The 88,632-nt window shown below is 33.4% G+C and carries 101 protein-coding genes; 18 read left to right on the plus strand and 83 right to left on the minus strand.

What is annotated here, in order from left to right:
* Positions 1-424: 424 nt before the first annotated feature.
* The 7 genes from KA894_RS07165 to KA894_RS07195 form a co-directional block, all read right to left on the minus strand.
* Complete coding sequence (locus KA894_RS07165) at positions 425-1,489, minus strand: Mrp/NBP35 family ATP-binding protein (protein ID WP_096808730.1); 1,065 nt, start codon at positions 1,487-1,489, stop codon at positions 425-427.
* Between the two features lie 177 nt (positions 1,490-1,666).
* Positions 1,667-3,115, minus strand: coding sequence for an MDR family MFS transporter (locus KA894_RS07170; RefSeq protein WP_096808729.1), 1,449 nt, complete (start codon positions 3,113-3,115; stop codon positions 1,667-1,669).
* 68 nt (positions 3,116-3,183) lie between these two features.
* Positions 3,184-3,639, minus strand: coding sequence for a SepA family multidrug efflux transporter (locus KA894_RS07175; protein WP_096808728.1), 456 nt, complete (start codon positions 3,637-3,639; stop codon positions 3,184-3,186).
* Between the two features lie 185 nt (positions 3,640-3,824).
* Positions 3,825-5,168: a multidrug efflux MFS transporter SdrM gene (gene sdrM, locus KA894_RS07180; RefSeq protein ID WP_103372760.1), complete on the minus strand. Its 1,344-nt coding sequence runs from the start codon at positions 5,166-5,168 to the stop codon at positions 3,825-3,827.
* 294 nt (positions 5,169-5,462) lie between these two features.
* Positions 5,463-6,146, minus strand: a complete 684-nt coding sequence (gene trhA / locus KA894_RS07185; protein ID WP_096808726.1) for a PAQR family membrane homeostasis protein TrhA — start codon at positions 6,144-6,146, stop codon at positions 5,463-5,465.
* 19 nt (positions 6,147-6,165) lie between these two features.
* Positions 6,166-7,353, minus strand: a complete 1,188-nt coding sequence (locus KA894_RS07190; RefSeq protein WP_096808725.1) for a UTP--glucose-1-phosphate uridylyltransferase — start codon at positions 7,351-7,353, stop codon at positions 6,166-6,168.
* A gap of 115 nt (positions 7,354-7,468) precedes the next feature.
* Entirely contained in the window at positions 7,469-7,969 is a 501-nt protein-coding gene (locus KA894_RS07195; protein ID WP_096808724.1) for a metal-dependent hydrolase, read from the minus strand.
* Positions 7,970-8,146: 177 nt separating this feature from the next.
* Between KA894_RS07195 and KA894_RS07200 the strand changes: the two genes are divergently transcribed.
* Entirely contained in the window at positions 8,147-8,407 is a 261-nt protein-coding gene (locus tag KA894_RS07200; protein WP_103372761.1) for a SunI/YnzG family protein, read from the plus strand.
* A 297-nt stretch (positions 8,408-8,704) separates the two neighbouring features.
* Complete coding sequence (locus KA894_RS07205) at positions 8,705-9,019, plus strand: heme oxygenase (RefSeq protein WP_096808722.1); 315 nt, start codon at positions 8,705-8,707, stop codon at positions 9,017-9,019.
* 122 nt (positions 9,020-9,141) lie between these two features.
* On the opposite strand, the gene KA894_RS07210 is transcribed toward KA894_RS07205, so the two are convergent.
* From KA894_RS07210 to KA894_RS07240, 7 genes are all read right to left on the minus strand, one after another.
* Complete coding sequence (locus tag KA894_RS07210) at positions 9,142-10,515, minus strand: YjiH family protein (RefSeq protein WP_103372762.1); 1,374 nt, start codon at positions 10,513-10,515, stop codon at positions 9,142-9,144.
* Positions 10,516-10,729: 214 nt separating this feature from the next.
* The gene (locus KA894_RS07215) at positions 10,730-11,692 is read right to left on the minus strand and encodes a FecCD family ABC transporter permease (RefSeq protein WP_210133860.1); all 963 of its coding nucleotides are present in this window, start codon (positions 11,690-11,692) and stop codon (positions 10,730-10,732) included.
* Positions 11,689-12,723 (minus strand): FecCD family ABC transporter permease, encoded by a 1,035-nt coding sequence (locus tag KA894_RS07220; RefSeq protein ID WP_096808719.1) that lies wholly within the window; start codon positions 12,721-12,723, stop codon positions 11,689-11,691. The genes KA894_RS07215 and KA894_RS07220 overlap by 4 nt, the downstream gene beginning before the upstream one ends.
* Positions 12,724-12,735: 12 nt before the next feature.
* A complete protein-coding gene (locus tag KA894_RS07225) occupies positions 12,736-13,746 on the minus strand; it encodes an ABC transporter substrate-binding protein (protein ID WP_210133862.1) in 1,011 nt (336 codons plus the stop codon).
* 94 nt (positions 13,747-13,840) lie between these two features.
* Positions 13,841-14,902, minus strand: a complete 1,062-nt coding sequence (locus KA894_RS07230) for an alanine racemase (protein WP_103372764.1) — start codon at positions 14,900-14,902, stop codon at positions 13,841-13,843.
* Between the two features lie 2 nt (positions 14,903-14,904).
* Positions 14,905-16,662, minus strand: a complete 1,758-nt coding sequence (locus KA894_RS07235) for an IucA/IucC family protein (protein WP_115342010.1) — start codon at positions 16,660-16,662, stop codon at positions 14,905-14,907.
* Entirely contained in the window at positions 16,659-17,834 is a 1,176-nt protein-coding gene (locus KA894_RS07240) for an MFS transporter (RefSeq protein ID WP_119487674.1), read from the minus strand. Before KA894_RS07240 ends, KA894_RS07235 begins: the two co-directional genes overlap by 4 nt.
* A 118-nt stretch (positions 17,835-17,952) precedes the next feature.
* Between KA894_RS07240 and KA894_RS07245 the strand changes: the two genes are divergently transcribed.
* Entirely contained in the window at positions 17,953-19,884 is a 1,932-nt protein-coding gene (locus KA894_RS07245) for an IucA/IucC family protein (RefSeq protein ID WP_369967535.1), read from the plus strand.
* Positions 19,885-19,979: 95 nt separating this feature from the next.
* On the opposite strand, the gene KA894_RS07250 is transcribed toward KA894_RS07245, so the two are convergent.
* The 6 genes from KA894_RS07250 to KA894_RS07275 all read right to left on the minus strand — a co-directional run bounded on the left by KA894_RS07250 (position 19,980) and on the right by KA894_RS07275 (position 25,419).
* Positions 19,980-20,486 carry an Asp23/Gls24 family envelope stress response protein gene (locus KA894_RS07250; protein ID WP_096808713.1) on the minus strand — a complete coding sequence of 169 codons (507 nt, stop codon included), beginning with the start codon at positions 20,484-20,486 and terminating at the stop codon, positions 19,980-19,982.
* A gap of 58 nt (positions 20,487-20,544) precedes the next feature.
* Entirely contained in the window at positions 20,545-20,784 is a 240-nt protein-coding gene (locus tag KA894_RS07255) for a DUF2273 domain-containing protein (RefSeq protein ID WP_096808712.1), read from the minus strand.
* Positions 20,785-20,796: 12 nt separating this feature from the next.
* The gene (gene amaP / locus KA894_RS07260; RefSeq protein ID WP_096808711.1) at positions 20,797-21,333 is read right to left on the minus strand and encodes an alkaline shock response membrane anchor protein AmaP; all 537 of its coding nucleotides are present in this window, start codon (positions 21,331-21,333) and stop codon (positions 20,797-20,799) included.
* 122 nt (positions 21,334-21,455) lie between these two features.
* Complete coding sequence (locus KA894_RS07265; protein ID WP_096808710.1) at positions 21,456-23,039, minus strand: BCCT family transporter; 1,584 nt, start codon at positions 23,037-23,039, stop codon at positions 21,456-21,458.
* A 347-nt stretch (positions 23,040-23,386) separates the two neighbouring features.
* Positions 23,387-24,394: a zinc-binding alcohol dehydrogenase family protein gene (locus KA894_RS07270; protein ID WP_103372768.1), complete on the minus strand. Its 1,008-nt coding sequence runs from the start codon at positions 24,392-24,394 to the stop codon at positions 23,387-23,389.
* 17 nt (positions 24,395-24,411) lie between these two features.
* Positions 24,412-25,419: an NADP-dependent oxidoreductase gene (locus tag KA894_RS07275; RefSeq protein ID WP_103372769.1), complete on the minus strand. Its 1,008-nt coding sequence runs from the start codon at positions 25,417-25,419 to the stop codon at positions 24,412-24,414.
* Positions 25,420-25,561: 142 nt separating this feature from the next.
* On the opposite strand from KA894_RS07275, the gene KA894_RS07280 reads away from it, so the two are divergent.
* Entirely contained in the window at positions 25,562-26,566 is a 1,005-nt protein-coding gene (locus tag KA894_RS07280; RefSeq protein WP_119487676.1) for an MsnO8 family LLM class oxidoreductase, read from the plus strand.
* Positions 26,567-26,817: 251 nt separating this feature from the next.
* On the opposite strand, the gene KA894_RS07285 is transcribed toward KA894_RS07280, so the two are convergent.
* From KA894_RS07285 to rpsJ, 36 genes are all read right to left on the minus strand, one after another.
* Complete coding sequence (locus KA894_RS07285) at positions 26,818-27,720, minus strand: alpha/beta hydrolase (protein WP_245337201.1); 903 nt, start codon at positions 27,718-27,720, stop codon at positions 26,818-26,820.
* Positions 27,721-27,963: 243 nt separating this feature from the next.
* The gene (gene rpsI, locus KA894_RS07290) at positions 27,964-28,356 is read right to left on the minus strand and encodes a 30S ribosomal protein S9 (RefSeq protein WP_217983399.1); all 393 of its coding nucleotides are present in this window, start codon (positions 28,354-28,356) and stop codon (positions 27,964-27,966) included.
* 19 nt (positions 28,357-28,375) lie between these two features.
* Entirely contained in the window at positions 28,376-28,813 is a 438-nt protein-coding gene (gene rplM, locus KA894_RS07295) for a 50S ribosomal protein L13 (RefSeq protein ID WP_119487677.1), read from the minus strand.
* Between the two features lie 202 nt (positions 28,814-29,015).
* A complete protein-coding gene (gene truA, locus KA894_RS07300) occupies positions 29,016-29,822 on the minus strand; it encodes a tRNA pseudouridine(38-40) synthase TruA (RefSeq protein WP_119487678.1) in 807 nt (268 codons plus the stop codon).
* A 3-nt stretch (positions 29,823-29,825) separates the two neighbouring features.
* Positions 29,826-30,632, minus strand: a complete 807-nt coding sequence (locus tag KA894_RS07305) for an energy-coupling factor transporter transmembrane component T family protein (RefSeq protein WP_119487679.1) — start codon at positions 30,630-30,632, stop codon at positions 29,826-29,828.
* On the minus strand, positions 30,622-31,485 hold the full coding sequence (locus KA894_RS07310) for an energy-coupling factor transporter ATPase (RefSeq protein WP_119487680.1): 864 nt from the start codon (positions 31,483-31,485) through the stop codon (positions 30,622-30,624). The genes KA894_RS07305 and KA894_RS07310 overlap by 11 nt, the downstream gene beginning before the upstream one ends.
* Positions 31,482-32,291 (minus strand): energy-coupling factor transporter ATPase, encoded by an 810-nt coding sequence (locus tag KA894_RS07315; protein ID WP_096811200.1) that lies wholly within the window; start codon positions 32,289-32,291, stop codon positions 31,482-31,484. The genes KA894_RS07310 and KA894_RS07315 overlap by 4 nt, the downstream gene beginning before the upstream one ends.
* Before the next feature lie 642 nt (positions 32,292-32,933).
* The gene (gene rplQ / locus KA894_RS07320; RefSeq protein ID WP_119487681.1) at positions 32,934-33,302 is read right to left on the minus strand and encodes a 50S ribosomal protein L17; all 369 of its coding nucleotides are present in this window, start codon (positions 33,300-33,302) and stop codon (positions 32,934-32,936) included.
* A 19-nt stretch (positions 33,303-33,321) separates the two neighbouring features.
* Positions 33,322-34,266 (minus strand): DNA-directed RNA polymerase subunit alpha, encoded by a 945-nt coding sequence (locus tag KA894_RS07325; RefSeq protein ID WP_019468661.1) that lies wholly within the window; start codon positions 34,264-34,266, stop codon positions 33,322-33,324.
* Positions 34,267-34,342: 76 nt separating this feature from the next.
* Entirely contained in the window at positions 34,343-34,732 is a 390-nt protein-coding gene (gene rpsK / locus KA894_RS07330) for a 30S ribosomal protein S11 (RefSeq protein ID WP_096808700.1), read from the minus strand.
* A gap of 23 nt (positions 34,733-34,755) precedes the next feature.
* Entirely contained in the window at positions 34,756-35,121 is a 366-nt protein-coding gene (rpsM, locus tag KA894_RS07335; RefSeq protein ID WP_096808699.1) for a 30S ribosomal protein S13, read from the minus strand.
* A 22-nt stretch (positions 35,122-35,143) separates the two neighbouring features.
* Positions 35,144-35,257, minus strand: coding sequence for a 50S ribosomal protein L36 (rpmJ, locus tag KA894_RS07340; protein WP_002482634.1), 114 nt, complete (start codon positions 35,255-35,257; stop codon positions 35,144-35,146).
* 31 nt (positions 35,258-35,288) lie between these two features.
* Positions 35,289-35,507 (minus strand): translation initiation factor IF-1, encoded by a 219-nt coding sequence (infA, locus tag KA894_RS07345; RefSeq protein ID WP_001118443.1) that lies wholly within the window; start codon positions 35,505-35,507, stop codon positions 35,289-35,291.
* Positions 35,508-35,678: 171 nt separating this feature from the next.
* Positions 35,679-36,329: an adenylate kinase gene (locus tag KA894_RS07350; RefSeq protein WP_096808698.1), complete on the minus strand. Its 651-nt coding sequence runs from the start codon at positions 36,327-36,329 to the stop codon at positions 35,679-35,681.
* 17 nt (positions 36,330-36,346) lie between these two features.
* Entirely contained in the window at positions 36,347-37,639 is a 1,293-nt protein-coding gene (secY, locus tag KA894_RS07355) for a preprotein translocase subunit SecY (RefSeq protein ID WP_096808697.1), read from the minus strand.
* A complete protein-coding gene (gene rplO / locus KA894_RS07360) occupies positions 37,639-38,079 on the minus strand; it encodes a 50S ribosomal protein L15 (protein WP_096808696.1) in 441 nt (146 codons plus the stop codon). Before rplO ends, secY begins: the two co-directional genes overlap by 1 nt.
* A gap of 16 nt (positions 38,080-38,095) precedes the next feature.
* Positions 38,096-38,275, minus strand: a complete 180-nt coding sequence (rpmD, locus tag KA894_RS07365; RefSeq protein WP_096808695.1) for a 50S ribosomal protein L30 — start codon at positions 38,273-38,275, stop codon at positions 38,096-38,098.
* Between the two features lie 16 nt (positions 38,276-38,291).
* Positions 38,292-38,789: a 30S ribosomal protein S5 gene (gene rpsE / locus KA894_RS07370; RefSeq protein ID WP_096808694.1), complete on the minus strand. Its 498-nt coding sequence runs from the start codon at positions 38,787-38,789 to the stop codon at positions 38,292-38,294.
* Between the two features lie 20 nt (positions 38,790-38,809).
* Entirely contained in the window at positions 38,810-39,172 is a 363-nt protein-coding gene (gene rplR / locus KA894_RS07375) for a 50S ribosomal protein L18 (protein WP_096808693.1), read from the minus strand.
* A gap of 31 nt (positions 39,173-39,203) precedes the next feature.
* On the minus strand, positions 39,204-39,740 hold the full coding sequence (gene rplF / locus KA894_RS07380; protein WP_096808692.1) for a 50S ribosomal protein L6: 537 nt from the start codon (positions 39,738-39,740) through the stop codon (positions 39,204-39,206).
* A 27-nt stretch (positions 39,741-39,767) separates the two neighbouring features.
* Positions 39,768-40,166, minus strand: coding sequence for a 30S ribosomal protein S8 (gene rpsH, locus KA894_RS07385; RefSeq protein WP_096808691.1), 399 nt, complete (start codon positions 40,164-40,166; stop codon positions 39,768-39,770).
* Positions 40,167-40,197: 31 nt separating this feature from the next.
* On the minus strand, positions 40,198-40,383 hold the full coding sequence (locus tag KA894_RS07390; RefSeq protein WP_096808690.1) for a type Z 30S ribosomal protein S14: 186 nt from the start codon (positions 40,381-40,383) through the stop codon (positions 40,198-40,200).
* Positions 40,384-40,404: 21 nt separating this feature from the next.
* The gene (rplE, locus tag KA894_RS07395; protein ID WP_096808689.1) at positions 40,405-40,944 is read right to left on the minus strand and encodes a 50S ribosomal protein L5; all 540 of its coding nucleotides are present in this window, start codon (positions 40,942-40,944) and stop codon (positions 40,405-40,407) included.
* A gap of 25 nt (positions 40,945-40,969) precedes the next feature.
* Entirely contained in the window at positions 40,970-41,287 is a 318-nt protein-coding gene (gene rplX, locus KA894_RS07400) for a 50S ribosomal protein L24 (protein ID WP_096808688.1), read from the minus strand.
* A gap of 41 nt (positions 41,288-41,328) precedes the next feature.
* A complete protein-coding gene (gene rplN / locus KA894_RS07405) occupies positions 41,329-41,697 on the minus strand; it encodes a 50S ribosomal protein L14 (protein ID WP_019468649.1) in 369 nt (122 codons plus the stop codon).
* Between the two features lie 30 nt (positions 41,698-41,727).
* Positions 41,728-41,991, minus strand: coding sequence for a 30S ribosomal protein S17 (rpsQ, locus tag KA894_RS07410; RefSeq protein WP_096808687.1), 264 nt, complete (start codon positions 41,989-41,991; stop codon positions 41,728-41,730).
* 26 nt (positions 41,992-42,017) lie between these two features.
* Complete coding sequence (rpmC, locus tag KA894_RS07415) at positions 42,018-42,227, minus strand: 50S ribosomal protein L29 (protein WP_002509269.1); 210 nt, start codon at positions 42,225-42,227, stop codon at positions 42,018-42,020.
* Entirely contained in the window at positions 42,217-42,651 is a 435-nt protein-coding gene (rplP, locus tag KA894_RS07420; RefSeq protein WP_019468647.1) for a 50S ribosomal protein L16, read from the minus strand. Before rplP ends, rpmC begins: the two co-directional genes overlap by 11 nt.
* 2 nt (positions 42,652-42,653) lie before the next feature.
* The gene (rpsC, locus tag KA894_RS07425) at positions 42,654-43,307 is read right to left on the minus strand and encodes a 30S ribosomal protein S3 (protein WP_096808686.1); all 654 of its coding nucleotides are present in this window, start codon (positions 43,305-43,307) and stop codon (positions 42,654-42,656) included.
* A gap of 23 nt (positions 43,308-43,330) precedes the next feature.
* On the minus strand, positions 43,331-43,684 hold the full coding sequence (gene rplV, locus KA894_RS07430) for a 50S ribosomal protein L22 (RefSeq protein ID WP_096808685.1): 354 nt from the start codon (positions 43,682-43,684) through the stop codon (positions 43,331-43,333).
* A gap of 28 nt (positions 43,685-43,712) precedes the next feature.
* Positions 43,713-43,991 (minus strand): 30S ribosomal protein S19, encoded by a 279-nt coding sequence (gene rpsS / locus KA894_RS07435; protein ID WP_096808684.1) that lies wholly within the window; start codon positions 43,989-43,991, stop codon positions 43,713-43,715.
* A 64-nt stretch (positions 43,992-44,055) separates the two neighbouring features.
* On the minus strand, positions 44,056-44,892 hold the full coding sequence (gene rplB, locus KA894_RS07440) for a 50S ribosomal protein L2 (RefSeq protein WP_096808683.1): 837 nt from the start codon (positions 44,890-44,892) through the stop codon (positions 44,056-44,058).
* A 28-nt stretch (positions 44,893-44,920) separates the two neighbouring features.
* Positions 44,921-45,196 carry a 50S ribosomal protein L23 gene (gene rplW, locus KA894_RS07445; RefSeq protein WP_019468642.1) on the minus strand — a complete coding sequence of 92 codons (276 nt, stop codon included), beginning with the start codon at positions 45,194-45,196 and terminating at the stop codon, positions 44,921-44,923.
* Complete coding sequence (gene rplD, locus KA894_RS07450; protein ID WP_096808682.1) at positions 45,196-45,819, minus strand: 50S ribosomal protein L4; 624 nt, start codon at positions 45,817-45,819, stop codon at positions 45,196-45,198. Before rplD ends, rplW begins: the two co-directional genes overlap by 1 nt.
* Positions 45,820-45,845: 26 nt before the next feature.
* Complete coding sequence (rplC, locus tag KA894_RS07455) at positions 45,846-46,505, minus strand: 50S ribosomal protein L3 (RefSeq protein ID WP_096808681.1); 660 nt, start codon at positions 46,503-46,505, stop codon at positions 45,846-45,848.
* A gap of 23 nt (positions 46,506-46,528) precedes the next feature.
* Complete coding sequence (rpsJ, locus tag KA894_RS07460) at positions 46,529-46,837, minus strand: 30S ribosomal protein S10 (RefSeq protein ID WP_204180268.1); 309 nt, start codon at positions 46,835-46,837, stop codon at positions 46,529-46,531.
* 355 nt (positions 46,838-47,192) lie between these two features.
* On the opposite strand from rpsJ, the gene KA894_RS07465 reads away from it, so the two are divergent.
* Positions 47,193-47,582 (plus strand): hypothetical protein, encoded by a 390-nt coding sequence (locus KA894_RS07465; RefSeq protein WP_096808680.1) that lies wholly within the window; start codon positions 47,193-47,195, stop codon positions 47,580-47,582.
* A gap of 138 nt (positions 47,583-47,720) precedes the next feature.
* Here KA894_RS07465 and KA894_RS07470 read toward each other — a convergent pair whose 3' ends face one another.
* Positions 47,721-49,055 (minus strand): NCS2 family permease, encoded by a 1,335-nt coding sequence (locus KA894_RS07470; protein WP_096808679.1) that lies wholly within the window; start codon positions 49,053-49,055, stop codon positions 47,721-47,723.
* Positions 49,056-49,165: 110 nt separating this feature from the next.
* Positions 49,166-51,304 carry a DNA topoisomerase III gene (locus KA894_RS07475; RefSeq protein ID WP_207606686.1) on the minus strand — a complete coding sequence of 713 codons (2,139 nt, stop codon included), beginning with the start codon at positions 51,302-51,304 and terminating at the stop codon, positions 49,166-49,168.
* A 123-nt stretch (positions 51,305-51,427) separates the two neighbouring features.
* Here KA894_RS07475 and KA894_RS07480 point away from each other — a divergent pair, with 123 nt between their 5' ends.
* The 3 genes from KA894_RS07480 to KA894_RS07490 all read left to right on the plus strand — a co-directional run bounded on the left by KA894_RS07480 (position 51,428) and on the right by KA894_RS07490 (position 54,234).
* Positions 51,428-52,297, plus strand: coding sequence for a GNAT family N-acetyltransferase (locus KA894_RS07480; RefSeq protein WP_115359560.1), 870 nt, complete (start codon positions 51,428-51,430; stop codon positions 52,295-52,297).
* 193 nt (positions 52,298-52,490) lie between these two features.
* Positions 52,491-53,348, plus strand: a complete 858-nt coding sequence (locus KA894_RS07485) for a RhaT/GlcU family sugar-proton symporter (protein ID WP_103372525.1) — start codon at positions 52,491-52,493, stop codon at positions 53,346-53,348.
* 94 nt (positions 53,349-53,442) lie between these two features.
* Positions 53,443-54,234, plus strand: a complete 792-nt coding sequence (locus tag KA894_RS07490) for a glucose 1-dehydrogenase (RefSeq protein WP_119487683.1) — start codon at positions 53,443-53,445, stop codon at positions 54,232-54,234.
* A 541-nt stretch (positions 54,235-54,775) separates the two neighbouring features.
* On the opposite strand, the gene KA894_RS07495 is transcribed toward KA894_RS07490, so the two are convergent.
* Positions 54,776-55,684, minus strand: coding sequence for an AEC family transporter (locus tag KA894_RS07495; RefSeq protein ID WP_119487684.1), 909 nt, complete (start codon positions 55,682-55,684; stop codon positions 54,776-54,778).
* 148 nt (positions 55,685-55,832) lie between these two features.
* Between KA894_RS07495 and KA894_RS07500 the strand changes: the two genes are divergently transcribed.
* Entirely contained in the window at positions 55,833-56,009 is a 177-nt protein-coding gene (locus KA894_RS07500; RefSeq protein WP_182478016.1) for an SE1832 family protein, read from the plus strand.
* Between the two features lie 63 nt (positions 56,010-56,072).
* Complete coding sequence (gene mspA, locus KA894_RS07505) at positions 56,073-56,390, plus strand: membrane stabilizing protein MspA (protein WP_096808671.1); 318 nt, start codon at positions 56,073-56,075, stop codon at positions 56,388-56,390.
* A 156-nt stretch (positions 56,391-56,546) separates the two neighbouring features.
* Here mspA and KA894_RS07510 read toward each other — a convergent pair whose 3' ends face one another.
* The 3 genes from KA894_RS07510 to KA894_RS07520 all read right to left on the minus strand — a co-directional run bounded on the left by KA894_RS07510 (position 56,547) and on the right by KA894_RS07520 (position 62,304).
* Complete coding sequence (locus KA894_RS07510; protein WP_115342002.1) at positions 56,547-59,726, minus strand: efflux RND transporter permease subunit; 3,180 nt, start codon at positions 59,724-59,726, stop codon at positions 56,547-56,549.
* 194 nt (positions 59,727-59,920) lie between these two features.
* Entirely contained in the window at positions 59,921-61,171 is a 1,251-nt protein-coding gene (locus KA894_RS07515) for a lipid II:glycine glycyltransferase FemX (protein ID WP_103372520.1), read from the minus strand.
* 371 nt (positions 61,172-61,542) lie between these two features.
* Positions 61,543-62,304: a VOC family protein gene (locus KA894_RS07520; protein WP_119487685.1), complete on the minus strand. Its 762-nt coding sequence runs from the start codon at positions 62,302-62,304 to the stop codon at positions 61,543-61,545.
* Positions 62,305-62,524: 220 nt separating this feature from the next.
* On the opposite strand from KA894_RS07520, the gene KA894_RS07525 reads away from it, so the two are divergent.
* Together KA894_RS07525 and KA894_RS07530 are read left to right on the plus strand one after the other, a co-directional pair.
* Positions 62,525-62,959 carry a MarR family winged helix-turn-helix transcriptional regulator gene (locus KA894_RS07525; RefSeq protein ID WP_096808666.1) on the plus strand — a complete coding sequence of 145 codons (435 nt, stop codon included), beginning with the start codon at positions 62,525-62,527 and terminating at the stop codon, positions 62,957-62,959.
* A 1-nt stretch (position 62,960) separates the two neighbouring features.
* Entirely contained in the window at positions 62,961-64,169 is a 1,209-nt protein-coding gene (locus KA894_RS07530) for an MFS transporter (RefSeq protein WP_103372517.1), read from the plus strand.
* Between the two features lie 320 nt (positions 64,170-64,489).
* On the opposite strand, the gene KA894_RS07535 is transcribed toward KA894_RS07530, so the two are convergent.
* From KA894_RS07535 to KA894_RS07565, 7 genes are all read right to left on the minus strand, one after another.
* A complete protein-coding gene (locus KA894_RS07535; RefSeq protein ID WP_096808664.1) occupies positions 64,490-64,837 on the minus strand; it encodes a transcriptional regulator, SarA/Rot family in 348 nt (115 codons plus the stop codon).
* A 506-nt stretch (positions 64,838-65,343) separates the two neighbouring features.
* Complete coding sequence (gene moaA, locus KA894_RS07540) at positions 65,344-66,366, minus strand: GTP 3',8-cyclase MoaA (RefSeq protein WP_096808663.1); 1,023 nt, start codon at positions 66,364-66,366, stop codon at positions 65,344-65,346.
* Between the two features lie 13 nt (positions 66,367-66,379).
* The gene (mobA, locus tag KA894_RS07545; protein WP_096808662.1) at positions 66,380-66,988 is read right to left on the minus strand and encodes a molybdenum cofactor guanylyltransferase MobA; all 609 of its coding nucleotides are present in this window, start codon (positions 66,986-66,988) and stop codon (positions 66,380-66,382) included.
* A gap of 7 nt (positions 66,989-66,995) precedes the next feature.
* A complete protein-coding gene (gene moaD / locus KA894_RS07550; RefSeq protein ID WP_096808661.1) occupies positions 66,996-67,229 on the minus strand; it encodes a molybdopterin converting factor subunit 1 in 234 nt (77 codons plus the stop codon).
* The gene (locus tag KA894_RS07555) at positions 67,226-67,678 is read right to left on the minus strand and encodes a molybdenum cofactor biosynthesis protein MoaE (RefSeq protein ID WP_096808660.1); all 453 of its coding nucleotides are present in this window, start codon (positions 67,676-67,678) and stop codon (positions 67,226-67,228) included. The genes moaD and KA894_RS07555 overlap by 4 nt, the downstream gene beginning before the upstream one ends.
* On the minus strand, positions 67,679-68,164 hold the full coding sequence (mobB, locus tag KA894_RS07560) for a molybdopterin-guanine dinucleotide biosynthesis protein B (protein ID WP_096823767.1): 486 nt from the start codon (positions 68,162-68,164) through the stop codon (positions 67,679-67,681). It abuts the gene before it with no gap.
* Entirely contained in the window at positions 68,161-69,420 is a 1,260-nt protein-coding gene (locus KA894_RS07565; protein ID WP_119487687.1) for a molybdopterin molybdotransferase MoeA, read from the minus strand. Before KA894_RS07565 ends, mobB begins: the two co-directional genes overlap by 4 nt.
* A 63-nt stretch (positions 69,421-69,483) precedes the next feature.
* Here KA894_RS07565 and moaC point away from each other — a divergent pair, with 63 nt between their 5' ends.
* Entirely contained in the window at positions 69,484-69,963 is a 480-nt protein-coding gene (gene moaC / locus KA894_RS07570) for a cyclic pyranopterin monophosphate synthase MoaC (protein ID WP_096808657.1), read from the plus strand.
* Positions 69,964-70,160: 197 nt separating this feature from the next.
* Here moaC and KA894_RS07575 read toward each other — a convergent pair whose 3' ends face one another.
* From KA894_RS07575 to KA894_RS07620, 10 genes are all read right to left on the minus strand, one after another.
* Positions 70,161-70,661, minus strand: a complete 501-nt coding sequence (locus KA894_RS07575) for a MogA/MoaB family molybdenum cofactor biosynthesis protein (RefSeq protein ID WP_096808656.1) — start codon at positions 70,659-70,661, stop codon at positions 70,161-70,163.
* Between the two features lie 12 nt (positions 70,662-70,673).
* Complete coding sequence (locus KA894_RS07580) at positions 70,674-71,678, minus strand: ThiF family adenylyltransferase (protein WP_115341999.1); 1,005 nt, start codon at positions 71,676-71,678, stop codon at positions 70,674-70,676.
* 315 nt (positions 71,679-71,993) lie between these two features.
* Positions 71,994-72,824, minus strand: a complete 831-nt coding sequence (locus KA894_RS07585; protein WP_119487688.1) for an MBL fold metallo-hydrolase — start codon at positions 72,822-72,824, stop codon at positions 71,994-71,996.
* Between the two features lie 238 nt (positions 72,825-73,062).
* On the minus strand, positions 73,063-73,668 hold the full coding sequence (locus KA894_RS07590) for an ATP-binding cassette domain-containing protein (protein WP_115341998.1): 606 nt from the start codon (positions 73,666-73,668) through the stop codon (positions 73,063-73,065).
* Positions 73,668-74,339, minus strand: coding sequence for a molybdate ABC transporter permease subunit (gene modB, locus KA894_RS07595; RefSeq protein ID WP_096808652.1), 672 nt, complete (start codon positions 74,337-74,339; stop codon positions 73,668-73,670). Before modB ends, KA894_RS07590 begins: the two co-directional genes overlap by 1 nt.
* Positions 74,340-74,351: 12 nt before the next feature.
* Positions 74,352-75,128 (minus strand): molybdate ABC transporter substrate-binding protein, encoded by a 777-nt coding sequence (gene modA / locus KA894_RS07600; protein WP_103372526.1) that lies wholly within the window; start codon positions 75,126-75,128, stop codon positions 74,352-74,354.
* A 114-nt stretch (positions 75,129-75,242) separates the two neighbouring features.
* Positions 75,243-76,733 (minus strand): UDP-glucose--hexose-1-phosphate uridylyltransferase, encoded by a 1,491-nt coding sequence (gene galT, locus KA894_RS07605; RefSeq protein ID WP_096808651.1) that lies wholly within the window; start codon positions 76,731-76,733, stop codon positions 75,243-75,245.
* A gap of 3 nt (positions 76,734-76,736) precedes the next feature.
* Positions 76,737-77,729, minus strand: a complete 993-nt coding sequence (galE, locus tag KA894_RS07610) for a UDP-glucose 4-epimerase GalE (RefSeq protein WP_096808650.1) — start codon at positions 77,727-77,729, stop codon at positions 76,737-76,739.
* A gap of 31 nt (positions 77,730-77,760) precedes the next feature.
* A complete protein-coding gene (locus KA894_RS07615; RefSeq protein WP_096808649.1) occupies positions 77,761-78,921 on the minus strand; it encodes a galactokinase in 1,161 nt (386 codons plus the stop codon).
* A 90-nt stretch (positions 78,922-79,011) separates the two neighbouring features.
* The gene (locus KA894_RS07620; protein ID WP_115341997.1) at positions 79,012-80,037 is read right to left on the minus strand and encodes a LacI family DNA-binding transcriptional regulator; all 1,026 of its coding nucleotides are present in this window, start codon (positions 80,035-80,037) and stop codon (positions 79,012-79,014) included.
* Positions 80,038-80,346: 309 nt separating this feature from the next.
* On the opposite strand from KA894_RS07620, the gene fdhD reads away from it, so the two are divergent.
* Positions 80,347-81,147 carry a formate dehydrogenase accessory sulfurtransferase FdhD gene (gene fdhD / locus KA894_RS07625; RefSeq protein WP_103372509.1) on the plus strand — a complete coding sequence of 267 codons (801 nt, stop codon included), beginning with the start codon at positions 80,347-80,349 and terminating at the stop codon, positions 81,145-81,147.
* A gap of 146 nt (positions 81,148-81,293) precedes the next feature.
* Here fdhD and KA894_RS07630 read toward each other — a convergent pair whose 3' ends face one another.
* The 4 genes from KA894_RS07630 to KA894_RS07645 all read right to left on the minus strand — a co-directional run bounded on the left by KA894_RS07630 (position 81,294) and on the right by KA894_RS07645 (position 85,464).
* Entirely contained in the window at positions 81,294-82,043 is a 750-nt protein-coding gene (locus tag KA894_RS07630; protein ID WP_103372508.1) for a GNAT family N-acetyltransferase, read from the minus strand.
* A gap of 28 nt (positions 82,044-82,071) precedes the next feature.
* On the minus strand, positions 82,072-82,620 hold the full coding sequence (locus KA894_RS07635; protein ID WP_096808645.1) for a biotin transporter BioY: 549 nt from the start codon (positions 82,618-82,620) through the stop codon (positions 82,072-82,074).
* A 322-nt stretch (positions 82,621-82,942) separates the two neighbouring features.
* A complete protein-coding gene (locus KA894_RS07640; RefSeq protein WP_103372507.1) occupies positions 82,943-83,860 on the minus strand; it encodes an ABC transporter substrate-binding protein in 918 nt (305 codons plus the stop codon).
* A gap of 452 nt (positions 83,861-84,312) precedes the next feature.
* Positions 84,313-85,464, minus strand: a complete 1,152-nt coding sequence (locus tag KA894_RS07645) for an acyl-CoA dehydrogenase family protein (protein ID WP_096808643.1) — start codon at positions 85,462-85,464, stop codon at positions 84,313-84,315.
* 152 nt (positions 85,465-85,616) lie between these two features.
* Between KA894_RS07645 and KA894_RS07650 the strand changes: the two genes are divergently transcribed.
* The 4 genes from KA894_RS07650 (at position 85,617) to KA894_RS07665 (ending at position 88,615) form a co-directional block, all read left to right on the plus strand.
* On the plus strand, positions 85,617-86,366 hold the full coding sequence (locus KA894_RS07650; protein ID WP_096808642.1) for an amino acid ABC transporter ATP-binding protein: 750 nt from the start codon (positions 85,617-85,619) through the stop codon (positions 86,364-86,366).
* Between the two features lie 68 nt (positions 86,367-86,434).
* Entirely contained in the window at positions 86,435-87,217 is a 783-nt protein-coding gene (locus KA894_RS07655; RefSeq protein WP_369970492.1) for an amino acid ABC transporter substrate-binding protein, read from the plus strand.
* Positions 87,214-87,900, plus strand: a complete 687-nt coding sequence (locus KA894_RS07660) for an amino acid ABC transporter permease (RefSeq protein WP_115341995.1) — start codon at positions 87,214-87,216, stop codon at positions 87,898-87,900. The genes KA894_RS07655 and KA894_RS07660 overlap by 4 nt, the downstream gene beginning before the upstream one ends.
* Positions 87,901-87,913: 13 nt before the next feature.
* Positions 87,914-88,615, plus strand: coding sequence for an amino acid ABC transporter permease (locus KA894_RS07665; protein WP_096808639.1), 702 nt, complete (start codon positions 87,914-87,916; stop codon positions 88,613-88,615).
* Positions 88,616-88,632: the final 17 nt, after the last annotated feature.

Here is an 88,632-nt window from a genome sequence, read left to right on the forward strand (position 1 = left end):
TTTAATGTTGAATTCGGAATTAACGTTGACATATTGCAAGTCAGTTTTCAATGTTCATTTATAAATAGTTGCCTTAATAGCTTACCATCTTTGTTTACGTCTTGTCAACAAAGAATTTATTTTTTTAAATAATTACTTAACATTACTTTAATAATATTAAATTATTATTTTCTTTTTATCAAGTATATTTTTTACACTTTTTAAAATTATTTTAAATAATGTTATTGTCGTTTTGACGACTTTTTTATATTATCAACTTCTTTAACTAAAGTCAATACTTAATATCATTTTTTGTGATAAATATTATGAGTGCTTGAATCACTCTTTTATCGGTCACAAGAAACTATTCTACCACCATTTATAAAAAATGCAAGAGAAAAAGTGGGTAGAATTAAAATAAATTCTACCCACTTAAATCAAGCGCTTATTTTTCAGTTTTATCGATGATTTGCTGCGCCATTGATTGGTATATTTTTCCAAGTTTATCATCAACTTGATAAATAGATGGTGAGAAGTCTTTTGGGTTCCACGACGGTTGCTCTAATGGTAACTGACCTAAAAGATCTGTTTGCAATTCATCTGCTAACTTTTCACCGCCGCCTTTACCAAACACGTATTCTTTGTTCCCAGTTTCTTTACTTTCAAAATAAGACATATTTTCAATAACACCTAAAATAGAGTGTTCTGTGTGTTTTGCCATTGCACCTGCTCTTGCTGCAACAAACGCTGCAGTTGGATGAGGCGTTGTAACTATTATTTCTTTACTTGAAGGCAACATTGTATGTACGTCTAATGCAACATCACCAGTACCAGGTGGTAAATCTAAAAGAAGATAATCTAAATCTCCCCAACGAACTTCAACAAAGAAGTTTGTTAACATTTTTCCTAACATTGGGCCTCTCCAAATGACAGGAGCGTTTTCCTCTACGAAGAATGCCATAGAAATTACTTTAACGCCATGGCGTTCAACCGGGATAATTTCTTTGCCGTCTACTTCTGGTTTTTTATCAATCCCCATCATATCAGGAACACTGAAACCATAAATATCAGCATCAACTAAACCGACTTTTTTACCCTCTCTTGCTAATGAAACAGCTAAATTAACTGCTATAGTAGATTTACCGACGCCACCCTTACCTGAAGCAATAGCAATAAATTCCACTGGATTATCTTTTGATAATAAACCTTCTATTGTTTGAGGTTGATCATCACTTTTCCCTCTATATTGTTCAACAACTTCAGATGGTAATTCTTCAAATCTAATTCCAACTGTATTTGCCCCGTTTTCTTTAAGCACTTCCACAATAGCCATTTGTAAATCTAATTGAGGCTGTCCCCCTAATTGAGCCATCGCCACCTTAACACTTACATGATCAATCTCATCTTTTGTTGTTACCTCTACTATTCCATCTGTTTCCTTTAAAGGTACATTGATTATTGGATCTTTAAGTTCTCCAACAAGTTCTTTAACTTGCTCTATCGTTAACACAAAGCGTCCCCCTCTATCTTATAAATATATTTACTTATATTCTAACAAACATAACTTAAATTTGCTTTAAGCACTTTAAAATAAGTTTATATTTAGTATAAATATAATCTTTGTAATACAAAAGAAGTTAGCTCAATGTGTACTAATTCTTAAAAATTGAAACTAACTTCTTTTTTCTTATGATACTTTCCGAGTATTAGCGTTGTTAACATCTCTGTGTTCTTTGATAAATAAGGCTAATATAAAACCGATGACTACAAATATACTTATTACTAAAAATGATAAATCTACGCCTGTTGCTATAGCTTGACGTTGTAATAAATCATTATTTTCTTCGGCGCTCGTTGTCTGAGTATAGGCTTTGGATCCAATTGACATAACAGTAACCATTAAGGCTGTCCCAAGAGAACCTGCCGTCACACGTCCAAAGTTACTAATTGCTGTACCATGTGAAATTTCATTTTTATGTAGTGCATTAATACCTGCGGTGTTTAATGGCATCATTAATAATGAAACAGAGAACATTCTTAACGCGTATACAATAATGAGATACATATATGAAGTATCTGCTTTTAAGAAGCACAACATGATTGAAAATATAGTTAATAAACTAAACCCAGTAATAATTAATGGTCTGGCTCCGTATTTATCATAAAATTTACCTGTAAATATCGACATAACGCCATTGATAATAGCTCCTGGCATTATAACTAATCCTGAAAGAAAAGCCGACAAGCCTAATGCATTTTGAACATACAGTGGTATTAGTAATGCCGGACCTACCATAGACATCATTACAATCATTGATGTAATCGTAGTTAATGTAAACACTCTGTTTTTGAATACAATTAACTTTAACAGAGGATTACTAATGTTAAATTGTCTTTTAATGAAAACCCAAATAATTAGTAAACTAACAACTAATGATATGATAACAATCGGATTACCAAAGCCTAAATTGCCTGCACTACTAAATGCATAAAGCATCATTCCAAATCCAAGTGTTGAATACACTACTGAGCGCTTGTCCAATTTAGTATCTTTTGTTGTGTTGTAACTCTTTATAAAAATGGCTCCAAAGATAAAACCAATTAATGATACACCTACGACAATAATGAATGGCATCCTCCAGCTTGTCACATCAATAACTAAACCTGAAAGCGTTGGGCCTATTGCTGGTGCAAATTGTATAACCAATCCAGCTAATCCCATAGCAAAACCGCGTTCACTCTTTGGAAATAACATAAACAACGTAAACTGCATCAAAGGCATAATAATACCCGCGCCAATTGCTTGAATAACACGTGCTAACATTAAAATGCCAAAAGTTGGAGCTATGGCTGCAATGATAGAACCTAAGAGAAATATACCCATAGCCATCAAATATAATGGTCTCGTCTTAATTCTATCCATTAAGTAAGCGGTAAGCGGTATCATTACACCATTCACTAACATAAATCCAGTAACTAACCATTGAGATTTGCTTTCATTAATATTTAAACCTTTCATTATTTGAGGTAATGCTGTATTTAACAAAGTCTGATTTAATATAGCAATAAAAGCACTAATAATCATTACTGCAACAATCATATTTCTACTTGATTTAGATAAATTTTCTACTGTCATTAAATCACCACTTTTTCATTCATATGCTCGATTATTCACTTTTAATTCAAATCATTAGAGGTAACCAATTATTTATTTTGATTGAGATTTTTACTATCTGGATAAAATACTTCTTTACATATAAATAACATACCCATAATTACAACAATCACCCAAAAATCAATATTTATATAAGTATAATGGATATGCACAATAAAATAGAAAAGTAATGTTGTAACTGTAAACGTAATTAAATGGTACGTGAAGCCTTGAAAATATGCGTTATCTGGTAATTTTTTTCTAAAATAATCCATTAAATTTTCTATAATAAACAAAGTAAAATATCCTAGTACAATGTAACTACCATAATAAATTAAGTTATCGTAAAAACTTTTATTATAACCAAAATATGCTAGATGAAAAAAAATAAGGATTCGACTTAACCCATATAACCCAAATCCTAAAAATGCTAAAAATATAGCCCCTGAAATGATAAAAACCGAAAGTACAATAAGCGTTGTAAATAAATACTTTATATATTTCATTGCTTACTGTCCTCCCTTTCATCTAATCTGCTTCCCATCTCTATGTGTAATGTTTCTCAACTTTATAAAACTATTTCTTATTCTACCATTATAACAACATACAACCAAATGCAAATAAGCAAGTATTAAATTTCACTAAACTTCAATACTTGCTTAATAATTTATATGATTGATGTTTTTCTATTCTAAGATTTAAGTGTATTACCTTGTTGTTTGTAAAGCGTGTTCCATAATACAAATAATATAATTAGAATAACGATACTCAATAATATGACGTTGTGTATTGGTAAATTGATAAACGTAATAGACGCGCCATAGACTGTACCCATAATGGTAGACCCTATTGAGTTCCCCAAACTTTTTGTTAATGTATACAGTGACATCATGCGTTTCATATTTTGCGGAGAGGTTTCTTCTTGTGTAATCACACTGTCTTTAGTATAAACTGTACCGAAACTCACACCAGCTAGCAATAAACTGAAAGCCATAAAAACAGGCGTTTTTGTACCAGCTATTATTAAAATACCACATACCATTAATAGCGTGAAAGCAAAAATATATAATCCTTTTCTGGACATTTTTGCTTCAATTTTATCTAAAGTGAAATTCAATACTAGCCATGCAAATGAAATTGGAAAGATAACAAACCCACTTTGCAATGGAGAAAGACCTAATTCTTCTTGGAGATAAATCGGCATATATAAATTATAACCCATTAACATAATGGCATATAAAAAATCTGTTATAAAAACTAGAATAATTGTTTTATTAAATTCTCTTACAGGGAAAAACGGCGTGCTTACACCTTTTTCATTTTTAATTAAAACAATGCCCATCATAATTGCTATAACAAAGGAAAGTACATTTAAATACCAATAAGATTCGTTCATCACGGCAAACATTAAAAAGAAGACAAATATATAAAACAACATAAGCCCTTTAATGTCCAATTTATGTGAAGCCGTTGTAGTTTCGTGTTCAAAATGAAATGTAAGTATTACTAATATCATTGCCACAATAGCTATAGGGATATTAACAAAGAATAACCAGTGCCACGTAGCAAATTCTAAAATGCCACCGCCTAAAACGGGGCCAATAATACTTGATATACCCCACACGCTACCTACAATTCCCATGATTTTGTAGCGTAATGGAATTTTAAATGCAAGCTTAGGCACAATTTGACTTAGCGCCATCATAATACCTGCACCTAGACCTTGGACGAAACGTGATGCGATTAAAATAGCAAACGTACTACTCATGCCTGAAAAAAGACTTCCTATTGTAAAAAGAACCAATCCTAATAATGTTATGTATATAATCTTAGTACGATCTAATAACTCCCCTACAATAGGATTGGCTATCACAATGGCTATGAAATAAACAGCAAAAATGAGGGATATAGATGCTGTCACATTTAAATCATCTCTTATTGTCGGTAATGCCAATGAAACGATTGACGTTTCAATTGCAGACATAAACATAATTAATATCAATGCAATTACGATGCCTAGCGTTTTTATATTCATAACAAACCTCCTAACATATGATATTTATTTTTAACATGTCCACTAAACCACGCTTCTTCGTTTAGTTCAATAGGTTGTATTCAAATTACGCCTATTGCCCTATAAAAATAATTAAAATTAAAGCGAGAAGTAGAATCAAATTAAAAATTTGATTTCCTTCTCGCCCTCAAAAGTTGACTATATTTTTAATAAATTAAAAACTAAGTCTTTAACCACGCTTCAATTATGCTAACTCAAGTATATAACACGCTTTATTCATTTTTAGTTCTGAAAAACAATCACTTTATAAACGTTTTACATAAAATATAAAATAGCTATAAAATGAAAAACAGAAGCTATTAAAATAAATAAATGCCAAATCATATGAAAATATGGGCGTTCTTTTTGTGCATAAAACCAAGCACCTGCAGTATAAGCTATACCACCCAATAAAATAAATAACATAAAAGTTAAAGTTGTATCAAAAATAATCGTTGGTAAGAATATTACCCCAATCCAACCCATTACAAGATACATCGTCAAACTGAGTTTATGATTCACTTTTTTAGCTATAGATTTATAGAGAATACCCCAAAGTGTAATCCCCCATAACACAATCATTGCGGTCCATCCAATCCAACCACCCACTAACACTAAACATATAGGTGTGTACGTCCCAGCAATAGCGATGTAAATCATACTATGATCAATAATCCTAAGTATAAATTTATGGGAAGAATAATTAGGCATTGTATGGTATACCGTTGAGGATAAAAACATTAGAAAAATACTTATTACATATATTGATACACTCAATGAACCCAACACACCGTGTGTAAAGAAACTTTGTACGGCTGCATATGGCAATATGCATAAAGTAACAAAAGCAGCAACACCATGTGATACTGCGTTACCAATTTCTTCCCCAAACGTTAGAGGTATTATATTTTTAAATGTTTTAGTTACTTTATTATTATTCGCTTCTAATGTTTTAGTCATTAGTGTAACCACCTTTTTCTTAGATCCTATTTAAACGTTTTAAATCAGCTGCAGCAGTTTCTACACTATCTTTTCCTTCTTTGTTTTTCAAAGGTGAAAATTCCTCTTCTCTCGGTACTTGCAATGTCATAAAACTATGAGCATATTGGAAAATATCGAAATAAAACAATTCAAATTTTAACGTAGGTTTTTCAATAACACCAAAATCGTCATCTAATTGTTTAAGTTGTTTAACTGCTAAATGATATGGCAAAGCATTATCTACTACATTATTGATGAATTGCAATTTAAACATATGTATACCTATATTGGCATTGTTTAATTGATTAGCAGTTTCTGGGTCTAGTTCAGAGTATTCAAGCACAGTGTCTTTATGATTCGTTGTAACTAATCTACCTACGCTCTCACCTTCTTTAGGTTGAATTGATTTTGTAGTAACGTCCATGCTATTTTGGAACGCGTAACCTGCAAAGAACAAATCTAGAACTTTGACTAACACATTATCAATATTGTTTAAAAAGACGTATTCAACTCCATTTTCAGTCATATCTTCAAGGTAACCAGCTTTTTTAAGAGATTTAAATACGCCACCGTTACCGTTAGGCGTTTCTAAAATATTGCTATCTACATCTAGAACTAATTTACCCTCTTCTGATAACGCCACAATATTATCTTGGATAAAGAAATGTACATGTGCTTTATCGTAACCAAAGTAATTCTTTTCCTCAAAAAATATTTGTGTTTGCTTGTCGTTTATTTTGCTAGTCATAATATACCAATCAATATAAACGCCCGTTTTAGCTTGCAAATCTAATAATTGGCGTGCTTGCAGTTCAAATAAACTTACACCTTCGATTTCGAATGCACCTTTAGGACCTTTATAACCTAAGCGTGTGCCTTGACCACCAGCCATAAGTACAACTGCAAATCTTCCATTTTGGATTGCTTCTAACCCAACTTTTTCATATTGAGTAATATCCTTTTCAGAAAAAGCTTCTTTTACATCATATTTAACTTCGTTTACTGAAGACACATCATCAATGATTTGTTTATTTACATATAAATCGTTATACAAATCTTGAATGTAAGATAAATCTAGTGCATCGATTTGATTTTCTAATTGTTCTTTTTCATTGTTGCTCATTAATTTTTCAAATTCAATTAGATGTTCTTGATTAAACTTCTCTAATTCTTTCTTATCTAGCATGTCCTCTCTCCTTTATATTCATAATAGATAAAAATAATATCTTATATCTAATAAGAATATATAAATTCACTATGTGTACTTTATATTATTATAATTATAATCACAACCATAACTGCTATAAATTCAAAAATAGGTTATTAAAAAATGATTGGAATAATACGTAAATAGCGCCTGTAGTAAGCGCACCTGCCAACGACAAATCTACTAATCCTCCGGTTCTAAAAACTAAGGGGAATTTAATTGTCAATGGTATAGGGTATAATAATTTTACACCTCTAGGCGTTAACATATCTAGTATAACATGGGAAAGCAAACCAAAGATAATTGAAACTAAATAATAATCTGGTGTTTGAATAAAATATAATAGGATAATAATTAAAGAAATAAATAATAACGAATGTGTAAACGTCCTGTGGCCGAACAGCGTTCGTACCAATAAACTCAATATTTTAAACCTCCTACCTATTTTACTTTGTGTGTGACAAATATCAGGTAATAAACTTGAAATAACTGCAAGTGTTATAATTGTAATAGATGTAAATAAATCAGTTTGAAAGTATTCTATTGTCATTGCACCTACTAATAAACCGCATGAAGCGTGGGTTTTACCAGTCATTTTCATTTCTCCTTTTCTCGGATAAATTTTACCACAATATCACTACGAACGCGAACATACTTTCGCAAAAATTAAATAGTATGACATAATACAAAAAAGTATCACATAATCTCTTGAAAACGATTGCATTTTATTGTATGCTAAACTTACAAATTATTTAAAGGATGTGTTCGTAATATGGCAATGACAGTAAAAAAAGATAATAATGAAGTAAGAATTCAATGGAGAGTTGCTGACATCAAGATTCCAACTAATGAAATTAAGAATGTTTCACAAGATCAAAATATCCATGCGGTACCTAAGCTAGATAGAGATAAAGTTTCACGCATTGGGTCTACATTTGGAAAAACGAATCGTGTTATCATCGATACTGATGACCATGAATACATTATTTATACACAAAATGACCAAAAAGTATATGACGAAATCACAAAATAATTATTATTTTAAACCTATCGTTGCGCATACAAACAACTAATTAAATAGACGTTAAATATCAGTCTATTGAAAATCATTAAATTTTCTTATCTGATTAGACATACTTGACTATATTTCAAAATGCTTTGCTATTGCCATATTTTGAAATTCAGTCAGTAAGTTGCCAACAAGAAAAAACCTGAGACCTCACTTTAAGTCTCAGGTTTTTTCTTGTTTGTATAAGTCTATTCAATATATTTTAATAACATCTATCAATGGTATATACTAAATTTATAATTTGAAAGGTGTGTGAATACCATGTATGTTGTAACAAATAGAATAGATGTCAAAAAAGGATTCGCTGAAAAGTTGGCTCCTAGGTTTACACAGGGTGGTAAAATCCAAGATTTAGAGGGCTTCCATCGCATTGAAGTATGGTTAATAGATGATGAGGAAGATTACGATCAAATGTACGTTAATACTTGGTGGCAATCTGAAGAAGCTTTTAAAGGATGGCTAAAAAGTGATGCTTTCAAAGAGGCACATAATAATCAAAATAAATCTGATAATGAAACATCACCCATTTTAGGTAATAAAATTGTTAAGGCAAACGTATTATCCGAACTTAATTAATTAAAATCTCAATATAAACAAACACACATTTACTAATATAGGGAGTTATTTAAACAAACTCTGTTTAAATGTTGACCGTTGCCACAATAACTCCAAATAGTAAAAATGTGTGTTTTTTATTATTAATTAAAGTACAGATGTGCCATTAAAGTAATAATTGGTAAAGCAATAATTGTTCTAATCAAGAATATAACAAAAAGTTTAAAAATACTTACTGGTATTTTTGAACCTAAAATGACGCCGCCTACTTCTGATAAATAAATCAGCTGCGTAATACTTAAAGCACCGATGACAAATAACGTAATATCATTTCCCACACCTTCAATTAAAATGGAAGGTAAGAACATATCAGCAAAGCCAATTAAAACTGTTTCAGAAGCTTGTGTAGCTTCAGGAACTTGCAATAATTCTAAATATGGTACAAAAGGTTTGCCAATAATAGCAAAAATTGGTGTATACGTTGCAATAATTGTCGCTAACGTACCTACACTCATGACAACTGGTAAAATGACAAACCACATATCCATCACTGTTTTAAAACCTGATTTAAAAAATGCTTTAAATCCTGGTGCTTTAATACCAGTTTCTGTAGCCATATCAAATCCGTGGCTTAATGCAGTTTTGTTATCAGGTAATTTTTCTGTTCTCATTTCTTCGGATACTTCTTTTGAATATTCGTCTTTAATCGATCTAAGCGGCCAAATTCTTGGTAAAATCAATGCACAAACAATACATGAAATAATTACTGACAAGTAAAAATAAAAGAAATGGTTTTGCATGTGTACAGTCTCAGCTACTACAATTGCAAATGTTAATGATACAACACTAAATGTCGTCGCTATAACAGTTGCTTCCCGTCTAGAATAAAATCCTTCTTCGTATTGTCTACTTGTGATTAATACGCCTACTGTGCCGTCACCAATAAATGATGCTAAATTGTCTACTGTAGAGCGGCCAGGCAACGTAAATAATGGTCTCATTATTGGTCTGAAAATAGGCCCCAATAATTCTAGTAAACCATATTCCATTAACAATGGTAAAAATAGTGCTGCAAAGAAAAATACAGTCACGAGTGTTGGTAATAAACTTTCAAACACAAGGCCTCCTGTATCAGCAGAGTAAATTGCTTTTGGCCCTATTTTTAAATATGTCATCCACACAAAGATTACAGCTAATATTCTTAAAAGAAGCCATACAATCTTTACATTAAATGCATTGTTCATTAATCCTTCTGGATTTAATTTATTTTTTAAGGCTGTTGAGCATATTAAGGATAGTATACCGGATATTGTAATAATCAATACAATAACTAATGGCATCGCATTACCCAATAAGTCTTTTAATAATCCTGCTAAAAACGCCACAGGTAAAGTCGTTTGCTTTTCTCCATCTTCAGTAACCGTTATAGGAATTAAAAAAAGTATAATACCTAAAACAGACATCAAAATGAATTTTAATCTTCCTCTGATAATTTGTGCTTTATTATATTCATTCATTTCGTTCACCCCTTAGGTGCATATATTTTTATAAACACTTTAAAAAGCAACAGCAATAATTATAACCTATTATGTATAAATATGTAAATCATATTTTTATGTCTTTTTGGTGTCTCTACTTTTTTATAGAAAAAAAGAATTGACCCTAATTTCAATAGAATCAATTCCACTTTATATGAAAGCGCTTACTAAATCAATCTTTTATATGCTTCTTTTATAATCTTCTTAATAAAAATAGGAAATAAGGTACGCCTACTATCGCTACGATGACGCCAACTGGGATATCAATTGGCGGATGAATACCTCGAGCAAGACTATCACTTATCATTAATATTAAGGCACCTAGTAAGCCAGACATAACCGTAATATGTTTGTGTTTATGCCCTACTAACTGCCGCGCTATATGAGGTGCAATGAGTCCTAAAAAACTCAACCCACCAACAACTGATATCGATGCGCCAGCCAATATAACTGCTAAAAACAAAAGGATAGCTTTTACTTTCTTTACTTTTGCGCCTAATGCTATTGCCACATCATCCCCTAATGTTAGGATATCTAGTTGATGGCAATAGTAAAATATAATTGGTAGTGCAATTATAAACCACGGCAATATCACCCAAACGTGCGACATATTATGACCATATAAACTACCAGTAAGCCATACCAATGCTGTATTTGCATCAAGCGGATTTCGAATTAGTAAATATTGGACAATTGCAGTACATATTGCACCGATAGCTAAACCAATTAATGCTAATTTAGACCCTTTTACATTAAATTTGGAAATCAATAAAGTTAAAATCAAGCTAATCATCAATGCACCTATAAATGATCCAAAAGGCAATATAAATAAAGGAGCTGAAGGAAATAGCATGATAATCACGACAGCAAATAAACTGGCGCCTTTTGTAATTCCAATTACATCTAGTGATGCGAGCGCATTCCTTACCACACCTTGTATTAATGCGCCAGAAATTGCAAGACTACTCCCTACAATAAACGCTAGAAACATTCTAGGTGCTCTATATTCATTAATTATAAAATTATCTTGCATAAAAAGGCTATTCACCGCTTCAATTGGGTTAATTAATACCGCACCAATTGAAAGTGATGCAATTGCCGAAAGTATTAGCAATATTAAAACAAGTATATAGCGAAATGTTACTCCTCCCTTCATAGTCTTTTCACTCCTTTAATCGTGATTGCTAAGAAATAAAACGCACCGATAAACGATGTTACGATGCCAACGGGTGACTCAAAAGGAAAGGCGATTAATCTGCTTAAAACATCGGATAATAATAATAAGTTTGCACCAATTATCATTGTTAATGGAACCATAAATCTATAATCTGTTTTAATATAATATTTAACTATATGAGGCACAATTAGTCCTACAAATCCAATTGGCCCCGCTATGGAAACGGAAGTACCTGCCAATACAATCACTAAGATACCAATCATCACCCGCATCAATTTGACGTTTTGCCCTAATGAAGTAGCCAAATCTTCACCTAATTCCATAATTGTCAGCTGTTTGGATATCAATACTGTGCAGATAAACGCAATGATCAACCAAGGCGTAATACCTAATACTTGTGTCCAAGTAACAGATGATAATGAACCTACTAACCAAAACATAACGGTCGAGGTAGCATCTTCATTTAATAAGATAATCCCTTGCGTCAAGCTTGAAAAGAATAGGTGAATTGCCATGCCGGCAAGTGCTAATTTGACTGGCGTCATACCTCTCGTAGACCCAGATAAAGCATACACAGTTAGCCCTCCAATGAAAGCGCCAATAAACGCTAATATTGTAGCGTACGTAGACAATGCTGGCATAATCATTGTGATGAAAACAATAACAAAAGAAGCCCCTGAATTAACACCAAAAATTTGGGGTGATGCTAATGGGTTTCTAGTCATTGCTTGCATTAGTAAACCAGCTAGTCCGAGCGCTCCTCCGATTAACAATCCAGCTAGCATTCTAGGCATTCGTACATTATGTATTAAAAATGTCTGTTTTGAATCAGAATGTGTTAAAAAATAATCTTTAAAATCATCTAAAGCGATACGAGACGAGCCAATACTTAAGTTAAAATAGATAATGACAAAAAGCGCACACACACTCACAATAAACGTGAGTGCAGTGCGTTTTTTATTTTTCTTATCTTCAGTTCTGGTTTGGTTAATGCTATCTAACTTAGTCATTTACCATTCACCTTACTTTTGTTGTTTATCATTTTGTTCATTTTTTGAGATATCTACTAATTGTTTAGCAATCTCTTCAGAAGAAATAATACCACGCGCACGTGCCCAAGTGCTTCTATCTACAACAGAGACATTATCATTTTTAACAGCATCTAGGCTTTGCCAAACCGGCTCTTCTTCTTGTTTTTTCAAGTTAGGGTCATTTTTGCCCTTATCAACCATGATAAACATACGCCCAGGATTAATATCTGAAAGCACTTCTGAATTCAATTGTACATAAGGGCCTTTTAAATATTTAGATAGATTATCTGTTTCAGTTTTATTAAGCGCATTATTAAAACCAAGTTCTTTTAATAAGTCACCTACATAAGTATTCTCTGGATGTGCTAATAAACCTGATTTTGCAATAACTGTAGCTAATACGGGTTGAGATTTGTCCATAGTAATCTCTTTCTTATACTTATCCATTAATTCATTATGTTCTTTTAATCTATCTTTACCTTTATCTTCTTTACCTACAGCTTTAGAGATTGTTTTAAAAGCTTCTATATTATCTTTATAGTCACTATCGAAACTCGGTAACATGATGGTTGGTGCTATTTTTTCTAAATCCTGTTGTATACCTTTGTGACGATTACTATCGGCAATAATAAGATCTGGTTTTTGATTACTAATTTCTTCTAAGTTTGGTTGCTTACGTGCGCCTACTGATTTATAGTCACCGATTTTATCGCGGATGGGTTTTAATATTCTATCTTTTTTACCATCGTCTGCTACACCCACTGGTTTAATATCCAATGCTGCCAATGCATCAACAAATGAAAATTCAAGTGACACTACACGTTGGGGTTTTTTATCAATATGGGTTGTGCCTCCCTCATGTTTAATAGCAACGCTGTCTTTGCTTTTACTTTCTTTGTTGGATTCATCTGAGTCATTACCCCCCACTTTACCACATGCTACTAATAAGAGAGCTGTTAATGTTAAAAATAATAGACCCATCCATTTAGCTTTGTGCTTCATCGTTTTCACTCCTTAGATATGTATCATTACACCTCTAATTTTATTGATAACGATTATCAATGTCAATAAGTTTTTTAATAACATTTGATAAAAACTAAATCTTATTCATTTTTTTTACATTTTTTTCACAGCACATTGCTTCAATCGCTAGATCATTTAAATAAAATCTATTTAAATGCGACATAAACATACTTTGTGCTAAAGCTTTATATCCTAAACTAAATTGTATTTTATCGCCAATCTGATAATGATCATTATTCAGTAGGTCTATCATTAAATGATCACTCGTAGCTCCAAGTACATCGACATTATGATATAAAGGTTTAATGTCGTCTACATTGGTATCTAAATTTCCAATATCCAGAATTGCTTGAAGGTATTGTTGACCATTATTAATATTAATACGTGGTTTGATTTCAACAATTTCTGTATCTAAAATAATAGCGTTTTGATATAGGGTATCTAAATGCTGGTTTGTCGTCGTTTCCACACCCCTAAATAAAGTTTCACCAATTCTTAAATCATTCATTTTACCTAAATCATTATAGAGCATTTGTAATAGCATACTAGAATTGCCACCTGATATTGTTTTGAATTTCAAATGAGAGGCTTTTTCTACCGAATTTACAAACTGGTTAATCATCTCAACATCTTCTTCCGTTGGTGCTATTTCATTAAAACACATAAAGTTAAAAGCTAACCCTTCAAGATGTATGTGATGCATATTAATGATTTCTCTAATATAAGCGAGCACATCATAAGTGAGCACCCCTTCTCTAGAATCTTTCCAATCAACCATTAATAATATCTTGTGTTTTACTTTTTGCTTGCTTGCTATTTCATTAATTTGTCGGATGGTATCCAATTCTGTTTGAATACTCGTATCAACGCATTGCACAATATCTTCTAATTCTTGGTGGTTAGCAGTTCTAATCATCATATAAGTGATATCATCATCTTTACTTTTTAAAATATTATTTATTCTTGCATCAGCAAAATGTGTAAGTCCAACGCTTTTTAATGTTTCTACTATTTTTCTATCTCCAGCTACACATTTGAGAACAGGTGTAAAATGAATGTGATGCTGTTTTAAAAGCGTATTTAAAATGTAAGCATTATATTTAATTTTAGAAAGGTTTACTTTTAATTGCGCCATCATTACACCTCATTACTTATAGGATTATCTAAATCAACTGTTAAATATTTTTTTACTTTGCCTTCCATACGCATACGTAGCAATGCCTTCACATTAATTTTGGGTCCAAACAATGTTTGTCTTAACACTTGCGCATGCGCCTTTTTAGTATCGATTGACTGTTCTATTACTTCACTTACAATCGCAAATAATTCATCTGCATTGACGTTATTATATTGTGAAAAATGATGTATTAATTCTGAAATTTGATTTTGAATCACAGCGTGTTGAAACTTAGCAATAACCGCTTCAATATTCTCAGCAGCTAAACTTTTATTTGTAATCTTAACATTGGGTAATTGTCTTGTTAGAGTCTTTAAATCAATTCTAGAACCCCCTAGATCTCTCACCATAAATTTCATTTGAAAATCTGGTCCTAAACTAACAATAGTATTTTGCATATGTGCTTCTAAAGCAATTCCATAATCTTGTATATAGCCAATTAATGGTTGGATAAGTGTTTCAGCATAGTGACTTATAAATTGTTTAATTGCTTTGTTTGTTACACCTACCCCTAGCCATTCTAAATAACTATCAACGATGACCTGGTTATCTACAGGATTTTTATTTACTAAACTGCCAGTTACTAAAGTAAGTCCATTTGTTGTGGTTTGTGGTTCATAACGCACGATACAAGCTAATTGACGTGCTATATCTTCATTAGTTTGGGCATGTATACCATAAGGTTCCATTGCTACTTTTAACTGTGGGTAAACATTTAACATTTCTTGTAACTCATAACTTAACTTTGGCCCATCCACCGTTGTAACAGGGGAAACAGTTCTTATTGCACTTGTGGCTTGAATATCGACTGGTAACTTAATATGGAATGGCTTATTCATTAACGCCATTGTTCTGAACGATAATGTTGCTTTCGCTTCAACTTCAAATGGTGTAGTTAAAAGACGATGTTCCTCTAACCAGTATACAAATTGTTGTGGAATCACGTTTTCATATTGCCATGGATGCACGAGTATAGCGCGATAATCGTTTAATTCTAAATGATGCGGTTCTAAAAATGCTTTCAATTTATATCTATATTCAGGTATCACGTGGTTTAATATATATTGATCATCTTCTTCCATCGAAGTCGCTACACTATCTTGCTTATGAATAAGCATCACTTTTAATGCAATCGTCTTTTCAAATTCAGGTGCATATAATTTAATTTCTTCATTCGTTAATGGTAATTTCGTTTTGGTTAGTGGATGCGTTGGATGTCCTTCTATGACGAGACTTTCAGAATAACTTAAATCATTAATACCATTATCTTCTTTCATATGCTGTAACCATGTAAAGAAATTAATGGTTACTGGCAATCTTGAAAACTTTAAACTAGCCTGAATCATTGACTCTCTATGGTTAAAATGTTCATAGCTCAATGCAAGTCCTGCACGACTGGACTGTAATTCTTCAGTTAGCCGTTGGCTAATTGGGGTATTAAATTGATTATTTAATACCTCAAGCAATTGTTCTAATGTTTTAATGGAAACAATATTGTCACCTTTTATATAGTGAATTTCACCGTTGAAGACATAACGCATCATCGCACTTTTTCTTAAATAAGATACATTTAACGCTTGCCCTTTATATTGTAATTCTACGTAATTATCAAATTCCTTAAAAAACATTTTTTCTGGAAAAATGTTTTCTTTAAGAACCGCGTTCATTATGCGGTGTTGAATATTCTCATCTGCCAATTTCCAAATATGATGCATCATACAACATTGCCTCCATTTTTTCTTTGTCTATTCATCATGCCAAATACCAATGTGATAATGACAGTACTTAGCCCCATGATGATAAAAGTCTCGATGATACCGATATATTCTGTTAAGAAACTCATTATCATCGCTCCTAATGGAATCATCCCTCTATCCATCATTACAACACTAAGTATCTTCCCTCTATGCTCTGATTTAACACGATGCTGAAAATATATTCTGTTAGTCGTACGTGCCCATTGGCTAAAAAGCCCGATTAAGAATACTGAAATAAAAAATATAATCATATTTGGGCTAATACTTACTAATAGTGAAATACCAAATAATATTGAACTAAAATAATACATTTTTACCATTGATATACTTTCTAGTACTTTAGGCAAAATCATTGTTGCAATAATACCACCAATTGCAGCACAGGTCATTGCAGACCCAAACATGGTTACTTGTTCAGGAAATGTTTTATCTGTTAAAACTGGTAACAATGATGTATATGTAAAACCTGTAGCCATGATAAATAAAGAAGTTAAAAATATTCTAGCCCCGATTTTGTTGTTACTAAAATAGTTGAAGACAAATTTAGTATTCATTGTTTCTTTCTCTTTAACCAAATGCGATGGCTTAAATTTCAAAGGCAAACACATCATCAACGAAATAAAGTAGGCTATAGCTTGGATATTAAAACTTATTTGTGCATTATAACCTGCTATTACAAATCCCGCTATGGCTGGACCAATAGATCGACATATATTGATTATAAATGAATGATATGAGACTGCTTGAGTCGTAGTTAAACGCTCTGTTAAATCTGGCAGAACAGATTGGCGCACTGGTGTTTCTATAGCGCCCATCACACCTTTTCCAAGTGAATATAATAAAAATACTATTATTGGTAACTCCCCATTTAAAAAGATTAAAAAACACAGTAAAGTGGTAAGTAATAAAGAAGTAGAGATGGTTATTTTCAATAATTTTCCTCTATTGCATCTATCTGCTAACGCGCCCGCCCATACACTAATGAGCAAAATAGGTACAAGTCGGAAAAAATTAATGAGTCCAAGGTAAATTGCGTTATGATATAACGTATATACATACCAATTTAAAGTGATATGTCCAATCCAATTTCCTAGAAACAAAAAGAAAGAACTTGGAAAAAAATATCTTGCCATACATTTCACCCGACTTTTTAATTGATAATAATTATCATTATCGATATTATGGATTATACAAATATCTTATACTTTTGTAAAATAATTTTTTTAGAGGTGCTTTATGAATTCAAAAAGTATTAATTATAATTTAATAAATAAAATGACTAATGATGAACAATATGCTTTTGATTATTTATCGTCTATAAATCAAACATGGGCAAATTTATTTCAAGAGGTGTTATTAGAAAGTAGAGATAAAATATCGCAAAGATTGATCTCATCTTTATATCGAGAAAATTTAGTACAGAGTCACCAACACAGCAAAATTATTGATAACAAAGATGTAGGCGCGCCTCAACTATCTGAAGAAAATAAATTATTATCTATTGCTTTCCCTAAAATTAACAAAACCTTGTATGCACCTATAACAGGTACGCACGCTTTTGATCGTCTAGCCGTCACTGGACCGTTTTATTTAGAAGAAGACGACCATGTCGAAAGAGTTTTACATCCAAATGACGTTTTAAACTGTATTTTATCGGTAGCCCCAGAATTAGATAATGCAGCTAGTGCTCAATTCTATGAAGATTTAAATAATAGCGTGGCAAATATGGCGATTGCATTAAGCTACCAAAAATATTTATTAGAGCAGAATAATCAATCCTTAAATGATTTAATCACCAAAGCAAAAGATAGTTATTTAGCCTCTGAACAGTTTGTTATTGAAGGCCACCCGCTCCATCCCGGTGCAAAATTGCGCAAAGGCATGACACCTGAAACAGTTATCAACTATTCAGCAGAATTTGGTCAGTCTATTCCTTTACAATTTATATTAATACATAAATCTATAGCTAAATTTCAGACATGTTCGGGAGATTATAATAATTTAATTTATAATTTATTTAATGGGTTAAAAACTGAAGTTATAAAACAGGTTGGTGCAGAATATATCAATCAATATGCCGTTATGGTTGTACACCCTTGGCAATATGATCATATTCTCTTAAAAGCGTATTCAAAAGAACTAGAACAACAAGAAATCATCCCTATTGAATATCAACAATCGTATTTTGCAGGATTATCTTTTAGAACGTTGATGCCAAAATTTCCTGAAACCTTGCCACATATTAAATTATCAACCAACGTTCACATTACTGGAGAAATTAGAACACTATCTGAGCAAACAACCATAAATGGTCCGCAAGTTACGTGCATACTCAATGATATTATACAAAATGATACATTATTCAACCATATTCAGGCTGATACGATTGACGAACTAGCAGGAATCCACTTTTATAACGTTTCAGATAAAGCAGACCAAACCATTAGAAGTGAACAACTAGGGACCTTATTTAGAACAAACATATATAACTTAATCAAAGAAAATACAATACCTATGGTTCCTTCTGTGTTAGTAGCATCGACAATCTATAATGACGAACCACCCATTGTATCATTAATCACTAAATATCAAGTGGCGAAGAAAATTCATAGCTTTGAGTCAGCTGCTTTAGTTTGGATTAAGCACTATAGTCAAGCGTTAATAGATTTAGTAATACCGCTTTACGTTAAATATGGTATTGCACTTGAAGCCCATCTACAGAATGCTATTGCTACATTTGGAGACGACGGCCTATTAGATATGCTTTATATACGTGATTTTGAAGGTTTACGAATTGATACATCGCATTTAAATAAAATGGGGTACAGTACAGCAGATTTTCATGAAAAATCGTTAATTTTAACCAATCAATCACAAACGGTATTTAATAAAGTCTTTTACTCAAGTATCCAAAACCATCTTGGTGAATTAATTGCTAGTATTGCACAATCAAGTAATCATAAACAATTAGAAAACCAAATTTGGTCAATCGTACGTGACTTATTAACTAAAAAACTAGACGATATTGCGCGTACAATCGATGATCAACAAAGAATAAATCAAATCAAATCAATCTTATTTGCGCCAAAAATAGATTATAAATGTGTAACAACGATGCGTTTAGTGGATGAAGCAGATTACTATACTTATATACAGGTTGACAACCCGTTACATTACAATTAATAAAGCGCCTGAACATTTTATTTCAAATAGCAAAATAAAACTACTGATAAGCATCTGCTTATCAGTAGTTTTATAATTTATATTGATATTAAGAATTATTGTAATCCTTTGTCTTCGTTATTTGAATTTTGGCTTTTTTCATTTTTTTGTGTCCATTCTTTTCTAGTCATCACATCTTCAACACGCATATTTACTTCAACCACTTCAAGACCAGTGATATATTTGACTTGTTCTTTAACTAAGTCAGTAACTTTGCGGAAGATTTTTGGTGCTGATTCACCGTATTCTAAAATAACTTTTAAGTCTACTGCTGCTTGTTTTTCTCCAACTTCAACACTAACGCCTTGTGTCACGTTGCTCGTGCTACCAAATGAACTAGAAATGTTATCAACGAATCCGCCTTTCATTTCTAAAATGCCATTCACTTCACGTGCAGCAATACCAGCAATTTTTTCAATTACTTCGTCAGAGAAAGTTAATTTATTATTGAATTGTGGTTCTTGCTGTTGCTCCTGTTGTTTTTGTTGTTGCTCTTGTTCTTTTTCATTTACTCCTGTTTGGTTATCATATGCTTGTTTAGCTTTGTTATTATCTACTGCCATAATTAATTCTCCTTTGTTTTATAAGATTTTTAATTGCTAAATATTGAATCAATAAGAATTAACTCCATCGATTTAAGAAATTCAGAAAATCTTGTTTACGGTCTTTAGTATACCCGATACCAATTCCAATCAAACATAAAATAATAATTAATATTGTGCTCCAGAAACCTAATGTTAAAAATAATATTGCGATAATCAAGAATGCTAAAAATCCGATTATTCTCCATTTAAATGTTTTAAAAAAATCAACAACTTCTTGTGTAGAATCTTGTCTTTGTTGGTTATTATTGTTAGCCATGATAACCCTCCCTTACAACACACGTTTGCCTGAGGTTTTTTGATCTCTAACATTAACCTCTAATTTTGAAACTGGTAATTCTGTGAAATGCTCAACGTTTTGCTTAATATCATTTCTAATTTCTTCTGTTAATGAACCAACCTGAACATCACCAGGAACAAAGAAATCTGCTTTTAAAGCAATATGCGATTTCTTTTTCTTGTTATATAGTTTAGCTATAACATTAGGTTGTCGAATTTGATCATAATTTACAAGCGTATCGTAAGCAGATTTTTCTACTGCTTTTCTGGATACGTAAATATGTCCATCTTCGTAATCTTTATAAAGTCCAGGTTTTCTATACGTAGGTTTAAACAAGCTAAATACAAGTATGAGACCTATGATAATGAGCAATGCTGCTAAGCCAATAAGTGTTGGTTCAAACCAATTAAATTGATTGAAATAGTTTTGATACTCGCTAATTCTAGAATCTTTAATATACATAAATAGCAAGAACCCAACGATGACTACGATTAATAGGCCAAGTATAAAATTTTTAATTCGTTTCACCTCGTATGACACCTCCTATAGTTAAATTATATGTACATGTCATACATACTTAATACCCCTATTAAAAAACATAGAAACATTTTATATTGAATTTATAATCTATTTGGTAAAATAATTTTTCGTTAGTTGCTATTCTCTGTCTGTGTATTGGTTTGATCGTCTTGATGCGCCTTGCGATATTGTAAATACTTATCATCTGAAATAAACAATTTGTTACTAGGTCTTGGCTTCTCTATAGATAATGATTTAAATAAAGACCAAATCATAAATATGATAACAATAGAAAATGGCAAGGCTGCAATAATTAATAAATTTTGAATGGATTGCGTACCACCAGTATAAATCATAATCATAGCAAATAATGCTAAAATAACACCCCAGCTCACTTTAACAATGCCTGAAGGGTTAATGCTTCCTTTAGAACTCAGCATACCTAACACATAAGTGGCTGAGTCTGCCGAAGTGACAAAAAAGATTATAATAACAACAAGTGTAATGATGCTAAGTAAAAATCCTAATGGGAAATGTTCAAGTGTTGCAAACGTTGCTGTTTCGGTTGCTTCTTTAGCAATATTTGCAATGCCGCTTTGTTGTAAATAAATAGCAGAAGCGCCGAATACTGCAAAGAATAAGAAACAAACAAGCGCGGGTACGAATAACACGCCTAAGATAAATTCTTTAATTGTTCTACCACGAGAGACTCGAGCGATAAATATACCTACAAACGGCGCCCAAGAAACCCACCATGCCCAATAGAAGATCGTCCATTGTTGTAACCATTGAAACTTTTCTCCTCCTGATTGTGGGATACGTAAACTCATATTAAAGAAATTCGCAATATAATCACCAAGTGAATTGGTAAATGTATTTAATATATTTAACGTTGGCCCAACACAGAATAAAATGATTAACACGATGAAAGCTAAGAACATATTGATATTACTTAAACTCTTAATCCCTTTATCAATACCTGACCAAGCTGACCATGTAAATAATATAGTGGCGATAACGATAATTGTAGCTTGTGTCATAAAATTAGAAGGCAAATCAAACAGAAAGTTTAGGCCTTCGTTAATTTGTAGCGCACCAAAACCAAGTGTGGCAGCAACTCCTGTCACCGTAGCAATAATAGCGAGTACATCAATTGCCCCGCCAATGGGTCCCTTCATCATTTTATCTCCTAGTATTGGTCTTAGTGTGGCACTAACCAATCCCGGATATCCTTTATGAAAGTTAAAGTACGCAAATATAAGGCCGACGATGCCATAAACAGCCCAAGCATGTACACCCCAATGGAAAAATGAGAATTGCATCGCTTCATTAATTGCGGTTTGAGAACCAGCTTTATGTATTGGCGTTAATGTGAAGGCATGGCTTATCGGTTCCGCTGTTGTCCAAAACACCAAGCCTATCCCCATACCTGCACTAAATAACATAGCAAACCATGACTTTAATGAAAATTCTGGGTCTTCACCCTCTTCACCTAAAGTTATTGTTGAATATCTAGAAAACAGTAAATAGATTGAAACTACTAATATGGCAAGTACTAATAATAAATAGTACCATCCGAAATGAACTGCGATAAAATTAGTGATATTTTGGGTGATTGTTTCTAATTGTTTAGGTGCAACTGCACCATATATAACAAATAGCGTGCAAATAGTTAATGCTACCCAAAAAACAACTGTTAATTTTTTAAAACGCATATTAAAATGACACTCTCCCTTTGCTTTATGTGACACTTATACCCTCACAATGTTTTATTATTCGTAAATTACATATTTATATACATTTAACGTAATGTTTAAAGTATAATATGCTAGGTTATTTTTTATTTTATCCTATAATTGTGTTTTTACAATTATTAGTGCTTATTCTATTAAATTTAAGCGCATATAATTAATTCATTATTATATAGACTAGGACGCATTTATATTATATTTTCTACACCAATTTCATATCCAAACCTAGGATAACTTAAATAAAAAAAGGCCGAAACACTACTAATGTTTCGGTCACAAATATAATCAGAGAGTAAAATTGAACTTTTTATTCAGATTGAAATAACAAGTTTACCAATCATACTCTGATCTTCTATTTTTTTATGCGCTTGGTAAATATTATCTGCTGTTAAACCATTGATTACTTTATTAACTGTCGGTTTATAAATGCCCGCTTCTATTTTATCAGCAATATCTTTTAAGTATTCCCCATGTATGCCCATATCTTCTGTTTCATTTAATGGACGTGAATACATATACTCATGTGTAAACGTAATACTCTTTGGTTTTAATAAGTTTAAATCTTGTTTATTATTAAATGCTACGATTGTTGCTATGATACCGCGAGGTTTAATTAATTCAATCATTTTTTCATAATACAGGTCTGTATCAAATGTGCAAAAGATATAATCTACTTCACTAATTTCATATTTTTTGAACTCATCTGCTAGATTATTTTTATGATTCAACACAATGTCCGCACCTAATGATTTTGACCAATTATATGTTTCATCACGCGAGGCGGTTGTAATAACATGTAATCCATAATGTTTTGCAATTTGTGTAGCAATACTACCAACGCCACCCGCACCATTGATAATTAATAAAGATTTGCCTTTATTATCTTCAGGGTTATGCGAGATTTTAAAAACATCAAACAATGTTTCAGAAGCTGTTAAACCAGTTAGAGGTAAACTTGCCGCTTCTGTGTCAGAAATATTATTAGGTTTGAACGCTACCAGTTGTTCATCTACAAGTTGGTGTGTTTGATTTGAACCTTGGTAAGCAGGTGAACCCGAATAATAAACTTCATCGCCCGCTTTAAAATATTTCACTGCATCTCCTACTGCTTCTACAACACCTACAGCATCGTAGCCTAAAATCCTAGGTGCTTCATTAAGAGGAGATTGTCTAATTTTAGTATCTACAGGATTGACACTGATAGCCTTTAAACGGACTAATAGCTCACGTTGTTTAGGCTGTGGCATCTCTTGTTCCATTTCATAAAATTGGTTACCTTCATTTAATTTAAATGGTTTGTCTGCACCTACTGCTTTCATACGAGCATCTCCTTCAATTATAAATTATTTGATACTTGAACAACTTGTTTACCAAAATTATCACCAGTAAATAAATTTCTAAAAGCATTAGGCAAATTGTCAAAACCTTCTACAATAGAAGTCTTCGTTTTTATCTTATCTTCGCTTACCCATTGTGCAAGATTTTTACTTGCGTTTGTAAAATCATCGGCGTAATTAGCAACAATAAACCCTTTCATAAGTGCTTGTGATTTTATTAAAATTGGTTGTATACGTGGTCCAAACTCAATTTCTTCGTTATTGTATCCAGAAATAGCGCCACAAACTGGGATTCTAGCAAATTGATTTAAATGTTTCATTACTTCATCTGCTACATCGCCACCAACATTTTCAAAGTAAACATCTACGCCATCAGGCACAGCTTGAGCTAATTGTTCAGAAAAGTCATCAGCTTTATAATCTACGCTTGCATCAAAACCTAATTGCTCGGTTAAATATTTCGTTTTTGTTGTGCCACCTGCAATGCCAACCACGCGCGCGCCTTTTATTTTAGCAATTTGACCCACGACTGATCCTACAGCTCCTGATGCTGCAGAGACGACAACAGTTTCGCCTTCTTTAGGGTCCCCAATTTTTAACAAGCCATGATAAGCAGTTTGTCCTGTCATTCCTAAAACACTGAGATATAAATAGGAAGGTATATCTGTTTGAGTAATTTTATTTATATTTTGTGCTGATACGTTTGATACTTTTTGCCATGGTAACTGTCCCATTACCATATCACCTTTCTCAAATGAATCAGCTTTTGATTGAACGACTTTTCCGACAATATGTCCTGATAATGGTTCGTCCAATTGAAATGGTTGTACATATGATTCGCTATCATCCATTCTCCCACGCATATATGGGTCTACTGATATATAAATAGCTTCTACTTGAATTTCATCATTGTTTGGCTCATCTAGTTCAACAGTTTCATATCTAAAAACCTCATCTGAAGGTATGCCCTCAGGTCGTTTTGCTAATACAATGCGTTCTGTTTTCATTATTTTGCCTCCATTTCATCTTTGCCCTCATTCTATAGATATGTAGTTATACAATCAATCAAATCGCTTATCTGTATTTTTAATATCATGTTATGCTATCTAAATATAACAATGCGTAATTACCTGTTAAGGAGAGTTGGATATGAGATTAAGTATTTTAGATTACGTTCCAATTTTTGAGGGGCGTAATGCAACTCAAGCTATTAATCATTCAATTGAATTGGCGCAATTAGCCGAATCTTTAGAATTTTATCGATTCTGGATTGCAGAACATCATAAAGTATTTTCAGTAGCTTCTAGTGCTCCTGAAATGCTTATGATGACCCTCTTAGAAAATACTAAAACAATGCATATTGGCAGCGGTGGGGTTATGTTGCCTCACTATAGTGCCTACAAGATAGCAGAAATTTTTAAAATAATGGAAGCACGTCATTCTGACAGAGTTGATTTAGGTATTGGGCGTTCATATAGTTTTAAAAATGTAAATCACGCGTTAAATGAAAATAAAACGGCTCATGTTGATTTTAATACACAAATTAAAGATTTAATAGATTACTTTAATGATAACAGTGAACATCAACGATTTACCGGATTATATGCAACGCCATTCATTCAAACACAGCCTACCATGTATTTGTTAGGCACCAGTCAACAAAGCGCTAAGCTTGCTGCACAACAAGGCTTACCCTTTGTTACAACATTAATGGGACAGAATAAAGATAAAATCAATACTTCTATAAGCTACTATCGCCAGTTATTTAAAACATTATATCCAAACCAATCACCCTACGTCATTATTTCAACCTTTGTTATCACTGCTGATAATATGCAAAAAGTAAAAGATTTGGAGCGAGCTTTTCATCTTTGGTTACTCCGTATTAGTTATTTAAATCAACCAAAAACTTACCCTTCAATTGCTTATGCAAAACAAAGACAGTCTTCGAATAGAGAATTAGAAAAAATAAAACAAAACGAAAAGCGTGTTATAAGTGGTTTACCAGGTGAAGTATTTTTAAAACTACAAGAAATCGCTACGTATTATAATGCGGATGAAATAATGATTCAACCACATGTATTCGCTGAACAAAATCGAAAAAACTTATTGTACTTATTAGCATCTGAAAAAGATAAATTTGAATCAACATAATGTTTTGTTTCTTAACATCTAATAAATACGATGAAAAAGTGTAGCACAGAAATGAATACAAGCACTGAAGCACTTATATAAACCACTGTTGTTTTCTTAAAATGGGCTCGCCTAAGGTAAACTTATGTATCAATCCCACTCATTCAATACTTTTAGGAGTGGGACTTTACTATTTTTGTTCTATTTAATCTTTGTTATGAATATGAGTAGCGCGGATATTAATGAATACCTCAGCTAAATTGAAATTTATCTTATTTATCGTTCCATAAAAATTCATTTACTCTATCTATCACTTGTACGTTATGAGGTAATTCACTGTGCTTGGCTTTAGGGCCATTAACTTTATATTCTGTATAACCGTCATGTTGGTTTGGTAATAAATATTTGAGTGATTTAGAGGATACATTAGTCACTTTACCATCAGAATTTGTCCCATCTTTCAGATCTCCATAAATATTTAAAACTTTTGAATTTCTAGGATAATGATCTTTCATTGTTAATAAATTTCTATATTTTTCTAACATTTTATTAGGCTTTCCCCTCTTATCTATTTCTATATCCAAATCTAACCCATTGATATCAACTTCACCGTTAAAGTTCCCAGCTAGGCTTACTTGTTTATTTAATTTAGGTAATTGTTGGTTATCACCATAATTTAACATATAGTAACTAAAAGACTGATTTCCCATTGAATGTGCTACGAAATTAAACTTTTCAAAATGGTACATCGCATTAAAGGTATAAATGACATTTTTAATCCATCGCGCATTTTCATACACGTTCTTATTCCTATTATCTTCTAGTATGATTTTAATCATAGGGCGTTTGGCGTTAGGATCTATTGTCCCTTCAAATGTCACCTTTCCATTTGGCTTAACTTTTGCTTCAATGATTTCGTTTGTATCGCCTTTTTGAACAGCGGAATTCACCATATAATTCTCTGAATACTTTGCTCCTCCAAAACCATGTAAATAAAAAGTGGGGATTGATTCACTGTCATTTATGTTTTTAATAATTGGTTTATTGAGTACTTGATCTCTTAACAGAACCATACTGCTAGATAAAATAATTAGCATCATTACTATTAAACATTTTTCTAATATCATACGTTGCTTATTGAATGACATACGCATTACCTCTATTACATTTTTCATTTGTTATACCCGTCATATTGTGACTTATTCAATTTAATCGCTAATAAATAGTTATATGATTAATACACATTAATTGTATAGAATAAAAAAACTTCCCATACAATGATGGGAAGTTCAAAAAATATTAGATATGATACTAGTACACACAATGTATGAACAAAATGTCTTTAATTAAACGCAAATTGCTGAGGCAGTTTACGTACCCAGACTGTATGCGAATACTTTCGCAATAGTTCGGACAAATTAACGTTTTGAGAATTGTGGTGAACGACGAGCTTTTTTAAGACCTGGTTTTTTACGTTCTTTCATACGTGGGTCACGAGTAAGTAATCCAGCGCGTTTTAAAGAACTTCTATACTCAGGATCAGCTTCTAATAATGCACGTGCAATTCCGTGACGGATAGCTTGTGCTTGTCCAGTAAAGCCACCACCGTGAACGTTAACTAATACATCATAGTTCCCTTTAGTTTCTGTAACATCGAATGGTTGGTTTAAGTCTAAGATTAATGATTCGAATGGTAAGTAGCTACGTACATCATTGTTATTAACAGTAATGTTACCTTCGCCAGGTACTAAACGTACACGTGCTACTGAGTTTTTACGACGGCCTGTGCCTTTATATTCAACTTGTGCCAATGTAATTTCCTCCTTTTAATTAACCACGTAACTCGTAGTTTTCTGGTTGTTGTGCAGCGTGTGGATGTTCAGCGCCACCATAAACAAATAATTTCTTGCCTTGTTTTTCGCCTAAACGAGTGCTTGGTAACATACCTTTAATTGAAGTTTCAAGTAAACGTTCTGGGTTTTTAGCTTTTAATTCACCAGCAGAAACTGATTTGATTCCGCCTGGATGATTACTATGACGATAATACATTTTATCTTGTTCTTTATTACCAGTGAATTGGATTTTAGCAGCGTTGACGATAATTACATAATCACCTGAATCAACGTGTGGTGTATAAGTTACTTTATTTTTACCGCGTAGAATAGCAGCTACTTCTGATGATAAACGACCAAGTGTTTTACCTTCAGCATCAATAACATACCATTTGCGCTCAATGTTTGCTTCATTAGCCATAAATGTTTGACGCATATAATTGTCCTCCTAGAATAAATAAATGGTTCTTGTCTAATTAAAATGATATTTAAACTTAAATTCATTTATTTTGTTAATTTATTATTTCTACGTGCTTCTATATCTTGTTACACAATAAGATTCCGGGGCTTATCGTGGGGTGATATAAAACAATACCGTTAGTTATCGTATAATTTTTATGCCGTTTTGTCAATGTAATTTACCTATTTTGTGTAGATTTTTTTCGGTGAATTTTAATGTTTTCACCAAAGTCATTCATAAGCGATTGAGGTGATAGATAAATATGTTCTAAATACAACCCTTCAGCAGGGGCAGTGAATGGTACTTTATTACGATTCTTCTCTTCTAATAGTTGAGGGACGCTTTCTGGATTATACTTCCCTTTTCCTACACCAATTAAAAATGCTACTAGTACACGTACCATATTATATAGAAAACCTGAACCCGTGACCACATAATCAAAACCGTATGTAGTTTTTTCTATTCTGCTCTCATACAGGGTACGCACTTTGCTTTCAACTTCTGTTTTTTGAGAACAAAAACCAGTAAAATCATGGGTTCCTATAAACAGCTGTGCAGCTTGTATCATCTTGTCAAAATCTAAATTATCATAGACATAGGATTTTAAACCACATTCAAACGGATCTTTATGTGCTGATTGATATATCTTATAGCGATAAGTTTTTCCTACACAATCATACCGACAATGGAAAGACTCATCTACAAATGCCACTGAGTTGACATAAACGTCATCAGGTAGCGCACGATTCATAGCGTATTGCCATTGATCGGCTGAAATATTCAGTTCGGAATCAAAATGAAAATACTGCTCAAATGCATGTACGCCACGATCTGTTCTGCTAGTAGGATGTATTCTAACGTGACGTTTATGCATACGTTTAAGTATTTTTTCGAATTGCTGTTGTACTGTTCTGCCATTATCTTGAATTTGGAAACCCAAGAATTGACTACCTTGATATGAAATATTTACTAAAACACGAACCATCCTTTACACTCCTATATGCTTTAATATGAATAATATTATTGCTATTGGTACGATTAACATTAATAACAGACTATCAGTCCATCGCCAGTATAATTTACGATAACTTGTGCGCTTTTTATGCGTTTCATATCCTCTGACTTCCATGGCTATTGCTAAATCTTCAGCTCTTTGAAATGCTGAAATAAATAAAGGAACCAATAATGGGATGAAGGCTTTAACTCTGTTGATTAAGCCACCAGAACTAATTTCTGAACCTCTTGATTTTTGTGCTAATATAATTTTATCTAATTCATTCATTAATGTCGGAATGAAGCGTAAAGCAATGGACATCATCATACTCAATTGATGAACTGGTATTTTAATAATTTTTAATGGCGATAATAATCTTTCAAATGCATCTGTAAGATCTAAAGGACTTGTTGTTAAAGTCATGATGGTAGATATCATAATAATAAACATTAATCTTAAAACAATATAGATCCCTTCTAATATGCCGTTTGTATCGATAGAAATGAACCCGAGTTCAAATATACGCACGCCGCCTTTTGTTAAAAATAAATGCATTAAAAATGTAAAAATGAGAAAAATCCATATTGGTGTTAAGCCCTTAATAAGAAACCATGATTTTATGCGAGAAGCTTTCATTATAATAAAAATGATTAAGAACAACCACAAATAAGTGGCAAATGAATGGGCAAAAAATATTAATATGATAAATAGAAATACAAATATTAATTTTGCACGTGGGTCACGTCGATGAATAATAGTATCTAATGGAAGATATCGTCCTATTATGAACTTATCCCTCATCTGCTTGCCACTCCTTATACATATCAGTAAATTCTGATTCTGTTAATGCGACGTGACCAAATTCAAATTGATATTTTGCTTCCACATCTCTTTGCAATTTAACAATATCTGGCACATCTAAATGCATTTCATTAACATATCCATCAGCACTAAATAATTTTCTTGGGGAACAACTTTCGATTAATTTACCATGTTTAATGATTTTCACTTCATCCACATATTTCGCTACATCATTCATTTCATGTGTAACTAATATGATTGTTTTATTTTGCTCAGTTTGAAGTTGCTTTATCATTTCCATAATTTGTGTTCTACTTTTTGGATCCAAACCAGCCGTAGGTTCATCTAAAATAACGATATCCGGATCCATAGCTAATATAGAAGTGATTGCTATTTTTCTCATTTGCCCACCTGACATTTGAAATGGGGATTGTTCAAGGATATCTCTATTAAAACCAAATTCTAATAATAATTGAAATGCGCGTACTTTAACTTCATCCATATTCATATTAAAATTCTTAGGACCAAATAAAATTTCTCTCTCGACCGAATCTTCAAAAAGCTGTGATTCAGGAAATTGGAAAACGACGCCTACACGCTTACGAATTTGTTTCAAAAACTTATCCTTTGTTTTATGTGTGATTGTAATGTCATCGACCTCTAATGCGCCATCAGAAGGTTTTAACAATCCATTAATATGTTGTATCAATGTGGATTTACCTGAGCCCGTTTGGCCTATAACAGCGTAATACTTTCCTTGCTCAAATGTAGTTACAATATCTGCAAGCGCAAGATGCTCATAAGGTGTTCCTTTTTGGTAAACATAAGTCACTTGATTAAATTTAACAGTCATAATTTGTCTACCAACCCCTCATACGAAATGTAGTCAGTAACACCTAACAGTTGCTTATTCATTCTCATCGCAAATGGTAAATCTAAACCAATTTCCGTAAGCGCATCACCTTGGCTAAAAATGGCTTGTGGCGAACCCGTTTGATATAATGAGCCTTTATTTAAAACAATTAAATGATCAGCACCAACGGCTTCTGACAAATCATGTGTAATAGATATAATCGTTACATCTTTTTCTTCTTTTAAGCGATGTATTAATGAGAGTAATTCTTTTCTACCTTCAGGGTCTAACATAGAAGTGGCTTCATCTAAAACAATAATATCTGTATTCAATGCTAAAACACCTGCTATCGCAACACGTTGTTTTTGCCCTCCAGAAAGCGACTGTGGTTCATAAGTAGCTCTATCTAACATATCAACATCCATTAACGCGTTAGGCACAATGGCTTGCATATCCTCATATGACACGCCATTGTTCTCTAACCCAAACGCCACATCGAATTCTACAGTTGAACCAACAAATTGATTTTCTGGATTTTGAAATACAATCCCTATATGTCGTCTTAGTTCATTTAAATTCTCATCATTAATACAAACGTCGTTTAAGTATATTTGACCTTCAAATGGCTTTTCAATACCAATCATCAATTTAGCTATAGTAGATTTACCCGAACCGTTATGGCCTACTATAGATGTCCATTTGCCTTTAGGGATACGAAATGATACATCATTTAACGCAAGTGGTTCATCGCTATTATATTTAAATGATACATGATTAAATATAATCATGCCTTCTTCTTGCGTCATCATATCAATTGCCTCCTAAATCTATACTTTCTCATCATATATTATCTTATTTTACATGAAAAATTAAAAAGAATCACTGTTTCTTCTCTAATTATTTTTAATTTTCATATTAAATTATACTCCTTCGTCTATATCAATGTACTGTCTTATATAAGTCAAAGTGCTTTATTAAATGCAGGATAGATTTAACATAATACTTTCGTGTTTTTCACAAATATATGCAAGTAATACACTAAACTTATTTTGCTAGTACTGCTTATGTATTTGCTTTAGCAAATTTAATTGTCATTCACAGAACACAAAAAAAACAAATTTTTTAGTTCGCTATTGCATAAGTCTAAAGCAGCACGCTAAACTTTCTTTAGCTAGCACTGCTTATGCATTCGCTTATCGAATGTATTCCTTTTTTATTCTGAAGAATTAAGGTTCTGCAGTTCGCTATTGCTTCGCAATTGCATAAGTCCCCCTAAATTCTGAAGAATTAAGGGGGACTAAATAAAAAAGCGCGCACCCCATCTATTTGAGTTCACGCTTTAAAGTTTATTAAGTTTGATGGGGTACTCTGAGCTAGACAATATCTGTATGTGGCAAACATTATCGTTGCACTCATTTGCTTTATATATAGTAGTACGTATATTTAAATTAAACTAATTGTATAATTACTGATTCAGCACCGTCACCACGACGTGGGCCTACTTTAAGGATACGAGTGTAGCCACCTTGACGTTCTGTATAACGTTCAGCAACTTCACCAAATAATTTTTGAAGTGCAGTTTGTGTTGTTTCATCTTCATTTAAGATTTCAACATTACGCAAAGTCTTAGCTGCTTGACGACGAGATGCTAAATCTCCTTTTTTACCTAAAGTGATTAATTTTTCAACAACACTACGTAATTCTTTTGCACGTGCTTCTGTAGTTTCAACACGTTCACTTATGATAAGTGAAGTAGCTAAGTCACGTAACATCGCTTTACGTTGATCAGAAGTACGACCTAATTTTCTGTAACCCATGAGTTAACCTCCTTTTTTATTAATCTTCTTTTCTTAGACCTAGACCTAAATCTTCGAGTTTATATTTAACTTCTTCTAATGATTTACGACCTAAATTGCGGACTTTCATCATGTCAGCTTCAGATTTATCAGCTAATTCTTGAACAGAATTAATACCCGCGCGTTTTAAGCAGTTATATGAACGTACAGATAAATCCAATTCTTCGATAGACATTTCAAGTACTTTTTCTTTTTGGTCTTCTTCTTTTTCAATCATGATTTCAGCATTTTGTGCTTCATCAGTCAATCCAACGAAGATGTTTAAATGTTCAGTTAAGATTTTTGCCGCTAGAGAAACAGACTCTTGTGGCGTGATTGAACCGTTAGTCCAAACATCTAAAGTTAATTTATCAAAATCACTACTTTGACCTACACGTGTATTTTCTACTGTATAGTTAACACGTTCTACTGGTGAATAAAGTGAATCCACTGGAATTACACCAATTGGTAAATCACTAGTGTTATTTTGTTCTGCTAATGCGTAACCTCTACCCTTATTAGCAACAAGACGGATTTTTAAATGTCCACCTTTAGAAACTGTTGCGATTTTAATCTCAGGATTTAAAATCTCTACATCACTATCATGAGTAATGTCACTTGCAGTTACTTCGCCTTCATCTTTTACATCAATTTCTAATGTTTTGTCTTCTTCAGAATAAATTTTTAATGCTAGTTTTTTGATGTTCATAATAATTGTCGAAACATCTTCTACAACATTATCTATTGCTGAGAATTCATGTAACACACCTTCGATTTCGATGTACTTAACGGCTGCACCTGGTAATGAAGATAGTAGGATACGACGTAAGGAGTTTCCTAGTGTAGTACCGTAGCCACGTTCTAGTGGTTCAACAACGAACTTACCGAATTTAGCATCTTCACTAATTTCAATTGTTTCAATTCTAGGTTTTTCGATTTCAATCATTTACAAATATCCTCCTTGATTACGTCGACTTAAATTATACTGTATTTCTCAGTGACCTGCGACAATAACGATAATATTATACGCGACGACGTTTTGGTGGACGACAACCATTATGTGGTACTGGAGTAACGTCACGGATTGCAGTTACATCTAATCCAGCTGATTGTAATGCACGGATTGCTGATTCACGACCAGGACCTGGTCCTTTAACAGTCACTTCAACCGTTTTTAAGCCATGTTCCATAGCTGCTTTCGATGCAGTTTCTGAAGCCATTTGAGCTGCAAAAGGTGTTGATTTTTTTGATCCTTTGAATCCAAGTGCACCTGCTGATGACCATGATAAAGCATTACCAAATTCATCAGTAATAGTTACGATTGTATTATTGAATGTTGAGCGGATGTGTGCTACACCATTCTCAATATTCTTTTTCACTCTACGTTTACGAGATACTTGTTTACGTGCCATTTAAAATTTGCCTCCTTTACCTATTATTTTTTCTTGTTAGCTACAGTTTTAACTGGACCTTTACGAGTACGAGCATTGTTTTTTGTCTTTTGTCCGCGTACTGGTAATCCGCGACGGTGACGAATACCACGGTATGATGAGATTTCCATTAAACGTTTAATGTTTAAGTTTTGCTCACGACGTAAGTCACCTTCTACTTTATAGTTGTCAACTACTTCACGGATACGACCTAATTCGTCATCAGTTAATTCGTTAACGCGTGTATCTGGTGATACATTAGCTTCTTCCACAATCTTTTTAGCTGTAGTAGTGCCGATACCATATACATAAGTTAAAGAAATAACAATACGTTTTTCACGTGGAATATCTACTCCTGCAATACGTGCCATAATTATTTACACCTCTCTTTTATTAGCCTTGTCTTTGTTTATGTTTTGGGTTGCTACAAATTACCATTACTTTACCTTTACGTTTAATGACTTTACATTTTTCGCAAATTGGTTTTACTGATGGTCTTACTTTCATTTTAATACCTCCCTATATTATGGAGTGACGATTATTTATAACGATACGTAATTCTGCCGCGTGTTAAATCATACGGAGACATTTCTACTGTTACTTTGTCGCCAGGTAGAATACGAATATAATTCATTCTGATTTTGCCACTCACGTGAGCTAAAATCTCATGACCATTTTCTAATTCTACTTTAAACATTGCATTTGGTAAAGTATCTAATACTGTACCTTCTAATTCAATAACATCTTGCTTAGCCATTTATTAACTTCCCCCTTTTTACAATAGTTGGTTATCGTCTAAGATCAACTCTAACCATACGAGTCTATAAGTGTTGTTAATAAGTTCAACAAAAATAAAATGAATTACTATATCGCATTGTCACTCTTTCGTTTATACTCTTGGCATTACATAGACCGTACAAAGTTGATACTATTTTAGATTCTCAAGAATTTCGATTACGTCTGAAGTAACCTCTTTAATATCTTTTGAACCGTCAATGTTTTTCAATACATTTTCATTATCATAGTATTCTAAGATAGGCTTAGATTGTTTAACATTGACATTTAAACGATTTGCAACTGTCTCTGGGTTGTCATCTTCACGTTGGTATAATTTACCGCCGTCAATATCACAAATGCCGTCAACTTTTGGAGGATTGAATACAAGATGATAAGTGGTTCCGCATTTTTCGCAAATTCTACGACCAGTAAGGCGGTTCATTAATTCTTCTTCAGGGACCTCTATATTGATAACAGCGTCAATTGTTCTATCTAATTCTTGCATGATTTCACTTAATGCTTTAGCTTGTTCAATAGTACGAGGAAAGCCGTCAAGTAAGAATCCTTTTTTTGCATCGTCTTCTGAAATTCTATCTTTAACGATGCCCACAGTAACTTCATCAGGGACTAATTCTCCACGATCCATGTACGATTTAGCTTCTTTGCCTAAATCCGTTTCATCTTTAATCGCTTTTCTGAACATGTCTCCAGTAGATATGTGTGGAATCGGGAATTTCTTAACAATTTCACTCGCTTGAGTTCCTTTACCTGCGCCAGGTAAACCCATTAAAATGATATTCATAAGTGCCCTCCTACAATTTATCTACCACCAAAGCCTCTATAATCTTTTTGACTCACTTGAGCTTCAAGACTCTTCATTGTTTCAATCGCAACACCAATTACGATAAGTAGACTTGTACCACCAACTTGAATACTTTGTGGTAAATCCATCACCTTAGTGGCAATGATTGGAAGAATAGCAACGACTGCTAAGAATATTGATCCTACAAAGGTCAATCTGTAGAGAACTTTAGTAATATATTTTTTGGTTTGTTCGCCAGGTCTGATCCCTGGGACATAGCTTCCTTGTTTTTTAAGGTTATCAGACATCTTTTCAGGATTGACTTGTACAAATGCATAGAAATAAGTGAAAGCAATGATGAGTACTACGTAAACGATCATTCCGATATTATTCGATGGATTTGCAACGTCAGATATTTTTTGCGCCCAACTAGCATCAGGGAAGAACAATGTTAATGTTCTTGGTAATAAGAAGAACGCCATTGCAAAGATGACTGGTATAACCCCTGCAGAGTTAACTTTCAAAGGTAAATATGTTGCTTGTGAACCTAATCGTTGTGCTGATTGTTTTTTCGCATATTGAATTGGTATTTTACGAATAGCTTGTAGTACAAATATTGCACCAACTGTTAATAATATCATTCCAACAATTAATCCAATAACTTTTAACCATGCTAATGTTGTATCATCTTGCCCCACAAAGGATTGTTGGTAGAACTGGATTAATGATGAAGGTAATGAAGATAAAATACCACCAAAGATTATAATGGAAATACCATTACCAACACCGAATTGAGTGATTTGTTCACCTATCCAAATTAAGAATGCGGTACCCGCTGTTAACACAACAGCTATCGTTAAATAACTAATTACTGATTGGTCTATAATAAGTTGTCCTTGTAAATAATTATTAAACTGGAACGCCATACCTATAGATTGGATAAATGCAAGTACAATTGCAAAATAACGTGTTACATTATTAAGTTTCTTTCTACCTGCATCACCTTGTTTTGCCCACTCAGAAAACTTCGGAACAATATCCATTTGTAATAACTGCATCACAATAGATGCAGTGATATAAGGCATTATACCCATGGCAAAGATAGAAAAGTTCTGCAAGGCTCCGCCACCAAATGTGTTTAACAAGTCAGTGACACCTTGAGAACCTTGTTGACTGTCAAATGCAGCTGGATTTACACCAGGTGCAGGAATATAAGTACCTATTTTAAAAATAACTAACATTGCGAGAGTAAAAAAGATCTTGTTACGAACTTCTTTTGTAGTAAAGAAGCTCACAAGCGTTTGAAACATTAGATCACCTCGTGTGCTCCGCCTTTAGCATCAATAGCTTCTGCTGCAGATGCAGAGAATTTGTTAGCTTTCACTGTTAACTTCTTGTCAAGTGAACCTTTACCTAATACTTTAATACCAGATTTTTCACTTTTAACTACACCAGATTCTACTAATAAAGCAGGAGTTACTTCAGTACCATCCTCAAATTTATTAAGTTGGTCTAAGTTAACAATAGCATATTCTTTGCGGTTAATGTTAGTAAAGCCTCGTTTTGGTAAACGACGGAATAAAGGTAATTGTCCACCTTCGAAACCTGGTCTTAAACTACCACCTGAACGCGCTTTTTGTCCTTTTTGTCCACGGCCACTAGTTTTACCGTTACCAGTAGCTGCACCACGACCTACGCGGTTACGAACTTTGCGAGAACCTTCTGCTGGTTTTAACTCATGTAATTTCATTTCGGCACCTCCTTAATTATTGTTTTTCTACTGTCACTAAGTGACTTACTTTGTTGATTTGCCCACGAATAGCAGGGTTATCTTCAACAACTACTGAAGAGTTTGTTTTTTTCAAACCTAAAGCTTCAACAGTTTTACGTTGTGTTTCTGGACGACCTATAACACTACGAGTGAGGGTAATTTGTAATTTAGCCATAACTTATTTTCCCTCCTTAATTATATAATTCTTCTACTGACTTGCCACGTAATTTCGCAACTTGTTCAGCATTTTTAAGGTTTTGTAATCCATTAAGTGTTGCACGCACCATGTTGATTGGTGTGTTTGATCCTAAAGATTTACTTAAGATATCAGTGATACCTGCTAATTCTAATACTGCACGAACAGGGCCACCCGCAATAACACCAGTACCAGGAGCTGCTGGTTTCATTAATACACTACCTGAACTGAATTGTCCAGTAATCGTGTGAGGCGTTGTACCTTCGACACGTGGAACTTCAACTAAGTTTTTCTTAGCTGCTTCTACTGCTTTTTTGATTGCTTCAGGTACCTCTTGTGCTTTACCAGTACCGAATCCAACGCGACCGTTTTTGTCTCCAACTACTACTAAAGCGCTAAAACGGAAACTACGACCACCTTTTACAACTTTTGCAACACGGTTAATTGTAACAACGCGTTCTTCAAATTCTTTCGCTTCTTCTCTACGAGCCATGTAAATGTCCCTCCTTTAAATTAAAATTCTAAACCATTTTCACGAGCTGCATCTGCTAACGCTTTAACACGTCCGTGATATAAATATCCTCCACGGTCAAAAACAATTGTTTTCACACCATTTTCGCTAGCTCTTTTAGCAACAGTTTCGCCGACTTTAGCTGACAAATCAACTTTTGATCCAGTTTCGTTAGCTAGATCTTTATCTTGAGTTGAAGCTTGTGCTAATGTTCTGCCATTAACATCATCGATAACTTGTGCATAAATGTGTTTATTTGAACGATAAACATTTAAACGTGGTTTTTCAGCAGTGCCAGCTAGTTTGCTACGGACACGTGCATGTCTTTTTAAACGCACTTTATTTTTATCAATTTTGCTGATCATTTTATTACTCCTTTCTTCTGAAAGTTATTTATTATTTACCAGTTTTACCTTCTTTACGGCGAACATATTCACCTTGGTAACGAATTCCTTTACCTTTATAAGGTTCTGGAGGTCTTACTGAACGAATGTTTGAAGCGATAGCTCCAACTTGTTCTTTAGAGATACCTTCTACAGTTACTGTAGTGTTCTTCTCAACGCCGAACGTGATACCGTCTTCAGCTTTAAACTCAACTGGGTGAGAGTAGCCAACGTTTAATAATAGGTCATTACCTTGCATTTGCGCACGGTAACCTACACCTACAAGTTCAAGTGTTTTTTTGTAACCATCTTTAACACCTTGAATCATATTATTGATTAAAGCACGCGTTGTACCATGAACTGTTCTATCATCTTGAGAATCAGTTGGTCTTACAACTTCTAATGTGTTTTCATCTTGTTTATATGTCATTCTTTCATTCATTGTTTGTGATAATTCACCTTTAGGACCTTTGACAGAAACTGTATTTCCTTCGATAGTTACTGTAACGTCACTAGGGATGTCAATAATTTTTTTACCAACACGACTCATGTTATCGCACCTCCTTATTATTAATAATTACCAAACGTAACCTAAGATTTCTCCACCAATATTACGTTTTCTTGCTTCTTTATCAGTGATAACACCTTCAGAAGTTGAAACTAATGCAATACCTAAACCATTAAGTACTCTTGGTACTTCATTCGCTTTAGCATACACACGTAAACCTGGTTTTGAGATACGTTTTAATCCAGTGATAACACGTTCATTATTTTGACCATATTTAAGGAATAAACGGATAACCCCTTGTTTATCGTCTTCAACATATTCTACGTTTTTAATGAAACCTTCACTTTTTAATATTTCAGCAATTTCTTTTTTAATATTTGAAGCAGGTAATTCTAACTTGTCATGACGCACCATGTTTGCGTTTCTTACTCGAGTTAGCATATCTGCAATTGGATCGTTGATTGTCATTGAATGTTGCCTCCTTTCAGACTTTTTTCTATTACCAGCTAGCTTTACGAACGCCAGGGATTTGGCCTTTATAAGCTAATTCACGGAAACAAATACGGCATAATTTAAATTTACGATATACAGAATGTGGACGACCACAGCGTTGACAACGCGTATATTCACGTACTTGGAACTTTTGTTTTTTTTGTTGCTTAGCAACCATTGAACTTTTAGCCACTTAATTAGCCTCCTTTAGAGATTATTTTTGAAATGGCATACCGAATTGTGTTAACAATTCACGAGCTTCCTCGTCAGTGTTAGCAGTCGTTACGATAACGATATCCATTCCTCTTATTTTGCTTACGCGATCATAGTCTATTTCAGGGAAAATTAATTGTTCTTTAACACCTAATGTGTAGTTACCTCTACCGTCGAATGCTGATTTTGAAACACCACGGAAGTCACGTACACGTGGAAGTGATACAGATATTAATTTATCTAAAAAGTCATACATTCTTTCACCACGAAGTGTTACTTTAGCTCCAATTGGCATACCTTCACGTAAACGGAATGTAGCGACAGATTTTTTTGCTTTAGTTACTAATGGTTTTTGCCCAGTGATTGCTTGTAATTCTTCTACAGCATCATCTAATACTTTAGCGTTTTGTACAGCATCACCAACACCCATGTTTACTACAATTTTTTCTATTTTTGGTACTTCCATTACAGAACTATAGTTGAATTTTTTCACTAAGTCGGATGTAACTTCGGTATTGAATTTTTCTTTTAAACGATTCACAGTGGATCCTCCTTTCAACTAGTTATTAATTATTAGATTTGATTTCTTCGCCAGATTTTTTAGCTACACGAACTTTTTTGCCATCTTCGAATTTATAACCTACACGAGTCGGTTCATTCGTTTTTGGATCTAATAATTGTACATTAGAAACATGGATTGCTGCCTCTGTTTCTAAGATTCCACCTTCAGGATTAAATTGAGTTGGTTTTTGGTGTTTTTTGATAGTGTTAACACCTTCCACAACGACACGGTCTTTTTTAGGTTCAGTAGCTACTACTTTACCTTCTTTACCTTTGTCTTTACCTGCGATAACTTTTACGTTGTCACCTTTTTTGATATGCATGTGTGGCACCTCCTTAAATTTATATATTTATAAATAGTTTATTATAGTACTTCTGGAGCTAATGATACGATTTTCATGAAATTACCTTCACGTAATTCACGCGCAACTGGTCCAAAAATACGAGTACCACGTGGGCCTTTGTCGTCACGAATGATGACACATGCATTTTCATCAAATTTGATATATGAACCGTCATTACGACGTACACCTGATTTAGTACGTACAACAACAGCTTTAACTACTTCACCTTTTTTGACAACGCCGCCTGGTGTAGCATGTTTAACAGTAACGACGATAACGTCACCAATGTTCGCTGTTTTACGACCAGATCCACCTAATACTTTGACTGTAAGTACTTCACGTGCACCAGAGTTATCTGCTACTTTTAATCGTGTTTCTTGTTGGATCATGAGTTAAACCTCCTTTATCTTCACTGTTTATTAAATAATTACTGATTCTTCAACAATATCTACTAAACGGAAACGCTTAGTTGCTGATAAAGGACGTGTTTCTTGAATCTTAACGATGTCCCCTAATTTAGCTGAGTTGTTTTCATCATGTGTTTTGTATTTTTTAGAGTATTTTACTCGTTTGCCATATAGTTTGTCGGTCTTGTATGTTTCAACAAGTACAGTTACTGTCTTATCCATTTTATCGGAAACGACTCTACCTACATAAACTTTACGATCATTTCTTTCGCTCACTTTAGTAACCTCCTCTTTCAATTAAATTATTGATTAGCCTTACCTTGTTCAATTTCTCTTTCACGAGCAACAGTTTTTAGACGTGCAATCGTTTTTCTTACTGTACGAATACGTGCAGTTTCCTCTAATTGACCTGTAGCTAACTGAAAGCGTAGGTTAAAAAGCTCCTCTTTTGAAGATTTGATTTGTGCTTCGATTTCAGAAGTGGTTAAGTCTCTAATTTCCTTAGCTTTCATTTGTTTCACCACCCAATTCTTCACGTTTTACAAACTTAGTTTTAACTGGAAGTTTGTGACTTGCTAAACGTAATGCTTCACGCGCAACTTCTTCGTTTACGCCTGCAACTTCAAATAAAATTCTACCTGGTTTTGCAACAGCAATCCAGCCTTCAACGGCACCTTTACCAGCACCCATACGAACTTCTAAAGGTTTTTTAGTGTAAGGTGTATGTGGGAAGATTTTGATCCAAACTTTCCCGCCACGTTTCATATAACGAGTCATTGCAATACGAGCTGATTCGATTTGACGAGATGTAATCCAAGACGTTGTAGTAGCTTGTAAACCATACTCACCAAATGTTACATAGTTACCGCCTTTAGAACGACCAGTTGTTTTAGGACGATGTTGACGACGATATTTAACACGTTTTGGTAGTAACATTATTATTTTCCTCCTTCACTAGTGTTCTTAGTAGGAAGAACTTCTCCACGATAAATCCACACTTTGACACCTAACTTACCATAAGTTGTGTCTGCTTCTGCGTGTGCATAGCCTATGTCAGCACGTAGTGTATGAAGTGGAACAGTTCCTTCTGAATATTGTTCTGCACGAGCGATATCAGCACCAGCTAAACGGCCAGATACTTGTGTTTTGATACCTTTAGCACCTTGTTTCATCGCTCTTGTAATTGCTTGTTTTTGTACACGACGGAATGATGCACGGTTTTCTAATTGACGTGCAATGTTTTCTGCTACTAATTTAGCATCTAAATCAACTTTTTTGATTTCAATTACGTTGATGTGTACTTTTTTGTTTGTTAATGAATTTAATTTGTTACGAAGTTTTTCAATTTCTGAACCGCCTTTACCGATTACCATACCTGGCTTACCAGTGTGAATAGCGATGTTGATACGATTAGCAGCACGTTCAATTTCTACATGAGAAACTGAAGCTTCTTTTAATGCGTTATCAATAAACTTACGGATTTTTAAATCTTCGTGTAATAATGATGCGAAGTCTTTTTCTGCATACCATTTAGCTTCCCAATCACGGATTACACCGACACGAAGTCCAATTGGATTAATTTTTTGACCCACAGTGTTCCCTCCTTAAGAATTTATTAAGCTTCTTTCGCTTCTTCTTTACCGTCACTCACGACGATTGTAATGTGGCTTGTACGTTTGTTGATCGCACTTGCACTACCTTGTGCACGTGGACGGAAACGTTTTAATGTTGGTCCTTCATTAGCATAAGCTTCTTTAACTACTAATTCATCTGTATTCATGTCGTAGTTATGTTCAGCATTCGCTAAAGCGGACATTAATAATTTTTCAATTACTGGCGATGAAGCCTTGTTTGTTAATTTTAAGATCGCAATCGCTTCACCAGCGCTTTTGCCTCTAATTAGATCTAATACTAATCTAACTTTACGAGGTGCGATTCTTATTGTTTTAGCAACCGCTTTTGCTTCCATTCCAATTTCCTCCTCTACCTGTTAGATACTATCTTCTTGTTTTTTTATCGTCTGCTACGTGACCTTTAAATGTACGTGTTGGTGCAAACTCTCCTAGTTTATGACCAACCATATCTTCTGTTACGAATACAGGTACATGTTTACGTCCATCATAAACAGCGAATGTATGTCCGATGAAATCAGGGAAAACAGTTGAACGACGTGACCAAGTTTTGATTACTTGTTTTTTCTCACTTCCGCTTTGAGCTTCAACCTTTTTCATTAAGTGATCGTCAACGAAAGGTCCTTTTTTAATACTACGAGCCATAGTGGCGCCTCCCTTCTTATTATGTGCGTGCAGCGTTTAAGCCGCACACCCAAATAAGTTATTTTTATTTTTTCTTCTTACGTCCACGAACGATAAGTTTATCAGATGATTTTTTACCGCGACGTGTTTTCTTACCAAGTGTTGGTTTGCCCCATGGTGACATTGGAGAAGGCATACCGATTGGTGCGCGTCCTTCACCACCACCGTGTGGGTGATCGTTAGGGTTCATAACAGAACCACGAACTGTTGGGCGAAGACCTTTCCATCTTGAACGGCCAGCTTTACCAACATTAACAAGTTCATGTTGAATATTGCCAACTTGACCTATTGTCGCACGGCAAGTTGAAAGAATCATACGTACTTCGCCAGATCTTAATCTGATTAATACATATTTACCTTCTTTACCTAATACTTGCGCACTAGCGCCAGCAGAACGAGCAATTTGTCCACCTTTACCAGGTTTCAACTCGATATTATGAATAATTGTACCTACTGGAATGTTTTGTAATGGTAATGCATTACCAACTTTAATATCTGCATTTTCACCGTTTTCAAGTATTTGACCTACTTTTAAGTTTTTAGGCGCAATAATGTAACGTTTTTCTCCATCAGCATAAAATAACAATGCGATGTTTGCTGAACGGTTTGGATCATATTGAATTGAATCAACTTTTGCTTGGATACCATCTTTGTTACGTTTGAAATCAATTACACGGTATTGACGTTTATGCCCTCCACCATGGTGGCGAACAGTCAATTTACCTTGGTGATTTCGTCCCGCTCTTTTCGGTAGCGGTTGTAATAATGACTTTTCTGGAGTAGTTTTCGTAATTTCTGCGAAATCTAAACTAGTCATATTACGACGACCGTTAGTAATTGGCTTATATTTTTTTAGAGCCATTGTCGTTTACCTCCTTATTGGTAATTTATTAGTTAAATAGATCGATTGATCCTTCTTTTAGTTTAACGATTGCTACGCGTCGTTTGTTTGTATAGCCTTGGTAACGGCCCATACGTTTTTTCTTCGGTTTGTAGTTGATGATGTTTACACTATCAACTTTAACATCGAAGATTTCTTCTACAGCAATTTTTACTTGTGTTTTATTAGCACGAGTATCAACATCGAATGTATATTTGTCTTCAGCCATTGCAACTGATGATTTTTCAGTAATTACGGGGCGCTTAAGAACGTCTCTTGCTTCCATTATCCGAGCACCTCCTCAACTTTTTTAGCAGCTGCTTCTGTGATTACTACACTGTCAGCGCTTGTTAAATCTAGAACGTTTAAACCTTGTGCTGTTGTCACTTGAACGCCAGGGATGTTACGAGCTGATAATGCCACGTTCACATCTTCAGATTCTGTGATTACTAACACTTTTTCAGGTTGTTCTAAGTTAGAAAGTACAGTTTTGAATTCTTTCGTTTTCGGAGCTTCAAAACTTAATGTATCTACAACTGTTAAGCTATTTTCTTGTGCTTTAAATGATAATGCTGAACGCAATGCTAAACGGCGCATTTTTTTAGGCATTTTATAAGCATAGCTTCTTGGTGTTGGTCCAAATACGATACCACCACCACGCCATTGTGGAGCACGAATTGTACCTTGACGCGCACGTCCTGTACCTTTTTGTCTCCATGGTTTACGTCCACCACCACGTACTGCTGAACGGTTCTTAACAGCATGAGTACCTTGGCGTAATGAAGCACGTTGTAAGTTAATTGCTTCAAAAAGAACATTGTTGTTTGGTTCGATTGCAAATACTGCATCGCTTAATTCAACTGAACCTGATTTAGTTCCATCTACTTTTAATACATCATAATTTGCCATTATGCATTTCCTCCTTTCGCTCTATTTTATTTATTACCTTTAATTGATGAAGAAATTTCTAAGAATCCTTTTTTAGGACCTGGCACGTTACCTTTTACTAAAATAACATTATTTTCAGTATCAACTTGAACTACTTCTAAGTTTTGGACTGTTACAGTGTTTCCACCCATACGTCCAGGCATCTTTTGCCCTTTGAAAACTTTTGAAGCGTCTGACGCCATACCTACTGAACCAGGTGATCTATGGAAATGAGAACCATGTGACATTGGTCCGCGTGCTTGATTATGACGCTTAATGGCACCTTGGAAACCTTTACCTTTAGATACGCCAGTTACATCAATGATTTCACCGGCTTCAAATGTATCAACTGAGACTTCTTGACCTACTTCGTATTCATCAACGTTAACGTTTCTGAATTCACGAATGAAGCGCTTAGGTGCTGAATCTGCTTTTTTAGCATGTCCTTCAGCTGGCTTATTAGCATATTTGCTTGATTTGCTTCCTTTTTTGTAAGCTTCTTTATCAGCATAGCCTACTTGGATTGCATTATAGCCATCTACTTCTTCAGTTTTCTTTTGTAATACTACGTTTTTACTAGCTTCTACTACTGTTACTGGGATTAAATCACCATTTTCACCGAAAACTTGTGTCATCCCGATTTTTCTTCCTAAGATTCCTTTGGTCATCGAAAGTCCACCTCCTAATTTTTTTATAATTTAATTTCGATGTCTACACCGGATGGTAAGTTTAAGCCCATAAGAGCGTCTACTGTTTTTGGTGTAGGGTTAACAATATCGATTAAGCGTTTATGTGTACGTTGTTCGAATTGTTCACGTGAATCTTTGTACATATGCACGGCACGAATTACAGTGTAAACTGATCTTTCAGTTGGTAACGGAATTGGTCCAGAAACGTCTGCACCAGAACGTTTTGCTGTTTCAACAATTTTTTCTGCAGATTGATCGATAACTCTGTGATCATAAGCTTTTAATCTGATTCTGATTTTTTGTTTTGCCATAATTTTCCCTCCTTATACGTCTACATTTAAGTGATAGACTTCTCCACGAAAACTATCTCACACAGCGCCATGGCAAAGCGGCCGGGTGTGTCAGTAACCTTTCGCTTCATCGCGTGTTCTTAAAGTCCAACATTAGATATGTTACATGAAAAGCAGTGAGTTTTCAAGCTTTTCTGCAAAACTTTTTTACTTTTTGCCTAACACATACCTTGTTATTATACTTGAATAAAATATTCAGTTCAACCTCTTTTGAAAAATTTTTATACTTTTATTTTATGATAGTCATCGAATGACTAAATATTATTTTTCTTTTTTAATTTCGTTTATACTATACAATGTCAGGTGGTGAATATTTATGAAAAGTGGTATTCGTACAACGCTTATCGTATTAAGTCTCATTTTAATTATTGGAGAATTTATATATGGCGTTCCCTTTTTAGGAGGCAGTATTATCTTTAGTTTTGGTTGGCAGCCATTGCTTTTGAATGCATTGCTGTATTTTATAATTGTTATTATATTAGTTGCAGATAAGCAAAATACTATTAAACCAATGTTATTAATTCCATTATTAGGTGTGATTGGTTCATTTATAGCATTTGTACCGTTTATCGGTATGATCATCCATTGGATTTTATTCTTTTTAATGTTGTTCTTTATTTTAATTGTATTTTCTACGCCACTATATATCCCAAATAAGCATGCAAAAGTTGTTTATACTCAAGAAAAACAGGAAGAAAAAAATTAGTTATCATATTATTCATACTTTCTAGTTAGGTGAAACATTATAATGTAGAAACTGGTTTTAATACGTCGTTATGTAACTTATATATAAATAAAAAATCCCTTTGCATTCGAATTATCTCGAAGCAAGGGGATTTTATTTTTAACCATGAACAAATACAAAATATAATATAAACAATATCATCAAACCGTACATAATGGGATGTACTTCTTTATGTCTTTTAGAAATTAACATTGTAATAGGATAAAAAATGAAACCACATGCAATACCTGTAGCGATTGAATACGACAACGGCATCATGATAATCGTAATAAACGCGGGCACCGCAACTTCAAATTTTTTCCAATCAATTTCTGCAAAGTTAGCCGCCATTAAAACCCCTACTACAACTAATGCTGGCGTAGTAACTGCGCTTGTTACTACTTCCATAAGCGGACTGAAGAATATCGCTAACAAAAAACAGAAGCCTGTAACTACACTGGCAAATCCTGTTCGCGCACCAACAGCTACACCAGAACTAGACTCTATATAGGATGTTGTCGTAGTTGTACCAAAAATGGCGCCCACAATCGTGGCTAATGAATCAGAGAAAAGCGCACGTCCGGCTCTTGGTAATTTATTATCTTTCATGATACCTGCTTGTGTAGCTACGGCAACAAGCGTCCCCGCAGTATCAAAGAAATCTATAAACAAGAAAGTTAAAATAACGATTAAAAATTGAACCGTAAATAGTTGCGCTGGATCTTTAAATGCTTCAAATGCAGCACCAAAGGTTGGTTCAATACTTGGTATCTTACCTACGATTCCACTCGGCGTATGTATTAAGCCAGTTAACATACCTGAGATAGAAGTGATAACCATACCTATAAATATGGCACCTGGAACTCTTACTGCATAAAGTATCACTGTAACCACGATACCAAATATTGTTAGCAATACTGGACCATCTGTAATATTTCCTAGTGTTACTAATGTAGAATCATTATTAACAATAATTCCTGAACTTTGTAATCCTACAAATGTAATGAAGAGCCCTATACCTGCAGATACTGCCATTTTCATTTGAAAAGGTATTGCATTAATAATTGTTTCCCTAAGACCTGTCATAGTTAGAAATGCGAAAACGACACCAGAAAATAGTACGCCTGTTAATCCAATTTCCCATGGTATACCCATAGTTAATACAACAGTAAAAGCGAAGAATGCATTTAATCCCATACCTGGCGCTAAGCCTATAGGATATCTAGCTATTAGTCCCATAAATAGCGAACCAACAAATGCTGCTAGCGCAGTGGCAACAAAAATGGCGCCTTGGTCCATCTTCATGCTTTCGGATACCCCGTCTACACCTGCTAAACTAAGTACTTGAGGGTTAACAGCTAAAATATATGCCATTGATAAGAAAGTTGTTAAACCACCAAGTATTTCTTTTTTATAATTAGTCTCATGTTTATCAAACTTGAAATACTTTTTCACAGTAAGTTCTCCTTTTTTTAAAATACCTACATATTCTAATACCAAACTTACTAATTTACAATAGTAAACACGAACTTTGATATATTTTCATATCTTTTTGTTCGATAAAACTAAAATTTAAGCCCTTTTAATGCGTCTTGAAATGGATTATTTTCTATACCTTCATCATTATTCATATATTTTTTTAGATCTTTTTTATTTACTTTATCAGACTTTTTATTTTTATGGCGCTTATCCATTTGTGCCTGTGTTTCAGTATGGCCACATGCACAACGATAAACTGCTTCTTTACCTTTACCAAATAACATCATTTTTTTATGACAATTAGGACAACGTGCGTTCGTTTTTCTTTGGACATTTTTCTTAGTCTTACATTTAGGGTCCTGACAAACAAGCATTTGTCCATTTTTTGTTTTAACTTTAATCATAAATTTTCCACAAGTTGGACATTCAGTTGTTGTTAGGTTATCGTGTTTATAATTTTGCTTACTTTCTTTAATTTCATTAACGACTTCATGCGTAAAAGACTTCATCTCAGATATAAATTGATTTGCATTATATTTTCCTTGTTCAATTAATGAAAGTTTTTCTTCCCATTCTGCTGTTAATAATGGGGAAGTTAATTTTTGTGGCGCTAATTCTAAAATTTGCTTACCTTTGGAAGTAACTTTTATTTTTCCATCACGTGATTCAATCGCATTCATATTAAATAGCTTATCGATGATATCTGCTCTAGTCGCAACTGTGCCAATACCGCCTGTTTCTTTCAATGTTTCATTGTGCTTTTTATTATTCAATTTAAAGAATTTTTGTGGGCTTTCCATCGCTTTTAATAAAGTTCCTTCATTAAAGTACGATGGAGGTGTTGTTTCTTGTTGTTCGATTTTGTATTGTGTAATTTTTAATTTGGAGCCTTCCGATAATTGCTCGACTTGATTATTAACCGCTTCCTTATTTTCATAAATCGCTTTGAAACCTAATTTTGTCGTAATTTTATCTTTTAATACAAATTGATAGTTTCCTATTAATAAATTAATAGCTACAGCTTCATATTCATGAGGAGGCATAAGATTTTCTAAAAATCTTTGAGCAATCATCATATATATTTTTGATTCACGTTGCGTTAACTGTTGCATATCAGGACGCACTTCTGTTGGTATAATTGCATGATGGTCTGATACTTTTTGGTTATTTATAAATTTTTGATTTTTTGAAAATGATTGTGCTATTTGTAATTTTGCAATTTCCTTTAAAGAAGTACCCATAATTGCTTGAACGCGATCTTTAAGTGTGTTTACCATGTCATCAGTTAAATAATTCGAATCTGTACGTGGATACGTTACAAGTTTATGTCTTTCATACAAAGCTTGTAAGACATTCAATGTTTCTTTTGGCCCGAAGTGATAACGTTTATAAGCCTCCTGTTGTAAATCTGTTAGATTAAATAGTTTAGGCGCGTATGATTTCTTATGCGTTTTATTTATTTTTTCCACTAACGCTGGTTTGTTGTTTATTTCATTTTTAATGTTTTCAAACACAATTTTATCAGTTGCTGATTGTGGATTCACACTTTGGAATGTAAGGCCATCAGCAATAACTTTCATTGTAAAATACATCTGTGGTGCGAAATGATTAATTTCGTTTTGTCTCATTTGAACAAGTTGTATTGTCGGCGTTTGAACTCTTCCAAGTGATAGTTGAGCATCATATTTCGTAGTTAATGCACGTGTTGCATTAATTCCAACAATCCAATCTGCTTCGCTTCGAGCTAACGCTGCATAATATAAATTATTAAATTTGCGTCCATCTTGTAACTTTGAAAAACCATTTTTAATAGCTTTATTCGTTACTGAGCTGATCCATAACCTTTGAATAGGTTTTTTATTATGGGCTTTATCCAATATTAATCGAGCAACCAGTTCGCCTTCTCTCCCAGCATCTGTTGCTATAATAATGTCTTTTACACTTTTATTATTGATTAAAGATTGTACTATAGAAAATTGTTTTTTTGTCTTGCTAATGACAACCGTCTTCATATGTTTAGGTATAATCGGCAGGTCATCCAGCTTCCATTCTTTATAATTATTATCGTATTGTTCTGGCGTCGCATTTGTGACTAAATGTCCTAGCGCCCAAGTCACGATATATTTACTATTTTCGAAATAGCCATTACGTTTTTCATTTATATTTAGTGCTTTGGCAATGTCTCTGCCTACTGAAGGTTTTTCAGCAATAATAAGTGATTTCATAATTTCGTCCTTTCAAATTCAATATAATATTTATTGTAACATGTATATAGCACATCAAAACTTCCATTTACATGAAAAAGTTCTTATAATTAACTTAATAGTTCATCATATGGAGGGAATGATATGAAAACAACAAATCCGAAAGATGTCGATCAAATTCTAGAATTTCTAAATAGTGCTAACTACCAATTTGCTTCTTATTTATATAAACTACCTCAAATGCACAATGATATTAGAACTGTTATTTCAGACGCTATAAAAGATCCAGGTGTATTTGCAAGTGTCAATGAGCAAAACCAAATAACGATGTTAATCTTAGCACTAAAATATGAGCATAATAAATATAAAGTGATTGGGCCTTTCTTAGCTGAAAATATAAAACCATCTATTGAAGATATGAATCATCTTTTTGAAAGTTTGGCAAAGAGCAAACCTGATTTTGCAAATTTCAATTTCTCTTTCGAAGAAAACGAACAAGACTATTTACCATTCATGAAATCTTTAGGTGCGTCTTATAACTTTACTGACTATCATCTCATTACTACGAAAGATATGGGCGAAGTCAATAACACCCAAAATATTATTGAATATCAACCTGCTTTTTACCGTTATTTTAGTAAACTTCACAATGAAACGTTTAAACATGATGTCATGACTGCTGATGAAATCGTCGAATCATTGGATGACTGTCATCGCTTATTTATATTTATGTCAGAGGGATTGCTTAAAGGTTATCTATTCCTTGAAATCTATGAAAATAATCATATTGCTGAAATTAAGTATTTTTCTTCTCATTCTGATTATAGATTAATGGGTATCGCTTTTGATTTACTTTCATATTCATTACATTTTGCATTTACATCTTATAATATCAACAAAATTTATTTTAAAATTCGTAGCAAAAATTCAACTTTAGTTGAGCGGTTCAACGAACTAGGTTTCAATATTAATTATGAATATAAAAAATTCAAATATGTAGCTGCATATATTTAATTGTAAGCGTTTTATAAGTTTCTTGTTTAAGTTATCTATTCATATTAATTTTATAAATAAAAAGGCTGCACTATAATCTAATATTTTTACTATCCGATAACTTTACTTTAGAATATGTATCTAGGGCGATCAAAAATGATTGTTTTATATAGAAGGAAAGTAAAATTAAATAGAGAGTGAGTGAAGCTTAATTATGGATTTATTAATTGCCCTACTCCCTGCGTTGTTTTGGGGGAGTGTTGTTTTAATTAATGTGCTCGTTGGTGGAGGCCCTTACAACCAAATTAGAGGTACTACTTTCGGTGCGCTTATTATTGGTATTTTACTCTTACTTACTGGCAATACAAAATTCGATGACCCCATCGTTATTATTGTAGGTTTAATTTCTGGTGCTTTTTGGGCATTAGGACAAGGATATCAATTAAAATCAGTGAGTTTAATTGGTGTATCTAAAACCATGCCAATTTCTACAGGTTTGCAACTTGTCGGCACAACTTTATTTAGTGCCATTTTCTTAGGTGAGTGGAGTACTGGAACTCAAGTTGCGCTCGGCTTAGTAGCAATGGTTTTACTTGTTGGCGGTATTGCGCTTACATCTATTAAAGGAAAAAATGAAGCATCAGAGAATACCAAAAACTTTGGTAAAGCGATTCCTATTTTATTAATTTCTACAGTAGGCTATGTCGTCTATGTGGTAGTTGCTCAAATATTTGGTGTAGATGGCATGAATGCCCTCTTCTTCCAATCTATAGGTATGGCAATTGGCGGATTAATTTTATCTGCTAAACATGAAACTTCAATAAAAAGTACAGTTTGGAATTTAATCCCAGGTGTAATTTGGGGAATAGGTAACTTGTTTATGTTCTATTCACAACCTAAAGTAGGCGTAGCAACTAGCTTTTCATTTTCACAATTATTAGTAATCGTCTCTACACTTGGAGGAATATTCTTATTAGGTGAAAGAAAAGACAAACGTCAAATGATTGGCATATGGACAGGTATAGTACTAATCGTTATAGCTGCCTTTGTCTTAGGTAATATTAAAGGTTAATATAGAAGCGTTACAACAAAGCATTATCAATCAATATACTTTATTATATGATCTAAACTTTTAAAGTATGCCGAATAACAAGGAGGAATTTTAAATGTTTAAAGATTTAGAAGGTAAAGTCGTTGTTATTACTGGGTCTGGCAGTGGTATAGGAAAAGCAATGGCAGAACAATTTGGTGAAGAAAAAGCCAATGTCATATTAAACTATCGTTCTGAACGTCATATGGATGCTATCGAGTCCTCAATTAAATTCATAGAGGACGCTGGTGGTAAAGCTATTAAAGTTCAAGCAGATATCTCAAAAGAAGATGATGTTAATCATCTTGTCCAATCTGCCGTTAAACATTTTGGTACACTTGACATTATGATTAATAACGCTGGGTTCGAAAAACCTATACCAACTCACGAGATGCCTTTAGAAGAATGGCAAAAAGTGATTGATGTCAACCTAACTGGTGCTTTTTTAGGTTCAAAAGCTGCAGTTAATCAATTTCTTAAAGAAGATAAACAAGGTATTATTATTAATACATCAAGCGTTCACGACAAAATTCCTTGGCCAAACTATGTCAATTATGCCGCGAGTAAAGGCGGGTTAAAATTAATGATGGAAACAATGTCTATGGAATACGCGCAATACGGCATTCGCATTAATAATATCTCACCAGGCGCAATTGTAACTGAACATACAAGAGAAAAATTCTCAGATTCTAAAACACGCGAAGAAACCTTAGAAATGATTCCAGCTAAAGCAATCGGCGAAGCTGATGAAGTAGCTAACGTTGCAAGATTCCTCGCATCTGATTTAGCAAGCTATATTCACGGAACTACCATTTATGTGGATGGCGGAATGACAAACTATCCAGCATTTATGGGAGGTAAAGGTTAACATACCTCCTCGTCTATAACAAACCAACTTATTTAGATTGGCTCAAAAAATAGACAAATCTTACGCAAACATTTGATTTGCGCTAGGTTTGTCTATTTTTGTTTGTATAACATTAATGTGAGGTTGATGAATAGATTTATTAAGTTGTTAAATGATGTAATTTATCTAAAAACGACATCCTAAATATGAGCAGTAGTTACATTAATTTTGTCCCAATGATCGCTTATCTCATCGACTTTATTCCAAAAATTTTTTAAAATAGCAATATTTTCACTAAAATCATAGCATTTGTTAATTACTTTACTATATTTATGCAACCTATAAACTCGCTTGCTATATAATTTCATATATTTTATTGCTTTCATTTTAAATGCAGCAGTAATTGGATACGATGCCTGCAAATACACTAACCGAAAACGACGAGCTATAGCAATGCCTACGGAAAGTATGCATAAAAAACTGCCAACAAAGTCGGAAACTTTGTCGACAGTTAGAACTAACCTATCCAGATTAGTTTAGAAATATTATCTATTTTAATGATTTATACAAATAAAGCTTGATAGATATACAAAATAATAATACTAATTACAATCGTCAAGTTACTGACCATACCTACCAATGGCAACGTCTTATATTTAAACTGAATAGAATAAGGTATGATAGCTACACCAATCGGTAATAACCAAGCAACTTGTAATGTTGTTTTAATCATTTGGTCGTCTACTGGTAACAAGAAATAAACTAATAATCCCGCTAATATGCCTAAGCCATAATGCAAGCCTAAATATTTTAAAGCAATAGGTAAAAAGCGATTATCAATACTGAAGTTTAGCATTAAACCAAGTAAAATCATAGATAATGGCATATTAGCACCTGATAAAACAGAGAAGAAGTTAATTACAGGTTCTGGGAAATGAATATTAAGCATATTTAAAATAAACATGATGATATATGTCATTAAAGGAACAGATTTAAGCAAATTTTTACCTAAATACTTGAAATCAAAATTATCGCCAGCACTGCTGAAGTAACTCCCAACAAAATAAGTTACCCCAAACATAATAATAGCACCACCGATATCAGCCATGCCGAAATATATCATACCTGTTTTAGGCCAAATAGCCTCTACAAGAGGATAAGCAAATAAACCAATATTGAGTGATGCCGTCATCATCCCAACAGTGCCACGTATATGATTATCGTATTTTAAGAAAAACCAAATCACAATGACTTTTGCAATAACACCGTATAGTATCATCATAATAGGCAATATAGAAAGCGATAAATCTAAGCTTGCCCCATTTAAATTGACGATTACTAAAGAAGGTAACGTGACATTTAAGACTAAGGTTGAAAAGACTTGACTATCATTAGCTTTAAAGTATTTTATGCGTTTAAGTGTATAGCCTAAGGCAATAAGTAAAATAATAATAATAAATTGTTGGGTCACATAAATCCTTCTTTCATTCAATCATATCATTTTCATTCTATTTTCATACTTTAACATAAGTTACATCTATTTTAGAAGCTTTCGAATCCATGTTATAATTCTAACTATATACTGAAAGCCTATACAAGATAGTGAAGGAGGTAATTAAATGGATTTAAATGATAAGCTAGCAGAACTAAAACATGATTACGTTCGATTACAAGGTGATCTTGAAAAAAGAGAATCCGTTAGTCAATCTGTAGAACCTTTAATTCGACAACTTGAACAAATAGAACAAGAAATGGCAGAAGTACGTTCAGAAATTAGACAAAAAGAAAATAAATAACATCCTAGTAAATAAATATTTTACATGCTAAGATTAAGGACGAACATAGAAAGGATGTAATATATGCAACTGTATCTTATATTTTTGCCCGTGTTATATTTAATCGTAAGCTACATAAGTATATTTAAGATGAACACAATTATTACACGTATTTTACGTATCATTATGGCTTTACTTTTGTTATTCGTTGTAGCTATTACAACATTATCATTCCCCGCTGTAAATTGGTGGGTATTTATCGTGCTATTACTTATCGTAGGTAATGTGGAAATTACAGGCTTTAAAAATAGTAAGAACGACCAGAAAGCTGTACAAATTTTAAATATAATGAGTATTGTTTTATTTGTAATCTATGTCATTTTGACGTTAGTTTTATATTAAAAACACCCATTTTAATGCTGATGTAGCTAAGCTATTTCAGCATTTTTTATTAAATTAAAAGACGGGCGTACGGTATCTACAACTTGATACGGTACGCCCGATTCATATTTTATTAGTTCAATAATTATAATGCATTTCTATGTTGTCCTGCATCAGTTATTTTGATTTATTTTCTTTTTTTAATATTTTGGCTTTTAAAGTAAACAATATTTCATAAATAACTGGCACAACAATTAATGTCAGTAATGTCGAAGATATTAAACCGCCTACAACTGTTGCAGCCATACCTTTGGAAATAATAATAGAACTATCTTCACCAAATAACATTGGTGTTAATGCACCAATCGTTGCTAATGCAGTCATCAGGATTGGTCTGATACGCGTGCCCCCTGCTTCTAATAGCGCTGCTTTCATTTCCATGCCTTGTTGTTGCTTATTGATTACTCTATCGATTAACACAATTGCATTTGTTACCACGATACCAATCAACATTAGCATACCAATCATACTTGGTACAGAAACTGTTTCACCAGTTACAATTAGTGCAACAACAACGCCGATAACTGTATAAGGTAATGAGAATAATATTGTAAATGGTGCCAATGCGCCTTTAAACGTCAACACTAATACTAAATAAACAATAATAATTGCTGCGAGCATTGCCATAGTTAGTTGCGTTACTGCATTATTAATATCTTCATTAGCGCCCCCTACATTAATATCTACATTATCAGGTTTCTCTATTTCATTGACTTTTGAAAGTATTTTTTGAGATGTACCACCAACATCATCACTTGTTACTTTACCGGAAACTTTTGAAGTATAGTCCCCTGCTTTTGTTTCTATCTTGTTCGGTGTGCTTGTCTTCTCTAATTCAGCTATATCACTTAATTCAATTGATTGACCTGTTGGTGTCTGAAGCTCAGTGTTGTTAAGTTTTGCTTCTGTCCAGTCAGTCTCTTTATCTTCTTTAATCTTTACGTCAATCTCTTTACCGCTTTCTTTAACTGTGGTTACACTTTGTTCTGGTGTGTTTTGGTTTAATGTCATAGCTAATTGTGACGCAGATAAACCATAATTTGAAGCTTTATTCTGATCTACTTTGATATTATATTGTTCGTATGTTTTTGTTAAATCAGATTTTACATTTGCCATCCCCTCAATATCTTTCATATCATTCTCAACTTTATTAACCGTATCTTTTATTGCGTCAAGTGATGGTCCTGTTACGGATACTTCTAATTCATTATTTGTGCCGCCACCACTCATATCTTGGTTCGCCCAATCCCCGGGATGCTGATATGTCTCGATATGATTCAAGACTTTATCAGGTTCTTCATCGAAATTAGGGGTGTTAGATTCATATTCCACCATAATCGCCATACTGTTTGAACTACCTGTCGGATCTGTTGGTGTTGCTCCACCAACAGAATATTGTACTGTTTTCACTTTATCTTTATTATTCAAATATTTTTGTACTTGTTCAGCATGTTCTAAGACACCTGCTTCTGTTTCACCTGGCTCTGGTGTATACGTTAATGCCATAAATTTATCTTCACCAGTTGAGATAAAGCTAGTTCCTAGTTTCGCAGCACCTAAGCCCACACTAGCTATTAAAACAACAGTACTTATAAGCATTACTATCCATTTATGCGCGAGTGACCAACGTAATATCTTTTTATAGCCCCTACCTACTATGCCTAAAGATGTTTCTTTTTTCCGTTTTATACCTTTTTTAAAAAATGTAGCACTCAAGGAAGGTACAATCGTAATTGAAACAAGTAACGACGCTAATAAACTAAACGCAATTGCAAGTGCAAATGGCCTAAACATTTCACCTACTGAACCAGTTACAAATGCTAATGGTAGAAATACGATAATCGTAACAATAGTAGAAGACATGATTGGTTTGAAAACTTCTTTTGTTGCACTGATGATTAGCTTATCACCCGTTAATGCCTCTTTTTTGTCTGATAAACGTCTATATATGTTTTCAACTACAACGATTGAATCGTCGATAACACGTCCGATTGCAACTGTCAGCGCACCAAGTGTTAAAATGTTTAATGAAACATTGGCTAATTTCAGCGCAACCATCGCAATAAGTATAGACATAGGTATGGAAACGACTGAAATCGCCGTAGTTCTAATGTTTCTTAAGAATAATAAGATGACAATAATAGCTACAATCGTACCGAGTGCTGCTTTTTCAATCATTGTATACAGTGAATCTTCTATTGGTTTGGCCGTATCCATCACTTTTGTAGCTTTTATATCTTTATTTTCTTTTGTGAATTCATCTATGGCTTTTTTAGTATCATTTGCTACTTGAACAGTGTTTGCATCTTGGGCTTTTGTCACTTGTACATTAATTGCGTCTTTGCCATTTGTTTTAGAAATAGACTCACGTTCCTCACCTACTGAAACACTTGCAATGTCCTGAAGTTTAACTGAAGGTACACTACTATCATTAGCCGCTTCATCCGAATTATTATCAGACGATGGTGTATCAGCTGCTTGTGACGAAAGTTGCGCCTCACCATTTTGAGTTGACTCTCCATCACTTTGTCCTTGGCTACTCATACTTGATGCTGATAATGGGATTTCCAAATTTTGCAACGCTTCTACTGAAGTGAATTGTCCATCGATTACTACCGATTTCTCAGTTTTACCAAATTGGAATAATCCTAACGGGGTTTCACTAGTAGCACTTTTTAAAAATTGTTCCACACTTTCTACAGTCAAACCACTCTGTTGTAATTTATCTTGGTCAAATTTTATTGAAACTTCTCGTGATGTTTGCCCGTTCAATTGTGCATTTTGTACGCCATCAATTGTCTGTAATTTAGGCAATAGTTGGTTATTAACTTTGCTTGTTGTATCTTTAAGATTATTATCATCTGTGGTAAATGAATAGGCTACAATTGGAAAAGCATTCATGGAACTTCTCGTTAACTCTGGTTCTTCAACTTCATCACTGAAGTTAATTTTATCCAATTCCTTTTTTAAATCATTTTCAGCTTTATCCATATTCGTTCCATTTTCATATTCAACAGATACCATAGAAGCATTTTGAATGGATTGAGCATTAACATTTTTTACATTTGCCATGGATCTTATTTGGTCGTCAATCTTATCACTTATATCATCTTTGATCGTTTCAGGCGTAGCTCCTGCCATTGTCGTTTGTACAGTAATTACTGGTGGTTCTACGTCAGGTAATAGTTCAAGTTTCATTTTAGCACTTGAATATACGCCACCTAATATAACCAGTATGACCATAAGGAAGATAGCAAACTTATTTCCCAGTGAAAACTGTAAAAGTTTTTTGATCATATTTTCTTTCTCCTCTACATTATAATTCAGTTTATGTCAGTATATTGTTTTATTATTCAATCATTTGTTTGTATCACTTTAACTTTTAAAATATATGTATACTTTAAAACCCATAAAAAATGCACGTTATAAAGTTTAACTTTCATATTAATACCTTATAACGTGTCTATCTTTATAACATACTCTTCTTAATATTAATTACGTTTTAATTTACGTGAAAGTTTGATTTTCGCTTTCGTCAATTTAGGTTTAAGGTTTTCAATCACTTGGTATAACGGTTTATTTAAAACATAATCAAATTCCCCAATTTTTTCACTTAAATAAGTGCCCCACACTTTCTTAAATGTCCATAGTCCATAGTGGTCTGAATCTTTATCTGGATTATTATCTGTGCCACCAAAATCATATGTAGTCGCGCCATGTTCTCTGGCATATTGCATCATCGCAAATTGCATATGATGGTTTGGTAAGAAATCACGATAATCATTTGAGGAAGCACCGTAAAGATAATATGACTTGTTTCCTGCAAACATAAGTAACGCCCCAGATAAATAGATGCCTTCTGGATGCTTGTCTTCTAGCGCTTCCATTTCATCAATTAGTTCTTGTGTCTTTTTCATTTTATTTTCGGCGTCATTTATTTTATTTAATGTTTTTTTATCTTGCTTTTTCTCAGTTAATTTCACTTTTTCTTCTTCTAATTGTGCTAAATCTTGGCGTAAATCTTTAAGTACTGGTTTAGGTTCTAACTTCACTAAAAATAATTCTGCATCGCCATCAGGATGAAGTGCATCATAAATATTTTGAAAATAACTAACATCTCTTGTTAAAAAGCCATCTCTTTCACCAGTAATTTTCATTAATTCAGCAAATGTTTTTAAACCTTCTCTATCAGAACGCTCTACTTTGGTGCCGCGTTTTAAAGCTAATCTCACTTTTGAGCGATTTCTTCTTTCAAAACTTTGAATTAAGTCATCGTCGTTTTTATCAATAGGTGTTACCATTGTCATTCTTGGTTGAATATAGTCTTTAGAGAGGCCTGCTTTAAATCCTTTATGTTTAAATCCTAATTCTCTTAAATGTCTCAGTGCGTCAGCACCTTTATCCACTTCTACATCTGGGTCTATTTTAATTGTATAAGCTTTTTCTTCTTTAGCTATTTGTACTGCATATTCTAATAATGTTTCTAACGCAAGCTTATTACTATAATCAGTTACAAATCCTCTTGAAATATAACATAGTGTGTATGGCAATTTAGGTATTTTTTTAAATAATAACTGGGCTACGCCTAAAATTTCGCCATTTTCACCGACTGCAATACGTTTCGAGTACCAGCCAGTTAATTTTTTTGTTTCTGCCCATTGTGTTAATTGTAACAAATCTCCTTGTGAGTGTGATTTGACAAACGCATCATGAGCTTGATTTGTGATATTCATCTTTTCCATAAAACTGATATCTCCTTTTACCATTACATACTTTGTTATTATACATTGCTTCACGCATTCTTTCACATCATTTCCTATTCTTTGATATAATAATGTAAATAAAGAAATGAGGTGATTATTATGCGTATCATCATATTAGGACTACTTTTCCTAGTCAATTTAATTTTTGTAATTCAAGCGTTTGGTACATCTTTTAGTATTTCATACCTAAGTTTGAGGATTATATTAGCTGCTTTTACATTTTTATTATCTGTTTATTTATTACTTTTATCTGGTAAAAACAAATTGGCAACTTCCTTAACTATTTTAACACTAATGGTTTCTTTGATACATGTTATTGTTATTGCGCATAGTATATATATCTATATTTATTAATCTGCTTCAACTTTATACTTTAGCCCTCTAATAATCAATGTGTAGGGAGAGGCTGTTTTATTGTCTTTTAATATCACTGCTTTGTAACCAGAATATGCCCCATCATATATTCGATAGACAACATCATCATTTTTTAATTTTAATGTTGTCTCGGTTTCTGAATGACTTACGACTTCCATTCCAAACCATTGTTTCCACTTTTCAGCGGTGTGATTCCTTTCGGTACTGTTTATTTCAATACCTTTTATAGTAAAAGCTTCTTGTCGTAATGGCGCTATCTTTGTTTCTCTCTCTTTTACGCTTTCATCCCATTGGATAAAAAAGGGCGGCTTCACCCTATAATCAGGATCAGCAATATATAATAGCCTCCATGTAGTCTTTTCACCTTTGGTATTTTCTCTATCCATCTCTATGGGGCCGACAACCTCTATATTTTGGGCCTCTAAATTTTCTTTCAATTTAGATATATCCTGTGTTTGAAAGGCTATTGTTTTTAGACCTTGTTGATAATGGTCTTGAACGATTTTCGAAGGAAAAGACACACGTCCTTCTTCACTCTTAATTATTTTTTGTAATGTTTCCGGTTTATAAACGTCTAATAATTCAATATATGCGTTATTTAAATAAGCCAAACGATTATACGTGCCTAATCTATCGTGCTTTCCACCTTGATGTAATGTAAATATGTGGCCTGGGAATTTGAAATTATCTAACTGTTGTACATAATGAACAATATGATCTAATTTTAAATCTTTCATGACTTATCCCCCTATTTCTTCTTTAGCTTTATCTTAACAAATTGTACACGTGTTTACTTCTTATAACTCATTACCTCAATTTAAAATATTACATTTTCCTATCTTTCTATACGAAAACGTTTTCTTTAAAATACGTATTGATTTTTCTCCATAAATAGATTAAAATATAATTTGTTCAAAATTAAGTTAGCTAAGCTAACTATTTCGGAGGCACTCATTCATGGAAAATAAATTTGTATTTGATAATATTATCGCCATTTATAGACCTTATACCAAACTTTTTCAACCTATTTTTGAAGAATTTGAACTCTATCCAGCACAATGGCTGGTATTAAAAGACATTTGTTACAATGCGCCAACCACTCTAGTACAAATTTCAAAACGACGCTCAATTGAAAAACCAACAGCTAGAAAAATTTTAAAAGTACTTTCTGAAAAATCCTTATTAACTGTTGAATCAGGCACAGACAAACGAGAAAAATGGCTCTCACTTTCTCAAGAAGGACAATCACTGTATAACAATATCAGTACTCGTGTAGATAAATTGCAAGACAAAATTATTGAAAACACAGGCTTGTCAACGTCAGAACTTGAACATATTACCAAATCATTACAATCTATTCATGAACAAATTTTAGCAATGGAGGAATTTTAAAATGAACCAAACAGCATCGACGAAGTCACCTATTTGGACAAAGAGTTTTAACATTAATTTTATTACAAACTTTTTAGTTTATTTATGTATGTATTTACTTATTGTTATTATTGCAAGTTATACGAAATCAGAATACCATGCATCAGATAGTATGGCTGGGCTTGTATCTGGTTTATTCATTATTGGATCATTAATAGGCCGCTTTATTACAGGTAAATATGTTAATAAAATCGGTCCTAAGCGCATTTTAATCATCGGTTTAATCTTATTAATTATCACTCAATTATTCTACTTTATCGAAGGCGCTTTAGCAGTGCTTATGTTTACAAGATTAGTTAATGGTATAGCTACTGGCGTTACGACAACTGCTACTGGAACAATCGCGGCATATACCACGCCACCAGAAAGAAAAAGTGAAGGGATTAGCCTATTCTCATTAAGTTTAGTTATTGGAGCTGCAATAGGCCCATTCTTCGGTCTTCTACTTATCAATACATTTCCTATTCAATTATTATTTTTACTATGCTTATTATGTGGTATCGTAAGTTTTATTATTTCATTCTTTATTAAATTGAATATCGATTTAACAAGTGAAGTTGCTATGCCCCAAAATGCTAAGAATAAGAAATTTGATATCAATCATTATATTGCAAAAGAAGCGCTGCCAGTTGCTATTATTATGCTACTTGCAGGATTATCTTATTCATCTATACTGACATTTTTACAATTCTTTGCTCAAGAAATTAATTTAGTTACAATTTCTAGTTATTTCTTTATTTTCTATGCTATTGCTTCTTTAGTTACACGACCAGTAGCTGGAAGAATGATGGACGATAAAAATGAAAATGTTGTAGCTTATCCAGCATTCATCTTTTTAATCCTTACATTCCTAACATTAAGTATCACAAATAATAGTTGGTTACTTATACTTGCAGGATTATTCTTGGGGGCAGGCTACGGGAACATTTCATCATGTATGCAAGCAATCGCAATCAAAGTATCTCCACCAGCAAAATATGGTATTGCGACATCAACTTATTTTATCGGTTTAGACTTGGGTCTTGGATTTGGCCCGTATGTATTAGGTTTCGTAACTTCTGCTGTATCATTCGCACAGCTATACGCTATTATGGCAGTTTTAGTATTGATTACAGGTGTTATTTATTACTTTGTGCACGGTAAAAAAGTAAAACACACTAGTGCATTTTAATATTTGATATAAACGATAAATTACAAAGAGTTCACAGTGTACTTAAATGATATTTTATATATAAATACCCCCTCAAATTTTTCATTTTTCAATGGTTACTTCGAGGGGGTATTCTTATCGGTAGTTTTTATGACCACAAAACGTATGTCATGCTTGAGTTTGCATTCATCATATTCTACGGTTTCAAAAAAACATACAACCAACATTTTATATTGCTTTATAAATAAATCATTTTAAATATCAAAATGCAAATGCCTTTATAGCACTTGGTTAGTCTCAATTAAATGTAGATGGTAAGCCTTTGACTTTTAATTTGCCTGTTAAGCAACTTTTATATTTTCTATTTCCTTAATAATATCATCAATTTGCTTCGCTTGTGCTTCTGTATAATAGTAAAATACTTGCCTTTCATCGGTTTCTGAACGTACCTTTGAAATCAATTCTTTTTTATAAATTTTTCTTATAATAACGTCTATTTTACTCGTGTCCCATAACATTTCAAAATGTAGCGTGTCTCTCAATTCTTTTCCACTAATTTTATTTGCTTCATATACTTTAAATAACACCACAAATTCTTCAATAGACAAACGATGCACTGACTTTAACCAATGCTTCAATTGGCTTAAAGCTCTTTCAGATGTAATATAATATGCTGCTTTACTTTCCATAAATATGGCCTCCTCATGGTTTATTCTCATTGTTAGTATTGGCTTTATATAATGAATAAGCTTTTTAAATATTATATAACACTTTCTTCATTAAATCTATTATTTTTAAAGAAACAGATAAATAAATTTTACTATTGGAAAATATTTATATAGTTACATATGATTATAGTAATCATTTTCTATTGTTCGTTATCTTTAATCATTAAAAAATTACTTATGTATAATACATTATCTTGCAAATCTATCATTCCTCACTTTTGAACTTATTTTACATAAAACATGATTTAAAATGATAATAAAAAAAGAGCAGGGAAAAATCAACATTCAAAATTTGATTTCTCTCCTACTCCTATTAAGCTCATAATTAGAATTAATAGCTTCACACATCTTTGTAAAAGACACACTCATCTACCTTGGTTTTAACGCTTTGTATGAATATTTTTATTAACTATTATTATCAAAAACTGGTTGTTTCCATTCGATAACTAGATGTGCTTTGATTGTTATTAGCCACCAATATAATTCATATTTATTTTTTTACGTTTTCTATTGGCCACAGTTTGTGCCGTACGCTCATCTGAATATCTATCATCTCTAATGTTCCATAGCGCTTTAAACTGTTCAAACAGTGCGTCATCTGACACTCCAGAACGCATAAACGATTTTACATTAAATCCATCTACCGTACTAAAAAGGCAACCATAAAACTTACCATCAGATGATAACCTTGCACGTGTACATGTAGAACAGAAAGATTCAGATACACTTGTAATAAGCCCAAATTTAGCGCCATTATCTTTATGACGATAGTATTTTGCAACTTCGCCAAAATACTTAGGCTCAACAGGTTCAATATCAAATGCGGACTCAATCATATTTAACATTTCATCTTTTGTAACTACTTTACTAAAGTCCCAACCATTATCATTTCCGACATCCATAAATTCAATAAAACGTATTTCAATATCTTTATCTTTAAAATATTGTATCATAGGCAAAATTTGGTCGTCGTTCACGCCTTTTTGAACAACAACATTCACTTTCACATGAAATCCTATTGAAACAGCATAATCTATTTGTTGCAAAATCGTAGAAGCCTTAATATTTCGGTTGTTTATAGCTTGGAATACTTTATCGTCAATCGCATCTAGACTTACATTAATACGTCGTAAACCTGCATCATATAAATTTTGACCATGTTTTTTTAATAACAAACCATTTGTGGTTAAACCTATATCTTCTATACCTTCCAATTGATTTAACTCATATATTAATTTATATAAATCTCTTCTTAATAAAGGTTCTCCACCTGTAATCCGGATTTTTTTAACACCTAATCGTGTATAAACTTTAGCGATACGCACCATTTCATCAAACGTGAGTAATTCGTCTTTAGGTAAGAAAACAAAATCATCACCGAAAATTTCTTTCGGCATGCAATAATCACAGCGGAAATTGCAACGATCTGTAACTGACAATCTTAAATCTCGAATTGGACGGCCAAGTTTATCAGTTATTTGTTCTACCATAATATAAGCCCCCTTAGCTATTCATAATGTCATGGTGTAAATCTTCTAAATCTTGTTGATAATTTATATTTTTGTACCAATAATTAGATGAATCTATTTCATGTACATCTAACCAATCACTTTTAACTTTAGAATAGACATTTTTAAGGCTATAATCACCTGAATCCAAAGCTGTTTCTATAGTAGGCAGTGTCTGTGGACTATAAAATGCCATCGTAGGGATTGGCATACCCTTTTCTTGGAAACCGGCAATATTGAGTTGATCTTCAATCAAATGTTCAATCATAAATTGATACAATTTACTTATTGCTTTTTGTGTAATCATGGGTGTATCTACAGATATTACAAAGAAAAGTGTTTCATCTGTATGTTGTCGCATCACTGAATAAATACCAGCCATTGGACCTTTATCTTTGTTTTCAGCATCATCAATAGCAATATTAGGATAATCAAATTGTGGTGCTAATGTTTCATTGGTGCTTATAATAATTTCATTGAACAAGTTTGTTCCTTCTAACACTTCTATAATTCGCTTATAAAACATCTGCGAATTAATTTGTGCAAAAGCTTTTGGTTTACCGAATCTCTCTGATTGTCCTCCGGCAAGTATAATCGCTTTCATTTTCTTATTAACCTCCACTAACTGGTGGTATCAACGCGATAGTGTCATTAGGCTGTACTATGTCATCGCCTTTGACAAATTCCTCATTGACCGCTACTTGAAATTGTTTATCACTGATACCAGGATAACGTTTAAATAAATCTGTCAAAAACTCATCTACAGTAATATCATAACTCAAATCAATATCTTCTGATGTTTTTGCTAAAATCTCTTTTATTTCTGCAAAATACAACACTTTCATATCTTATCCCCTCCCATTGCATCCTCATGGTAACCACGTTGGTGACCTTGCCATTCAGCGCCATCTTCCCAAATTTCTTTTTTCCAAATCGGCACTACTTCTTTAATTCTTTCAATTGCATATTCATTTGCTTGATAGGCGTCTTTACGATGTGGGGAAGAAACACTTATCAGGACTGCAATATCTGATATTGCTAACGGTCCAATCCTGTGGACTATAGCAGTTTGTGTACCAGGCCATTTTCGTGAAATCTCATCACCTATTTGAGCCAATTTTTTTTCAGCCATAGGGATATAAGCTTCATATTCTAGATACTCGGTCTTAACTCCTTTAGTCCATTCTCGTACATGCCCAGTAAAAATAACCACTGCGCCTTGATGTTCATTGAGTACATATTGACGATATTGCTCTGTTTGTATAGGCACGTTTGTGACTTCAAATTGCTTCATTTAATCCATTCCTTTTACGTTAACAAAAGATAATAACCACTGCTCAAATTTTTGCATCGCTAATGGCTGTTCTATATTAATGTCGTACTTAATATTTGATAATTCACTTAAGTATTTATAATCAATATCATCACGATATACAACTACTTTACTGTATTTTGCTTCTTTAAAACCTTCTACTATAACGATATCATTATCTATTGTAACAGATTTGGCTATAATTTCATCAAGCCTTTGATTTTCGTAACGCGTCACAGTTTGCTGAAAATGATGCCCCTGTACAATACTTTGATCTGCGCCAGCGTTAAAATGTCTCATATGATCAACTGTATTTGTTTGCAATGCAATATCAGAATGCCCTTTGTCCTTGCCACCGTGATGTTTTATGGTTGCCACACGCATACCATGAGATTTTAATATTTCAACCGCATAAGTCATGAGTGTTGTTTTCCCTGAATTTTTATAACCTACAATTTGCAAGATCATAATGTACTATCCAATTCATAAGCTTGAGATTCAGTTAAAATCACATTCACAGTATGCCCTTTTTGGTAGCCTCTTGTACCACTTGGCAACATAATCATCGCGTTACTGTGGGCAATAGCTACAACCGCACCAGATTTGTTGAATCCTGAAGGTCTGACGGTCATTTCTTTACCGTTAAAAGTAACTGTTGCTCGAATAAATCTCGTGAATGGGTTGGGTTTTTTAAAGTCTTCCATGAGTGTCGCTTGGACGATTTGCGGATAAATAGCTTTAGCACCCATCATATGTTGTATTGCAGGTTTAACGTATAATTCAAAACCAGTGAAACAAGCAGAAGGATTGCCAGATAAACCAAATAAATATTTACCATTAGCAACTGCTACTGTCGTTACACTTCCCGGTCTCATTGCAATCTTATTAAACAATACTTCAGCATTGATAGCTTCATAAATCTGTGGCAAATAATCAAAGTCTCCTACAGAAACACCTCCAGTTGTAACCACAATGTCATGATTAGCCAATGCTTGACTTACAACTTCGATATTACTGTTTAAATCATCTTGCTGAATTTTATAAGTGTTAACCTTTAATTCATGTTTTTTCGCCAATGCTGTTATCATTGGTCCATTGGAATTTCGAATTTTTCCAGGTTCTAACGCATCACTGACATCTAACAATTCACTACCGGTCGCAATAATGGCGACGCTAGGTTTTTCATAAACTGGGACTTGTGTATAACCATATGTCGCTAAAACAGCTATAGCGCCTGGATTAATCTGTTGCCCTTTTTCTAACACTACATCTCCGACTTGTGTTTCTTCACCTTTTAATGAAACATTCTCATTTACGTTAAACGATTTCCTTATTGAAAACTCCTGATTACCTTCTATCGTTTGCTCAAGCATCACAATTGCGTCAGCGCCTTTAGGTATTTCTGCACCTGTCATAATACGCACTGCTTCAAACTCACCAACTTTTTTATTTGAAACCGAACCTGCACCTATGTGATCAATAACTTGGAATGTAATCCGATTATCACCACTTGCGCCTTCTGTATCAATACTTCTTAACGCAAAACCATCGTACGGCGATTTATGAAATCTTGGTATCTCATGTGTAGCCACAATATCTTCAGCTAAAATGTGATTTAAGCTGTCCTCTAAAGCTAATGTTTTTACATCCATAAAAATAGCTTGATTAACCACACGTTTAATGGCTTCACTCACTGGAATTGGGTTTCTTTTCTCAACAGACATCACAATCTACTCCTTATAATTAATAATTTCGTGATATACTAGAACTCGATTAGGAGGGATATTTTGACTGAATTCACACATATTAATGAACAAGGTAATGCAAAAATGGTAGACGTTTCTGATAAAAATATAACAAAACGTTCTGCTATTGCGCACTCAAGCATTACTGTAAATTCAGATATTTATCAACAAATCGTTGATCATACGAACCAAAAAGGCAATGTACTCAACACCGCTCAAATCGCTGGTATTATGGCGGCTAAAAATACTTCAGATATTATACCGATGTGTCATCCACTACCTCTAACTGGCATTGATGTCACTTTTGACTGGCAAGCAAACAAACAAACTTACACACTCAATATCCAGGCTACCGTGTCTACTACTGGAAAGACTGGTGTGGAAATGGAAGCACTTACGGCAGCTTCAGCTGTGGCGCTTACTGTATATGATATGACAAAAGCTTTAGATAAAGGAATGGTCATCGGCGAAACTTATCTTCTTTCTAAAACTGGTGGCAAATCAGGTGATTATAAAAGATAATCATTAGCATCTCATATTATATAAAAATAGCATTCGAGACATCAAAGATAACTTCATCTCAAATATAGTACGGCCACTAGAAGATGACAGAAACAAAAGCAAGCTTATATTAAACACTTTCTCTAGTCATGGTTTTATGATTGCCGGGGCGAGACAATGAAAGCATTTTATAATGATGCTCCATGTCCCGCCCTATTTTATTTAGTAATTTCTTGTACTAAATGGTTTAATTCTGGTTTGATTAGTTTGTTTAAAGCTAATTTTACGGCACCAGTAGAGCCAGGTATACTAAAAATTAATTTGTCATTCACAGTGCCTGCAATCGCACGAGACAACAAGGCACGCGTACCTACATCTTCGGTGTAGCTAAGGTATCTAAACAATTCTCCGAAACCTTCTATTTCTTTTGTGATCAAACTTGAGACCGCTTCAATCGTAACATCTCGTTGTGCGATACCAGTACCACCTGTAGTAATCACAACATCAATATCTTCTAATAACCAACGCTCTATTTGTTGGATGATAGCTGTTTGTTCATCTTCCACAATTTTATAATGCGCTTTTGAAATAGTAACGTTTAAAGAAGATAGTAGCTCTATAACTAATCTACCACCTTTATCTGTTTCATAATCTCTTGTATCAGAAACCGTTAACACAGCGCATTTAATATCTCTATCTAGCTTTACATTAGTATGCATAATGCCTCACCTCTACCCAAATAATTGATTAATTAAGTTAATAGCTTGTTGTGGTTTGGTCATACCGTGAATCAACATTCTACCACCTTTAAAGCTAACAATTCTGTGCTTTTTATATTCAAAATGTAACATATATGGATTACGTTTATAAGGTATAGCTTGGTGTATTAAAAACGTTTCCAACATTTCCTGGGAAATATCTGAATTCTCATACTGTACTGTATCTCTCCCACATAAACTTGCAAACTGTCTTTCAGTCGCATTGAGGTGTGGGTAGGTAGGCTGGGAGCCACAAGTTGGACATGATGCATTATAAAGTTTACTAAAGCCAAATGTAAAATGCGTACCTTCCCAAATATCTCCGTACGTCAATTTTGGCGTGGTTGCTTCACCAATCAATATCTTTAGCGCATCTCGTAATTGCAAACTTGTTGTCATAGTAACTGCAGGTTGGATGACCCCGACAGTATCGCAAGTCATATTAATGACTGGTAATTGTGGCATTAGACAATTGAAACAAGGCGTTTTATCAGGTATAAATGTAGATTCTACATAAGTGCTCTGTACCACACCACCATAAATCCAAGGAATAGTCGCTTTATAAGCAAAATCATTAACCAATTGTCTTGTTTCAAAATTATCCGTTGCGTCTAAAATAAGTTGTACATCTTGAGCATATGTTTCTAAAAATAGTCTATCTACATGTTCAATATATGGATTTAACTTCAAATCTTGACGTATCGCCATTAAATTACGCTCGGCAGCAATTACTTTAGGTAAGCGCTCTTGTGCATCCATTTCTGTAAACATTGTTTGTCGTTGCAAATTACTATATTCAATATAGTCTCTATCTACTATCGTTAACTCACCTACACCAGCTCTCGCTAAACCTTCAGCAAGATGTGTACCTAGAGCACCCATCCCCACAATTAATACATGCGCATTCATAATTTTTTCTTGCCCATTAGAACCTATATGTTTAAATAACATCTGTCTTGAATAACGTGCTTCATTCACGATGACATCCCTCACTTTGCGTCGTTATTTCTATTATAAATCTTGGATTACTTTGTAACAACGGTTTGAGTGCATTATTCGAAAAACGAGCGTATTCCCTATGTTTAAATTAAAATAGATTAATGTGTCTCTAATGCAATCATAAACTAGCACCAGTACTTAGTTATTAAAATATTATGTAGATTAGTAGTGCTTCTACAAGTATTTAAATGATTGTATTTGTTTGCCCAATCTGATCTTTCTTAGAATTACAACGGTGTCTGATTAGAAAGATTAAATGCTGGTTTATGCTTAATCATTTTCACTGTTATCACTTCAAACTTTAATTTTCAAACTGTCATAAGCAATTGTCGATGAGATCCCCGCTTCGCTTAACTGTCGTTCTAATGCTTTCGCTTGTAATTGAGTTAAACTTTCTGTTGCTTCAATATGCGTGAAATATGTATGTTTAGCGTTGATGTTTTTAGCAATTTCCACACATTCTTCAAACGTAGCTTCGCCTAATGTACTTAACATACCTTCCTCATGAATTCGCTCTTTTGTAACAGGGTTTACTTCATTACTACCAAAAGGTAAGATAGCTACATCTACATCCTTTACTTTATTAATCGGTTGAAAACCTTTGATTTCATCTGGGATTATGAGTAGTCGTTTGGTAGGTGTAGTTATATAAAAACCAAAAGCAATTTTTTCTGATAATTGAATCCATTCAATCGTTGTATCTTTAATCGTAATCTTTGCATTATTACTTACAATTTTTAATTCAACAACCCCTATTTGTTGTAAATACAACAAATGATTCCAATGCCCCAAATATGTTTTAAAATCTTCTACTTCTTGCGATGTTAAATATATTGTTGTGACTTTCGATTGGGGTATTGTGTTCACAAAATCAAAATTAAGTGTTTCCCAAATTCTAAGACCCATTGTATGATCTGGATGCCAATGTGAATATATACCATATTTAATATCGGCTATTTTTGCTTGTCTTAACTGATAAAATATATCTTCTGAACTATCAATTAAAAGTTTCAAATCGTGAATAAAAAGACCAGGACCGGTTCGTATAGGCGCATCTTTATGTTGTGAAACTGAATCAAAAAGTGAAGGCACGCCTCCCGCAGTTCCTAAAAATTCTACAATCATTATAAAAGGTCTCCTTGCTATAAAATTATGCTTATTATATACACTTATCACACCAATATTCAAACTTCTAATCTAAAAAGAGCAGAAACAAAACCAAATTTAGATTTGATTTTAATTCCCACCTTTTTAAATAGAAGCTATATTTTAAAAGTTATTTATAGACATGGCTTCACATACCATTTATTTCCAATTTTTATACATAATATCATTTTAAACTTTTAAACTTCACACTATAATATCACTCGATATTGATAACTTCATGTGCTAGCCGTGCTGCTTCATAATTAGAATGCGTAACAAAAATGATTGGAATTTGCCATAACTTAAAAATGCGTTTAACGAGTGAAATACTCTCTTCTTTAGTCGTATCATCTAAACTAGAAAATGGCTCGTCTAATAATATTAAATCTGGTTTAGTACTTAGTGTTCTAGCTAACGCTACACGTTGAGATTCGCCGCCCGAGAGCCGAATTGGAAATTTAGTTTTCAAATGTTCAATATTTAATTGAGTAATTAAAGTATCAATATGATCAGAAGGTCCTGCCATAAATGTAATATTTTGAAAGACGTTCATATGCGGAAATAACTGATAATCTTGAAATAGATAACCTATATTACGATTTTGAATTTTTACATCAATATGATTGATTGTGTCTGTCAGAGTATGATTATTTATGCTTATTAGGGCTTGATCTGGTTTTCGTAAACCTGCTAGCATATTTAATATTGTCGTTTTACCGATGCCTGAAGGGCCCTTAATTGCATAAATTTTAGGTTCAGCATCTTCAATTTTAATTCGGAGTTGTGTTTGATTTAGTAAATGCTTTAAATCTATTGTTAACATTAACGCACCTCTCGATAAACATCTTTATTTAACACATTAATTGTACCGATTACAGTTACAGCAAATGCTACCAACACTAATACCCAGAGCCATGCTTGATTCTCTTTTCCTTGTTCCACTAAGAAATATATCTCTAATGGTAATGTATTAGTCTTATTAGGAATATATCCCGCCACCATTAACGTAGCACCAAATTCACCTATTGCACGCGCAAAACTCATCATGATGCCTGATAATATAGGTCTTTTAGACAATGGAAGAATAATTTCAAAAAATATTTTACGCTCACTTGCCCCCATTGTTCTAGCCGTATTCAACATCTTGTTATCAATACTCCGGAAGCCTTGTACAGTATGCTGATACATTAATGGGAAACTAACGATAATCGACGCTAACACTGCTCCAGTTAATGTAAATACGACTGGCAAATGTAATATATCCGTAAAAAATGAACCAATTATACTTCGTGGAGAAAACACTATTAATAAGATAAATCCCATAACTGTCGGAGGTAAAACAATGGGTAAAACAATCATACTTTCTAGTAATCTAGCAATAAAACCATGACGTTTATACAACCATCTTGATATAACAATACCTAAAATTGTAACGATGATCGTACTAATAATTGCTACTCTTAACGATATCCAAAATGGTGTGACATCTGGCATTTATAAGACCTCCTAAGCATTGAATTTATATTTTTTTAAAATTTCTTTTGCTTCGTCTGTTTTTAAGAACTTAACCCATTCTTTAGCTAAGTTTTTATCTGAAGTTGTAGCTGATTTATATGTAATTGGATTTTTTAGGTTTGCAGTTTCAATTTCTTTCACTTTACTTTTTCCATTTTGCTGACTTTGGTATAAATCTGTTTTATAAACATACCCTAATTGAGCATTGCCTTTTTCTACATAATTCAATACTTGTCGCACGTCTTTTGCAAAAACTAAATGCGGTTTTACATCATTAAAAAGTTGATTATCTTTTAAATATTGCTCAGCATATTTCCCTGCAGGAACTGACTTAACTTCACCAATAGCTAACTTATCATCATCTTTTAAATCTTTCACGCTTTGATAGTCGCTATCTTCAGCGCCAATTAATACTAAAGTATTTTTGGCATATTGATATTTATTTTGAGCTTTTTCTCCTAAAGCATCAACATCTTTTGTATTCGCAGACATAAAAACATCAACAGGCGCCCCCTTTTCTATTTGTTGTCTTAAAGCACCTGATCCACCATAATTAAATGTAATATGTGCATCTTTATGCTCTTTTTTGAACGCTTTTTCTAAATCTTTAGTTGCATCCGTCAAACTAGCTGCGGCTGCAATATGTAGTTCGTGTTTGGCATCGTTGCTATTAGATTTTTGTTCATCATGATTACCTTCAGTATTGGAACATCCTGCTATCATGAGACACATCATAATACATGCAAAAATGATATATTTACCTTTTATTTGCATTTAATCTCCTCCTATTTCTTTTAATTATATGCTTATTCATTTCAAAAAAAAAGAGCAGATACGTAAGTAGAAATTACCTTGTATCGCTCTTTATATGATTATTTATTATTATAAAGTTTCAATAAAACGCTCAAACGCCTCTTGACCCTGTGACGTATTTTTAAATACGCCTGCATCTTCTAGTACACGTTTGAATTTATGTCCAACTTCTTTTTCGATGATTTCATCGACATTTTTTTCATTAATATCATAGTTTGCTTTCATTTCTTCAGCCCATGTCTGGTGCGCGCCTAATGATTGCTGATGATTTCCTAATAAAAAAGCCTTAACTTCTTGCAGTTCTGTTTTCAATCGTCCAGGTAGAATAGCTGTACCCATGACTTCTATCAGTCCGATATTCTCTTTTTTTATATGTTGTACATCTTTATGAGGATGGAATATGCCATCAGGGTAAGTTTCTGATGTCTGGTTGTCCCTTAAAACAACATCCAGTTCATACTGACCATGTCTAAAACGTGCAATAGGTGTGACAGTATGGTGACGGTCACCTTCATCACTATATGCTCTGATTGCTACACTTTCATCTGAATAATTATTCCATGCGAGCCTAATACATTCTGCTGCTTCTATTAAGTTTTCTTTATTAGTACTTTTGAGGCGTATCACACTCATTGGCCAATGTAATGTAGATGCTTCTACGTTTGTAAACTGTACCAATTTAAAGTTTTGAAGTTCTTTAGCATTATCCATCGGAAAGGTATGTCTGCCAGATTGATAATGGTTATGCGTAAGAATCGACCCACCAACTAACGGTATGTCCGCGTTAGAACCAATAAAATAATGTGGAAATTTGTCTACAAAATCCAATAATTGCACAAATGTTTGTTTATCAATATTCATTGGCACATGCTCTTTTGATAGAACGATACTATGCTCTTTAAAATAAGCATAAGGTGAATATTGAAATCCCCATTGCTCATCTCCTAAATTCAGTCTCACTATACGATGATTTGTTCTTGCTGCTTGCAAAACAGAGCCTTTAAATCCTTCATTTTCTAAACATAATGCACATTTAGGATAGTCTGTTGAAGGCGCCTCTTTAGCTTTAGCGATTTGCTTTGCATCTTTTTCGGGTTTAGATAGATTAATAGTTATTTCAAGATCGCCATACTCATTTGATACGTCAAAATGGATGTTATTTGCTATAGCATCTTCTTTTACGTAATGATTACGTTTCGTAATATTATAAAAATAATCGGTAGCTTCTTTTGCGTTTCGCTTGTACAATTCATTAAATTGATCGTTAACCACAGATGGTCGCGGTGTAATTAAATCTAAAATCTGAGCCTCAATAATTTCTTTATTATACAATGCGTCATCAATACAGTTTGCTTTTATTGCTTCTTGAATCCAGTCTTGCGCAATAGCATTGGCTGTAGCGTTTGGGCTAAATTTAGGTGACGCTGTGTCGTCTATACCAGATGCATTTAAAATACTGATCAACCTGTTTTGAATATAAATGGCATCTTCCTTTTCATAATCACCATATGTGGTAGCATATGAAACAAATAACTGCACAGAATGTTGATTCAATAACATGCATTATACCTCCTGATATCCGTTTGGATGTTTTTCATGCCATTGCCACGCTGAACCGATAATATCGTGAATATCGTCATGTTTAGGTTTCCAACCCAATATTTGTTGCGCTTTATTACTTGATGCAACAAGTTTACTTGGATCGCCTGCTCTTCTTTCCCCAACAACAGCGTTGATTGGTTTATTTGTTACTTTTCTTGCAGCTTCTAAAATTTCAAATACAGAATAACCTTGGCTACTTCCTAAATTAAAAGCTCCAGATTTTCCGCCATTTTTCAAATGTTGAAATGCTAAAATATGCGCGTCAATTAAGTCTACAACATGTAAGTAATCGCGTATACAAGATCCATCTTCTGTATCATAATCATCGCCGAAAATCGTCAGTTCTTCTCTTTGACCCAGTGCAACTTGCAATACGATTGGGATTAAGTGTGTTTCTGGTCTATGATCTTCACCGATCACGCCATTTTCTTTTGCACCTGCCACATTAAAATAACGTAATGCTGCATAATTAACACCATAAGCTTCGTGGCTCCAGTGCATCATTTTTTCCATCATTAATTTACTTTCGCCATAAGGGCTCGTAGGTGTTTTAGAATCGTCTTCTGTAATTGGTACAGCATCTGGTTCTCCGTAGACAGCTGCTGTTGATGAGAAAACAATATGTGCTACATGATGGTCGTACATTACTTCTAATAGCACCTGCAAACCATAAACATTATTATTAAAATATGCTAGTGGTTTTCCAACAGATTCTCCAACTAATGAATAAGCACAGAAATGAAAAACGCCTTCAATATCTTCGTTTCCAAATACACTTTCTAAGAATGCCTTATCACGTATATCGCCCTCATAAAATTTTGCCTCATTATGCACAGCTGCTCTATGACCAGTTCCCAAGTTATCTACAACTACAACATCGTAACCTCGATTGATTAACTGATCTACTGCATGACTTCCAATGTAACCTGCGCCACCTAATACTAATACAGACATAAAAAAATCCTTTCTAATTTATATTTTGTGTTTATATAGTTTTAACGCCATCACTGATACCTACATGATAAAATGATGGTTCATAACCTATTTTTGCCAAGTATTTTTTGGAAACTTCATCTTCTAATGCTTTGATTTGTTTTTTGTGTACTAACGCAATCGCACATCCTGCAAAACCTGCACCAGTCATTCTTGCTCCTAACACGCCTTCAACTTGTTGTGCTGTTTCAGCTAGCGTATCGAGTTCCATGCCTGTTACTTCATAATCGTTTTTCAATGATGTATGTGAATCATTTAATAACTGACCAAATTTTTCAAAGTCGTTGTCGGATAATGCTTGATGTGCAAGTTTAGTACGTTCATTCTCTGAAACAGCATGTCTCGCTCTTCGCCGTTGTACTTCATCCTTAATCAGCATTTGATACATTTCAAATTGATCCATTGTTAACTCACCTAAAGACTGAATATTTAGTTCTTGCTGTAATGATGCCAATGCAGATTCGCACTCACTTCTACGTTCATTATATTTACTTTCAGTTAATGAACGTCGTTTATTTGTATTCATAATTGATATGACATAATCACCAAATTTGGCGGGAACAAAATCATATTCTAATGTTGCTGTATCTAATAAAATAGCATGTTCTGATTTACCCATTCCAATAATAAATTGATCCATAATACCAGAGTTAACACCCATAAAATGATTTTCTGTACGTTGTCCTATTTTAATAAGTTCTAGTCGCTCTAAATCCAAATTAAATAATGCTTTTATCAACCAGCCTGTTAATAGTTCAATAGAGGCTGATGACGAAAGACTTGCACCATTCGGTATATTCCCCTCCACCAAGATATCAAAGCCTTGGTTTATACCAGGAAAAGATTCTTTTAAATATTTTATGACCCCTTTAGGGTAGTTTGCCCAGTCATCGTCCTTCTCAAAAACCAAGTTATCTAAATCTAAAGTTATCATGCCAATATTTTCAAAATTATTAGAATATAGACGAATCAATTTATCGTTTCGTCTAGCAGCTAAACCGTATGTCCCTAATTCAATTGCTGCTGGGAACACATACCCTCCGTTATAATCTGTGTGTTCACCAATTAAATTAATACGCCCAGGTGCAAACGCACTTACTTCAGCTTGCACATCAAATAAATCTTTAAACTTATTGCGCATTGCTTCTATCATAATAATCCCACTCCTTTTTAAAGACGATATAAAAAATACAATTTATGGTAGTAAACTTAAATAAAGTTTACTTGTTTACTAAATGTTTTGTCAATGTGCTTTGTTTTTTACTTTAAATGTAGCACGTTCTTTTAATTGTGCTTCTGCAATGACATGAATAGCAATTTGTCTTGTATTATTTATTCTTTCTTCTGCCATTCTTACTGCGATTCTTCCGTACTCATCTATAGGTATATGTACGCTGCTGATAGAAGGAACTGCATATTGAATAATTTCCAAATCATTAAAACTAATCAATTTAACGTCATCTGGTAAAGTGATTTTTTCTGCTTGTAGTTGCTGTAATATGCCGATTGCAACCATGTCGTTACCAGCAATAAACACTTGAGGTAAATGATTTGTTTTCAATAATTCTTTTACTGCATTTACACCGTCCTCTTTATTCCAACCGTTAAGCAATGATTCACTTATTATTTGGCGTTTTTTACACCATTCCGTAAAAGCTTTAAATCTTACGTCTTCAATTTGTGTATTATTTGAAGTTGGCAAACCTTCCAAGTTTTTGATCGTGTGTGTGCCACCTACATAAACAATATGATTTAATCCTGTGTTATCAATATCATTTAATAATTGCAGCATGGAATCATATAAATCTGAATATACTGCGTCTATAGATTTAGGCGTATTAGGGTTATTAATGACCACAATGTTATGGTTATATTTCTGTAGTTCTAAAATTGATTCGGACGAAAAGTTCCCTACCACAATAATAGCTCCTGCTTTCGCTATTTTAGTTATATCTATATCATCATGTTCCCCATCAATACGTAGCGTTCTCCTTAACGATAAATTTAATCGTTTAACCTCCGCTTCAATTGCTAACCTAATTTCTCTGTAATATGGATCAGACATTTCTTTTGCACGTGAAGCATAAGTAATAATTTGAATACTTTTATTTTTTCTTTCCATTTTTTTATATTGTAAATTTTCAGCGGTTTCATGAATTCTTCGTCGTGTTTTTTCTGCTACAGATAATGTAGGATCGTTATTTAATACACGTGATACTGTGCCAGGGCTCACTTCCGCTTCGCGCGCAATGTCTCTGATGCTAGCCATTTAGCTTTTCACCTCTTTATATTTGTTTACTATAAGTTTACTTCTATGCATCCTATATAGCAAATATATTTATTGTAGTTAAATTAGTTCAGAGTAGTACAAATTAGGCTTCTTTTAAAATATTTTATTAACAGGTGTTATCAAGATTACTAGGAACAAAAAAATGGAATAAAAAACATGTTCATCTTTACGGGATATTGTCGCCTTTTAAAATATTTTATGTCCTACGCATATTGAAACTGTTTATTTTTTTTGCAACTCGAAATGCGCTAAAATAAATAAGTGAATATGAATTGGGGGATGAATAATATGAATGAAGACGTTTTAACAAATCAGCATATTGTACGATATGAAAATGGTAATCTTATAGAGACGACTGACCATTATGTCACAGAATTCCCATTAACCATCATGGTCAACGGAGAAGAATTTGCTACGGTCATTTGTAGTCCAAATCATATGGAAGAACTGGTCCTAGGATTTTTAGCATCAGAAGGTGCTATTTTAAAAAATGATGATTTAAAATCAATTCAAATAGACGATAGTAAAGGGTTCGCTCATGTTGAATTAACTAAATCACTCAATGAACGTTTTGAATACTCAACTAAGCGGATGATTGCCTCGTGTTGTGGTAAAAGTCGTGAATTTTATTTTCAAAATGATGCGGCAATAGCTAAAACATCTATGTCAAAAATCACTTTAATCCCGTCTCAAGTACTCAATATGATGACACGTTTACAAAGTGCAAGTAAAATTTTCAAACAAACCGGCGGTCTTCATAATGCTGCTATTAGTGATGGTGAAGCTTTTTTCGAACATAGACAAGATATTGGTAGACATAATGCACTAGATAAACTTTATGGTTATTGCATTCAGCACCATATACCTATCCGTGATAAAGTGCTCATATTTAGTGGTCGTATATCTTCTGAAATACTTATTAAAGCTGCTAAGATTGGCGTTGGCGTTATTTTATCTAAATCTGCTCCAACCACATTAGCAGTATCGCTCGCCCAAGATTTAAATATTACTGCAATTGGTTTTATTCGTGATGGCAACTTTAATGTTTACAGTCATCCAGAGCGTATTACTGCAACAAAAACTAATTAAAAAGCGGGACAACGATTTCATTTTTTAAATGATTTCGTTATCCCGCTGAAACTACCGGAACTGAGAAAAGCGCACGAAGATTGATACTTTTACATACCAAGCGACGCATCTTCAACAATGATATAAACTGTGTTTTTCGACTTCTCTTAAATATGTTCTTTTACAATATGATAACAAAAGCTTATGTATACATAGCCTTGTTTAACATACATATCTTTTGCACTATCTTCTCCATCAGCAATCAAAATGATTGGTCTTCGGTTAGCTAACTTTGCTACAATGCTTTGCATAACGCTACCAACACCTTGTCTTTGGTAACATTCTAATACACCAAAGCCGTCGATTTCCACTGTATCTTCTGTCACAATCAAATCTAATATACCAGCTGGTTGCCCATGTTTGTAAGCGATAAGACGCGTCTTGGCATCATCATTAAAGTGATTTTTAATCATCCGCGTGCTTTCTTCAACGTAGCCTTCACCATATGGTGCTGCGAATTGCCTATAAACACTAATATAATCCTCTAGCGTTGTTTCATCTACAAATGCCACTTTCACTTCGTCATCTGCATGACCTTTAAATTGTTGTGGCTCAATCGCATATAACTCCATTAACCCCAATTCAAATTGTTCATTGTTAATCAATGCTATCCATTGTTGATCCAATTCAACATTTTCAGGAAAAGTAAAAGTTAAATGATTAGAATTTTGCTGTTTATGCATATGTGTCTGTGTAGCAATATCCATTTTCCACTGGTAAATCGAAGGCATTTGTTTATATACCCACTTATTAGCATCAAATACTAAAGGGGTAGTTGGCGTTAAATAAATTGATTTATACCAATCATTATCATAAATATCACCGGGTTGAAAAATATCATTTAAAGATATATTCATAACTACCTTGCCCCCTTACTCATAATAATTACTTAAGTAGTTGCTTAAATTGACTATGATTTAACATGATATTACCTATAAAACTAGCTATCACAGCTTTAATAATATCTGCTGGCATAAATACAAAAGAAAGCAACACAGATTTAGACATTGGTATGTTCGTCATAATTCCCATTAACAGCGTACCTCCAATATCTAATAAAACTACGCCTATCACTATAGTTGTAATTAATAATACAACAAAATTAATTTTTTTAAAATATAAGTCTCTTACAAGTCCAATAAGGTATGTAATGACTGGGTACATAAATAAAAAGCCTGCTGATGGTCCAGCAAACACACCGATACCGCCTCGACCGCCTGATAGTAACGGAAGACCCGTAGCCACTAACAATAGCAATACAATAATACTTAATGTCCCATATTTACGTCCTAATAAAATAGCAGCTAAAAATATACCAATATTTTGTAGCACAATTGGTACAGGCATAATAGGCAGCGGTATGGCAGGTATAAAGCCTAATATTGCAATAATTGCTGTCATTAGTGCCGTATAAACTAAATATTTTGTTGACATCATCAAACCTCCTTTGATGATGAAAATTATACCATTAATGTAAACTATATAAAATAAAAAGTTTACATTAATGGCGCGTCATTTCATTTTAATCCAAAAAAGCGAGATAATGAAATCTCATTTTTTAAAAGATTTCGTTATCCCGCCAATGGTGATCAACTAGAAAAAGAAATACATAAGCTAACGCCCTGTACAAAAACTTAATATAAAATCACTTCTTATTAACTAACGGCTAACAATATTTTAGATGTATTCAAAATATTGTTTGATATCATTCAAATTTTCAAATGATTATTTGCACCTTGGTCTTTTAAGAGTGGGCTTATGAATTTAGATTTAAAAATTTCTCTTTTAAATCTTTTCTCATAAACTCTAAGGTATATGGATCATTGTACCAGTATGCTTCTGCTTGTACCTCTATAACTCTATCATTTTGAACAGCCGGTAAATTTTTCCAAAGATCTGTTTTTTTATAACCTGGTTCTGATTTGCCTTCACTAGTTGAAACAATATAATCACCTGCATAGTCAGCAAGTTTTTCTTGTTTCACTTCAGCCCATCCTTCTTTTTTAACTAATTCAGTTAATTTCTCAGGTGCTTTCAAACCGAATGCTTGATACATCACTTCACCGCCGCGACCCCAGTTAGGACCATAAGTATAAAGTTTTTTATCAAACTCATCAAAAATTGAGACTGTGGCATCTTCCCCAATTTTATCTTTAATTTCTTTTCCATCTTTTTCAGTTTGTGCTTTCCATTTATCTTCCCATTCTTTTACTTTATCTTCTTTTCCAAGTAGCTTACCTAACTCTTGTTGTTGATCTAAATATTTATGTTTACCATAGTCATAAGCTACGGTCGGCGCAATTTTTTTATACTTTTTGATATTTTTATCATTAGAATAAACTACAATCAAATCTGGTTTCGTTTTTGCTACTTTTTCAACATCATTTTCCCCAATTTTTTCTACGCCTTTAAATTTATCTTTTAAAATCTTACTACTATCAACTTGTTCGTTTACTGCAACTATATTACCACCTAAGTATTTAATGCCACCAGCATACGTTGGCGCGACAACTGCAATACGTTTAGGGTCTTTTGGTATATCAATTTTCTTACCACTATCTAAAGTGTAAGATTTCGTCTCTTCTTTTTTATTATCAGTGTCGTTTTCTGACTTATTCCCGCAAGCAGCTAATACTAAAACAAGTGCGATAATTGAAAATAATAATTTTTTCATAATGTTCCCTCCATTGAAAATGATTATCAATACCATTGAATTATATAATGCTTAGTCTTTTTTAACAATAGTAAAATATGAAAATTTTTACTAATTTTAAAGTTAAAAAATAAGCCTCCTAGGTTTTTAGGAAGGCTCATTCAAACATAAACCGATTATCTTTTAATTTTAATTCATAATGCTTGGGTATCTCTAGACCACGGTAAGCTTTCGTATAGCAAACCGTCGCCTTGACTATCAAAAGGCATCACGTTAATACAATGAATTTGTACAACTTTGCCTTCTATATTAATATAATCATATAGAAATAACCCATCGATTTAATTCATTATTTTGATACCACATAACTATTTAATATTTATACTCGTCATTATATAGGCAAAAACATAAAGCTATGAAGTTTTTGACAAGTAAAATACAAATGGTATCAAATTGGTTCCAATGTACAATAGCTAATCAAACAATCCCATCAGTGATTTAGATATATTAGTATAAGCCATATCTTCCATCGGCGGATTATGCAACCCAGCACGCATATCTCTATAATAACGTTGCAATGGACGTTCCATTTCTAAGCTTTTAGCGCCAACAATACGCATTGCAATATCAATCACTTCTAGCCCTTGATTCATAACTAATACTTTACTAGCTGATGTTTCATTCCAAACCGGCTCATCTTGCTCATGATTGTATAGTGCGGCCGTGCTCCATAAAAAATGACGGGCTGATAGTAATAATGATTCCATTTTACCGATATTTTGTTGGACAGTTGGTATATCACCAATGGCCCCCTCTATACTTGCCGGGCTATAATTCTTAGCAAAATCAATTGCATAATCTCTTGCTGCTTGAGCAATCCCTAAATAGGTACTAGGAATATGTAAAATCCATCCATTCGGTTTTTTTCCGCCTGCCCCTCTAATTTCAACAAAATTTTCTTCTGGAATAAAAACATCATTTAAAATTAAATCATGACTTTCAGTAGCACGCATACCTACCATATTCCAATTATCTGCAATTTCAACACCTGGCGTGTTTTCTGATATCAAGAAGAAACCTACTTTATCTATTTCTTCATAATATGCACTGACAATAAAATGGCTCAATCTTTTACTCATTGAAGTGAAAGTCTTAACACCATTCATCACAAAACCATCGTCCTTTTTAACTGCATTAGTAGCCGGTCTAGCGCCACGCGTTGGACTTCCTGTTTCTGCTTCACTGATAGCTCTATTAACCAAAGCACCATGTTTCACAGAGATTGCAAAGCGATCTAACATGTCTTGTTCCCAAGCTTGCTGCTCATATAATTGTCCAACGACGCTAAGATGCCAACCTATTGAAAGTGCTGTAGCACCATCAATAGCTCCTAAATAGGTTTGTAGCACTACCATATCTTCGACAGTCGCACCTTCCCCACCATAAGCTTTAGGCAATGTTAATAATGTATAGCCTTCTTTGACCAACCAATCAATATTTTCATATGGAAAACGTGAATGTTTATCGTTATAATCAGCTTTTTCTTTAAATTGTTCTTTGACCGTATTGAATTTTTCTATCCATTTCTTTTGAATACTCGTATGTATTAATGCAGAATAATTCACTATGTCCACCTCTTTTTTAGCCTTTTCTTTATTTAAACTTAGTGTAACACTCGCTTATAACGAAAGAAAGTCTTCCAAACAATAAATCCTTACTTTACCGATAGGGTTTATTGTGATACTTTGTATTTATTGATAGTCTAGGGGGTAAAAAAATGATTTCAGTAAAACATTTAATACATAAATATAAAGACAATACCATACTTAATGATGTGAGCTTTTCGCAAAACAAAGGTACTGTGACAGCTATTATAGGTCCAAGCGGTTCAGGTAAAACAACGCTCCTTAGAACATTAAATGCATTAGCTATACCAAAATCGGGCACCATCCAAATTGGCAACAAAACATTTGTGGGTGATAAGCATTCCAAAAAAGAGATTTCCCAACTCCGAAAAAACTCCGCTATGGTTTTTCAAAACTATAATTTATTTAAAAACAAAACTATTCTGGAAAACATTACTGTAGGGTTGATACATGGTAAAAAAATGCCAAATAAACAAGCAAATGAAGTAGCTATTTCTTATTTAGAACGTTTTAATTTATTAAATCAAAAGGATAAATATCCTTCTCAATTATCAGGTGGCCAAAGCCAACGCATCGGTATTATTCGCGCTTTAGCACTCAATCCAAAAGTATTACTTTTAGATGAACCTACATCTGCACTTGACCCTGAATCAATTCAAGGTGTTTTGTCACTCATCAAATCCATTGCACAAGAAGGTATGACAATGGTCATCGTCACACATGAAATTCAATTTGCTAAAGCAATTGCCGATCAAATTTTATTTATAGATGAAGGTGAAATATTAAAGGAAGGTTCACCTCAAACCGTTTTAGAATCCTCTGATTCTAAAAGGATAAACCGTTTCTTAAATACCGTAGAAACGGAGCGTGAATTAACATGAACCACAATAAATACTTTCTTCTAGTTATTGGGGTTTTTATTACAATGCTGTTAAGCGGGTGTAATAAAATGGAAGAATCCGATAATCAAAAAAGTAAAAAAGAAATTAAAGTAGCTATATCTGCAGAAGTGAACCCGCCATATTTATATACAGATGAACATAATGAATTTACAGGGTTAGATATCGATTATTTAAAACGCTTAGAAAAGAAGTTACCTCAGTATCAATTTAAATATGAAGTTGGTGAAGAAGAGTCAAATTTAGTCGGTATTGGCGCTGGGAAGTTTGATATGGGCATTAATTGGTTTTTTAAGACACCTGAACGAGAACAACAATTTCTTTATCAAGATGTCCCTTATAGTTACGCTTTACCTTTAATTGTTGTTAATAAAAATAATGCTGATATACATTCGCTAAACGATTTACCGGGTAAAAAATTAACTCCGATGGCACCAAGTGGTGGTTTGTATTCTATATTATCTCAATATAATAAATCACATACTTCAAAGATTAATATTGATACCATCCAAGAACCTTCCAATGGTGACAATTTAAAAATGATAAGTGATGCTAGGCGCGATGCCATATTTTTAAATTGGAACACATACAACGCAATACAGAAACAAATCGGCGCTGACGTTAAAATTGGCGGCATCGTAAAAAAAGAACCATTGCATATTGTCTACAACAAAAAACATCAAAAATTACATGACGATATCGATCAAGCTACACAAGAACTTAAAAACACAGGTGAATTACAAAAACTTTCTAAAAAATATTTCGATATTAATGTATTTGATGATTTAGATGAAATCAATAAGCAAAAAGATAAATTGGAGGTACAATCATGAATGAACCTGTAAATTGGCTTTCTTTATTTGGGCAAGTTTTACAACAATTACCTTTGACTCTATTAATATTTGTACTTTCTTTTGTATTTGCGCTTATACTCGGCTTTGTGCTAGCAAGTATTCGTATCAAAAAGATTAAGATACTCTCAACAATCGTTCGAGTCTATCTATCTTTTATTCGCAGTACGCCTTTAATCTTGCAACTTTTTTTAGCATATTTTGCATTGCCACAACTACTATTAATCATACAAATTGATTTAAACCACTTCAGCAGATTATTTTTTGTGATTTTAGCGTTTACCTTACATACAGGGGCTTATCTATCTGAAATTATAAGAGCGGGATATCAATCTGTAGATTACAGTCAAATTGAAGCGGGTCTTTCAGTTGGATTATCTTATCCTCGTATTTTAAAGGAAATCATTATACCTCAAGCTTTACGTAATAGTATTCCAAATTTAACAACCCAAATCATTGAACTATTAAAAGATACATCGCTAGCATTTACTATTGGAATTATAGACATGATGGGGCAAGTTAAATTAATTATTGGGAATAATTATGGGTTAGGTATGCTAGAAGTATACATCGTGATATCAATAATTTACTGGTCCATTGCACTGATAATCCAAAGTACATTTGCTCTGATTAACAAACGAGCCCAAAAACCTTATAGCGTTTAAGGAGGAAAACATTTTGCCATTTATTATTTATACAATATTAGAAGTCCTTAAAGGTGTACCAAACACAATAATGATTTCCCTTATAGCAATGATTGTCGGGCTGATTATTGGAACACTATTCGCGTTTATTCGAACTAAAAATGTACCCATACTCTCTCAACTTATCGTTATATATAATTCATTTTTTAGAAGCACACCGCTCATTGTTCAATTATTTATGATGTATTATGGGGTGCCAAAGCTCATTATGTGGTCCAATGAACAATTCGGTTTTGCAATAAATCCTGATGTTTTCTCGCCGCTAATCATCGCGTTTATTGTTTTTTCTTTACATGCTGTTGCTTATTTATCAGAATCTATCAAAGGCGGTTTACAATCCGTTGCTAATGATCAAATTGAGGCTGCTCAAACAGTAGGTCTTTCAACATTAAGAACCTATAAAGAAATTATATTGCCACAAGCATTTAATTACGCCCTTCCAAATATTGAAAATCAATTTATCATGCTTATCAAAGGTACTTCATTAGCGTTTGCTGTTCAAGTTACTGAAATCATGGCTGTCAGCCATGTTATCGCTAATGAAGGTTATCGCTTTATAACAGTATATAGTGTTGCCGCAATATTTTATTGGTTACTTGCTATTTTGTTAGAATTGGTGTTTTCAAAAATAGAAAACCGCACATCAGCTTATATGTTCACTAAAACTTCAGCATAAAAAAGAACAGAACGGAA

This window comes from Staphylococcus sp. GDY8P131P (genome assembly GCF_017891975.1).
Taxonomy (GTDB): Bacteria; Bacillota; Bacilli; order Staphylococcales; family Staphylococcaceae; genus Staphylococcus; species Staphylococcus nepalensis.

Excerpts from the sequence above, each read along its gene's own strand:
- rpsS (WP_096808684.1), bottom strand. The coding sequence starts at position 43,991 with ATGGCTCGTAGTATTAAAAAAGGACCTTTCGTTGACGATCACTTAATG.
- rplR (WP_096808693.1), bottom strand. The coding sequence starts at position 39,172 with ATGATCAGCAAAATTGATAAAAATAAAGTGCGTTTAAAAAGACATGCA.
- KA894_RS07240 (WP_119487674.1), bottom strand. The coding sequence starts at position 17,834 with ATGGCAAGATATTTTTTTCCAAGTTCTTTCTTTTTGTTTCTAGGAAAT.
- KA894_RS07190 (WP_096808725.1), bottom strand. The coding sequence starts at position 7,353 with ATGCTAGATAAGAAAGAATTAGAGAAGTTTAATCAAGAACATCTAATT.
- KA894_RS07500 (WP_182478016.1), top strand. The coding sequence starts at position 55,833 with ATGGATTTAAATGATAAGCTAGCAGAACTAAAACATGATTACGTTCGA.
- KA894_RS07170 (WP_096808729.1), bottom strand. The coding sequence starts at position 3,115 with ATGACAGTAGAAAATTTATCTAAATCAAGTAGAAATATGATTGTTGCA.
- galT (WP_096808651.1), bottom strand. The coding sequence starts at position 76,733 with ATGTTATTGAATCAACATTCTGTGCAGTTATTTGTTTCATATGCTACC.
- KA894_RS07485 (WP_103372525.1), top strand. The coding sequence starts at position 52,491 with ATGGATTTATTAATTGCCCTACTCCCTGCGTTGTTTTGGGGGAGTGTT.
- KA894_RS07350 (WP_096808698.1), bottom strand. The coding sequence starts at position 36,329 with ATGAATATCATTTTAATGGGTTTACCTGGCGCAGGTAAAGGAACTCAA.
- KA894_RS07310 (WP_119487680.1), bottom strand. The coding sequence starts at position 31,485 with ATGACTGTTAAATTTAATCAAGTGACTTATGTTTACCAAAAAGGAACA.
- KA894_RS07530 (WP_103372517.1), top strand. The coding sequence starts at position 62,961 with ATGAACCAAACAGCATCGACGAAGTCACCTATTTGGACAAAGAGTTTT.
- mspA (WP_096808671.1), top strand. The coding sequence starts at position 56,073 with ATGCAACTGTATCTTATATTTTTGCCCGTGTTATATTTAATCGTAAGC.
- mobA (WP_096808662.1), bottom strand. The coding sequence starts at position 66,988 with ATGAAAGCGATTATACTTGCCGGAGGACAATCAGAGAGATTCGGTAAA.
- KA894_RS07220 (WP_096808719.1), bottom strand. The coding sequence starts at position 12,723 with ATGACTAAGTTAGATAGCATTAACCAAACCAGAACTGAAGATAAGAAA.
- mobB (WP_096823767.1), bottom strand. The coding sequence starts at position 68,164 with ATGATCTTGCAAATTGTAGGTTATAAAAATTCAGGGAAAACAACACTC.
- KA894_RS07510 (WP_115342002.1), bottom strand. The coding sequence starts at position 59,726 with ATGATCAAAAAACTTTTACAGTTTTCACTGGGAAATAAGTTTGCTATC.
- truA (WP_119487678.1), bottom strand. The coding sequence starts at position 29,822 with ATGGTTCGTGTTTTAGTAAATATTTCATATCAAGGTAGTCAATTCTTG.
- KA894_RS07620 (WP_115341997.1), bottom strand. The coding sequence starts at position 80,037 with ATGGCTAGCATCAGAGACATTGCGCGCGAAGCGGAAGTGAGCCCTGGC.
- KA894_RS07205 (WP_096808722.1), top strand. The coding sequence starts at position 8,705 with ATGTATGTTGTAACAAATAGAATAGATGTCAAAAAAGGATTCGCTGAA.
- KA894_RS07235 (WP_115342010.1), bottom strand. The coding sequence starts at position 16,662 with ATGATGCATCATATTTGGAAATTGGCAGATGAGAATATTCAACACCGC.
- KA894_RS07590 (WP_115341998.1), bottom strand. The coding sequence starts at position 73,668 with ATGTTAACAATAGATTTAAAGCATTTACTAAATCAAACACAACTCCGA.
- KA894_RS07515 (WP_103372520.1), bottom strand. The coding sequence starts at position 61,171 with ATGGAAAAGATGAATATCACAAATCAAGCTCATGATGCGTTTGTCAAA.
- rplX (WP_096808688.1), bottom strand. The coding sequence starts at position 41,287 with ATGCATATCAAAAAAGGTGACAACGTAAAAGTTATCGCAGGTAAAGAC.
- KA894_RS07315 (WP_096811200.1), bottom strand. The coding sequence starts at position 32,291 with ATGACGCAAGAAGAAGGCATGATTATATTTAATCATGTATCATTTAAA.
- rpmC (WP_002509269.1), bottom strand. The coding sequence starts at position 42,227 with ATGAAAGCTAAGGAAATTAGAGACTTAACCACTTCTGAAATCGAAGCA.
- KA894_RS07575 (WP_096808656.1), bottom strand. The coding sequence starts at position 70,661 with ATGCATACTAATGTAAAGCTAGATAGAGATATTAAATGCGCTGTGTTA.
- secY (WP_096808697.1), bottom strand. The coding sequence starts at position 37,639 with ATGTTTCAAACGCTTGTGAGCTTCTTTACTACAAAAGAAGTTCGTAAC.
- KA894_RS07660 (WP_115341995.1), top strand. The coding sequence starts at position 87,214 with ATGAATGAACCTGTAAATTGGCTTTCTTTATTTGGGCAAGTTTTACAA.
- rplP (WP_019468647.1), bottom strand. The coding sequence starts at position 42,651 with ATGTTACTACCAAAACGTGTTAAATATCGTCGTCAACATCGTCCTAAA.
- KA894_RS07555 (WP_096808660.1), bottom strand. The coding sequence starts at position 67,678 with ATGAAGCAATTTGAAGTCACAAACGTGCCTATACAAACAGAGCAATAT.
- infA (WP_001118443.1), bottom strand. The coding sequence starts at position 35,507 with ATGGCTAAGCAAGATGTTATTGAATTAGAAGGTACAGTATTAGATACT.
- KA894_RS07200 (WP_103372761.1), top strand. The coding sequence starts at position 8,147 with ATGGCAATGACAGTAAAAAAAGATAATAATGAAGTAAGAATTCAATGG.
- KA894_RS07215 (WP_210133860.1), bottom strand. The coding sequence starts at position 11,692 with ATGAAGGGAGGAGTAACATTTCGCTATATACTTGTTTTAATATTGCTA.
- rpsK (WP_096808700.1), bottom strand. The coding sequence starts at position 34,732 with ATGGCACGTAAACAAGTATCTCGTAAACGTAGAGTGAAAAAGAATATT.
- rplO (WP_096808696.1), bottom strand. The coding sequence starts at position 38,079 with ATGAAATTACATGAGTTAAAACCAGCAGAAGGTTCTCGCAAAGTTCGT.
- KA894_RS07585 (WP_119487688.1), bottom strand. The coding sequence starts at position 72,824 with ATGATTGTAGAATTTTTAGGAACTGCGGGAGGCGTGCCTTCACTTTTT.
- rpsJ (WP_204180268.1), bottom strand. The coding sequence starts at position 46,837 with ATGGCAAAACAAAAAATCAGAATCAGATTAAAAGCTTATGATCACAGA.
- KA894_RS07615 (WP_096808649.1), bottom strand. The coding sequence starts at position 78,921 with ATGATAGAAGCAATGCGCAATAAGTTTAAAGATTTATTTGATGTGCAA.
- KA894_RS07280 (WP_119487676.1), top strand. The coding sequence starts at position 25,562 with ATGAGATTAAGTATTTTAGATTACGTTCCAATTTTTGAGGGGCGTAAT.
- modB (WP_096808652.1), bottom strand. The coding sequence starts at position 74,339 with ATGCCAGATGTCACACCATTTTGGATATCGTTAAGAGTAGCAATTATT.
- KA894_RS07650 (WP_096808642.1), top strand. The coding sequence starts at position 85,617 with ATGATTTCAGTAAAACATTTAATACATAAATATAAAGACAATACCATA.
- rplQ (WP_119487681.1), bottom strand. The coding sequence starts at position 33,302 with ATGGGTTACAGAAAATTAGGTCGTACTTCTGATCAACGTAAAGCGATG.
- KA894_RS07195 (WP_096808724.1), bottom strand. The coding sequence starts at position 7,969 with ATGACTGGTAAAACCCACGCTTCATGCGGTTTATTAGTAGGTGCAATG.
- KA894_RS07265 (WP_096808710.1), bottom strand. The coding sequence starts at position 23,039 with ATGCGTTTTAAAAAATTAACAGTTGTTTTTTGGGTAGCATTAACTATT.
- moaD (WP_096808661.1), bottom strand. The coding sequence starts at position 67,229 with ATGAAAGTGTTGTATTTTGCAGAAATAAAAGAGATTTTAGCAAAAACA.
- rplM (WP_119487677.1), bottom strand. The coding sequence starts at position 28,813 with ATGCGTCAAACATTTATGGCTAATGAAGCAAACATTGAGCGCAAATGG.
- KA894_RS07210 (WP_103372762.1), bottom strand. The coding sequence starts at position 10,515 with ATGAATGAATATAATAAAGCACAAATTATCAGAGGAAGATTAAAATTC.
- KA894_RS07255 (WP_096808712.1), bottom strand. The coding sequence starts at position 20,784 with ATGGCTAACAATAATAACCAACAAAGACAAGATTCTACACAAGAAGTT.
- KA894_RS07655 (WP_369970492.1), top strand. The coding sequence starts at position 86,435 with ATGGAAGAATCCGATAATCAAAAAAGTAAAAAAGAAATTAAAGTAGCT.
- KA894_RS07270 (WP_103372768.1), bottom strand. The coding sequence starts at position 24,394 with ATGAAAGCAGTAGGTGCAGACAAACCATTTAAATTAAATGAAGGTAAC.
- KA894_RS07275 (WP_103372769.1), bottom strand. The coding sequence starts at position 25,419 with ATGAAAACAGAACGCATTGTATTAGCAAAACGACCTGAGGGCATACCT.
- KA894_RS07535 (WP_096808664.1), bottom strand. The coding sequence starts at position 64,837 with ATGGAAAGTAAAGCAGCATATTATATTACATCTGAAAGAGCTTTAAGC.
- KA894_RS07640 (WP_103372507.1), bottom strand. The coding sequence starts at position 83,860 with ATGAAAAAATTATTATTTTCAATTATCGCACTTGTTTTAGTATTAGCT.
- rpsH (WP_096808691.1), bottom strand. The coding sequence starts at position 40,166 with ATGACAATCAACGATCCAATTGCAGATATGCTAACTCGAGTAAGAAAC.
- rpsE (WP_096808694.1), bottom strand. The coding sequence starts at position 38,789 with ATGGCTCGTAGAGAAGAAGCGAAAGAATTTGAAGAACGCGTTGTTACA.
- KA894_RS07305 (WP_119487679.1), bottom strand. The coding sequence starts at position 30,632 with ATGAGGGATAAGTTCATAATAGGACGATATCTTCCATTAGATACTATT.
- KA894_RS07520 (WP_119487685.1), bottom strand. The coding sequence starts at position 62,304 with ATGAAAGATTTAAAATTAGATCATATTGTTCATTATGTACAACAGTTA.
- rplC (WP_096808681.1), bottom strand. The coding sequence starts at position 46,505 with ATGACCAAAGGAATCTTAGGAAGAAAAATCGGGATGACACAAGTTTTC.
- KA894_RS07525 (WP_096808666.1), top strand. The coding sequence starts at position 62,525 with ATGGAAAATAAATTTGTATTTGATAATATTATCGCCATTTATAGACCT.
- trhA (WP_096808726.1), bottom strand. The coding sequence starts at position 6,146 with ATGACTAAAACATTAGAAGCGAATAATAATAAAGTAACTAAAACATTT.
- KA894_RS07480 (WP_115359560.1), top strand. The coding sequence starts at position 51,428 with ATGAAAACAACAAATCCGAAAGATGTCGATCAAATTCTAGAATTTCTA.
- KA894_RS07630 (WP_103372508.1), bottom strand. The coding sequence starts at position 82,043 with ATGAATATATCTTTAAATGATATTTTTCAACCCGGTGATATTTATGAT.
- KA894_RS07325 (WP_019468661.1), bottom strand. The coding sequence starts at position 34,266 with ATGATTGAAATCGAAAAACCTAGAATTGAAACAATTGAAATTAGTGAA.
- rplN (WP_019468649.1), bottom strand. The coding sequence starts at position 41,697 with ATGATCCAACAAGAAACACGATTAAAAGTAGCAGATAACTCTGGTGCA.
- galE (WP_096808650.1), bottom strand. The coding sequence starts at position 77,729 with ATGTCTGTATTAGTATTAGGTGGCGCAGGTTACATTGGAAGTCATGCA.
- KA894_RS07635 (WP_096808645.1), bottom strand. The coding sequence starts at position 82,620 with ATGTCAACAAAATATTTAGTTTATACGGCACTAATGACAGCAATTATT.
- rpmJ (WP_002482634.1), bottom strand. The coding sequence starts at position 35,257 with ATGAAAGTAAGACCATCAGTAAAACCAATTTGCGAAAAATGTAAAGTC.
- rplD (WP_096808682.1), bottom strand. The coding sequence starts at position 45,819 with ATGGCAAATTATGATGTATTAAAAGTAGATGGAACTAAATCAGGTTCA.
- KA894_RS07175 (WP_096808728.1), bottom strand. The coding sequence starts at position 3,639 with ATGAAATATATAAAGTATTTATTTACAACGCTTATTGTACTTTCGGTT.
- fdhD (WP_103372509.1), top strand. The coding sequence starts at position 80,347 with ATGAATGAAGACGTTTTAACAAATCAGCATATTGTACGATATGAAAAT.
- KA894_RS07250 (WP_096808713.1), bottom strand. The coding sequence starts at position 20,486 with ATGGCAGTAGATAATAACAAAGCTAAACAAGCATATGATAACCAAACA.
- moaA (WP_096808663.1), bottom strand. The coding sequence starts at position 66,366 with ATGGTAGAACAAATAACTGATAAACTTGGCCGTCCAATTCGAGATTTA.
- KA894_RS07475 (WP_207606686.1), bottom strand. The coding sequence starts at position 51,304 with ATGAAATCACTTATTATTGCTGAAAAACCTTCAGTAGGCAGAGACATT.
- KA894_RS07490 (WP_119487683.1), top strand. The coding sequence starts at position 53,443 with ATGTTTAAAGATTTAGAAGGTAAAGTCGTTGTTATTACTGGGTCTGGC.
- rpmD (WP_096808695.1), bottom strand. The coding sequence starts at position 38,275 with ATGGCTAAATTACAAATTACCCTCACTCGTAGTGTTATAGGTCGTCCA.
- KA894_RS07225 (WP_210133862.1), bottom strand. The coding sequence starts at position 13,746 with ATGAAGCACAAAGCTAAATGGATGGGTCTATTATTTTTAACATTAACA.
- rplF (WP_096808692.1), bottom strand. The coding sequence starts at position 39,740 with ATGAGTCGTGTTGGTAAAAAAATTATTGACATCCCTAGTGACGTTACA.
- rplB (WP_096808683.1), bottom strand. The coding sequence starts at position 44,892 with ATGGCTCTAAAAAAATATAAGCCAATTACTAACGGTCGTCGTAATATG.
- KA894_RS07465 (WP_096808680.1), top strand. The coding sequence starts at position 47,193 with ATGAAAAGTGGTATTCGTACAACGCTTATCGTATTAAGTCTCATTTTA.
- KA894_RS07565 (WP_119487687.1), bottom strand. The coding sequence starts at position 69,420 with ATGTCTGTTGAGAAAAGAAACCCAATTCCAGTGAGTGAAGCCATTAAA.
- rplW (WP_019468642.1), bottom strand. The coding sequence starts at position 45,196 with ATGGAAGCAAGAGACGTTCTTAAGCGCCCCGTAATTACTGAAAAATCA.
- KA894_RS07230 (WP_103372764.1), bottom strand. The coding sequence starts at position 14,902 with ATGGCGCAATTAAAAGTAAACCTTTCTAAAATTAAATATAATGCTTAC.
- sdrM (WP_103372760.1), bottom strand. The coding sequence starts at position 5,168 with ATGAATATAAAAACGCTAGGCATCGTAATTGCATTGATATTAATTATG.
- rpsM (WP_096808699.1), bottom strand. The coding sequence starts at position 35,121 with ATGGCACGTATTGCAGGAGTAGATATTCCACGTGAAAAACGTATTGTT.
- KA894_RS07285 (WP_245337201.1), bottom strand. The coding sequence starts at position 27,720 with ATGAAAAATGTAATAGAGGTAATGCGTATGTCATTCAATAAGCAACGT.
- rplV (WP_096808685.1), bottom strand. The coding sequence starts at position 43,684 with ATGGAAGCAAAAGCGGTTGCTAAAACAATAAGAATCGCACCTCGTAAA.